The sequence below is a fragment of the Sphingobacterium sp. BS-2 genome, from assembly GCF_046161205.1.
GTDB lineage: Bacteria > Bacteroidota > Bacteroidia > Sphingobacteriales > Sphingobacteriaceae > Sphingobacterium > Sphingobacterium mizutaii.
This window is the reverse complement of the sequence record NZ_JBIXGO010000015.1, coordinates 57,672-147,856: the sequence shown is the minus strand read 5'-3', so window position 1 is coordinate 147,856 and position 90,185 is coordinate 57,672. Positions and strand designations below refer to the sequence as shown.

General features: G+C 39.3%; 74 protein-coding genes, 1 tRNA gene and 1 riboswitch. Of the genes, 34 read left to right on the top strand and 41 right to left on the bottom strand.

Going from position 1 to position 90,185, the window contains the following annotated elements:
* Nucleotides 1-948 precede the first annotated feature (948 nt).
* Complete coding sequence (locus ACK2WI_RS07005; protein ID WP_409150189.1) at nucleotides 949-1,713, bottom strand: C40 family peptidase; 765 nt, start codon at nucleotides 1,711-1,713, stop codon at nucleotides 949-951.
* 79 nt (nucleotides 1,714-1,792) lie between these two features.
* On the opposite strand from ACK2WI_RS07005, the gene ACK2WI_RS07000 reads away from it, so the two are divergent.
* Nucleotides 1,793-2,260, top strand: a complete 468-nt coding sequence (locus ACK2WI_RS07000; RefSeq protein ID WP_093097842.1) for a universal stress protein — start codon at nucleotides 1,793-1,795, stop codon at nucleotides 2,258-2,260.
* On the opposite strand, the gene ACK2WI_RS06995 is transcribed toward ACK2WI_RS07000, so the two are convergent.
* From ACK2WI_RS06995 to ACK2WI_RS06975, 5 genes are all read right to left on the bottom strand, one after another.
* Nucleotides 2,257-3,432, bottom strand: coding sequence for an RsmB/NOP family class I SAM-dependent RNA methyltransferase (locus ACK2WI_RS06995; RefSeq protein ID WP_409150188.1), 1,176 nt, complete (start codon nucleotides 3,430-3,432; stop codon nucleotides 2,257-2,259). The genes ACK2WI_RS07000 and ACK2WI_RS06995 overlap by 4 nt on opposite strands.
* A 6-nt stretch (nucleotides 3,433-3,438) precedes the next feature.
* The gene (locus ACK2WI_RS06990) at nucleotides 3,439-4,740 is read right to left on the bottom strand and encodes a hypothetical protein (RefSeq protein ID WP_312698055.1); all 1,302 of its coding nucleotides are present in this window, start codon (nucleotides 4,738-4,740) and stop codon (nucleotides 3,439-3,441) included.
* The gene (gene guaA / locus ACK2WI_RS06985; protein ID WP_312698054.1) at nucleotides 4,697-6,247 is read right to left on the bottom strand and encodes a glutamine-hydrolyzing GMP synthase; all 1,551 of its coding nucleotides are present in this window, start codon (nucleotides 6,245-6,247) and stop codon (nucleotides 4,697-4,699) included. The genes ACK2WI_RS06990 and guaA overlap by 44 nt, the downstream gene beginning before the upstream one ends.
* A 112-nt stretch (nucleotides 6,248-6,359) precedes the next feature.
* Nucleotides 6,360-7,031, bottom strand: coding sequence for a GIN domain-containing protein (locus ACK2WI_RS06980; protein ID WP_409150187.1), 672 nt, complete (start codon nucleotides 7,029-7,031; stop codon nucleotides 6,360-6,362).
* 23 nt (nucleotides 7,032-7,054) lie between these two features.
* Nucleotides 7,055-7,555: a hypothetical protein gene (locus ACK2WI_RS06975; RefSeq protein WP_409150186.1), complete on the bottom strand. Its 501-nt coding sequence runs from the start codon at nucleotides 7,553-7,555 to the stop codon at nucleotides 7,055-7,057.
* Nucleotides 7,556-7,742: 187 nt separating this feature from the next.
* Between ACK2WI_RS06975 and ACK2WI_RS06970 the strand changes: the two genes are divergently transcribed.
* The gene (locus tag ACK2WI_RS06970) at nucleotides 7,743-8,258 is read left to right on the top strand and encodes a DUF5362 family protein (RefSeq protein ID WP_312698052.1); all 516 of its coding nucleotides are present in this window, start codon (nucleotides 7,743-7,745) and stop codon (nucleotides 8,256-8,258) included.
* A gap of 523 nt (nucleotides 8,259-8,781) precedes the next feature.
* Here ACK2WI_RS06970 and ACK2WI_RS06965 read toward each other — a convergent pair.
* Nucleotides 8,782-9,921, bottom strand: coding sequence for an AbiH family protein (locus ACK2WI_RS06965; RefSeq protein ID WP_409150185.1), 1,140 nt, complete (start codon nucleotides 9,919-9,921; stop codon nucleotides 8,782-8,784).
* A 145-nt stretch (nucleotides 9,922-10,066) separates the two neighbouring features.
* Nucleotides 10,067-10,148, bottom strand: a tRNA-Leu gene (locus ACK2WI_RS06960).
* 320 nt (nucleotides 10,149-10,468) lie between these two features.
* Between ACK2WI_RS06960 and ACK2WI_RS06955 the strand changes: the two genes are divergently transcribed.
* Nucleotides 10,469-11,005, top strand: coding sequence for a hypothetical protein (locus ACK2WI_RS06955; protein ID WP_409150184.1), 537 nt, complete (start codon nucleotides 10,469-10,471; stop codon nucleotides 11,003-11,005).
* Nucleotides 11,006-11,112: 107 nt separating this feature from the next.
* On the opposite strand, the gene ACK2WI_RS06950 is transcribed toward ACK2WI_RS06955, so the two are convergent.
* The 4 genes from ACK2WI_RS06950 to ACK2WI_RS06935 all read right to left on the bottom strand — a co-directional run bounded on the left by ACK2WI_RS06950 (nucleotide 11,113) and on the right by ACK2WI_RS06935 (nucleotide 16,173).
* Complete coding sequence (locus tag ACK2WI_RS06950; protein ID WP_409150183.1) at nucleotides 11,113-14,154, bottom strand: SbcC/MukB-like Walker B domain-containing protein; 3,042 nt, start codon at nucleotides 14,152-14,154, stop codon at nucleotides 11,113-11,115.
* A 2-nt stretch (nucleotides 14,155-14,156) separates the two neighbouring features.
* A complete protein-coding gene (locus tag ACK2WI_RS06945; RefSeq protein WP_409150182.1) occupies nucleotides 14,157-15,383 on the bottom strand; it encodes an exonuclease SbcCD subunit D in 1,227 nt (408 codons plus the stop codon).
* A 104-nt stretch (nucleotides 15,384-15,487) separates the two neighbouring features.
* Nucleotides 15,488-15,763, bottom strand: coding sequence for a SelT/SelW/SelH family protein (locus ACK2WI_RS06940; protein ID WP_312698048.1), 276 nt, complete (start codon nucleotides 15,761-15,763; stop codon nucleotides 15,488-15,490).
* A gap of 14 nt (nucleotides 15,764-15,777) precedes the next feature.
* Nucleotides 15,778-16,173: a c-type cytochrome gene (locus tag ACK2WI_RS06935; RefSeq protein ID WP_313368430.1), complete on the bottom strand. Its 396-nt coding sequence runs from the start codon at nucleotides 16,171-16,173 to the stop codon at nucleotides 15,778-15,780.
* 214 nt (nucleotides 16,174-16,387) lie between these two features.
* Between ACK2WI_RS06935 and ACK2WI_RS06930 the strand changes: the two genes are divergently transcribed.
* Together ACK2WI_RS06930 and ACK2WI_RS06925 are read left to right on the top strand one after the other, a co-directional pair.
* Nucleotides 16,388-17,077: a prolyl oligopeptidase family serine peptidase gene (locus ACK2WI_RS06930; RefSeq protein ID WP_093097858.1), complete on the top strand. Its 690-nt coding sequence runs from the start codon at nucleotides 16,388-16,390 to the stop codon at nucleotides 17,075-17,077.
* Nucleotides 17,078-17,125: 48 nt separating this feature from the next.
* A complete protein-coding gene (locus tag ACK2WI_RS06925) occupies nucleotides 17,126-17,632 on the top strand; it encodes a hypothetical protein (protein ID WP_093097860.1) in 507 nt (168 codons plus the stop codon).
* Nucleotides 17,633-17,634: 2 nt separating this feature from the next.
* Here the strand turns inward: ACK2WI_RS06925 and ACK2WI_RS06920 are convergent, their stop codons facing one another.
* Nucleotides 17,635-18,423: a phosphatase PAP2 family protein gene (locus ACK2WI_RS06920; RefSeq protein WP_312698046.1), complete on the bottom strand. Its 789-nt coding sequence runs from the start codon at nucleotides 18,421-18,423 to the stop codon at nucleotides 17,635-17,637.
* Between the two features lie 335 nt (nucleotides 18,424-18,758).
* On the opposite strand from ACK2WI_RS06920, the gene ACK2WI_RS06915 reads away from it, so the two are divergent.
* The 6 genes from ACK2WI_RS06915 (at nucleotide 18,759) to ACK2WI_RS06890 (ending at nucleotide 23,793) form a co-directional block, all read left to right on the top strand.
* A complete protein-coding gene (locus tag ACK2WI_RS06915) occupies nucleotides 18,759-19,511 on the top strand; it encodes a hypothetical protein (RefSeq protein ID WP_409150181.1) in 753 nt (250 codons plus the stop codon).
* Between the two features lie 18 nt (nucleotides 19,512-19,529).
* Entirely contained in the window at nucleotides 19,530-20,720 is a 1,191-nt protein-coding gene (locus tag ACK2WI_RS06910; protein ID WP_409150180.1) for an ankyrin repeat domain-containing protein, read from the top strand.
* 12 nt (nucleotides 20,721-20,732) lie between these two features.
* The gene (locus ACK2WI_RS06905) at nucleotides 20,733-22,070 is read left to right on the top strand and encodes an ankyrin repeat domain-containing protein (protein ID WP_409150179.1); all 1,338 of its coding nucleotides are present in this window, start codon (nucleotides 20,733-20,735) and stop codon (nucleotides 22,068-22,070) included.
* A 53-nt stretch (nucleotides 22,071-22,123) separates the two neighbouring features.
* Complete coding sequence (locus tag ACK2WI_RS06900; protein WP_409150178.1) at nucleotides 22,124-22,507, top strand: DoxX family protein; 384 nt, start codon at nucleotides 22,124-22,126, stop codon at nucleotides 22,505-22,507.
* 18 nt (nucleotides 22,508-22,525) lie between these two features.
* Nucleotides 22,526-23,032: an STM3941 family protein gene (locus ACK2WI_RS06895; protein ID WP_409150177.1), complete on the top strand. Its 507-nt coding sequence runs from the start codon at nucleotides 22,526-22,528 to the stop codon at nucleotides 23,030-23,032.
* A 104-nt stretch (nucleotides 23,033-23,136) separates the two neighbouring features.
* Nucleotides 23,137-23,793, top strand: coding sequence for a hypothetical protein (locus ACK2WI_RS06890; RefSeq protein ID WP_093097870.1), 657 nt, complete (start codon nucleotides 23,137-23,139; stop codon nucleotides 23,791-23,793).
* A 70-nt stretch (nucleotides 23,794-23,863) separates the two neighbouring features.
* Here the strand turns inward: ACK2WI_RS06890 and ACK2WI_RS06885 are convergent, their stop codons facing one another.
* Entirely contained in the window at nucleotides 23,864-26,170 is a 2,307-nt protein-coding gene (locus ACK2WI_RS06885; protein ID WP_409150176.1) for a GH92 family glycosyl hydrolase, read from the bottom strand.
* 1 nt (nucleotide 26,171) lies between these two features.
* A complete protein-coding gene (locus ACK2WI_RS06880; protein WP_313368423.1) occupies nucleotides 26,172-26,888 on the bottom strand; it encodes a basic secretory protein-like protein in 717 nt (238 codons plus the stop codon).
* 225 nt (nucleotides 26,889-27,113) lie between these two features.
* On the opposite strand from ACK2WI_RS06880, the gene ACK2WI_RS06875 reads away from it, so the two are divergent.
* Nucleotides 27,114-27,506 carry a hypothetical protein gene (locus tag ACK2WI_RS06875; RefSeq protein WP_409150175.1) on the top strand — a complete coding sequence of 131 codons (393 nt, stop codon included), beginning with the start codon at nucleotides 27,114-27,116 and terminating at the stop codon, nucleotides 27,504-27,506.
* A 75-nt stretch (nucleotides 27,507-27,581) separates the two neighbouring features.
* On the opposite strand, the gene ACK2WI_RS06870 is transcribed toward ACK2WI_RS06875, so the two are convergent.
* Nucleotides 27,582-29,744: an alpha-galactosidase gene (locus ACK2WI_RS06870; protein ID WP_409150174.1), complete on the bottom strand. Its 2,163-nt coding sequence runs from the start codon at nucleotides 29,742-29,744 to the stop codon at nucleotides 27,582-27,584.
* A gap of 62 nt (nucleotides 29,745-29,806) precedes the next feature.
* Nucleotides 29,807-31,588, bottom strand: a complete 1,782-nt coding sequence (locus tag ACK2WI_RS06865; protein WP_409150173.1) for a glycoside hydrolase domain-containing protein — start codon at nucleotides 31,586-31,588, stop codon at nucleotides 29,807-29,809.
* A 716-nt stretch (nucleotides 31,589-32,304) separates the two neighbouring features.
* On the opposite strand from ACK2WI_RS06865, the gene ACK2WI_RS06860 reads away from it, so the two are divergent.
* The 4 genes from ACK2WI_RS06860 to ACK2WI_RS06845 all read left to right on the top strand — a co-directional run bounded on the left by ACK2WI_RS06860 (nucleotide 32,305) and on the right by ACK2WI_RS06845 (nucleotide 37,709).
* A complete protein-coding gene (locus ACK2WI_RS06860) occupies nucleotides 32,305-34,686 on the top strand; it encodes a TonB-dependent siderophore receptor (protein ID WP_409150172.1) in 2,382 nt (793 codons plus the stop codon).
* A gap of 4 nt (nucleotides 34,687-34,690) precedes the next feature.
* On the top strand, nucleotides 34,691-35,392 hold the full coding sequence (locus ACK2WI_RS06855; RefSeq protein WP_409150171.1) for a DUF4198 domain-containing protein: 702 nt from the start codon (nucleotides 34,691-34,693) through the stop codon (nucleotides 35,390-35,392).
* Nucleotides 35,393-35,453: 61 nt separating this feature from the next.
* Entirely contained in the window at nucleotides 35,454-35,798 is a 345-nt protein-coding gene (locus ACK2WI_RS06850) for a hypothetical protein (protein WP_093097879.1), read from the top strand.
* Between the two features lie 282 nt (nucleotides 35,799-36,080).
* The gene (locus tag ACK2WI_RS06845; RefSeq protein ID WP_409150170.1) at nucleotides 36,081-37,709 is read left to right on the top strand and encodes a PepSY-associated TM helix domain-containing protein; all 1,629 of its coding nucleotides are present in this window, start codon (nucleotides 36,081-36,083) and stop codon (nucleotides 37,707-37,709) included.
* 6 nt (nucleotides 37,710-37,715) lie between these two features.
* On the opposite strand, the gene ACK2WI_RS06840 is transcribed toward ACK2WI_RS06845, so the two are convergent.
* The 3 genes from ACK2WI_RS06840 to ACK2WI_RS06830 all read right to left on the bottom strand — a co-directional run bounded on the left by ACK2WI_RS06840 (nucleotide 37,716) and on the right by ACK2WI_RS06830 (nucleotide 40,565).
* Nucleotides 37,716-38,513, bottom strand: coding sequence for a sulfite exporter TauE/SafE family protein (locus ACK2WI_RS06840; protein ID WP_409150169.1), 798 nt, complete (start codon nucleotides 38,511-38,513; stop codon nucleotides 37,716-37,718).
* 387 nt (nucleotides 38,514-38,900) lie between these two features.
* Nucleotides 38,901-39,119: a hypothetical protein gene (locus ACK2WI_RS06835; RefSeq protein ID WP_139185468.1), complete on the bottom strand. Its 219-nt coding sequence runs from the start codon at nucleotides 39,117-39,119 to the stop codon at nucleotides 38,901-38,903.
* A 126-nt stretch (nucleotides 39,120-39,245) separates the two neighbouring features.
* Nucleotides 39,246-40,565 (bottom strand): ammonium transporter, encoded by a 1,320-nt coding sequence (locus tag ACK2WI_RS06830; protein ID WP_409150168.1) that lies wholly within the window; start codon nucleotides 40,563-40,565, stop codon nucleotides 39,246-39,248.
* Nucleotides 40,566-40,930: 365 nt separating this feature from the next.
* On the opposite strand from ACK2WI_RS06830, the gene ACK2WI_RS06825 reads away from it, so the two are divergent.
* The 5 genes from ACK2WI_RS06825 (at nucleotide 40,931) to ACK2WI_RS06805 (ending at nucleotide 45,516) form a co-directional block, all read left to right on the top strand.
* Nucleotides 40,931-41,761 carry a helix-turn-helix domain-containing protein gene (locus tag ACK2WI_RS06825; RefSeq protein ID WP_409150167.1) on the top strand — a complete coding sequence of 277 codons (831 nt, stop codon included), beginning with the start codon at nucleotides 40,931-40,933 and terminating at the stop codon, nucleotides 41,759-41,761.
* A 93-nt stretch (nucleotides 41,762-41,854) separates the two neighbouring features.
* Complete coding sequence (ygiD, locus tag ACK2WI_RS06820) at nucleotides 41,855-42,739, top strand: 4,5-DOPA dioxygenase extradiol (RefSeq protein WP_093098484.1); 885 nt, start codon at nucleotides 41,855-41,857, stop codon at nucleotides 42,737-42,739.
* 246 nt (nucleotides 42,740-42,985) lie between these two features.
* Nucleotides 42,986-43,423 (top strand): nuclear transport factor 2 family protein, encoded by a 438-nt coding sequence (locus tag ACK2WI_RS06815; RefSeq protein WP_093097889.1) that lies wholly within the window; start codon nucleotides 42,986-42,988, stop codon nucleotides 43,421-43,423.
* A 171-nt stretch (nucleotides 43,424-43,594) separates the two neighbouring features.
* Entirely contained in the window at nucleotides 43,595-44,554 is a 960-nt protein-coding gene (locus tag ACK2WI_RS06810) for a glycoside hydrolase family 43 protein (RefSeq protein WP_312697643.1), read from the top strand.
* 89 nt (nucleotides 44,555-44,643) lie between these two features.
* Nucleotides 44,644-45,516: a DUF72 domain-containing protein gene (locus tag ACK2WI_RS06805; protein ID WP_409150166.1), complete on the top strand. Its 873-nt coding sequence runs from the start codon at nucleotides 44,644-44,646 to the stop codon at nucleotides 45,514-45,516.
* A gap of 19 nt (nucleotides 45,517-45,535) precedes the next feature.
* Here the strand turns inward: ACK2WI_RS06805 and ACK2WI_RS06800 are convergent, their stop codons facing one another.
* The 6 genes from ACK2WI_RS06800 to ACK2WI_RS06775 form a co-directional block, all read right to left on the bottom strand.
* Nucleotides 45,536-47,200: a PNGase F N-terminal domain-containing protein gene (locus tag ACK2WI_RS06800; protein WP_409150165.1), complete on the bottom strand. Its 1,665-nt coding sequence runs from the start codon at nucleotides 47,198-47,200 to the stop codon at nucleotides 45,536-45,538.
* A gap of 9 nt (nucleotides 47,201-47,209) precedes the next feature.
* Entirely contained in the window at nucleotides 47,210-48,253 is a 1,044-nt protein-coding gene (locus ACK2WI_RS06795; RefSeq protein ID WP_409150164.1) for a 2Fe-2S iron-sulfur cluster-binding protein, read from the bottom strand.
* A 209-nt stretch (nucleotides 48,254-48,462) separates the two neighbouring features.
* Nucleotides 48,463-51,555, bottom strand: a complete 3,093-nt coding sequence (infB, locus tag ACK2WI_RS06790) for a translation initiation factor IF-2 (protein ID WP_313368281.1) — start codon at nucleotides 51,553-51,555, stop codon at nucleotides 48,463-48,465.
* 102 nt (nucleotides 51,556-51,657) lie between these two features.
* Nucleotides 51,658-52,896 (bottom strand): transcription termination factor NusA, encoded by a 1,239-nt coding sequence (gene nusA / locus ACK2WI_RS06785; RefSeq protein WP_313368282.1) that lies wholly within the window; start codon nucleotides 52,894-52,896, stop codon nucleotides 51,658-51,660.
* Between the two features lie 2 nt (nucleotides 52,897-52,898).
* Nucleotides 52,899-53,363, bottom strand: coding sequence for a ribosome assembly cofactor RimP (gene rimP / locus ACK2WI_RS06780; protein ID WP_313368283.1), 465 nt, complete (start codon nucleotides 53,361-53,363; stop codon nucleotides 52,899-52,901).
* 104 nt (nucleotides 53,364-53,467) lie between these two features.
* The gene (locus tag ACK2WI_RS06775; protein ID WP_093097901.1) at nucleotides 53,468-54,241 is read right to left on the bottom strand and encodes a LexA family transcriptional regulator; all 774 of its coding nucleotides are present in this window, start codon (nucleotides 54,239-54,241) and stop codon (nucleotides 53,468-53,470) included.
* 110 nt (nucleotides 54,242-54,351) lie between these two features.
* On the opposite strand from ACK2WI_RS06775, the gene ACK2WI_RS06770 reads away from it, so the two are divergent.
* Nucleotides 54,352-54,675, top strand: coding sequence for a hypothetical protein (locus tag ACK2WI_RS06770; RefSeq protein WP_093097903.1), 324 nt, complete (start codon nucleotides 54,352-54,354; stop codon nucleotides 54,673-54,675).
* 74 nt (nucleotides 54,676-54,749) lie between these two features.
* Here the strand turns inward: ACK2WI_RS06770 and ACK2WI_RS06765 are convergent, their stop codons facing one another.
* Both ACK2WI_RS06765 and ACK2WI_RS06760 read right to left on the bottom strand, forming a co-directional pair.
* Nucleotides 54,750-57,872 (bottom strand): DPP IV N-terminal domain-containing protein, encoded by a 3,123-nt coding sequence (locus ACK2WI_RS06765; RefSeq protein WP_236736486.1) that lies wholly within the window; start codon nucleotides 57,870-57,872, stop codon nucleotides 54,750-54,752.
* 49 nt (nucleotides 57,873-57,921) lie between these two features.
* Nucleotides 57,922-60,252: a transglycosylase domain-containing protein gene (locus ACK2WI_RS06760; protein ID WP_409150163.1), complete on the bottom strand. Its 2,331-nt coding sequence runs from the start codon at nucleotides 60,250-60,252 to the stop codon at nucleotides 57,922-57,924.
* Between the two features lie 227 nt (nucleotides 60,253-60,479).
* On the opposite strand from ACK2WI_RS06760, the gene rpoN reads away from it, so the two are divergent.
* Nucleotides 60,480-61,943, top strand: a complete 1,464-nt coding sequence (gene rpoN, locus ACK2WI_RS06755) for an RNA polymerase factor sigma-54 (protein ID WP_093097908.1) — start codon at nucleotides 60,480-60,482, stop codon at nucleotides 61,941-61,943.
* A 47-nt stretch (nucleotides 61,944-61,990) separates the two neighbouring features.
* Nucleotides 61,991-62,085: riboswitch (SAM-I-IV-variant riboswitch) on the top strand.
* Between the two features lie 61 nt (nucleotides 62,086-62,146).
* Nucleotides 62,147-62,410, top strand: a complete 264-nt coding sequence (locus ACK2WI_RS06750) for a 5-oxoprolinase (RefSeq protein WP_312697651.1) — start codon at nucleotides 62,147-62,149, stop codon at nucleotides 62,408-62,410.
* Between the two features lie 170 nt (nucleotides 62,411-62,580).
* Here the strand turns inward: ACK2WI_RS06750 and ACK2WI_RS06745 are convergent, their stop codons facing one another.
* Nucleotides 62,581-63,678, bottom strand: a complete 1,098-nt coding sequence (locus ACK2WI_RS06745) for a DUF2891 domain-containing protein (RefSeq protein WP_409150162.1) — start codon at nucleotides 63,676-63,678, stop codon at nucleotides 62,581-62,583.
* Nucleotides 63,679-63,744: 66 nt separating this feature from the next.
* Here ACK2WI_RS06745 and ACK2WI_RS06740 point away from each other — a divergent pair, with 66 nt between their 5' ends.
* The 3 genes from ACK2WI_RS06740 (at nucleotide 63,745) to idi (ending at nucleotide 66,123) form a co-directional block, all read left to right on the top strand.
* The gene (locus ACK2WI_RS06740) at nucleotides 63,745-64,416 is read left to right on the top strand and encodes a DUF937 domain-containing protein (RefSeq protein ID WP_093097912.1); all 672 of its coding nucleotides are present in this window, start codon (nucleotides 63,745-63,747) and stop codon (nucleotides 64,414-64,416) included.
* A gap of 93 nt (nucleotides 64,417-64,509) precedes the next feature.
* Nucleotides 64,510-65,544 carry a threonine aldolase family protein gene (locus ACK2WI_RS06735; protein WP_409150161.1) on the top strand — a complete coding sequence of 345 codons (1,035 nt, stop codon included), beginning with the start codon at nucleotides 64,510-64,512 and terminating at the stop codon, nucleotides 65,542-65,544.
* 51 nt (nucleotides 65,545-65,595) lie between these two features.
* Entirely contained in the window at nucleotides 65,596-66,123 is a 528-nt protein-coding gene (gene idi, locus ACK2WI_RS06730) for an isopentenyl-diphosphate Delta-isomerase (RefSeq protein ID WP_409150160.1), read from the top strand.
* A gap of 197 nt (nucleotides 66,124-66,320) precedes the next feature.
* On the opposite strand, the gene ACK2WI_RS06725 is transcribed toward idi, so the two are convergent.
* The 5 genes from ACK2WI_RS06725 to ACK2WI_RS06705 all read right to left on the bottom strand — a co-directional run bounded on the left by ACK2WI_RS06725 (nucleotide 66,321) and on the right by ACK2WI_RS06705 (nucleotide 73,063).
* Nucleotides 66,321-66,896, bottom strand: coding sequence for a hypothetical protein (locus ACK2WI_RS06725; RefSeq protein ID WP_312697656.1), 576 nt, complete (start codon nucleotides 66,894-66,896; stop codon nucleotides 66,321-66,323).
* A 3-nt stretch (nucleotides 66,897-66,899) separates the two neighbouring features.
* The gene (locus ACK2WI_RS06720) at nucleotides 66,900-67,580 is read right to left on the bottom strand and encodes a hypothetical protein (protein WP_409150159.1); all 681 of its coding nucleotides are present in this window, start codon (nucleotides 67,578-67,580) and stop codon (nucleotides 66,900-66,902) included.
* An 18-nt stretch (nucleotides 67,581-67,598) separates the two neighbouring features.
* Nucleotides 67,599-68,396 (bottom strand): DUF695 domain-containing protein, encoded by a 798-nt coding sequence (locus ACK2WI_RS06715; protein WP_409150158.1) that lies wholly within the window; start codon nucleotides 68,394-68,396, stop codon nucleotides 67,599-67,601.
* A gap of 123 nt (nucleotides 68,397-68,519) precedes the next feature.
* Nucleotides 68,520-70,262: a helix-turn-helix domain-containing protein gene (locus ACK2WI_RS06710; protein ID WP_409150157.1), complete on the bottom strand. Its 1,743-nt coding sequence runs from the start codon at nucleotides 70,260-70,262 to the stop codon at nucleotides 68,520-68,522.
* A gap of 200 nt (nucleotides 70,263-70,462) precedes the next feature.
* Nucleotides 70,463-73,063 carry a phosphatidylglycerol lysyltransferase domain-containing protein gene (locus ACK2WI_RS06705; protein ID WP_409150156.1) on the bottom strand — a complete coding sequence of 867 codons (2,601 nt, stop codon included), beginning with the start codon at nucleotides 73,061-73,063 and terminating at the stop codon, nucleotides 70,463-70,465.
* 165 nt (nucleotides 73,064-73,228) lie between these two features.
* On the opposite strand from ACK2WI_RS06705, the gene ACK2WI_RS06700 reads away from it, so the two are divergent.
* A complete protein-coding gene (locus ACK2WI_RS06700) occupies nucleotides 73,229-73,624 on the top strand; it encodes a (deoxy)nucleoside triphosphate pyrophosphohydrolase (protein WP_093097924.1) in 396 nt (131 codons plus the stop codon).
* Between the two features lie 494 nt (nucleotides 73,625-74,118).
* On the opposite strand, the gene ACK2WI_RS06695 is transcribed toward ACK2WI_RS06700, so the two are convergent.
* Genes ACK2WI_RS06695 through ACK2WI_RS06685 form a run of 3 tightly spaced genes read right to left on the bottom strand, consistent with a single transcriptional unit; the run spans nucleotide 74,119 to nucleotide 77,679 of the window.
* The gene (locus ACK2WI_RS06695) at nucleotides 74,119-75,348 is read right to left on the bottom strand and encodes a Glu/Leu/Phe/Val dehydrogenase dimerization domain-containing protein (protein ID WP_409150155.1); all 1,230 of its coding nucleotides are present in this window, start codon (nucleotides 75,346-75,348) and stop codon (nucleotides 74,119-74,121) included.
* 27 nt (nucleotides 75,349-75,375) lie between these two features.
* Nucleotides 75,376-76,503 (bottom strand): 4-hydroxyphenylpyruvate dioxygenase, encoded by a 1,128-nt coding sequence (gene hppD, locus ACK2WI_RS06690; RefSeq protein ID WP_409150154.1) that lies wholly within the window; start codon nucleotides 76,501-76,503, stop codon nucleotides 75,376-75,378.
* Between the two features lie 18 nt (nucleotides 76,504-76,521).
* Nucleotides 76,522-77,679 carry a homogentisate 1,2-dioxygenase gene (locus ACK2WI_RS06685; protein WP_093097931.1) on the bottom strand — a complete coding sequence of 386 codons (1,158 nt, stop codon included), beginning with the start codon at nucleotides 77,677-77,679 and terminating at the stop codon, nucleotides 76,522-76,524.
* 333 nt (nucleotides 77,680-78,012) lie between these two features.
* On the opposite strand from ACK2WI_RS06685, the gene ACK2WI_RS06680 reads away from it, so the two are divergent.
* Nucleotides 78,013-78,996, top strand: a complete 984-nt coding sequence (locus ACK2WI_RS06680) for a fumarylacetoacetate hydrolase family protein (RefSeq protein WP_409150153.1) — start codon at nucleotides 78,013-78,015, stop codon at nucleotides 78,994-78,996.
* A gap of 21 nt (nucleotides 78,997-79,017) precedes the next feature.
* Nucleotides 79,018-79,914 (top strand): flavin reductase family protein, encoded by an 897-nt coding sequence (locus tag ACK2WI_RS06675; RefSeq protein ID WP_409150152.1) that lies wholly within the window; start codon nucleotides 79,018-79,020, stop codon nucleotides 79,912-79,914.
* Here the strand turns inward: ACK2WI_RS06675 and ACK2WI_RS06670 are convergent.
* Nucleotides 79,900-81,675 carry an aromatic amino acid hydroxylase gene (locus ACK2WI_RS06670; protein WP_409150151.1) on the bottom strand — a complete coding sequence of 592 codons (1,776 nt, stop codon included), beginning with the start codon at nucleotides 81,673-81,675 and terminating at the stop codon, nucleotides 79,900-79,902. The genes ACK2WI_RS06675 and ACK2WI_RS06670 overlap by 15 nt on opposite strands.
* 313 nt (nucleotides 81,676-81,988) lie before the next feature.
* On the opposite strand from ACK2WI_RS06670, the gene ACK2WI_RS06665 reads away from it, so the two are divergent.
* Together ACK2WI_RS06665 and ACK2WI_RS06660 are read left to right on the top strand one after the other, a co-directional pair.
* Nucleotides 81,989-83,764 (top strand): AMP-dependent synthetase/ligase, encoded by a 1,776-nt coding sequence (locus tag ACK2WI_RS06665; RefSeq protein WP_409150150.1) that lies wholly within the window; start codon nucleotides 81,989-81,991, stop codon nucleotides 83,762-83,764.
* A 105-nt stretch (nucleotides 83,765-83,869) separates the two neighbouring features.
* Nucleotides 83,870-84,187, top strand: coding sequence for a GNAT family N-acetyltransferase (locus ACK2WI_RS06660; RefSeq protein WP_409150149.1), 318 nt, complete (start codon nucleotides 83,870-83,872; stop codon nucleotides 84,185-84,187).
* A 1,260-nt stretch (nucleotides 84,188-85,447) separates the two neighbouring features.
* Here the strand turns inward: ACK2WI_RS06660 and ACK2WI_RS06655 are convergent.
* Genes ACK2WI_RS06655 through pdxH form a run of 3 tightly spaced genes read right to left on the bottom strand, consistent with a single transcriptional unit; the run spans nucleotide 85,448 to nucleotide 87,791 of the window.
* On the bottom strand, nucleotides 85,448-86,641 hold the full coding sequence (locus ACK2WI_RS06655) for an NADH-quinone oxidoreductase subunit D (protein ID WP_312698343.1): 1,194 nt from the start codon (nucleotides 86,639-86,641) through the stop codon (nucleotides 85,448-85,450).
* Nucleotides 86,642-86,643: 2 nt separating this feature from the next.
* Nucleotides 86,644-87,135 (bottom strand): NADH-quinone oxidoreductase subunit C, encoded by a 492-nt coding sequence (locus ACK2WI_RS06650; protein WP_312698342.1) that lies wholly within the window; start codon nucleotides 87,133-87,135, stop codon nucleotides 86,644-86,646.
* A 2-nt stretch (nucleotides 87,136-87,137) separates the two neighbouring features.
* Nucleotides 87,138-87,791: a pyridoxamine 5'-phosphate oxidase gene (pdxH, locus tag ACK2WI_RS06645; RefSeq protein ID WP_312698341.1), complete on the bottom strand. Its 654-nt coding sequence runs from the start codon at nucleotides 87,789-87,791 to the stop codon at nucleotides 87,138-87,140.
* A 186-nt stretch (nucleotides 87,792-87,977) separates the two neighbouring features.
* Here pdxH and ACK2WI_RS06640 point away from each other — a divergent pair, with 186 nt between their 5' ends.
* Together ACK2WI_RS06640 and ACK2WI_RS06635 are read left to right on the top strand one after the other, a co-directional pair.
* Nucleotides 87,978-88,490 carry a YqgE/AlgH family protein gene (locus tag ACK2WI_RS06640; RefSeq protein ID WP_236736487.1) on the top strand — a complete coding sequence of 171 codons (513 nt, stop codon included), beginning with the start codon at nucleotides 87,978-87,980 and terminating at the stop codon, nucleotides 88,488-88,490.
* Nucleotides 88,491-88,520: 30 nt separating this feature from the next.
* A complete protein-coding gene (locus ACK2WI_RS06635) occupies nucleotides 88,521-89,780 on the top strand; it encodes a PQQ-dependent sugar dehydrogenase (RefSeq protein ID WP_409150148.1) in 1,260 nt (419 codons plus the stop codon).
* Nucleotides 89,781-90,185: the final 405 nt, after the last annotated feature.

Genomic DNA, 90,185 nt, shown 5'->3' with positions numbered 1-90,185 from the left:
ATGCTAGACAATATCTTGGCTAACATGCTATCCTTTTTAGGCATGAACCCCGAGCGGAGTCGAGGGGGAGTCGACCATCCCAAAGCTCATATCTCATATCTCATATCTAAAAAAAAGCGACCCTAAAGTCGCTTTTTTTTATTTTACTAAAAAATTAATAAGAAGTGCCAAAAGTACCCCGCGTAAAAGATAAAATTTTTTTATTATAAAGATAAAATACAAAAGAATTTTAAAGAAGGTGGTATATTATCCGTATAAGGAAAAAAATATATGGGTTAAGTCGGGGAATTTTTGCACTTCCGATAAAATTTTTAGTTAAAAAAAAAAAAGCGACTTTAGGGTCGCTTTTTTTTAGATATGAGATATGAGATATGAGATTTGGGATGGTCGACTCCCCCTCGACTCCGCTCGGGGTTCATGCCTAAAAAGGATAGCATGTTAGCCAAGATATTGTCTAGCATGCACCTATACTTTAGGGCGAATTGAATTCGCCCGCCAGCTCCATGAATTATTTTTGATTTCGTAATAATTTCCACCAACCTACAGGCTCGCAATTTTTAAAGGTCGCGGGCTTATGCAATAAGTCCCTACAAAACTGGCCGATATTCAATTAAACAATAACACCTGATTTGCCCCCCAGAACGTAGATCTGGGATGGAGTGACTCCCCCCTCGACTCCGCTCGGGGATCATGCTCAATATGGATTGCAAGTTGGCCATGATCTTGTCTAGCATGCACCTATACTGTAGGGGCGAATTGAATTCGCCCGCCACCTCCATTAATAATTTTTGATTTCGTTATTATTTCCAACAACCTACAGGTCCGCAATTTTTAAAGATAACGGGCTTATGCAATAAGCCCCTACAAAACTGGCCGATATTCAATAGAACAATAACACCTGATTTGCCCCCCAGAAAGGTCTATTGTCTTATGTCTATTGTCTTTTGTCTATAATACCCTCTTAACAATCCTCAACTTATGGGTTGTTTGTTGGAGGTCGTGGTTATAGATCCCTTCGTTGTCGATGGAGTCGATACGTACTTTTTCTACGACGTGTAGGATCTCTTCATCGGAAATTATGATTCCAAGATGGTCTACTTCGCCTTGTTCGTTAATGAAAAAGGCTAAATCGCCGCCTTTTATTTCTGAGATAAAATCGATGGATGTGCCTAATTGGAGGATGCCTGGGATGTCTTTCGGGATCTCAAGGCCGAAATGGCGATAAAATAAGCCGCATAGGCCAATATTGTCGATGCCATGCACTGTTCTTCCCTTATAGGAAAATGGGCTGTTCAGGTAGCTCGCTACGAAGTTTTCCAATTGTTCGCGATCTCTTTCTTCTTCATAACCTTCTTCGGTATCACGGAGATCGGAAAGGATCTTGTAATTGTCTACAGCAGTTATGATGCTCTTATTCTCGGGAATGGGACTTCCGTGATGGATCTGCATGGTTTTGTTCTCGCCGGCAACGGCATAGCCTCCCACCTCATCAATGATATAATCTGCTGGGATAATCTCTTCAACCAATTCGAATTGGCCTTCCATAATCCAACCTTGGATCACTGAATCTGGAAGCTGGATCAATGCCCAAGACTTTTGTCGCTCTATGATGCTGAAAGCCTCAGCAAATAAAAGTTCATAAACACGATTGGATGAAAACTTTGGAGACTCGAGTACCGAGATCGAACTTAAAACACAAATTCCTAATGCCATAAAATATGCTGTTTTATAAAACAATTAAGCTAATTTAATCGTTTTTTATATATTAGATATACATTATAATCTAAATATCATGACTACAAAAAAGTTCAATCGAATATTATTAGCTATCGATGAAACCCCTTGTTCCCGTCGTGCCATCGACTATGCAAGAGAGATTGTTGAAGAAATACATCCTGCCCTTGCTTTAGTAACTGTCGTACCTCCCACTTCGCCAACATCTTATGGTGTGGACCCGCTATTAGGTCAGCAACCGATTATTGTTCCTGAAGTATCCGAAATACAGCAACAAGCATCTCAGGAATTCCTAAATAGGTTAGCTACGGAATTTCAGGGCGCCTCTGAAACATTTACCTTTAATCGTGTTGGTGATGTTCGCGACGAAATCTTGCAGGTTGCAAAAGAATGGACAGCGGATTTAATAATCATGGGCAATAATGGCCGGACAGGCTTTGACCATTTCCTTTCAGGATCCGTTTCGGAAGCCTTGATCAGAAAAGCAAGTTGCCCTGTACTGGTAATCCCGTTAAACTGCGATTAAGCTTTTACAAATTTCGCTACAAACATAGAGTCTGCTTTTTTATCATAGCCGATAAGGGGATGCTGTACCACTAACTGCAATCCTAAGGTATCGGAGATGTATTTGCTGACTTCCTCGTTCTCGGCTTCAAAAACAGAACAAGTGATGTATAACAATGTTTTTCCAGGCTTAAGGAATGGAACAACATGCTTCACGATCTGTTTTTGCAAGTCTGAGTACCTTTGTAATTCATTGCTCGTAAACTTCTGAAGCATTTCAGGGGTCCTTCCCCATGTTCCTGATCCGGAACAAGGTGCATCCAATATTATTCCATCAAATGACTCCTCCCCAATGATATGGTCAACGGGTTTGCTCAGGTCTAATATTTTCTTGCGAAAATAGGTTCTGATATTGGCTTTCTCAAAGCGCTCATCCAGATTCCTAAGAATGCTCAACCGGATATCAGAAACCAATAATTTAACATTTGGTTCCTTATCCAGCAATAAAAGTGACTTACCTCCAGAAGCTGCACAGCAGTCCCACCAAGAGCTCCTAGGAACTACCTCTAGTTCATTGAGACTCTGTTGCGAAGATAGATCCTGCACCTCATAATCACCATCTACGGATTTGATCTGTTGAAGATTGGTTCCATTAGGTAAAGAAAGTGTTTGTGCGGCAAGCTCTTCAAAAGGGACTTCATTCTTTTCCAAGGTCTTTTTCACCTTGCTTTCCATACCCTTTTGGATACGGATATACAGATTAGGCTGAATAAAGTGGGAAAGGATAAACTCTTTTTTAGCAATGCTGGGAGAAAGATAAGCTGTAAATGGGAACACTTCTTCTAGAAAGTCACCATACTTGGATTGTATAAAGTTCACCTTCTCTTCAATATCCAAATTGATCTTTTCGGACCATTCGGGTTGGAAAACCTGCACTACGGCAGAGTTTTCTTCACAAAGAAATTCAGCGATGCTAAGTTTCTCGGAAAGATCCAGATCGGAAAAGGCTTTCCCTAGACGGAAGAAGTTATAGCAGAACCGTGAGTTCATCCTTCTATCGGATGAACCCATTTGTCTGTTATTCTTATAAAATTGAGATAAGAACCTAGAGAAAGGTTCCTTAAATTGATATTCGTTGATAGTACGTTCGAAGTTGCGAACTTGCTGCTGTACTCTTTTGCTATTGATTTCCAATGCTTCTTATTGAAAAGAACCGTTTCGGTAGGTCCTTATTTTTACTGCTTGGTTTACATATCCCCAAGTTGGATTGTAATTGAACTGGTAATCACTGAAGATTCCGGAGTATTTCTCATCAACTACCTTCTCAGCATATCCAGTTCCGTATTTGCTCAACAAGGTCGCAAAATATTTACCTGCATCATAACCTTTATAGGCAAAGTCAGATGGGTCAACTTTAAAGGAGTTTTTATAGTTTTTCTGGAAATTCTGAACGTCAGAACTCCACACTTTTAAGTGGCTTTCAGAGCTGATGGTAGGATCCATACGGTAGAAGTTATCGTATGGTCTAAAATCAACACGTGACCAAAGTGGGTGCCCGAATAAACGAATGGCATAGCCTTCGCCAACCTTATCATCCAATGCAGTCACAAGGGAACGCAATTGGGTTTTCTCAGTTGTTCCGCTGATCACAAATGCTGTCCCTAGGTCAGGAATGGTTTGTTTCAATTGGGCGACTGAAGTAACATGGACGATTTTCGCCATAGGCTTCAATTTCTTGATTTCCTCATCAAATCCGGCAATGAAGTTACGGTGATCGGTATCTCTTGCATCAAACACGATGATTACATCATTGTCCATATATTTTTTCGTCATCTCTTCGGCAATTGCACGCATATGGATGCGGATTGGAGGAGTTAATGAAACCAGATTGGAGATATTGAATTCGGTAGGCATGGTAGCGGCCAAAGGATTGACCTGAAGGACTTTATTGTTCTTATTGCCTTTGGCAAAAGAACGGATTTCCTTAGGGTAAACTGGGCCTACAATTAAGCTTGCGTTTTCCACCTCTTTAGAAGCAGCGATACTGATGTTTTTCATCTCATTATCCTGCGTGTCCATCACCTTGATGTTGAAATCACCAGGTTTTTTGGCAACCTCATTGACCCCCAACTGGAAACCTTGGTAAAAATCCAATGCTAATGCAGAACGCTTCACATCGGCTTCCACCACGTTTTCGTTGGCAATCATATTCAGTTGAAAAGGTAAAAGCAGAGCAATGCTATTGGCTTGCTCGGATGCTTTTACATTATCATCTTTTTTGGAATCCTCTTTCTTATCGTTTTCAGATGTGTTCTTTCCTGCATCCCTGTCTTTATTGCCATATACATTTGGGTTTTTCAAGACTCCACCTGTAGTTTTCGGCGAACAAGAACTGACTGCAAGGACAGCACCTAAGCACAACGCGGCAAGGGTACCTCTATAAAAGTTTTTCAAATTATTATTCCCACTCAATTGTTGCTGGTGGTTTTGAGCTGATATCATATACGACTCTGTTGATTCCTTTGACATGATTAATAATCTCGTTTGAAATTTTAGCTAATAAATCATAAGGCAAATGAATCCAATCAGCTGTCATTCCATCAAGGGAACCAACAGCTCTAAGCGCTACTACGTGTTCATAGGTACGTTCATCCCCCATCACTCCAACTGACTGAACCGGCAAGAAGATAGTTCCCGCTTGCCAAACCTTATCATACCAACCTGATTCTTTCAGGTTACGAATGTAAATGTCATCAGCTTCTTGCAAAATCCGTACCTTTTCTTCCGTAATATCACCTAAAATTCGAATTGCTAATCCTGGACCTGGGAAAGGATGTCTTCCAAGGATCGCTGGATCAACTTCTAATGACTTTCCAACACGACGGACCTCATCTTTAAATAAAGTCTTCAAAGGCTCGATCACCTTCAATTTCATGTAGTCTGGCAAGCCACCTACGTTATGGTGTGATTTAATGGTTGCTGAAGGGCCTTTCACTGAAATGGACTCAATAATATCTGGGTAAATAGTTCCTTGACCCAACCATTTTGCTTCAGTGCCTTCCGGCAATTCTTTTTGTATTTCTTTCGCAGCCTCATCAAAAACATCGATAAAAGATGCGCCGATGATCTTACGTTTTTGTTCTGGTTCTGATACACCCGCCAATCTAGAATAGAATAGGTCTTTGGCATTAACACCCTTGATGTTCAAGCCCATGTTTTTGTAAGAAGCCAATACTTGATCGTACTCATCCTTACGTAATAATCCATGGTCTACAAAGAAACAGTGCAATTTATCGCCAATAGCATGGTGCAATAATACCGCAGCAACGGTAGAGTCAACACCACCCGATAAAGCCATAATAACATGGTCATTACCTAGTTGCTGTTTAAGTTCTGATACTGTAGTTTCAACAAATGCGTCAGCAGTCCAGTCTTGGGTACATCCACATATATCGATAACAAAGTTTTTCAATAGCACTTGGCCATCAGTACTGTGCGTTACTTCGGGATGGAATTGAATACCGTAGGTTTTGCTTCCTTCGATTTGATAAGCCGCCACGCGTACTTTATCGGTACTTGCGACAATCTTGAAGTTTGCTGGAACCTCTTTAATGGTATCACCATGTGACATCCATACTTGAGATTGGGTTGGTATGCCTTTCAATAAATCATTCTCTTGATCAACAAACTGCAAATTAGCACGACCATATTCACGGATTTCAGAAGGAAGAACCTCACCATTGGAATGCTGTGCAATATATTGCGCACCATAACAAACTCCTAATAATGGGAATTTTTCCTGAATGGCCTTGAAGTCTATCTGAGGGGCGTCTTCTTGACGCACTGAATAAGGGCTACCTGAAAAGATCACGCCTTTTACAGATCCATCAAATTCTGGAAGGTTGTTGAATGGGTGAATTTCACAGTATACATTTAGTTCCCTAACGCGACGCGCAATTAACTGGGTATATTGCGATCCAAAATCGAGAATGATAATTTTTTCTGACATGGCGCAAAGTTACAAATCAATACACAATTTATCAGAGGAAATGTTAACTTATTGACGTAAAAAAGAAAGCAAGCATTGAATCAATGCTTGCTTTCATAAAAATTCTTAATTTTTACTGATGGAAAACGATCTTTCCACCGGCGATTTTCTTATCTCTTTTGTTCTTAGGATTGCCATAGACATCAATCGTACCACCCATTCTAGTCTCTACGTCAGCGGATTCTGAGGCATTGACCTCGGTTTTTCCACCGGCATTTACCCGTACATGTACTATCTCTGTTTTTAGGTCCTTACCATAAAAGTTTCCGCCTGCAGTGGTCGTGACATTCAGTTTGGTTGCTGAACCCAAAAGGTCTATGGACGAACCTGTATTGGAAGATACATCCACGCCTACCGACTTGATATAAGCTCTGATTTTGGAACCCTCGGAAGCCGTGAATATCATCGCCTCTTCTTCAATGGCGGTTTCCTCAATATTTACTTCAGAACCTTTCTTGGCAATGATACTAGAAACGGAAGGGGTATACACCACCACATTGGCTTGATTTCCCTGCATGATATGACTGCCTTTCATCTTTAGGCGAAGCTCTCCTTTTGAATATACGGCCTCCACCTTGTCTGCCAACTCGCCATTGATCACGATTTCATGCTTATCACTTGGAACTACGCTCACCCATAACCTATCGGTCACTTCTAGAACAGAAAATTCATTGATGCTCTGCTTGATCTGAGCCTGCACCGAATGAAAAATCATGGATACTGCAAATAATAAAATGTATTTCATCTTCATAACGCTAATATAGATATTTACCTACCTAATAACGCTAATTCGTCCTGAGTATACATATTTGCACCCTTTAAATATTTGTAAATTTTTTCTTTGGTGAATTTATCCGACATCTTATAAAGATTGTTCATCACAAAATCCTTGTCAGATTCTATTTCATTATGGTAGCCTAAGTATTTGGGAATATGGTATTGGATACTTAGACGGATAAACCGAAGCTCGACATTATTGGGATTGGTCTTGAGTTCTTTTTCCAACTTGTTTTTCCCGTCCTTGAAATAACTCATCTTTTTGAATGGATTAGAAGTATGTTTGGCCATGAACATATGAAACGCAGCGGCATATCCGCGTTCAACCGGTGAGTCCGCATTTTCTTCCAAAGCCTCTAAGTGCCTTTTACACAAATCCTCATCCTTGACACCTTTGTTAAAATCATTTCGAACGCTGTTCAAATCCAACTCTTGAGAACGTATCTCATTGGAAATCAACAGAACAATGGCTAAAATCATTATTCTCATCATAATTAAAAATGGTTTATCTTCCATTAATTTACAAAAAACAGGCCAAGTAGAATAAATTTTAACACTTTCAGCTAAATTTTAATGAACGGAAAACTGATTTTTTCCCTACAGAGAATAAAAATTTAACCCTGCGCCAAAAATTATTAGTAAATTGTAGTGTAAAAATTAATAACCTTAAAACTAACTTATGGAAAACAACGAAAACAGCTTTGAGCAAGCAGACAATATCAATCCGCAGAACAATCCCTACTCCAACTATGATTTGAAAATTGGACCTGTCGCCATTGAGTATCTGCGAGAAACTTCAAAATGGGCAAAATTCCTGTCGATACTCGGCATGATTGGAATGGCCTTTTATTTAGTGGTTGCCTTTTTCATGATGTTGTACTTTATTGGAAATAGTTCTACGAGTCGTGAACAAGTTAATGCCTTCGCAATGATCCCTTTCCTTCTCATGATGATCATTATGATTGGTTTATACTTCGCTCCGATTTTATGGTTATATAAGTTTGCGAAGAACCTCCAAGATGCGATCAATATGCGCAATTCAGATCAACTGACGACAGCTTTCAATTTTCTCAAAAAGCACTATAAATTCATAGGTATCTTGGCGATTGTTATGCTAGGACTCTATTTATTGAGCTTCTTTGGCCTACTGGCCACAGGCGTTCTGTCGAAAATGTCTGGAGGCGGTGGATTGTAATTTTTAATAAACAATAATTAGAAATAAGAAGAAGGAGGTTTAGCAATTGCTGAACCTCTTTTTTGTGTCTCATTAATATCTGTTCGGAATAGCTTTCTATTACTCAGAAAAGCTAAAACACAACTCGTGATAACGAAAAATATCTTTCAGGGCATCTTTAAAAAACATTGGTTAAAATTTACTGAATATTAATAAGATAAAATAGGTCAGGATGAAGAGTATTTATGCAGGAATTATTCTCAGGTACTAATCCAAAACTTCCAAAAGAAGAGATTGACTTTTTTTGGGGCTAAGCATTTGAAAGCTTCATTGGAAAACGCTAGAACTAAAATAGTGGTCAATAAAGCTAGAGCTTTAGTAACCACAAAGGATAAATTACCCGAGAAACACCTGTTCATAGATTGCCATTGGAACCAGCAAATCCTTCATATAGTTTCAAATATTTGATTATGCATAGAGAGTGGCAGAACTAGGTTAAGCAAAGAGGGGGTCTGAATATTTCAGATTCATCGGAGATATAGTGTTATCTCATTTTCAATGACTCGTCATATGGCATTAATACCTCCCTTAACTTAACCTTATCTGTAAAATTTCTAGCAATATTGTACGCTGTTTTAAAATATGATTCCTGCCCATTATAATGAAATACATAAATTCTTTTACATTCTCTTTTTTCAAAAAGCATTTTTAACAACGTCCGATCAGTAATGCTACAAGAATGTCCCATAACATATACTTCATAATCTTCATAAGAAATAAACTGCAAAAGTTTTTGATACCTTCTGTTGCGTAAATAATGGAATGATTTCATACAATTAAGCCAATTATCTCCATAATTAGTTTCAACTTCTTTATAAAATTCATTTTCTTCATCTCCAATACCAAGAACAACATCCTCCCGATTATCAATGCTTCCATGAATATTTAATACTTCAAGAGTCTGAAAATTCTTTCCATACCTAGTATTCAACAGATATTGAGTATCAAATAAATGCGTAGTATAATTAAAATTTAGAAATAAAACCTTGCCTTTTAATTCATCATTAATATGTTCAGCCTGAACATCTAATGGAATATTAAACCAATTGGATTTATCAACTTTAGGTTCGTTTTTAGTAATTAAATATTCAATAAGATTATCCCTTAAACAGATAATATTATTATTTAGTTTCCTTATTTCTTGATTTTCGGCAATAAAATCTTCAGATTCAAAAACATTGGGTCCATTATAATTAGAAACTATTTTATGATGAGATATTTTAATTTGATGAAATATTTCATATTCAATTCCATTCCAATCAACTTCAAAACATTTTGATAAAAGATTTTTCATGAATCTTGTCTTAGGTATTATTCCTATGAAAAAACTCTGATAACTTGGCGAGATTAAATTTTCAACAATTAAATCATCAACTAGATTATTCTTAATTTTTTCCTTAAAAATCTTTAAACACTCTTCGTGACGAGCTGAAGGAGAATAATAACTGGTAATTGATATTTGTAAACAATCATCCTCGTAAATATTTGTTCCGGATTTTAAGCTTCTATTTACAACTTCGCAAAGATACCAAGTAATAAAATCAGAATAACTAGTTTTCAATTCATGACCTAAATCATATCCATTTCCTATAATAAAAATCTTATTGATATTTTTTTCAGACATATTAGAGAATTATTTAATCAAGATAGATAATATTTCAATTCTTAATATACCCCTTTCTTGAAAACCTAAAAAACGGGGAATCAAAGATTCCCTAATAAGGTCTGAAAAAACGAAAAGCTCATCGAATGATGAGCTTTTCGTTTTGTACCCAGGGCCGGGATCGAACCGGCACGAATTGCTTCATTGGTGTTTGAGACCAACGCGTCTACCAATTCCGCCACCTGGGCTTATTCCCTTTGGAACGATGCAAATATAGGTACTCTCCTTTATTTTCCAAAAATAAAATTACTCCCATCGCTAAACTAACTGATTTTTAGCCAATTTATTTTTCAAAAGCCCTCCAAAAACCATCAATTGGTTGCATTAACAATATTTAACATCGTGCAAAATAAACCATCCCCCCTCTTTTTCATCTTACCAATAAGCAAAACGAAAAAAGGAAACTGCCAAAATCGTGAATCCGTTAACATACTTTAACTAAACTCGATTTAAACGTTTTCACTCAGAATTGCTCAAAGAATAAAAGGACAATAAAAATAGATAGACTATGAAAAAGATATTAACATTTGCTGCTTTATTTGCTGGTTTAAGCTTTGCAGCTTCTGCACAGACACAAGATAGCGTAAAGAAAGATAGATCAGAGGTTCGCCAAGAGATGAAACATAGAAAACATGTCCGTGGCGGAGACAGAATGGGTAAGATGATGAACAAAACCCCGGAGGAAATCGCAAAGATGAAAACTGATCGCTTGGACAAAGAATTGAAGTTTACGGATAAGCAAAAACAAGATGTTTATACCTACAATTTAGATCAAGCTAAGAAATGGAAGGAAAAACAAGAAACTAGAAAAGCTGATCGTGAGGCTCGCAAAAATGAAATGAAGGCTGAACGTGATGAATTCATGAAACTGTTGACTCCTGAGCAGCAAGAAATATTAAAGAATAAAATGGCTGAAAACCGCAAGGGCAGAATGGACCGTGGCGACAGACCACAGCATCGTCAGATGAAACGTAGGGACATGGACCGTAAGCCAGTGGAAAAACCAGCACAAGAAACTACAAGTGTAGAAAGTTCAAATGGCTAAATAGAGATTAAGGTTTTTTTATTAGTTAGTGGTTATATGTTTAATTGATGAAGGTCCCGTGCTTATTACGGGGCCTTCATATTTTTATGGCTTTTCAATGGAATTGGTTAATTCCACGAAGCTTTTAGTTTTGACCCCATTTCCTGGTCCTTCTCCACAGAGACAGACCTTGGAATCCTTTCCTTCAGCTCATCAACATGCGAAATAATACCCACCACCCTATTTTCATGATGTAAATATTGTAGGGTATCAAACACCGTATTGATACTTTCTGAATCTTGGGTACCGAAGCCTTCATCAATAAAGAAGAAGTTTCTATCAGACTTATTCAGCGATTGAATGTTTTCAGCTAAGGCTAATGCCAAGCATAGCGATGCTTGGAAGCTTTGCCCACCTGACAAGGTCTTCACCGAACGCCTGTAGCCATTATTGAGATAATCAATTACCTCAAATTCATTATTTTCATTAATAGTAAGGCTCAGCTGGTTTCTGGTCAATCGGTGGAAACGATCGTTCGCCATTTCACACATCTGCCTTAAATGGATGCTGGATACATAATTCACAAAGCCATTCCCTTTGAATAGGTTTTCTAGCACCTTTAAATTGGCACCTCGCGCATTCAGTTGATCAAACTCTTCCAACAACTTCTCTTTCTTACCTATCTCCAAGGTCAGATGCGCCAATTCTTTCTCCAATCCTCCTGTTAAGGACAATTGCAATTCGAGCTCTTCTTTCTTAAATTCAAACAACTTACTGCTGGTCTCTAACTCCTCTTCGGAAAAGTCCTTATCCTTCAAAAAGTCCCTTAAAGAATTGATCTGCGTCTCTAAGACCTCTAATCTCACATAAAATTGCTGAAATTCCTTACGCAATTGATCAACTGGCATTGGTCTTTGGATAATATGCTGCACTTGCGTAATATCTGCAAACTTATACTCACGCAATAATTTGGCAAGTTGTTCTTGCCTCACCTTGATCTGCTGATTGAAATTGCTCAATTGTTCTTTCGCAGCACTATATTGACCAGCAATCTCCGCCAATTTAGTTTTATAGGTATTCAGTTTCTGGTTCAAAGTCAGGTAATCACTCTCAATCTGTACAACGCGTTGATCAAGGTGCAACTTCAATCTTTTCACCTCATCAAGATCGATTTCTGAGAATTCCTCAAAGTTCACTTGTTGCAGGGAATTCTTGCTATGCAGGCTTACGCCTTTCACAACAGCTATTTCAGCCTTGATGGCATCAAGTTCTTTTTCAAATTTCTGGATGTTCTCCCTACTCTTCTGCAGATCCTGACGCATCTGTTTGATCTCAGCCTCTAATCCAGATGTGATCTGTTCGCTTTGCTTCACTCGCTCTTTCTGCGCCTCAAAAGCATCCGTATCCTCTGATGAATAACCAGACCATGAAAATGCCGACAGATGCTCATTCAAGTTACTGGAATGGCTATCATTATCTTTCTGCAATTGGTCTAAACTGGTCCTTTTGGTATGCAAGGAAATACTGGTCCTCGTAAGCTGTTCTTTCAGCTTTTGGAATTCGGTCCGCTTTCCATCCAAATTATATTTCTCTTGGGTAATCTTATTCAACTCTTCCTGCACATGCGTTGCAACCATGGGTTCAGGATGATCCAATGCTCCACAAAGCGGACAAGGCATTCCAGATTGTAGTTCGGTAGCAAATCGACTCAACTTCGCTTGAACCTGCAGATGGGTTTCTTGCTCCCGCAGCTTATTCAAATCGTTTTCAATCAATTTCAGCTCATTCCCGATCATCTGCTCCCAGTTATCCTCGGTATAACCTAACTTATTGAAAAGAGCCTGCTCCACATCAACCTCTTGCGCCAATTGCTCCAAGAGTTTGTTGGAGTTCTTTTGTTGTTGCTCGATGGTATCCTTCTTATGATACCATTTCTCCATTTCAATCAGCTGGGAAGTATCAATTTTCTCTGATTTCAATTCTTCCAGCCTGTTCTCAGTCTCCTCCAACTTCTTAGAAAGATTGACCTCAGCCTCTTTGGTCCTCTCCACAAAGGGAGTACCTTTGGTCAATCGAGTCTCCAATTCCTTTTCCTTCTTATCGTTCTCCTTGATCTGGATAAGCCTTTTATAATCTTCAGTTTTAGCCCTGAACACATTAAGGTTCAGATAATCATGCTGAACAGAAGCAATCTCCTTTTCAATCACATCAATTTCCTGCAATTGACGCTCTTTCACCACCTGAAAATTCTCAATCTTATGGATCAAGGATTCACGTTCTATATTTAGCGATTGCAGGTAATTCAATGGCTCTTTAAAAGCCTGAGAAGTCCTTTCATAGCGGTTGACTTCAGCTTCTTGCTGTTGAACTCGCTCCTTTTTGCTATTCAGTTCATTGAACTGGGCTTCCTTTTGCTGCAGCTCGATCCCTTTGTCCTTGTATTCTTGCAAAGACTGAACCTTCTGCTGCAACTCTTGAAAATCGGCTCGAGTAACCTCCAAGGTCTTTTTAGCCTCTTCCACCTCAATTTTCTTTTGATTGAGGACTTCTGTCGAAATGCTTTCAAAACCAGACAGGGCACCTTTTAGGTTTTCAAGCTTACGGTTGTTACCTGCTTGCAGAAAGCCCACTTTAGGTCCTAAATCAAATTTATTCAGGTAAAAGATCTCCTTCATCATTTCGGAACGATCCTTTCCCTTCAATTCTAAAAACTCCTTAAACTGACCTTGCGGAATGATAATGGTCCTTCTGAAGTTAGGATAGGATAAATTCGTTACTAATGCCCCATCAGCAGACTCCATCGGCACCCATTGCCCATCAATCCATTCATAGGCCGTACGCTCAATCGGAGTGGTATCATCAAAATTTTTCCTTCGCCTCCATTGGGCCACAAAGCGGAATTTTCGTTTTTCAAAGTTCAGGAACTCAAAGACTATCATCGCTTGATTAGACTTTAAGTTCATCATATTATAGGCTCGTTTATCAGTCTTATTCAAGCGTTCGGTATCACCGTACAGCGCAAAACTGATAGCCTCTAATATGGATGATTTCCCAGAACCCACCTTACCGAAGATTCCAAATAATCCCGCTTCCGTAAGTTCTGAAAAATCTATAGATTGTTTTTCTTGATAGGAATATAACCCCTCAATACTTAAAAATAATGGCAACATACTTAATCTTCTTTTTCTAAGGTATTTGCTGCGACCTCGTTAAATAGGGTCATTAATTCTTCATTAGGTTCCTGTCCGTATTTCGATTTGAAATAATCCTTGAACAGGTCTTTCATGTCTTGATCTAAGTTTACACTCGATCGCCCACTTTGCAGTTCCTGCTTTTTACTTACCACTGGAATAACATGGATAATCCCATTATGCGCTTCATGAACGCGTTTTAAATCGCTGGAACTTAAAAAATTATCAGATTCCAAAGTAAGCTCGACCAAAGCATTGGGATTATCATGCAACCATTTCACCGCTTCGTCAATATCATTGAAACGCATCCGAACCAATGGCCTCCCTTTTTCCAGATGCACAGTCCTGTATTGAGCAATCTTATTAGGCTCTAAATCAACAATGATCACCTGTTTCTTTTGCCCGCTTTCCGAAAAGGAATAAGCCAATGGACTTCCAGGATAGATCACAGGAGCTGTTCCCTGACCGATTTCATGGAACTTATGTAAATGCCCTAAGGCTGTATATTGTACTTGCGAGGGAATACTATCAGAATACACGAGATCCGCGAAACCTAATCGGAGCGGCTTTTCCCCTTCAGGTTCTTCCAGCACTTCAGCCCCTCTCTTCAGCATATAAAGATGAGTGGTCAATAGGTTCACCCCATAATTATCACAATATTGATTAGCAGTTTCCTGCCATCTCATTTTCAAAAGCTCCTGCAATTGGGTAGCCTTATCCGTATCGCCAAGGTATTGTTTCAGGCGAATTTCATTCGCAAAGGCTGTGCTCAATATCCGGAGGGGATAATAATACTTAGGAAGTTTGATCTCCAAGAAGCCCTCATCCACCCTTATTACATCAAAATTACCTTCTACGGTAATGGGATTTATCTTTAGGTTCGGTTGTCCAAAAAAGAATATCCCCAATTCCCTGGCCAATGAATCGGGCGAGTCAATACGATCCGGCGAATCATGGTTGCCTGCAATGGCGATAACCGGTCTTTTCCCATTCTTGGAAAGTCGCTTTAAGGTACGGTAAAGTAATTCTGTTGCTTCAACTGGGGGATTAAAAGTATCATAAAGATCTCCAGAAACGACAACGAGGTCAACTTCTTCGCGATCGGCAATCTGACATATTTCGTCCAAAACTTCCTTTTGCTCCTCAATCCGAGAAAAGAAATCAAGCTTTTTACCCAGATGCCAATCTGCTGTATGTAATATGCGCATTTACGATAAATCTGTGATGGTGAAAGTTAAAAATACAGATTTTTCTTTTTGTAAAGGGTTAAGAAATGTGAAAGATTTTGGGGACTTATCCCCTCTTGAATACCTTAACGGTCGGAGTGACCGAGGTCTTTTTCGGGATTAACCCTATTGCGAACCAATTGCTTAAGTTCTTTGATTTCCGGGAAACGACCTTCCTTTTTCCTATCAAAAATTATTTCATCATTCACGAAAACCGTGTAACGACCACTGATCTCACTAGGTTCCAGATTCACCGAGTGCAGGTCCTCAACAAAAGTGGTCAGAAGCTCTTGAGCCATGTAAGCAGCTCGTAGCATCCAACCACATTTGGGACAATAAGTTATGCGAACTATTGCTTTCAATACATTAACCTAAATTATTGTTTAACAACAGTAAATGCTTCCGTTTTTCCATTATGACAGGTATTACAGGATATATTGTAAACCACTCCATCATAAGCACGGTTGAAATGCTTTTTATTGATCTGTTTCGTCATTTTGATCATATGCCTTGCAATATTTTTCTTCGGGTTAGCATCTGAAGCAAAGTCTAAACCCTTCTCTCCATTCGGCTTAGGAGCATGACAATGATTACATTTCACGCCTAAGGCCATATTGAAGGATTTCATGGTGCTATCCAACTCTTCATGGCTGATGTTCTTTGGAAGAACCTTTAAATTCTGAGGTCTTTCCTCTTGTCCCCCTATATGAAATGCACTCAGGCCAATGACCAGGGCAAATAAACTTAACAGTGTGATAGCTTTTCTCTTCATATCTCTTTGATTTTTAATGGTTCAGCAATTTAATAAAAAATACATAGAATTGTAATATAAATGTCATGAAAAAATATACAATATTACTAGACAAACACTTACGCCACAGCATTTGGTTTAAAACTTCTTTGTTTCTATCTTGCGAGCCTTGATTTTTAACTGATTCAAGCCGGCTCGAAGCCTCTCTTCTTGCCAAAAACATGAAACGATAGCTATGTACAAACATTTTTTGCTCTTAACCTGCTTAATTCTTGGGATGACTTTTTCGTCTTCCGCTCAACTAAAAGCGATTAAATCTAAAACTGGTTATTCATATTGGGTTAGAACACCTGATAACATAGATAAGAACGAAAAACTTCCAGTCATTGTCTTTCTCCATGGTCGCAGTCTTTCTGGCCACGATCTGAACCGTGTCAAGCGATATGGCGTACTTAGGGCAATTGAAAGAGGAAAAGACTTAGAAGCCATTATCGTGGCCCCACAGACCTCCAATGGATGGGATCCAGACAAAGTTATCGATGTATTGGATGCTGTACTGAAGGATTACCCTGCCGATGAACATCGAGTTTATGTTTGCGGCATGAGCATGGGCGGTTATGGAACCATGGATGTCGCAGGAAAATACCCAGATCGGTTTGCTGCGGCAGTTGCTATCTGTGGCGGTGGAACCGTGAGTTATGCTTGCAACCTGACCCAAGTGCCCCTATGGATCCAACACGGAAGCGCAGACCGTGCAGTCCCTGCCTCTGAATCCAAGAAGATCTACAACGCCATCAAAAAATGCAATAAAAACGCCGATGCCACCCTCACCATCATTCCGGGAGGAACACATGGTAGTGTAGAACGTTTATTTCATGGTGAAAAGATTTACGACTTCATGTTCAAACATAGCAAAGGTTCATAATCAGATATTTGAATAGCTACTATTAAACATCTACTTCAAAATAACATTATGCTAATCCAGGTCCATGACAGTATGCAAAAAGACTATTCTTATGAGCTTACAGAACCTATGGGCAAAAACTTCCACCCTGAATTCCAACCTCAACTAAGTCCACAGGAAATGCTTGAACTTGGCGTATTCAACGGAAAGTACCTGAATGATTGCCAATCTGAATTCCCAAAGGAATGGTTTGAAAAAGCAAAGCTATATCATGGAGATAGCAAAGCCGGCGACCCGAATCTAAACTTCTTTAAAATAAAGGCTTCACAACCCCTAGCTGAATGGAAAAGAAAAGGCTGGATAAACCCTCAGGACCCCCGCGGATGGTTCCAATGGTATTGCCGATACTTTATGGGTAGAAGATCTGAAGATGATGAAAGACAGATCAAACGTTGGAAAGCATTTAAAAGACATATTGCCCAAGTCAAGGGAAATTGTACCTTCGGAGATTTCCAATGCCGCCCCAAACAAAGACAGGCACTCTTGCATTGGGCATATGATAGCATCAATCTTTAGACCTAAAGATTAGCAGCAAAGGACAGCATAAACTGTTTTCCATTATAGGAAGGCATCAATAGAAATGGATTTTTACGTTTTTGGAGCCGATCTTCCAGTCGCGGCAGCATCCAATAAGCCATCTTGGTACTTAACACCCCTATCCCTGCCCCCATGACCACATCAGACAACCAATGGCGATTATTGTACATCCTAAAAAAGCCAGTACCCACAGCGACGGTATAGGCCCCAACCCCATACCAAATAGACTGATGCCTATATTCCTGCCAGATCAATTCAGCACCAACAAATGCCGTAGCGGTATGGCCAGAAGGAAATGAATTGGATGCAGAAAAATCAGGTCTTAGGATAGGCACACTCTTTTTCATCAGGTTCACCGTACTTCCCATGATGATATGGGCAACTGACGCAACAAACAACCTGGACTTTAAATTATGCTTTGCCTTGACTCCCATGAGATCAAATGCAAAATAAGATCCCGTAGCAGCATATTGGGTAAAATCATCAATTCTTATCCTAATTGGATTATCGGCCTGTAGATTATCTCGGATTAAGTGATTCTGCTTCTGCAAATAAGGGCTCTTAACTGAAGCAATACCGTAGCTAATAAAACCAATCGGAGCCAGCAATTCCTCATTAAATATTACATCTGGCAAACCTCTTTTTTTTACCGGCATGTATTGGACAAAGGCACTGTCCTGTTGGCAGAAACAGCATTGCCCATTGAAATGCAAAACAAACATTAGTATTAAGCGTAATAAGATTGCTCCGTACTTCAGAAGTAGCTCCATCCATGAAATAAATTAGGTCATGAAATAATAATTGATTATTTTAATAATACTTTTTCCTATTACTAAACATAGTATTATTAGAACTAATTTATTATTAAACCACAACAATAGAAATACCTATAACAAGGTATTTTTTCTTAAGTCACTTATTATCTACACGTCAAAAGCAAAAAACAAATCACTGCTAGTTAAGCAAAACAATCCCCAATCTTTTAAAAACTGGTGCAATTATATAAATCAACCATACATTGGCACATTTTTTCTACCATTTAAGCCGTTCTTCATTTAGCTTTAAGATAATTCAGCTAAACAGAAATGATTCTAATTGATTTTACATGAGCGATATCCAAAAACCAGAAAATGGCGATGCAACAAAGTTTTTAGAGACTATGGGCGTTTCAGAACAATTCTTTGAGGCAATTGATGCCTATAGACTGGAAAACTTACCTGAATACACAAGAAATACAGAAACCTTCGCAGGCTATCAATTGAAATATGCAGATACAGCTATTGGAGAGCGACTAATAGAACTGCTAAAGAAAATCTATCAGGAAGCAGAACTCCAGAAATTCAAGGGCATGGATGCCGATTCTATCTATGAATACGATAAATCAAAATTTAAATCATTTGAGAAATTAATCGAAGACTTTTATGATGAAATCTACCTAGAGGCCAATAGATTACTTTCCGGGGTCCAAATTACAGGTACACCTAATCAGACCCGTCCTTTTGAATTCTTCACAGTAAATCGTCCAAATGGCCTCTACATCGTCAAAGCTTTCGATAGTTACATGCCGCAGAACATACAAATCAAGCAGGAGGCATTGATTAAACCCGCTCAATTCCTCTCTATCGAGGCCATTGACCAAGAAATCAGGATCACACTTTCAGCGCCGGATCAGGAACTTATTTCCAGGCATTTCCTAACAAATCCAGATGAACCCCTTGCCCTCCTGTTAAAACAGAGAATAATTAATATCGTCAGAGATACAGCAAATCTCCAAAACAACGTTTTATTAATTTGGAGTCCTTGGCCGGCTTCAGAGCTATATGACATGACTAAATCAGTTAAAAACGAAATACTTTAACATATAAAACTACACCCTATGTTTGAAAAGACACCTCTCATTCAAGCCATCGACAGCGGAGATATCAGCAAAGCTGTTGAATTGTACAATCAAGGCGAAAGAATCCCTCATAGCCAGCATGCTTACGATTATTCCCAACTTTACGATACCCTTATCCGAAAAAAAGGCTATGAACTTATTAGCTTAATGCTACAGAACAATGAAATCGAGAAAGACATCTATATGCTCGACAAAATTGAGGACAGTATCTTTTCAAAACTGGTCAAGGTGAAAAACCCTGATGAAGAATTTATTTCATTTTTCAGCAACCTATTGGGTCAAGCGGAAAACATTAATGATGAGGTTTCAGGCCAAACGCTGATCAGTTTTGCGGTAGAAAGCGCAGCGGATCCCGCAATTATCCAAGCCTTGATCGATGCCGGTTGTAGGGTGGATTTCAAGAACCAATCGGAAGACAATCTATTAAATATTAGCATCAGGAAACATGGCATAACTCCTGAACAAATAAACCGTTATATCGAAATATTCTTAAGCGAAGGCGTAGATATTAACGAAACAAATAAGGTGGGTAAAACCTCCTTGCATATCGCCATGGAAAACAATAAATACCATGTCCTTGAAAACCTATTGCAGAATGGAGCCAGCCCTAATCAGCAGGACAATGAAGGCAATTCGGCTTTCTTTATTGCGGTTGCCCATAAACATGATGCGGAGCAGTACAAGAAACTTTCAGAATATGAAAGCATGGATTTTGAGCAAACTAACAAAAATGGAGAAAAAGCTCTGCACAACCACCTCAGGATGATCGATGGAGCTGAAAACACCGAATTGATCTTGCAGATGATTGAAGATGGAGCTGATTTAAATAATACAGCCCCGCACTACGGAAAACCAGTTTCTGCTTGGGACTGGATTGCACAGAAAAAATCTCCTTTCTTCGAACAAGTATTCAAACAGGCGCAGCCTGAAATAAATGAACAGGATGACCTGGGCAACACCCTTTTACATAAAGTCGTGATGAAAGACAGCAACTATGATCAGAATACGGCCAAAGAAACTTACAAAAAAGTAAAATTCCTACTGGATAATGGCGCTACTGCCAGCATCTTGAACAACAAGGAACAATCTGCCATGGCGATTGCCTCCGAAGACAACTTAAAAGGAAAAACAGTCGAATTGCTATTAATCGCTCAACAAAAAGAAAACTAAGAAATTATGTCCATGTCATTTATCATCGCCTGCGAAGGCGGAAAAAGAAAAATAGCCGAATTACTATTGGAAAACAATGAAGTAGATGTCAAATATACCGATGAAAAAGGCCGTACTGCGATGCATTACGCCGCACATCGAGGCTACCTTGACTTGGTAAAGCTTTTGGCAGAAAAGGGTGCCGATCTTGATTATGAAGATCAACAAGGCGAAACACCCCTGTTTTTTTCATGCCTACAGAAACAAAAACAAACGGCTCTTTATCTCATTGATGAAGGTGCAAGAGTGGACATTAATGACCTGAAAGGAAATAGTTTAGTCCATTTAACCTCATCTACCGGTCAAGCAGATGTTCTAAAAACGCTGATCGAAAAAGGTCTTGATGTCAATACCCTAAACAACAATACCGAGAGCCCATTAATGTTAGCAGTATTAAACAGAAGCCTGGAAGCTGCAAAAATTCTACTTGAAAATGGAGCAAACCCTGACATCAGCAACAAATCTGGGAACACCCCGCTATTGATGGCGGTAAAAAACAGACACCTACCAATGGTTGAATTACTATTGGAAAATGGAGCTGATGTCAACCAGATCAATCAATTTGGTGAATCAGCAATCTTGGTCGCTTGTTATGAAGGCAACAAAGCCATGGTAAAAAACCTTTTGGACAATGGCGCAGACGTCTCAATCAGCAGTGCTGAAGGCGTTTCCCCTATTTGGCATGCATGTTCCCACAACCAAAAAGAAATCGTATCCCTGCTTCTTGATAATGGCCTAGATGTAAACCACAGCAGGCCTGTTTCTGGAAATAGCCAGGCAATGTATGGTTATCTGGATTATGTAGAGACCAACAATAATCTTTCCATTGATGCCCAGTTCAATTTTAATGTGAATGAATCCCAAGGTGGCGAGAGCTTACTTCAACATGCCGTCAAAAATGGACACCTGAGCATGGTCAAATTATTGATTGAACGCGGCGCAAACATCGATATGCAAGATGAATCAGGGAATACAGCACTTCATTACGCAGCAGCAAATGGCAAAAAAGATGTGCTAAAATATCTTTTAGAAAACCATGCAGATCCACAATTGGTCAATGTAAAGGAACAAAAAGCTATAGATTACTCGAACATCAAGGGATTCAATGAAATTACTGCCCTGCTCATCCAATTTGGATCTACCCAAGGAAAAGAAGCTCCAAATACCGCAGCTCCAAGCCCAGCTGCTGGCAATAGCAGCGCCCCTGTCGATAAGAAAAAGGCTTTGATGGATCTTAAAGACCTGTTGGATGCAGGAATCTTAACTCAGGAAGAATTTGATGTAGAAAAGAAAAAAATATTGGCTGGTTAACATTAGGCAAAACATTTTGACAAAATTAATGTTGCTTAGGGAAATTGAACAATATGACCAACATATCAATTGGACTACTCTTAATCCGGGTCTTTATAGGCTTAAGGCTTATGTACGGGGTATTTGACAACCTCATCAGTTGGGACCATATGCAGGAATTTGCTGGCTTTTTGGGAAAAAATAAATTCCCTTTCCCAACAGTTTCTGCAATAGTATCGGTAGCAATTCAGATGATCGCCGGTTTCTTGTTATTGATCGGTTGGCAAACCAAACTCTCTGCTGTGTTAATCTTCATCAATTTCTTGATCGCCATTTTCATGGTTCATCTACCTAATGGGGATTCTATAGAATTGATGACAGCAGCCCTAGCCATGCTTTTCATTTCAGCTTGCCTATTCTTTACGGGTGCTGGAAAATATTCAGTGGACAAAGTTTAACATAAAAAATACAGAACAATGGAATTGACAAATTTTAAATACAGTCAGAAAAAATTAAACAATATGGCCATGATTTTCCTCCTTTTAGGAATCGCTGGCTTAGGCTTTGCCTATTACAAATGGTTCGTAGACACCAATAGTTATGCGGTTTCCATGGGGAAATATGGCAGCATCTTTATCGCTCTGTTGGGCTTTGGAGCATTCACCTACATGAAACTGTTTGGAAAAAAGTCCGATGAAATCGCACTCAGCATTGGTACTAATGGAATTACCTCCAACACCACGCCTGTTGCCAAGGCAGCAGAATTGATTGAATGGGACGATTTAGCGGACATCAATTTCAACGGAAACTTTTTGGACATCTATGTCAAAGATCCTCAGAAATATGCTGACAGGATGAAGAGCTTCTTTGTCCGAGATACCTATCTAAAAGCGATGAAAGGGGTCATCCGAATTTCCATAGCTGAGGTCGATGGTTCTCCGGAAGAAATGTCCAAGGCAATTAGCAAATATTTAAATCTATAAGGTAATTACTCTTTATCGATACCTGAATTCAGGTAATTTCCATTAATTACTAGCCCTAACTACCTAATTGTTTTAGATTTGCAGGACACAAAAACTATCCTAATATGAAAAAACAGTTTTTATTTGCATCACTTGTTCTGGGATGCAGTCTATTTGTCGCTTGCGGCGGATCTAGCAAATCAGAGGAAGAAGGGGATTCAGAAGATACAGGAATCATCGAAAACATAAGCAATGCCGGAGAAGCTATCAAAGGTCTTAATGGCCTGGAGAAAGCAATGAAGGACATTGAAGCGCAGATGAACGCCTTAAAAGAAAAGACTCCTGTAAGTAATGATGAATTAAAAAAGGTGCTACCTGAAACCTTGGAAGGTCTGAAAAGAACCTCCATCAATCTTGGTGAATCCGCTTCCATTGGTGTTTCCAGTGCAAATGCGACCTACCAAAACGAAGATGCTTCAAAAACGATTGAAATCTCCATCTTAGATGGGGCGGGTGAAGCAGCAAGCTCCATTACTGGCCTTGCATTCTATGGATTCAACCAGGATTCGGAAAGAATCACTGATGATATGACCGAAAAAACAATGGAATACAAAGGTCAAAGAGCAAAACTGACAGAATCTAAATTCAATGATAGGCAAACCTCAACCATTGAATGGCTGCATAAAAAAAGGTACCTAATGAAAGTCGAAGGAGAAGGATACAGCATCGACGAGGTAGGTAAGATCATGGATAACTTAGCATTAGGGAATTTACCTGAATAAACATTACACTACATATCTAAACAAGGGGCAATGAATTTCATTGCCCCTTGTTATTTTTATAAGTGTTTAATTATTTCCTAGGTTTTGAAGCCATCACAAATTGCAGCTCTCCCCCATTTGAAATATCAGTATGTGAAATCTTAAAGTCTTTCACTTCTTGCCCATTCCACAACACCTTGCTCACATATACATTTTTCTCCGATTGGTTTTTAGCCAATACCTTCAAGGTTTTGCCATTTTCCAATTGTACCTCAGCCGACTTTACTAAAGGGCTTCCTAACCAATAATGAGTGTCTCCAGGTGCAACCGGATAAAAACCCAATGAACTGAACAGGTACCAAGCCGACATTTGTCCACAATCATCATTCCCACCTAAACCTGCAGGTCCATTGTGGTATTGGTTACGGATAATCTGCCTGATTCTTTCTTGGGCCTTCCAAGGGCTTTTTGTGATGTTGTATAGATAGGCAACATGGTGTGAAGGTTCATTTCCATGAACATAATTCCCTATGATCCCCTCACGCGTGATATCTTCAGTATTCTCAAAATACTTATCAGGAAGGTGCATGGTAAACAAGGAATCTAAATAAGTTTCAAATCGCTTCTGTCCACCCATAGTTTCCATCAATTGAACCGGTTGATGTGGAACATACAAGGAATAATTCCAAGTATTCCCCTCAATAAATCCCTGTCCATGCGTATCTAATACATCAAATTTTTCTCTAAATACACCTTTGCTATCTTTAGGACGCATAAAACCAATGCGTTCATCATATAGGTTCTTCCAATTCTCAGCGCGTTTATTGAATTCTGCTGCGATCTCTGCCTTACCCAATTTCTCGGCTAATTGTGCAATACACCAATCATCATAAGCATATTCCAAGGTATTGGAAACCGAAGTGCCATTTTTATCATCCGGAACATAGCCCAAATCGATATAATCGCCTATGCCCTCATATCTTCTTGCATTGGCAGTCTGCACACAGGCATTCAAGGCCGCCTCCGCATCTCCCTTGTACACGCCTTTCATGATCGCATCCACAACCACCGATACGGAATGATAGCCACTCATACACCAGTTTTCATTGGCATAATGCGACCAGATCGGCAACATATTCAATACCGATTGCTCATGATGGGCCATCATGGATGAAACCATATCTGCATTTCTCTTCGGATCGACCAAATTCAACCAAGGATGAAAAGCCCTAAAGGTATCCCATAGAGAAAAAGAGGTGTAATTTGTAAAACCATCTGCCTTATGTACCTCTTGATCCAAGCCTTTGTACTCACCATTAAGGTCCATATAAACAGTTGGCATTAGGTTAGCATGATAAACAGAGGTATAAAAGTTAACCAGATCCTCTTTGTTCAGCATATCTACCTTAAATTTCTCCAGCTCTTTATTCCAATCTGATTTACCTTTATTGACGATCTCCTCAAAATTCCAGTTTGGCGTTTCTGCCTGCATATTTTCCAAGGCATTCTTCATGCTTACTGGACTCAACGCGACTTTCATCATGACCTGCTCCCCTTCTTTGGTATCAAAATCCAAATGCATTTTGATATTATGCGCCGCTAGATCCGGGAAATTATCCTCTTGGTTGAATTTCCTCCAGAAACCCTTGTATTGCACATTCTTATCCAAATATTTGGCACCATAATTCTTAAAGGCTTTAGAAGTCTTGATAGCAAAATATACAGTTCTGGTCCTTGCCCAACCATTGGTCTGCCTATATCCTGTAATAGTGGAATCATTCAGCACACGAACGACTGTCCACACATTTTTGCCATCATAATTATAGATGCCAGAAGTCAAGTCCAATATCAAATGAGATTGATCAGAAGCTGGAAAAGTATAACGATGCACACCCACACGGGTGCTTGTAGTCAATTCTGCTTGGATATTATGCTTATCCAACTTCACCTTATAGTAATTCGCCTCAGCAAGCTCATTATCATGACTATATGGAGATCTATATCCATCTTGCGGACGGTCCGATGTTCCTGGATTCAATTGCACCTTTCCTTGGGTTGGCATAACCAAAATATCCCCAAGGTCGGAATGTCCTGTTCCTGAAAAATGGGTATGGCTAAAGCCGACGATCGTAGGGTCATCATATTGATATCCTGCACAATATTTATACACATCTCCAGTATATTGTCCGTTGACCGCATAAGGGATGGTATCGGTTTCGGGGCTCAACTGTACCGATCCAAAAGGAACAGTTGCCCCAGGAAAGGTATGCCCCATTTTTGCAGTTCCGATCAATGGTTTGACGTATTGGCTCAAGTTTGGCTGTTGGGCATTCGACATTAGCGGAATGACCACAAAAGCCAATACTTTGGCAAAATTCATATAGTTCTTTTTCATCATATTAAATTACAGGATTTGAGGCATATTCCGACCAAAGTTCATCAATCGTTTTTCCGGTTTCTCTTGCCCAAAACTCATCAGTATAGACTTTATCACGCATCGCCTGATCTAACTTCTTGACAAAGTTCTTTTTCTTATGTTCTTCTATCCAATGGAAGAATCGCGCAGTAATCCTATAAGAATCGGTATATTTCTGTTTTTCATTAAATTCCGGAAGTCTCCAATTACCTGCTTCATTGGCTACCCCATATTTAAAACGAATATAATCCGCAATGCCTTCAGTAATCCACCAAGGCCCAGATCCGTTGGGATATGCCTGAACGATATGCATGACTTCATGCGTCACGACATCAATATCATGTGGGTTTTTCTTCAACCAATTAGGACTGTATCGAACGATCCCTCCCGCTGTAGCAGCGACACCATCATACTCCGGATCGATGACAAAGGTCACTTCCTTCCTTGTTTTCTTATTATACTTTTTGGCCAACTTAGGGTAGTTGGTGAAATAAGTGTCAATAAGTTCTTGTTTAGTGACCGCACTAAACTCTTTGTCCTTATTGATCCATATCAAGGTATACCCCTTCTTCTTCAAAGTATCCAGCTCGACGGCAACCTTTCGGTCATCCTCGGTATGTTCCCAGCTTTGCGCATGGCTTGAAGAAATAGAAATACCCAAAAATATGCTTAATGCGAATGTTAATGTGTTTTTTCTCATTGGGCTAATTGATTTATTAAATATTTAGTGAACTCTTGCCAATAATTGCTGTTTTGAGCCAACTAAAACGATAATCTAGTAATCAAATATATTTAAAAAGATTAGTAATACTATAAAAATCTAGGATTGTTACAACAGTATTTATTAACCTAAGTTCATTTTTTGAGCCCAAAGTTCACCAACCTTTATTAAAAATAACAAGGCATTAGCCAAGAGGCTAAAATAATGAGTGCAATAATCTTATTTATTTTTCCTTCGATAGAATTTGGAGGGCACTTTCTTCTGCGGTTCCTGCAAGGCAAATACAAATCCTTGCATTTGACCCTATTTCAGTTTAGAATGTTTAAATCTGGACATTCCAATGCTGCTGTGTTTTCTATCATTGCATTGATATCTCAATTGCTGATTGATCATACTGGATATGATGAAACCCTTACTTGGTTCCTTAGAGCTGGCTTTGTTGCTTTAGCGGTATTGATCTCTGCTGGATTTTTCTTTGGGGCTATGGGCGAAGGTAGGACAACCAGCAACAACTGGATATCTCTAGTTTTTGTGGCGACCGTTTTAGTTAGCACCTGCATGTTCGCCCTTGGAATAGGGTTATTGGAAACATGCTAATTAATCTTGTATTATTTTCTATAATATTTCTATAATCAAAAAAGGCTGATCCGGCTCCGGATCAGCCTTTCCTTTTTAATTAACGGTAAACCAAGTATAGCTTTTCGCAGGAATCTTAACAGGTAAACTCAATTTATAATCTCTTGCCAATTGATGCTTTTGGGGGTTCTTACCCTCGAAGGCAATCTGCACATCCTGTTCCAATCCAGTGTAGTAAAGCGGCAGATCAACATGAATATGCATCTCTTTATCAGTTGGATTATACAACATACCCAAACCCTTTTCTTTTCCATTTGGATCGACATGTAAAATACCGTCCCAATTCCTTCCATCTGCTCGACGTAGGTGGATGATATCTGCATTCAAGATATCGCGATATTTCTTATACCAATCAATCACCTCAATGACGGTGGCTTTAGTCTTATCTGTATCATACAATCGAGGACCTCTATAACAAGCTTGAACGCCGGCGCCATAATATTGCATCATCAATTGTTTATAATCTTCCAAATGATCATTTAATGGTTCCAAAACTGCATCTGCACCGCCTCCATGGTAGGCTGTCAAAGGAACAAATCCCCAACCCATTGACGGCGTCTTTTCCCAGGTACCATCATAGATATTTTGGCGGTTCAAAATCTTTTGCTGATCTCTCGACAAGGAGAAATTAACTTCCCGATACCCCAAGGCAATTTTATTTGTACCATCTAGAAAATACCAATCTGGCGCATTGATATATACGCCCATCTGATTCAATTCATGGAAAATAGACTTCTGGATTTCCATCTGCGCAAATTGGGAGTCTTCCAAGCCATGATGCCCCGGATGGTCGTGCGACGCACAGACATCTCCCGGATATGGCCCATCCATTTCCAAAATACTAAAACCGGTATTCTTGAAAAAATCCTTAATTGCTTGTGCATAATCCAAACCCCATTGGCTACCAAAACATGGCGCATTCCCAAAAAATGCACCTCCGGGTTTTCCGGTTTTCGGATTGATGACATCAGTTTCTGGGTTAATACTTCTTGAACTAAATAAAGTATAGCCCCCTAATTTAATTCCCTTGGACTTTGCATAATCCGCCAATTCCTTCCATTCTTTATGGTTCTCGGCCGTGTTTAGCTCCATCTTCAAATGGCTACCAAAACTCAGGATTACCGCCTCATAGCCCGTTGCAGCACATTGATCAATAGCTGTAATCACTTCCTCCCTATTTTTACTTACCAAATGCATAAATATAGGATTAGCATTGGTCCATGGCGTTAAATACCGGTACATCCTCCTGATAGCTAAGCCTCTGCGTTCCTGGTCATGGCTATCATGTAGTAATTCAAAAGTCTTAACGGAAGTAAATTTCTGTTTGGGCAGCATTTCGATCTTAGATACATCTTTCGGATAGACCAAGGCCTTTGCCGGCGTAGTTAAATCATAATTGACCTGCGAAGTATAAGTTGTATCTTTTTCCCAATGCAAGGTTTGATCGGATAGACGGTATTTCATTGCGTTATTAAAAGCATAATTGGTCTCAAAATAGATTCCCGATTGCTTTTTCATATCCTCCGTACTGCCTACGACAGCTGATTCCTCCTCTACCAAGGAAAGTATCTCATTGACCAAGCGATTTACTTCGATCTTCTTTTGGCTTTCATTCCTGACTTCCACCCATTTTCGAAGGACCGGAAGTCCATCATAGATTTCATAATGTACATCGACGCTAATCCCGGGTAATTCAGGATGCTGAAATTCCAAGACTAAGCCAATGCCCTTGGCTTGTTCCGAATGGGAGGACCAAAATGGACTTTTGCTATTTAAAGCTTGCTCTAATGGCACTTCCCGAGATGTTTTAAATACAAATGCATCAGGATTAGCTTTTAATGTCGGAAACCATGATGTCAGGAAATAGGCTTTCTCCTTCTGCCCTTTTAACCCACCAATCTCATATTCTTTACCATTGATATTCACTATAGCCTCGGGCTCAATCGCTCGGATCAATTGTTGACCATTACTGAGATTACTGAAATCATAGCAGGCTAAGTTAGCTGCTTTCTTAAAGGTTCTTCTTATCAGTCCATTTTCAAGGATAATGTCTTCCTTATTGTTTACAATCTTTGATGAATAGCCCGTTGACTGGATCAGCCAATCTTTATTGGCGGTTTTTTGTACCTGTCCAGCTGAAAACTGAACCGATGAAACCGATAGTAAGGCAATTAGGATTAGTTTAGTGTTGATTTTCATAATTTAAAAAAGAGGCAGTTGATAGAAATCAAACTGCCTGCTGCGAAGTGAATATTTTTGGACTAAAGACTTCTTGACAATTCGTTCAATAGCGTCTTGGCATTGTTCAATTCCTCATTCCAACCATCAAAACGCTGATTGGCTTCCATCTTGTTGATGGCTGTTTGAAAGCTGTCTATAGATTTTTGATCATTTTTAGCTTTCAAGGCCTTCATCACAATCCTTGCTTTTTCATAATCTTGGATTCCTTCCAACATTCTTTCATATCGGATTGATGATCGACCTTTCGGATAAACAATATAAGTATCTCCTGCTGGCCAGGTCCTGAACCTAGAATCCGTCAATGGATTTTCTACCCATGAGTTATAGGCCCATCTCAGCATTCCATCAAAACCGGTTGCCAAAGCATACCAACCCAAATAAGTCGACTCGGCCGGTTCGGAGAAGGTAAACTGATTTGGGAAACCATCCGAGCAACAGATATAGAAGGTACTGTTCAAGCCTCTTTTATGCCGATCCATAATATCAGCCTTTGAAAAAGGATGACCTACCGAGATACTGATATCCTCTGAATTTGGAAAACGCTGATAGGTTTTTTGGTTATCGGCATAAGAAATACCAATTTCTGGTGCTACCTTTTCCAATAAGGCAAAAGCCGCGTCCATCTGTTCTCTTTCCCTTTCATCCATGGCAATATTGGTTTTCTTCAACCATCCTTTTGCATCCAGATGTTTTACGAAATCCTTCAAAAATGGAGTCCAAAGCTCTTCAAAAATAGCAGTCCCTGGTTTGGTAACCACATTGACCAACTCCCCTTTTGCGGCATCTTGATAATGGATCTCATTGTTCCATGGAATGATAGAATAACAGTTTATCATGTCATCAACCCCTAGGTCCATCATAAATTGAACCCAACGGTCAAATACGGCATAATCATAGGTCCAAGTTCCATCGCTATTCTTGGTCCAGGTAATCATGTCAGCATAAGGATCATAGGTCTGTACATTCCAAGGATCTTTGTTCAAGGTGGTCGTAATTACCTTCTGTCCGGCGTCTGCAAGCATTTGCATCACAGGTTTCATGGCTTCAAAATGGGCATCACTCCACATTTCCAGGCCTTCAACTCTTGCTACTGCAGATGGGTGTTGCCATTGGTCTAGGTGATAGCTCCATTCTGTTGCTTTAGGCAAGGTTTGATTGATTACATCCAGCTCTAAACCCAATTTTTGGCTAGGTTGTCCCTTGGCAGAAATGGTTACAATCCCTTGGTAAAGACCCGCTTGCGTATTTTCGGGTATCTTTACACTGATCCACACTGGTCGAGCTGTCTTTTTTTGGATATCAAACGACTTAAGATTATCCAGCATATCGGGAGCTAGCGATGAGGCGAAATCCTCAGGTTTCCTATATCCACAACCGCCTGCAAATTCATCGGTCATGACATAACGCACAAATCGCGCATCGGAAGCAGCCTTGGAAATCACTGCTTTATTTTTTGAAACCAGATCAGAAACATCCACATGAACATCAGCAATATCAGCATTGGTCCAAAGAAGGATCTGAGCAGATAACTTCTCCCCTTTCCAGCCCTCAATTTTCACTCTATTTTGTTTGGCTATTTCAGGCGCCAAGGACTTGGCAAATCGCTTATCGATTGTTACAAAAGAACTATGTAGGCCTGGTCCTACCTTAGACCAGTCAGCATTGACATCGGCAGTAGGATCAGCTAATTCGACAAAGGTTTCTGAAAGTGCAGCTTTACCTTGGGCACTTGCTTCTTCAACAGTCAAGAAAGTAAGGCCTAAACTCAGTAAAACCACCCATTTAGGAGTATTGATTTTCATTGATGATAGTTTAGTTGATTATGCTGCAGCAATTTTTGCCACAAGAATACAATATACAAGATACAGGAATTAATTTAAAAGCGACAGGCCGAAAGTTATTGTAAGTAAAATATTATACAAGACTGCAACCGATTAGTTATTCAAACAAATAGCATCCAATTAACTGAATTTCAACTATTTTATTATTTGTATAAAATATGTTGCAATCAAATATTTTCATTCTATATTTGTACTTGTTTTTAATGAGTCTAAATAAACTAACCTCCCTTTGTTAGTTTCGTTTAATTAAACCCTATCATTCTTTTTGTTGAGGAGGAAAGTTTTTTTCAGGTTCTTGGAAACAAAATAGCGCCATGCTAAAGACGGCAATCTCTGCATGACGCCAAAAATCTAATATCAGCTGTAACTGGTATTAGTTGATTGATTCTAGGAATCAATCACCTTTTACACACTGTATGTATGAAAGGACCTGCAAGATAAACAAAATTGGGCGCTCTCCCTATTAATTTATCCCACGGTTCTTTCATAAACAGTTAATGGAATTTTTAACATTATACATTAACATTTTATGAAGTACCATCTATTATCCAATCACTCACCTACGAGTTACACACACTTAGTATCTAATCTATTCTTTTCAGGGACTTGTAATGTGCTTTTTCAGACCCTTTTATTTATTCTTTTTCCCTCTATATTAAAATCGACTCAGTCCCACTATGAAAACTAATCTCATAACAACACTGTTCTTATTATTCTTTATTACAACTTCTTACGCCCAAAACGGCACAATCAAAGGAACTATCCTGACCCAAAGAGGTAACCCTGCAAAAAATGTAGTGGTCAAATTGAACGGCAACCAAGAAATGGAAGTCGATTCCCTTGGAAAATACCAATTCAGCAATCTTACACCCAAATCTTACGAAGTCAGAGCCAAACATATAGGTTTCACCTCCCAAGTGAGCAGCATTGTGCTAAAGGAAAATGAAACGCGCATCCTAGACTTTGTCCTTGAAGAAGGAACCAATACGCTCCAAGAAGTTATCGTAAGCGCCAAGAAACCCATCGTTGAACATGAGCTATCAAGCTCTCTTCGAGTTCAAACCCCAATTTTGGAACTATCCCAAAATGTCCAGACCATAAATGCTGAAGTGCTAGCAAAACAACAAGCATTTAACTTAGCAGATGGTCCATTCAGAAATATCTCTGGTGTTAGCCGACAAACCCATTGGAATGATATGTATGTCAATATCAACATGCGCGGTTCCCAAATCCAGGCTTTCCGCAATGGGATGAATATTGTCAGTTCCTACTGGAGTCCTTTATCAGAAGACATGGCAACTGTAGAAAAAATTGAATTCGTAAAAGGACCTGCGGGATTTATGATGTCCAGTGGCGACCCAGCAGGGATCTACAATGTGGTTACCAAAAAACCTACAGGACAGCAAAGTGCTGAAGTAACCTTTAGCTTAGGAAGTTTTGAAAACTACAGAAGCACTTTGGACTTAGACGGTAAACTTTCTAAAGACGGCAAACTACTTTATCGATTGAATATCGCTGGGTCTTCAAAAGCTTCTTTCCGTCCGAATGAAGACAATAAAAGACTTGTAATCGCTCCTGTTCTATCTTACAAAATTAATGATAAGACAACTGCCACATTGGAATATACTTATCAGAAAGCTGTCATGACTGATGTTGGATCAGGTTATTTGATGTCTCCATTTGGCTATAAAACTCTTTCTCGTGAAACCACATTTTCTCAAAAAGGAACCGAACCTCTGGACATCGATGAACATTCTGCATTTATCAATATCGAGCATAAATTAAATGCTAATTGGAAATTAACCGCACAGGGTGCTTATTTTAATTACAATCAAATCGGCGCTAGCAGTTGGCCTAAAGATATTCTTCCTGATGGCAAAATTATCCGGAAATCGGATACTTGGGATGCCCAAAGCAAGATGCTCCTTGGCCAAGCTTTCTTAAATGGCTCATTTAATACTGGAGAAGTGAAGCACCAAATATTGGCGGGTATTGATCTAGGAAGTAAATCCTATTTAGCAGACTGGAACCAAAGCATTATTCTAGATAGTTTAAATGGAGGTGAGTTTGATCCTAAGAATCCTGTCTATGGATTTGACTTTGGGCTTCAGAGTTTTGACCGCAGCCATTCCTTGGTTCAACGCGCAGCTATAGGCGGTGGCATTATGTCCTCAGATTATAATTCAGCCTATGTGCAAGATCAAATGAGCTTTTTTGATAATGCTTTACGTTTGACTTTGGCTGCTCGCTATACCTCCATGTCTATCAGTACCTGGGGCGGTGCGCCAGTTAAAAGCGAAAAAGTCACACCGAGAATAGGTCTATCCTACTCCATTGATAAAAATACAGCAGTCTATGCATTACTTGACCAATCTTTTCTTCCACAGCAAGGAATTTTATTTGACGGATCTAAAATAAAACCAATCACAGGTAACAATTATGAACTTGGTATCAAAAGAGATTGGTTCAAAGGAAAATGGAATAGTACCATCGCGATCTATCAAATCACCAAAAACCATGAAATAACATCCTATGGACCAAGACCTGAGATGTCAGTCGAAGTTGGGCAAAAAAGAATCCGCGGGCTTGAAGTCGATATCCGTGGTGAGATATTAAGGGGTTTGAACCTGATTGCGAACTATGCATACACCGACGGACAAGTGACCAAAACCAATGAAGGTGTTGAAGCCTTTTTTGTTGGACAAAGACTTGATGGTGCCGATGTTCATATCGCCAACCTATGGCTGGACTATGAATTGACGCGAGGAAAGGCAAAAGGTTTGGCCTTCCAATTTGGAGGGATGTCAAATATCCAACGTGGCTTGGAATTCTACTCCAAGGATGAACCCGAAAAAAATATTGAAGATTATTTCCGCTTTGATGCCGGGATGGGCTACCGCATCGACAAATTCAGTGTCAATCTAAATGTACAGAACCTTTTGGATAAATACTTGATTGAGGGCGGTAGTTATTACACTACCTATTTCAGTACCCCTGTTTACTCTTGGCAAGCCGGTGCACCAAGAAACTATAGATTAACATTTGCATATAAATTCTAAAACCATGAACACAAAAACATTATTGACAATTTTAATAAGCCTTGTAAGCCTTCAATTTGCGAGTGCACATGCATTATGGATTGAAACCCAATCAAATGGAAAATTGAACCAAAAACATACGGTCAAAGTTTATTACGGTGAATATGCCGAAGGTTTGGTAGACCCAATCGATAAATGGTACTCAGATGTCAAAGATTTCGACTTGATCTTGATCGCTCCGGATGGAAGTAAAAAAGTCCTAGAAAAAACAGCGGCTATAGACCATTTCGAAGCTTCTTTTCAACCAACAGCTAACGGAAACTATATCCTTTCTGTAGTAAAGCCTGCAAAAGAAGCCTATGAAACCATGAAATTCGAATTTTCTTCCATCGCTTTCGTCCAAGTTGGAAAGTCTTCCAAAACTACGAATTCACTTCCTTTCCATCTTGAATCCACAGTCCTGAGCCCAAAACTGGGCAAATCCATAGAGATCCAGGTATTGGATAATGGGCAAGCTGAAAAAGAAAGGGAAGTAGTCATCATGGGCCCCGAGGGATGGACCAAAACCGTCCATACCGATCAAGAAGGAAAAGTTTCCTTTAAACCCTTGATCGCTGGGAAATATATTATTGAAGCCTCTCGTATAGATGAAAAATCGGAAGACTGGTATGGTCAAAAGATTGAAAAAATCTGGAAAGGCAGCACCTATTCCGTAACTGTAAACTAACCATATTAAGCTAGTAAAGTGCTTTATGCACTTAACTAGCTTAATCTTTATTCTTAATATCATGTTCAGCCTAATCATTCTATTCGTTTTCACAGGCACTTATTTCTTTTATTGCAGCAGCAAGAAAATGAAAAGTACCCATCAAATAGAATACAGCATTTTTAAATCATTTACACCCATACAATTGAAAGTATCTGGGTTCATCTTATTAGCGATTGCTGCCTGCTTAACCATTGTCAAACAAGGTCTAGAAGCCGGAAGCTTTGCTTTTATAGTCTATTTAATGACTTTTTTAAGTCTTGTGAATCTGCTGTTCCCTTATAAAACCTTGAAATGGAAACATATTCTCTTTCTTTTTTCCATCTCGCTGATCCTTGAATTAATAATAATGTTTATCTCCCATTAGCCATGCCAGCAAATAAAAAATACCTTAGTTCTCCTTTCCAAAGGTTTTTAAAAATAACCGCAGGTTTTATAGCGGGATATTTACTTATGCTCGCTTTCCATAATTTCTTGACCTTATTTTGCGATCGCAAAAACATCGTCATGTTATCTGGTTTTTCTGGGTATATCATATGGGCGATTCTGCTTCTCTTAGCCTTTTTATCAAAAAATGGATGGTATATCTGGGGCATATACCTAAGCCTCACTTTACTTTTATCTATCCCTTTCATCTTTTAAATTCATAATGAATACCAGAAATTATAACATCTATTTTAATACACATACTATCAGTGGGATTATCATCTGTGCCCTTCTCTATGTCATTTTCTTTGCGGGTTCATTCTCATTTTTCAGAAATGAAATTGCCGCTTGGCAACAGGGCGATTCCTTCTCCAAAATGACAAAAGCGGATGTGGATTGTGACTATTTATTAGATTCCCTCGGACAGGCAATGGAACTCAAAGGAAGGGATATTACCTTTTCCTTTTATCACAAGAATGCTCGTTCTTATATGAGCTATACAGATTCCAAAGACAGCTTGCAACATGCAGAAAACTTAGCAAAAATCAATGAAAAGGTAGCCAACAAAGCAGACTGGACCAATACTGATTCAAAATATTTCGGCTATAATTTTATCAACAAGAAATCTGGCAGCTATACTGAAAACTATGACCTTGCAGAATTTTTATATAGGCTCCACTTCCTAGCCCAATTGAACGAAGTACCCATTAATATAGGCATTGGCCCCTTTGGTTATGTGGTTGCTGGTTTAACCTCCTTCATATTTCTATTTGCCTTGATTACAGGTCTTTTGCTCCATTGGGACAAAATCGTCTCCAATTTTTTTATCTTTCGCCCCTTTTCCAAATGGAAGACCGTGTGGACGGATATGCATACTGCATTAGGAGTCGTAGGCTTTCCTTTTCAATTTATCTATGCCGTAACAGGGATATTTTTAATCTTAAATTCGGTTTTGGCCATTCCTTTTGAAAAGATAATCTACAAAGGCGATTCAGAAACCATGTACACCGACCTTGCCTTTAACCATAAAGTTAATCTGCCCTACAGTTATTCAGCATTATCCCAAACGCCATCAATCAATCCATTCTTAGATACGGTCAGAAAAAAATGGCCAGATAGCCGGATCTTTCGACTCAGCATCAAAAATTACGGTGACAAAAATATGCAGGTCATTGCGGAGATCAGCCCCACCTATTCGAAACATCTTGCAGGTTATGGTATCTATAACATCCGTGCAATTGATGGCAAGATATTGGAAGAAAAGACACCGATGGCTAATTCAACCTTTGTAGACCATGTAAAGAGCCTCTTGTACAGATTACATTTTGGAGATTACGCGGGATATCCGCTCAAATATTTATCCTTTATCTTGGGTATCATGGGCTGCTTGGTCATCTCCTCTGGAATCATGATCTGGTTGGTCGCTAGGGATAAGAACAATGTCCCTAAGCATAAAAGAAAGTTCAACTTCTGGTTGGCAAATGTATACCTAGCCATCTGTCTGACCATGTTCCCTACTACCGGAATAGCCTTTATTGCTGTCAAATTGGGCGCTCAAGTAAACCAGGATTTTCTATACCAAGTTTATTTTTGGACTTGGCTCCTATTTAGCACCTATTATATTATTCGCAGAAATATCAATAAGACCAATAGAGAAACCTTACTATTGGGTAGCATCATCGCATTTATCATCCCTATTGTCAATGGGGTGATCAGCAAAAAATGGATATGGAATAATTTAATGGAAGGCAATATAGATCTGTTCAGTATTGACTTTCTTTGGATCTGTATTGGAGTCGTAGGGATTAGCATCTTTAGAAAAATCAGCAAACTGAAAACAGCGGCAGTCTAAAATCAATTACCTCAATAAGGTTTCTTTAATCAGGATATATACCCCTACCAAAAGAATCATATATCCGAATCCTTTTTTGAGGTTTTTGTTACTGATTTTCTCGGAAAGATAGAATCCAATAAATATTCCGAACACAGTACCACCGGTATAGCCAAGTAGTAATTCCCAGTCAAAGAGTTCGAACTTCTCTAAATCGCCCATTACCCCAAAGAAGGAATTAATACTGATAATGATCAAGGAGGTCGCCACAGCCTTCCGCATTGGCAGATGATAAAAGTTGACCAATGCCGGAATAATCAGGAACCCACCACCAGCACCTACCAGTCCTGTTACCAAACCTACCAATGCACCTTGAAAAACAATGACCTCTATAGGCGTCTTGACGTATCCTCCAGGCACTTCCGGACCATTCTTTGCCGAACGGATCATACTTAAGGAAGAAGCTACCATTACAAAAGAGAACAAGATCATCAATAGCACGTTCTGATGAAAACTATATCCTGCGATAGGGATGACTTCTGGAACTAAAGGAAGGATAAAGGACCGAGTAATAAAGACCACGATCAAAGAAGGTACACCAAAGGTTAGGACTTTCGGTAAGTCAGCTTCCTTTTTTATGATCCCCCGCACGGCACCGATCAATGAGGTGATCCCAATGGCGAAAAGCGAATAGGTCGTGGAAAGGGTTGGCTCAACAGCCATAATATAAACCAAAATTGGAACGGTCAAAATGGTCCCTCCACTGCCAATTAATCCCAAGGTTATTCCAACCAAAATTGCTAATACGCAGCCAAGGATTATCATATCATTTAATATTTGGTTTAAATGTGTTTATACTTCCCATCCATAAAAGTAAAGGAAATTAATTAAAATAATCCAATTCCAAGTCTTTTTCCCGGAAGCTGATAATTTTTATTCTTTTCCTTTAAACTGCATTTAACCTGTACTGGCCTGACCTAAATTTTCCAGTAGCATTACGACTTATCCGAGATGGACTCGATTCCAAATGGGTCTTGTTTTGGACACATTGCTAACCACAGCAATATCTCTCGAATATGCCTCGAATAAGACTAGGCTAAGTCCCGAAAAAAACATCCATAAGTATGCTGTTTAACCAGACAGTTTGGTCAGAAAAAAAGCCTGAATTGGAAAAAACAGGCTTTTGACTAACAAAAATATAAAAGAATGTGATTATTGGGCAGTATCTTGAACTGTAGTATCGACTTGGGTTGAATCCAAGTTAATCACTTCGGCATCCGGAGCGTTGATATTATAGCGTTCTGCATCTCCACCTTGTTCAGGATTTGGAAGTGCTTCAGTTTCTGTTTCTGTATTTTCGCTATTATTACAGCTGCTAATAGTAAAGAATCCCATGGCAAATATCCCTATTACTAATTTTAACTTATTCATATGCTTGTCATGTTGATTTGTTAATAAAACCATCGAAAAGAAGAAATGTTTTAATGACGATAAAAAAAAACCTGACCTTCAGGTAGAAAGCCAGGTATCATTCAGGTTATTTTTAGTTAATAAGGATCAAAGTTTTTCTCCATGCTGGGAGATGTCAAGACCAACTTCCTCATCAGCATCCGAAACACGGAGTGGAGTAATCAGGTCGGTAAGTTTTAATAAGATAAAGGCCATGATGATGATAAATATCGCGGAAAGGATCAGTCCTATGATATGCGCTGAAAAAAGTTTCCATTCCCCATAGAATAGTCCATTGTCAGGAATAGCTGGATTAATGGCATTAGTAGCGAATACACCGGTCAGGATCATACCCACCATACCACCTACCCCATGGCTCGGGAAAACATCCAAAGTATCATCGATTCTTGATCTTGTTCTCCAAGCAATTACTACCCTACTGATCACTGCGGCTACAGCGCCGATGACCAAGGAATGCCCGAAGGTGACAAACCCTGCTGCCGGAGTAATGGCCACCAAACCAACTACTGCGCCAATACAGACCCCCATGGCTGAAGGTTTGATGCCTTTAGCGGCATCAAAAAATATATAGGTCAATGCTGCCGCACCGGAAGCCGTTGAAGTGGTAATCAATGCTGTCGCTGCTAATTCTGATGCTGAAAATGCCGAACCAGCATTGAAACCTATCCAACCAAACCATAATAAACCAGTACCCAATAGCACATAAGTAATACGTGCAGGGCTGTGACTATGCATATCTTTTCCTTTTCTCAAATATATTGCAGAAGCCAAAGCGGTTAATCCAGCCGACATGTGGACCACCGTACCCCCAGCAAAGTCCAAAACACCTAGCTTGAATAGCAAGCCCTCGGGATGCCAAGTGGCATGTGCCAATGGTGCATATATAAACACAAAGAATAAACAAATAAAGAGTACATAAGAAGTAAATCGAATTCGTTCTGCAAAAGCACCTGTAATCAATGCGGGTGTAATAATCGCAAACTTGAGCTGATAGATTGCAAAAAGTGCAAAGGGAATGGTCGGTGCTGCCTCCCAAGGTCCTCGTTCCAATACATTATTGAACATAAAAAATGTGAAAGGATTGCCAATGACCCCTCCTATGGACTCCCCGAAAACCAAACTGAATCCAAAGATTACCCAAATCACGGCAACCACCGCCATGCAAATAAAACTTTGCAACATGGTGGAAATAACGTTCTTTTTCTTGACCATCCCACCATAAAAGTAGGCCAAACCTGGTGTCATGATCAAAACCAAGGCCGTAGAAGTCAACATCCATGCGATATCGGCATAATTATACTCGGAATTGGAATGGATTTGAGGTGATTTTGAAAAAACAAGCGAAATTAATACTAAAATCCCCATAAAAACGAGAGGTACATAAGACTTTCTACCAGATAAAACCATAATGTTTAAATTTTATTCAACAAAAATACATTTTTATTGAATTTATCAAAACATTTTTTGATTTTTTATAGAAATAAATCAATTATTTTATTGATTTATTTAATAAAGCATAAACAAAACACATAAAAATATACGATATTCAATAAAAAATAGATTTTTCATATCAAAAAACCATTCTTTAAGATCATTTTCATTAAACCACATATTAATTAGCAAGATTTATTGATAAAAGAGCAGTCATATCATTGGTTTATGATAAAAACCGAATACTTTTTGTTTTTATCGGGGTCAAAACTCATTATTTTGATTTTGGAACAAACAATTCAACAAAATTTGAGATATTTAATAGAAATAAATGCTGCGACATGGATGATCTGTTCAAAATATATAAAGTAGATAATAAAGAGGCACTATACATACAAGGACAGAGCAATGAGCCCCATAATCATCAATTTGAGGAACTCATCATTGGGATTCGGGGTAAAATCGAGCATTTCATTGATTTCCGAAGTGAAACCTATACCGCCCCTTTTGTTTGTTTTGTAAGTCGCGGTAAAATCCATCGGGTGGCACCTATGCTGGAAAATGGAGAATGTGACTTTTGGGTTTTGCGTTTTAAAAGTGAATTCATTCCAGAAACTACCTTTAATCTATATAGTTATTATCATGATAATGCAAACTTGGCTTTTCAATCAGGACGATGCTTTGATCGCTTGGAGCAGATCTGTAAAATGATATATGATGAGATGCAACAAGAAAAACCTGAACTGGCAATAGTGAGGGAATTGCTGAACAGCCTCTTTACGATGATCGAAGCCGAAAGAAAAAAGCAGCAACCCGACCACTTGAATCTTTATAAAAACCAAGATATCACCTTTAAGAATTTCTTAAATATCCTTGAGGAGAATTTTCGTAGGCCTGAAGGTGTAAATTATTATGCTGAAAAATTATTCATGAGTCCGCGGAACTTAAATAGCATCACTCAGAATATCCTGCAGCAAAGTGTTTCTGAAATCATCGAAACCCGGAAACTGATTGAAGCCAAAAACCTATTGATCAGCAGCAACAAGACCATCTCGGAAATAGGATTTGAATTGGGTTATTCTGATAAGGCCTATTTCACCAGCGTTTTTAAGAAGAAATCGGGTCAGACCCCTTCAGAGTTTAGGGAGGAAATGAACCGCTTGATTTCCTAATTCTTATACTTTTCTTCCAAATTCTCATACCTCTCGATACCATATCCTTGCGATATTTGTAAATACATTGGAAAGGAATTTATAATGGAAGATATGACAAGAAAACAATTTCTAGCTGCAGCTGCAACCTTGCCACTGGCTGGCGCCGCAGTCAAATTGAAAAGTCTCAATAAATTTATAGATGGGCTAAACAGCAGCAGCAATATGCCGGTGTTGTTTCTAGGCCATGGCAGTCCAATGAACGCCATTGAAGACAATGAGTTTGTTCAAGGATTTAAAAATATAGGTAAGGAAATAGAAAAACCAACCGCTATCCTAGTGATATCGGCGCATTGGGAAACACGGGGCACTTATGTAACTGCGATGGAGATGCCAAGTACCATCCATGATTTCGGTGGATTTCCACAAGCGCTGTTCGATGTACAGTATCCTGCCCCCGGTTCGCCGGAACTGGCGGAAGCGGTAAAAGAAATCGTTGTGAGCAAGGACGTGCATTTGGATGATAAATGGGGCTTAGATCATGGATCTTGGTCGGTGGTAAAACATCTGTACCCCAATGCGGATGTTCCTATTATACAAATGAGCATTGACTATAGTATGCCTGCCTCCCATCACTATGCATTAGCTAAGGAACTAGCAGCCCTAAGAAAGAAAGGTGTACTGATCATTGGTTCAGGAAACAATGTGCATAATCTGAGGATGGTTTCTTGGAAGCACTTAAACACGGTAGGATATGCTTTTGACTGGGCACAGGAAGCCAATGAAAAGATGAAGGAGTACATATTGGACGGCAATCACCAACCGCTGATAGACTTTGACAAACAAGGTCCAGCCTTTCAGATGGCGATCCCTACGCCTGAGCATTATCTGCCGATGATTTATGCGCTGGCCTTACAGGAAAAGAATGAAGACTTACAGATATTCAATGATGCCGCAGTGGCTGGCGCATTGACCATGACATCCTTTAAAATAGGTTAAGGCCTGATAATTAGAAGGTTAATTGTTAAGAAGCTATCGAAAATTCGATAGCTTCTTTTTTTATCCCCTATCCCAGCCATTCACCGAAATTGTTTTTTTATGAGTTTTTTTCACCGAATAATCTTCACGTTTTACCGAGTTTTCTTAAGAGCTTGCCTATTCTCCCTGTTAGTGTCTTGGTATTCCATATACCTTTGAATCAAACAATTACAAACACAAAAACTAATAAATTAAAAATTCAAAATCATGAAAACGCTAATCTCACTAATCGCAGCAACAGTATTTACACTTGTCAGTTCATTTGTATTTGCTAACAGTAAACCAGAACCCGTAAAGTTCTTAAAGGTAGAATCTATTATCGATCACTACATCGATGCAACCAATAATGGCGAAGTCGCTTTGGTAGACCATTTGTTCACTGAAAACTTCAAATATGCAACTCCAAATAATGGTAAGAGTGAACTTGTTGGAAGAAGCACTTTGGTCAATCACTTGAAAAAGCAAAAAGGAGTAAAATTGGCAGCGGAATCATCTTACACATTCGTTGAGAAAAACGATGATTGCAGCATTGTAAGAGTCGCTACAAGCTTTGAGCATTTCACAAGATATGATTATGTAACCCTATGCAACAGCAAAGACGGATGGAAAATAAGCAATGTAACCGTAACATACCCAGTAAAATAAGTCCCTCTTCGTTTATAAGTAGATTCTTTCCCAAAAGGTGTAACTGAACGTTATACCTTTTTTTTTGTTTATTTTCAGGAGATTGAGGGATTATGCATAGCTCTATCTATACCATAAATTTGTAATCAAACAATATTTCCGTATTTTCAGAAACTTAAACCCTATTTTGAAATGAAAAACACTATACTTTCTCTGGCTGCAGTAAGCCTATTATTTTGCAGCACGAGCCAGGCACAGCAAAACCCCGTTTTCAAAGGTTGGTATGCTGATCCCGAAGGGATAATCTACAATAACGAATATTGGATATTCCCAACTTATTCTGCCCCATATGAAGAACAGATCAAGTTTGATGCCTTCTCTTCAAAAGACTTTGTGAATTGGAAAAAGCATCCTAATATATTGGATAATACCGAGGTAAAATGGGCCAATAAAGCAATGTGGGCACCTTCTGTCATTCAAAAAGATGGCAAGTACTACTTTTTCTTTGGTGCCAATGATGTGCATGAAGGTGAGATCGGCGGGATCGGTGTGGCAGTAGCAGACAAGCCCGAAGGTCCCTACAAGGATTTGATTGGTAAACCATTGATCAATGATATTGTCCATGGTGCACAACCCATAGATCAATTTGTATTTAGGGATAAAGATGGGCAACACTATATGTTTTATGGTGGTTGGGGACATTGTAATGTCGTGAAATTGAGCGATGATTTCAAGAGCTTGGTTCCATTTGAGGATGGAACCATCTATAAGGAGGTGACTCCAGAAAACTATACTGAAGGTCCTTTTATGTTTATTAAGGACAACAAATATTATTTCATGTGGTCTGAAGGTGGATGGACAGGTCCTGATTATAAAGTAGCTTATGCTATATCGGATACTCCGTTTGGTCCTTTTGAAAGAATTGGAACGGTGTTGCAACCAGATCCTAAGATTGCTTACGGTGCTGGTCACCATTCGGTGATCAAAATCCCTAACGAGGACAAATATTACATGGTATACCACCGTCGTCCATTGGATAAAAAGGGCGCAAATGAACGTGAAACCTGTATCGATGAGATGAAATTTGATAAAGATGGTAAGATCCTACCTGTACAGATGACTTTTGAAGGCGTGAAACATGTCTTGAAATAAGATATTCCAGCAAAAAGAAAAGCCATTCCCACTCAAAGGAATGGCTTTTCTTTTATTAACCCTATCTTAGTAGCCTCAAAGCATTTAACATGAAATTCGGAAAAGTAGACGATCCAAGTCAAATTGATTTTTCTTTGCCAGCGACTCCCATTGAGACTATCGAATTGTTGAACAGGTATCAAAATAATGATGATTTTGATATGTATGTTGGCTACCCGAAATGGTCAAAGGCGGACCTGAAAGGTTTTTATCCGCGCGGAACGAAGGATGAATTGAAAATATATTCCCAAAATTTCAATGCCTTAGAGTTTAATGGAACTTTTTATAGATCGCCAAGCAAAGAGCAGGTATTGATCTGGAAAAACAGAACTGCTGAAGATTTCAAATTCTGCCCAAAATTCACCAATAGCATCAGCCATTATTCCCGATTGAACAATACGGATGAAAAAGTTGCCGCTTTTGTAGATTCCACGGTGCTGTTTGAAGAAAAGTTGGGTACGGCATTTTTGCAAATGCCGGAAAACTTCAAGCCAAAGGCATTCGATAGATTAGAGGGTTTTCTGAAGCGATTCCCAAAAGGTTATCCCCTAGCCTTTGAAGTTCGACATGAGGAATGGTTCAATGATGAAGAGGTTTTAGAGAAATACTTGAAATTGTTGACCGAGACCAAGACCAGCAACATTATTGTGGATACACCGGGCCGAAGGGATATGCTGAACTTTAGGTTGACTACGCCAGTGGCCTTTATCCGTTTTGTTTCCTCCAATGAAATCCTAGACAAGGAAAGGCTTTCCAATTGGGTATTGAAATTAAAGGAATGGAAAGATGCCGGTCTAAAACAGGCCTACTTCTTTATCCATCAGAAAATAGATCCGGAAACCTCTTTCCTATCGACCGACTTCGCAGAAGAACTGAACAAAAAATTAAATTGCAAGATACCAGTAGCAAAAAAGACGCTCTAAAAGCGTCTTTATGTTTTTTCTATTGTTGATAGACTAAAGCCCCGGATACATTCCAAAAGCTAAAGCTATCACCTTCACGAGGTCCTTGTGGAATCTGAACGCGAACGGTATGTTTTCCTGCTTTCAAATCTCCTAAATCTATGAACACAGGGTTTGTAACTGTCCCGGGACACCAATTTGATCGGCTCAAGTCGGAAGAAGAAAGTCCATCTTCGAAATTCCCACTAACGGGATTGTAGAGTCGGTAGCTTCCACAATCCAACCTCCATGGCGTAAATTGCGCCTTTAAATCTCCGTCCATAAAAATCTTATTCGGTTTAGGAACGAACTCATCGCCATTCCCCCAACCACCATGTCCGGTAGTAATATATCTGAGTTTGGCGTCTTTGATATCTTCTGCTAATTCAAATGTCAATTCTAATCCCTTTTCATCGGCGAACATAGTTGGATAGATTTGTCCCCCCATTTCCATGATGTTGGTCGTATTGAATAAAGGCATAATCTTCATGCCATTGGCGTAATTCGAGCCTCCCGGATGGATGGTTAGTTCTAAACTTACCTTGTGGCCGCCTTTATCATAATTTCCGATATAGGTTCCAATATATACCTCTTTGCCAGCAAGGACAGAAAGAAATTCGGATACATCTTGGCGATATATCACGCTGTCTTGCCAAGTTTTGCCTTTTAAAGTCAGACGATCATTAAAATGTGAAACTCCAAAAGGGGTAAAAAATCGCATTAGTTCAAATACCGGTGAGAATTCGGAGGTCCTGACCATTCCGGGATAAATAACTCCAGCCGAATCAATGATCTTTGGAAGTGTTTCCATTCCGTTTTTCATGCCATCCAGAAAGCTGGTTTTTTGATCCTCAGCAATCAAGAAAACAGAACCCGTTCTGTCATAAGCATCACCATTCGACTTTTCAATCAATTGGATAAAAGCTTGGCTATGCTCATCAACCTGAGGAACCCGCACTTTTTTAAGGATTACCGTTCCTTCGGCAAACCTCATAATAGAATCGGATTTGATTCCGGGTTGAAAACAAATCTGTTCATCTTGGAAGATCGGAATATGGACAAAGCGGCTTTTCCAAAGCTCATCCTTATAGGTTAATTCATCTAGCAATTCGGATTTTTCAATCACTGGCAGCTCTTTCGGCCAAGATTTCAGCTTTTCAATAGATGCAGCTACAAGCCCTGAATTGTCATTTCTCCTATACTTTAGAACCAATCCTAAACCTTGCCCCAAGTCATTTGGAGCCGCATTTATAGCAAGGTCAGAACTATATAATAGTTCAATCTTATTGGAATTGACAGAAGTGATTGCCTTTTTTGTCTTATGTTTTAAGATTTCGTTTCCTGCACCTTGTTCTTCATAAGTATATTTGCTCAATGTGCTGCTATCTACCGTACTGATCTTCTTTGAAGCAGATAAATAAGCGATTCGATATACCTTCTTATTGCTGTAATCAAAGCTGGAAACTTCGGCAGGGTATCGGGCTGATCCCGAGACGAGACTTTCCTTTGTAACGAATGATTTGCCTTTAGTAGCAAAAACCACCACGGGATCTTGCTTCATCATCGCTCCATCTCGGAAATAATGGTAGGTAATTTTATAGGTTTCTTGACCAAAGACCAAATGGGCCATGATCATAAGCATAGTTAGTACGAATCCTCTTTTCATTTCTTTTATTTAAAAAACCTCAATGGTTGTTCCGTTTTCCATAGGGTGTGAGGTACAGATCAGGCATCTACCATTATCTACCTCCCTATCGGTCAAAACCTCATTGTAATCCATCCTGACTGCGCCCTTGGTTACTTGGGAAATACAGGTGCTGCACATACCCGATTTGCAGGAATATGGCAATTTGATTTTATGCTCTAATCCGATATCCAGGATCGTTTTATCGTAAGGGATGGTCATGGGATAATCTTTGCCCTGGAATTTCAGGACAATATCGTAACTGGTCATATCCACCGGTTCTTCTTCCTTCTCGTCTTCGTCTTCCTCTTCTTCAGGGAAATGGAAAGTTTCTCGTTTGATATCGGCCTCTGGGACTCCCATTCCTAAGAGGGTAAATCGAACCAAGTCCATATAGAACAAAGGACCACAGGTATAAAAAATAGCATCCTGCTCATCATTTAAATGCTCACGGACAAGATTCAGGATATAATCCCTATTCAATCTTGCGGTTAATAGGTTCTTGCTGTTGGACCAAATAAATTCTATATGCAATCTTTCTGGATAGGCTGCCTGCCATTCCAAAAGCTCATCATAAAAGATCGTTTGCTCCTTGGAGCTATTGCTGTAGACCAAGACTACCTTTGTATCGGTTTCAGCAACCAATGCAGTCTTCAAAATAGAAAACAAAGGTGTAACGCCCACGCCGGCACCAAATAGAAAGATGGTATTGTTGTTAGTCTCGGAAGGGATATACGTGAATAGGCCTTGAGGGTCCATCACCTGGATTTCATCCCCTACCTGCGTCTTATGATGAAGTAATCTCGAAATCTCGCCATTGTCCACGCGCTTAACGGTAATCTCATAAGGTTCATCAACCGCTGGACTGCTGGAAAAAGAATACGAGCGTCTGACTTCCCGATCGCCAAATGCAAAAGCCAAGGTTAAAAATTGTCCCGCCTTGTATGGGGGATAATCCCCGGAAATATCTTCAAATCGTATGGATATATTGTGATTGGGTTGTTGAATGATCTCTGAAATCCTGAATGTAAACATGATGCTAAAGATAATAGCTTACATTAGAATTTTCAAATAGAAATACTCAATAGGACATCAATAAAACATAAGTAGGCAATTCTGGATAAAATTTTGAAAGGAGGAACTGTTGTTTAAGATTGCTAGGTTCATTCAGGATTTGATGGCATAAAAAAAGAGGTTTAACCAAATGGTTAAACCTCTTGAATTATTTTGGTTGAAGCTTTAGATTAAAGCTTACGTTTTACTTCTACTTGTTCGAATGCTTCTACAATATCTTTTTCTTGGATATCGTTGAATCTTTCGATGCTCAAACCACATTCATAACCTTGTGCAACTTCTTTCACGTCGTCTTTGAAACGTTTCAATGAAGCTAATTTACCAGTATGGATAACTACACCATCCCTGATTATGCGCACATCGTTATTTCTGTTGATCTTACCATCAAGAACCATACATCCTGCGATTGAACCCACTTTGGAGATTTTGAACACCTCACGGATTTCAACCTCAGCAACGATTTTCTCTTCAAGTTTCGGTGCCAACATACCTTCCATCGCTGATTTGATCTCTTCGATCGCATCATAGATGATCGAGTAAAGGCGGATATCAATCTGTTCGTTCTCAGCAAGCTTACGCGCATTTTGAGTAGGACGAACTTGGAAACCGATGATGATCGCATCTGATGCAGAAGCTAATAATACGTCTGATTCAGAGATAGCACCAACTGATTTGTGGATGATATTAACTTGGATCTCATCCGTAGACAGTTTCAATAATGAATCGGATAATGCTTCGATTGAACCATCCACATCACCTTTAACAATGATGTTAAGTTCTTTAAAGTTACCGATTGCAAGCCGTCTACCGATTTCGTCAAGGGTAATGTGCTTAGTAGCACGCATACCTTGCTCACGTTGTAATTGAAGACGTTTGTTAGCTACCTGACGAGCTTCAGATTCACTTTCCATTACGTAAAGTTTATCACCCGCTGTAGGAGCTCCCGACATACCTAGAATCTGTACTGGCATAGATGGTCCTGCTTCCTTCACGCGTTCTCCGCGTTCATTTGTCAAGGCCTTAACTTTACCAGAATAAGATCCCGCTAAGATTGGATCACCGATTTTCAATGTTCCTCCCTGTACAAGTACAGTCGTTACAATACCTCTACCTTTATCTAAAGCAGCTTCGATAACTGAACCTACAGCACGTTTTTTAGGGTCTGCAGTCAGTTCAAGTAATTCTGCTTCTAATAATACTTTCTCTAATAATAATTCAACATTCTCACCTGTCTTAGCTGAAATCTCTTGCGCTTGGTATTTACCGCCCCAATCTTCAACTAAAATGTTCATGATCGATAATTGCTCACGGATCTTATCGGCATTTGCTCCAGGTTTATCCACCTTAGTGAAGGCGAATACGATTGGAACGTTTGCAGCCATCGCGTGGTTGATTGCTTCTTTAGTTTGAGGCATCACCGCGTCATCCGCTGCAATCACGATAATAACGATATCCGTTACTTGCGCACCACGAGCACGCATCGCCGTAAAGGCTTCGTGACCTGGTGTATCTAAGAATGTGATTTTCTTGCCACCTTCCAATTGTACAGCATAAGCACCAATGTGCTGGGTAATACCACCGGCTTCACCTTTGGTTACATTCGCTTTACGGATGTAGTCAAGTAAGGATGTCTTACCGTGGTCAACGTGTCCCATGACAGTTACAATAGGTGCTCTTGGAACCAAACGAGTTTCATCGTTTACTTCTTCAAGTTCTGTTGTTTCTTCATCCTCAGGTTTGATAAATTCAATTTGGAATCCGAACTCATCAGCTACGATAGCCAATGTTTCAGCGTCCAACCTTTGGTTGATCGACACGAACATACCTAAGCTCATACAAGTACCAATAACTTGAGTAACTGGAACATCCATTAGGTTTGCCAACTCATTTGCTGTAACGAATTCCGTTACGCGCAATACTTTTGACATTGCTGCTTCTTCCATTGCTGCTTCTTCAGCGGAAAGAGCTATATCATCACGTTTTTGACGACGTAATTTCGCGCGTTGTGCAAATTTACCGGATTTACCAGCACCGCTCAAACGAGCCAGTGTTGCTTTGATTTGATCTTGGATTTCCTTTTCAGTAGGTTCTTCCTTCGGTGTATCAGGTTTTCTGTTTCTATCATTACGACCTCTGTTGTTACCATGACGGTCGTTGTTAGGATGATTTCCACGGTTAGGTCTGTTACCACCTTGGAATGGAGGGCGATTTCCGCCATCTTGTCTGTTACCATGCTGTTGTCCATGTCCCTGACCCTGTCCTTGACCAGCTTGACCTTGGTTTTGTCCATGCTGACCTTGGCCTTGATGTCCTTGACCATGTCCAGGAGCACCGTGTCCAGTGTTAGGTTTGTTCGTACGCTTGCGCTTACGCTTGTTGTCATGTTGGTTTCCACCAGCATTGTTTGACGATGAAGCAACAGGTTTGTGTGGTTTAGATACAGGCAACTGGATCTTGCCAACTACTTTAGGACCGCTTAAAGTTTCTGAACGAGCGCGGATTACATCATCGGCAGGTTCAGCTTTAGCAGCAGGTTTTTCTACTTCTTTATTTTTTTTCACCTCTTCAGGTTGTTTTTCTATCTTCTCAGATTTCTGTGGCTGTGCAACCTTCTCAGGCTGTGCTGGCTTTTCTGTTTGAACTGGTGCCTCTGTCTTCACAGGTTGAGCAGGTTTTACGGGTTCTTCAACCACTGGTTTCTTTTCCTCAACTTTAGCAACCTCTTCTTTCTTAGGCTCTACTTCCTGTTTCGCAACTGGAGCTTCTTCTTTCTTCACCTCTACTTTCTTCTCAGGTTCTGCAGGTTTTTCTTCTTTAGGCTCAGGTTTCGCAGCGGGCTTACCACGCTTCAAACTATCTAAGTCTATCTTACCTACAACCTTAAGCGCGGAACCTGAATCTTCTTTCTTTGGATCCTCAGCAGGCTGAGCATTCTCTGTAGAAGCATTTTTAATCAGGATTTCCTTCACATCAGCAGGGCTTTCCTTTTCTTCAGTAGATTCAGGGCTGGAGCTAGCAGTGCCTGTGGCTGGACCTTCTTCACGGCGAATCTTGCCGATAACTATTTGTTTAGCCTCGTCTTTAACAATCTTATCACCCTGAAATTCTTTCAAAAGAACCCCATACATTTCAGGGCTCAACTTCGAACTTGGTTTAGAGTCTACATCAAACCCTTTCTTAACCAAATATTCAACAGCTGTGCCTATCCCAATGTTGAGTTCTTTTGCCGCCTTAAGCAAGTTTATACTTTTACCTTCTGTCATCTACTATTTCCTAAATATAATTTCGTACTACAAAAATATGTTTTTTTACAAGGATTTAACAATTTATTATAAATTGTTAAACCCTCAGATTCGAACTTTTTATTATTCGAATTCCGCTTGTAAAATACGTACGATCTCGCGAATGGTATCTTCTTCTAAATCTGTACGTCTTACAAGTTCTTCTTCGGACAGTGCCAATACAGATCTAGCTGTATCTAAACCAACGCGTTTAAACTCGTCGATAATCCATCCGTCAATTTCATCTGCAAATTCTTCGATGTCCACATCCTCCTCTTCTTCGCCGCTCTCACGGTATACATCGATTTCATAACCAGTTAATTTACCAGCTAATTTAATATTGTGTCCTCCACGGCCAATTGCCAATGAAACCTGATCTGGTTTCAAGTAAACCGCCGCAGTTTTGTTTTCTTCATCAATCTTGATTGAAGTAATACGTGCAGGACTTAATGCACGCGTAATATACAGGGAGTGGTTGGTTGTAAAGTTGATCACGTCGATGTTCTCATTGCGCAACTCACGAACGATACCATGGATACGTGATCCTTTCATACCCACACAAGCACCAACTGGATCGATACGGTCATCATAAGACTCAACAGCTACCTTAGCACGTTCTCCTGGTTCACGAACGATCTTTTTAATTGTGATCAAACCATCAAAGATCTCAGGAACCTCAAGTTCGAATAACCTTTGCAAGAACTCAGGAGCGGTACGAGAGATAATAATCTTAGGATTATTGTTCATCATGTCCACTTTGTCAACAACCGCACGGATGCTATCACCTTTTTTGAAGTAATCCGCTGGGATTTGCTCACTCTTAGGTAGGATCAATTCATTTCCATCTTCATCTAATACCAAGATCTCTTTCTTCCAGATCTGATAAACCTCGCCAATAACCAACTCGCCTTCACGGTCTTTGTATTTCTTGAAGACTTCATCTTTCTCAAGCTCAAGGATTTTAGAAACCAATGTTTGGCGAGCCGCTAAAATTGCACGTCTACCAAAGCTTTCTAAAGTAATTTGCTCAATGTAATCATCCCCAACTTCTAAATCTGGATCATATTTGTGCGCTTCTTCCAATTCGATCTCCAAATCATCATCTTCAGAGAAACCATCTTCCATAACTACACGCGTACGCCAGATCTCCAAGTCACCGTTATCTGGGTTGACAATAACGTCTACATTCTCGTCAGTTCCAAAACGCTTACGGATCATACTGCGGAACACCTCCTCCAAAACGGTAATTACGGTTGGACGGTCGATGTTCTTAAAGTCTTTAAACTCTTGAAACGAGTCAATCAAGTTTATATTAGTACTCATTCTTATTTAAATGAAATTAACACCTTTGTTTCCTTTATTTGTTCTAAGGGAATTTCAGCTTGTTGTAACACGGCTTTCTTTCCTTTTTCTTTTACTTTCTCTTCTATGCTGATCGATCCTTCGTTGATTGCCAGTAGCTGTCCTTCTCGTTTTGTTCCATCCTGCATCTTCACCTGAACATCTCTACCGATATTCTTCTCGTACTGTCTATTCAATAACAAAGGGGAATCAATACCTGGAGAGGAAACCTCCAAACGATAGGCCTTATCAATCACGTTCTCTTCTTCTAAATGGAAACCAACATGGCGACTCACTTGAACACAATCTTCAATTGCAATCCCATTATCACCATCTAAAAGAATCTCTAAAACGCCATTCTTTAAAAACCGAACACTGACAATAAATAGATCCGGTCTGTCGGCAATTTTTTCTTCTACTAACTCGATTACTCGATTTTCAACCTGCATATTTTAAAAAATGAATTAAAAAAGGGGGCATACCATGCCCCCTTCCTTTCAGATAGTACAAAGGTACAAAATGATTTTCTTATTTACAAACCATGAATTTGATGTTAATTTTTATCGACTACAGAATTGATGGTTTTCTGCATTTGCGCCATCATAGAGGACAATGCTTCCAGTGTTGGTTCTGGATTTGGCTCTGGAAGCTCTGTACTCACAAAAGCCTTTGCCTTCCACACTTCTAAGATTTCGTTAGCTGAAACCCAATAAGGTTCATAGGTTTTATTGTCTGACACCAACTTCAGCCCTTTATCTTCTTTAAATTTTTGACCGATCCTTTTATAGACAATCCCTTCATCTGAAGACACGACCACATAGGTCTGTCCAGGTTTGATATCATGCCAATTCTCTACATACTCCGCTATAATCAAAGATCCAGACGCTAAAGGCAACATCGAGTCCCCCTTGATTTCAAAGGCTCTGTAGGTCCCTTGGTTGAACATAGGCAAGGAAAATTTTGGCAACTCACTTACATATTCTGGATCCGCATAGCCATTCAAATAACCCGCACTTGCCTTTACTGGGACCAATTCGATATTCTCCCTATCATTGGAGTCAACAGTTACACTCAGTACCCTTAAATTAGAGGCATTGCTTTTTGGAGTAGGCTTCCATTTATCATCAATTACATCATTGGCCAATTCATCCATACTCAACTCATAGAACTCTGCTATCTTATTTAGCAATTCATACTTAGGCTCCGCCCTATCTTCTTCATAAGCGCCCACTGAAGCACGCTTAATTTCCATTAAATCAGCAAACTGCTGCTGTGTTAATCCTTTTTTCTTGCGAAGATATTTAAGATTTGATGAAATATTAGCCATATATTTTTTATTTATTTTTTTGAAATACTAAATTTATTAGTATTATTGTACCAATAAAATTAGCAAAACGATTGCAAATTACCAAATAATTTAGCTAAAGCAAGAATAAAATGAATAAATACTATACTTATATCGCTACAGATTCTAATCGCAAGTTCTTACAGGCAGGATTTTGCCAAGATTTAAATTCAGTATACCAAGATATGCAGAGCAGCCAAGAGCCTACGCTATTTTCATTTGCCATGTTAAACCGAATCGTCTTAGTTGAAACACACAATAGCTTGTATGAAGCCGACAGAAGGTTAAAGGAATTGAACGCAATGGGTAGAATCGTAAAGGAAAGATTGATCCGCAAGACCAATCCAAATTGGCTTAGCCTATGTCCTAACCTATCAAAATTCAGGACAAACAAAAAAGCCGTTGTTTATGCATAAGCTATAAACAACGGCCTTAACAACCTTTCCCTACACTAATCTCAATATCTCTCGCTCTTTTCTAGATAGTTAGACTACCATCCCGGAGCAAAGTTTAATCCAAAGGTTCCAAATTTCTCCCTAGTTGGATTATTGAGCTGTATAGCATAATATGGCTCTAATATCATCGCCCCAAACAGATTGACACGTAGCGAAACACCCGCACTGAACACAGGCATAGTCACCCTTGGATCATAACTGCTATAGTTCTGTCCATTGACCGATTCATTTACGATATCACTATCGGTTTTCTTCCACTTCACGATACTGTTGTTACTCCAAGCCAAACCTCCATCAATAAAGAAGTTCAGATCCGAAAACAATAATCCCGAAGGAATAACCGCCAGTTTCTCTGGTCCTGTAAATGGCAACCTTACTTCAAAGTTTCCAACAACCATTTTAGATCCTGACAAATCATTGTAACCAATCATACTATTAGGACCAAATGAATTGGACTCAAATCCACGCACCATATACGGGTATCCTATATAAATATTGTAAAGCCTATCAGCATCAGTTCCCATACGCATGTACGAATAGACCCTGGCTGCGATAGTAACTGGTTTAATTCTTTGATACTTTCTCAAATCCACGTTCAAAGCAGTGAAGCTATAGGTACCGAAATATTGTTCTGCTCCTAACCTATATCTGAAACCTTGTAGAGGTGCTGCAATACCAAAGACAGCATTATCACCTACAAAACCTGCATTCACTTGCATCAAATTAAATGGATCCAAATTGGATACCCCTAACGCTTTTGCAGCCTCATCATTAGGAACCCGCTCCCGGTTTCCATAATAGTTATAATAACTTTGGGTAAAGCGGTCAACACGGTAGGAGTTATAAGAAACGGCACCACCTGTCTCAAAGCGATGGTGTCTATTGAACGGATAAGCCACAAATGCATCAGCCTGGCTTTGGAAAGACCTCACCAAATACTGGTCGATTACCGGCTCAACACCATTACCTAAATCCCTTTGATCAAAATTGTAGAACCCAAAACGGTATGGGATATGCGATAATGACCCACCCCAGTTCCAACGGCTTCTTTGGTTGATATAAGCCACCTGACCACCGAAATCATAGATTTCACCATTGATATTCAAGGCAGCAAAGATCTGGTTATAACCCAGAATGTCGGAAAACATCCCTTGGATACCAGAGTTTATTCCGGCTCCATATCTCGAACCCACCGACATCCCTACTCCACTGTTTGCCAAATAATCCAATTTGAATTTTGGTTTATAAGGAATATTTTGGATCTGCGAATCAGAAATCCTTCCGTAGGCATTGAAGTTATAGAGGTTGGTATTCACCACATCTACCCCACGGCTTTGAACTGGCGGCAACATAGCTGCCTCTAAATTCACTACACCTGGATCCACTGATTTCGTTTCAAACTCAGAACTCTTAGCCTTATAGATCGAAAAGGAATTATTCTTGAAATAAGAATAGATAATATCATCATTAGCTGAGACGCTCATCGCTGGAGAATATTCCGTAATACCACTGATCCCAGTAAAGAAATCAGTCATTCTCTCTACATGGCCACCATCGATGACTATACGGTACATATTTCTAAATCCATCACTATTGGACAGGAAATAGATTTCTTTCCCTGATGAAGAGAAGTGAGGATTCAGGTTATTCGCTCCTGGGAACACAGGAATATTTTTTATTTCTTTGGTATTGACATCAACAACCGCTAATCCCATAGGGATATCAACTGATCTGCTGGCTGACTCCAAAGACATCCTATCTGTACTGAACACGATATACTTACCATCCCTTGAAAAACTAGGTTGGAAATCAGAATATTTATCATCAGTTAACTGCTGTAAGTCCTTTGACTCCAAGTCATAGGTATAAATATCACTTCTTCCGTTCTTTAGACCGGAGAATGCCACCAAGCTTCCGTTTGGCGCCCAAGTGATATTAGTAAACTCCGTGATATCACCCATTGCTTGGACCGTCAAGGTCTTACCTGTTCCGATATCTACAATCATGAGCTTATTCTTCCCTTCACTGAAAACTGAAAAAGCGAACTTCTTGCTGTCAGGAGAAAAAGTACCGGCAGACTCTATGAAACTAAATTCATCAATATCTTTATTGGTGAGTCGACTGCCGAGTTTTCTAACAATATTTCCGGTTTCGGCATCCGCCAGAAACAGGTCAATACTGAACATATCCATCTCGGACAAGAAAACCACATATTTACCATCAGGAGAAATAGCCGGCGACACATTCATCCGACCTGCATTTTTAGTAGAAAGCAATAATTTACCAATTGGATTCGAGGTCGTATCCTTACCTATATTTCTATAGGAGTTCTCCATACTGTTCTTCCACAAGGTTGACATGGTCTGTGCATCATATCCAAAGACACGTTTTATCGCATTCTCATATCCATACTTCGCGGTTTCTATAAACAAAGGCATGATTACGGTATCCCCATAAGTTGAACCTAAATACGACCAAAATGCCTGTCCATAGCGATACGGGAAATACTTGCTCGACTGCTCGGTCATCTGCCTCAAACTCGGAAGGTCATTCCTAGCATAAGAATCCCGCATCCACATGGAGGTAAAGGCATCTTTTTTTCCGATGGAAAAATATTCCGCCATACCCTCAACCATCCACAACGGAAGGTTTGCAATGTTTTCCAACCTGGTAGAATCCCCTCCTTCTATCAGCACCCTATATTGAAAGGCATGGACCAGCTCGTGACCCAAAACATGTCTAGTTTGCTGATTGATCTGCATGATCGGCATCACGACACGCTGTTTAAAAGCTTCTGTAACACCGCCCGTCCCAACACTGATCTCACCGGAAATAGCAGTGGTCTGCTGGAATTCAGGATGGTTGTTATAAAGGATAATTGGGTTTTTTCTCGAAAAGGTATCTTGGAATACCTGTTGATGCAATTCATACCACACTTCAGATTCCTTTGCAAGCCAATTCATCATGGAATCATTTTGCAAATAATAATAAATATTGAAATGTGGGGTATCATAAACCTTGAAATCAAGCTTCTTATACCTCATCTTATTCTGCCCAAAATATTGAGCGTTGGCTTCCCCTGGCATCAATGCCATAAATACAGCCAAAACAAGATTAATGCATAATATTCTCGCAAATAGCATGTGGTTAATTTTCATAACTGATTATTAGTCAATAAAAATAATAAAATCAATTCACTTCAATAGATTAATTCGTCTCCTCTTGTTGCTCTTCATTATTATTTTGATTCAATAAATCAGGAAGAACAATGTTAGGAATTTCAGCATCAGGGTTCAGACCCTCTGTACTGCTACTATCTTGACGGACACGCACTCTTGGTCCCGGACAGTTATATTTCTTGGTAATTTCAACAGTTGGTTCCGGAAATTTCCCGAAGGTCACCCCCAATTCGGGATGCTTGTAAAGCTCTTCCATAAATAACGCATAGATCGGCAAAGCTGTTTTAGATCCTTCCCCAGTCGCGGAACTCTTAAAGTGGATACTTTGTTCATCACAACCTACCCAAACGCCAGCTACCAAATCTTTTGTCACTCCCATATACCAACCATCAACATAATCCGAAGAGGTTCCAGTCTTCCCACCGATTTGATTCTCATCCTGAAAAAGATCCCATTCCCACAATGCCTGCGAAGTACCTCCGGATTCTTCGATGGTCCCTCTAAGCATATAACCCATCAACCAAGCATTTTCAGCAGTAATCGCTTCTTTAGTACTGGTTTTGAATTCAGCCAATACCTTTCCGTCTTTATCTTCAATTCTTGAAACAAGTACTGGCTCGGTGCGCTTTCCTTCATTCATGAAAGTGCTATAGCCCCTTACCATTTCAAAAACAGAAACATCATTTGAACCTAAACCAACTGACGGCACAGACTCTAATTTGCTATCAATACCACATTTGTGGGCCATCTCAACGACTTTGTCCCATCCAACCTTTTCCGTGATCTGAGCCGTAACTGTATTTAAAGAACGAGCCATTGCGTGTCTTAGCGACAAGTCACTATGAGAAAATGACCAATCGGCATTTTTTGGCTCCCATATTTCATGCTCACCCTTATTATTTATGAATTCGATTTTCACGGGCTTATCCGTGAATTTATCGCAAGGGGCTAGCCCAGATTCCAAAGCTGCTGCATAAGCAAATGGTTTGAAGGTCGAACCTGCCTGTCTTTTCGCTTGGTTTACATGGTCAAATTTGTAGTAATTATGATTTATACCACCGACCCAGACTTTAATATTCCCGTTATAGGGATCCATGACCATCATACCGGTATTCAACATGGTCAAGTAATGCTTTAAGGAGTCCATGGTCGAATAATCCACCTTTTCCATCCCATCCCAGGTAAAGACTTCCATTGATTTTTTCTTGTTCAATTCCTCAAAGACCTTGGCCTCATCATTGTACTTTTTCATCAATGAAGCATAGATAGGAAGCTTTTTCGCATGATCTTCCAAGAAATTAGGAATAACATTTCCTTCCTTATCTCTCCATGGCAACTCATTCCCCCACACATTATCCAAACGCTGTTGCAATTCTTTCATCTTCGTTGCCACAACTGTTTCAGCTATCTTCTGCATCCTGGAATCAATGGTGGTATAAATCTTCAGACCACTGGTATAGATATCGATCTCATTCTCTTCGCCCCAATCCTCTAACCATTTTTCAACGGCTGTTCTTAGGTATGAATCGTTAGAATTTCGTACTTCTTGATTGTTCAGGTTCAAGCCTAATGAATCTTTACTTAAATTAGCCACCTCATCCTTCTTCAAATAGCCTTCTTTTTCCATTTGGTTCAGAACGACATTTCGGCGTTGCAAAGCATTTTTAGGATTTCGGATTGGATTATAATAGGTAGTCCCTTTCAACATTCCCACCAAAACGGCAGCTTCATTTACAGTGACTTCACTTGGCAGCTTATCAAAATACCGAACCGATGCTGATTTAATTCCGTAGGCATTATTGCTAAATGAAACGGTATTCAGATACATCGTCAAGATTTCTTCCTTACTGTATTTGCTCTCCAATTTGAAGGCGGTCATCCATTCCTTGTACTTTGTTACCAACAAACCAATTCCTGGGATTTTACCAAGCAAACCTTGAGCATCTTTATAACGAGTTCTATATAAATTCTTGGCAAGCTGTTGGGTAATAGTACTTGCACCACGGTCAGAACCACTTAAGGTTGAAAAAACTCCTCCAAACAAACCAATAAAATCCACCCCATGATGTTTTCTAAAACGAACATCTTCAGTAGCGATTAAGGCATTAACGATATTGGGAGAAATACTATCATAAGGAACTGGATCACGGTCTTGCTTATAATAACGACCAATTAAAACAGAGTCCGCTGTAAATAACTCTGAAGAAACATTTAGTTCAGGCAACAATATTTCTTTTTTGGTAGGCGATGATCCGAACAAGCCTAGGAAGTTAATTTGTACCGCGCAAGTAAATAAGATAATAAAGTAAATAACAATCAGTGCGATACGCAAAAATTTGTTCCGGACTCGTTTAAACATACGGTAAATATGAACAAAACTTTGGAAAAAATCATATCAATTTGCCCAAAAATGAAGCTTGAAATGAAAATTAACGAATTTTAACAAATGAGTTTTTTGGTTTTTAACTAGGCTGTTTTTCCGATACTTATAATAGCAAAAACTGTACCTAAACTATCTTTTGTTTACAACATCTTTACCTTATTAAATATAATTCCCTATTTTTACGTGATTTATTATTCGGGGACATGTTAAAGCAAACACTACAACAAAAATTATTACAGAAACTTTCACCGCAACAAATTCAATTCATAAAATTGCTTCAGGTACCTACTGTATCATTAGATGCCCGCATCAAAGAAGAACTTGAAGAGAATCCTGCCTTGGAAGATGGTAGTTTGACCAACATGAACGACCCTGTCGAAGAATACCCAGACAAAGACCCTGATGACGACTTCAACATGGAAGACAATAGCTACGATGATGAATTCAGCGTAGACGAGTACATCCAAGAAGACGATTATAAGGATTATGGTGGTGGTTATGACCATGATGATGAAGATGGTAAAAAAGAAATCCCCATCGCTGTTCAAGACTCCTTCTTCGAAAACCTCCAAAATCAACTGGATTTATTAGCACTTTCTGACAAAGACTATGTTCTAGGCCAACAAATCATCGGCTCTTTAGATGATGATGGCTATTTAAGAAGACCTATCCTCTCCTTGATTGATGATTTAGCCTTTTCGCAAAATGTCATTGTCGAAGAAGATGAGGTTGAAGAGATGCTAAAGATTGTCCAAAGCTTTGATCCTCCGGGGATTGGTGCTAGAAATCTTCAGGAATGCTTGACCATCCAACTACGTAAAAAAGACCAGAGCAATCCTATTATCCAACAGGCTTTGTTAGTCGTTGAAAATTATTTGGACGAGTTCACAAAGAAACATTACGATAAAATCGAAAAGCAATTAGGAGTTAATTCCGAAGAGCTTAGGGAAATTGTAAATGAAATATTAAAGCTGAATCCAAAACCAGGTGATTCAGGTGCTGTCGCAGGTAAACAACTGCAGATTATCCCAGATTTCCATATTTCAAACAACGATGGCGTGCTGCACCTGACCTTAAACGGCAGAAACGCTCCTGAGCTTCGTGTATCCCGCTCCTATCAAGAAATGTTTGAACACTATGAAAAGGCCGAAAAGAACGACAAGAAGATGCGTGAAGCGGTTCAATTTGTTAAACAGAAGCTGGATTCCGCCAAATGGTTTATCGATGCCATCAAACAAAGACAGCAAACCCTATTGAAAACCATGAATGCCATCATGGAATATCAATACGACTATTTCCTAACTGGTGATGACAGGATGTTGAAACCGATGATCTTAAAGGATATTGCCGATAAGATCGAAATGGACATTTCAACAGTCTCCCGTGTTGCCAACTCCAAATATGTTCAGACCGAATTCGGTACATTTTTACTAAAATCTTTCTTCTCTGAAGCTATCCAAACAGAATCAGGCGAAGAAGTCTCTAACAAAGAGGTCAAGAAAATTTTGGAAGAATGTATTGCTAACGAGGATAAGAGAAAACCGCTAGCCGATGAAAAACTAACCGAGATCCTCAAAGAAAAAGGTTATTCCATCGCGCGTAGAACAGTAGCTAAATATCGTGAGGCCATGAACATCCCTGTTGCTCGATTGAGAAAAGAGTTATAATTTTTTTTATTAGATACTTGCATATTAAAATATAATCTACTAAGTTTGTAGAGTATTCAGAATTGCAGATGCAATACCAACCGAGTGACAGACACCGCGGTGGTAAATCGATACGGGCGACAAGCCAAAATAAACGAATATTGCAAGGTCTTTTAAGACTCCTCTGAATGCAATTATGGTTAAACCCTTTAAACATTAATTGTATGTCGAACACAACAAAACCCTTACATCAGCATTTAGTGGAGAAATTCCACCACTATTCCACCAACGAATTAGTCGTATTAAACAATGATTTGGTAAAATCCAATTGGGGAGCCAACAAAACTGCTTTCAGGACGGCTTTGATATCCGCATTATCCAATCGTGGTATCGACCTTTCAGCCATCATCAGCACCGAAGACGGCTTCACCCAAATCCAAAGCGTCCCAGTAAAATTGGCTGAAAATAAATTAATTCCGATTTGCTGAAAATAGATTTGAGATATGAGATGTGAGATGTGAGATGTGAGATAGTAAGGTTATTAACCTAGCACTCATAACTCACATCTCAATACTAATAAATGATATAGCAAAGTTAATATCTCAATACTCATATCTCACATCTCAATACTAATTCATATCTCAAATCTCAATACTCTCTAATACCTACTAATTGCATACAATGCAAAGGTTCCTAGCCAATGGCTTCCCATGTAATCATCTTCAGCGCTTAGATTAGGGATAGAAAAATTAAAATGCGCTATACTATTGCTTTTTAAGTGGCCTAGACTTGGATCTATTTTGCTGATACCTACTAAGCATGCAGCACGGCTATAATTGAGGCCATCCAAATGAACCAATTTGCCATCGCTCCTATCTTTCACAATAGCAGGTTTTAGTTCAAAGGATTGATCAAACAAACCTGGCATAAATCCTTTCAACCACGTTACATATTCATCCTTAGGTATCAATTTACTCATCAAATAGGCCTCCTCTAAGCAAGGAGAAAGAAAATCATAACCACTTGGCTCATACGCAAGATCACAGTTCTTATCATTCTTGAACAAACGCATTGCGTTTTCTTGGATTGACTTTTTAAAAGCTTCATCCCCTACTGCATTGGCGTAATCCAAAGAAAGTGATAAACTAAAAGCAGAATTATCATGTTGTCCAGCACGAATGGGATAAACCAATTTTGGAAGATATTCTATATAGCGTTGTACCAATAGATCCACAAAAGGCTGTAAAGCTACTTTCCATTTTTTGCCATCTTCATCATTCCACCCTGCCAATTCCTCCTGCAACTTAAACAGCCAAGCCCAACCGTAAGTCCTTTCGAAACTTAAATTGTTTTTATCATTGAAAAAGGCTATTTCCGTTTGCACATTTTCAGGCGTGATATGGGCATTTAGGACTTGCCTCATTTTTCCATCTTTATCCAGTTCAGGAAAAGTCTTCAGCAATTTAATTACGGACCAATACCCATGTACAGAAGAATGCCAATCAAAACAGCCATAAAAAACTGGTCTAAGGGCTTTTGGCGACTTAAGATCAGAGTCAGAACCCAATACTTGCCCTAATTTATTAGGATATTCCACTTCAATACAATGGGTTGGCATAGCATAAATTTGCTGCGCTAATTCGAAAGACAATTTCACATCTTCCAATGGCACTTCATCTTGCTTTTTGGGTACATTATTACATGCTTGGAACAAAAGAACTACAAGCAAAAAGATGTTTGAACATATTATTTTCATACTAGTAAAATTGGCAATATATTTGAGTTATAAAAATAACATTTATAAACAATAACAATCTACAATATGAACATTAGTGACTTAATTTCAGGAAGCATTGGTTCACAGGCTACTGAAGGAATATCAGAAAAATTAGGACTTGATAAAAACCAAACCCAATGGGTGGTTTCAGCAGCTATCCCATTGATGATGTCTGCCTTGAATTATAATGCCCAAAAAAGCCCAGAACAGGCTCAAGGCATTCAAAATGCATTGGATAAACACTCTGGTGGAATCTTCGATAACTTAGCTGGCTTATTTAATCAAGGACCTTCAGAGGATGAAGACAAAATTGTAAACCACATCTTTGGTAGAAATACCGAAACGGTAAAACAGTCCCTTTCTGAAAAATCTGGTATTAGTATGGGAAAAATTGGGGGTATTTTAGCCCTATTGGCACCATTGGTAATGGGTTATTTAGGCAAAAAGAAACAAGCTGACGCTGGAACAGGCGGCGGAGGAATTGGCGACCTATTAGGAAGTATCCTAGGAGGAGGCTCTTCTAATGCTTCTGGAGGTGGAATCGGTGACTTGATCGGAAGCGTATTAGGTGGAGGCGGCTCTAGCCCTGCTAGCTCTTCTCAACCTAATATAGCTGGTGGATTAGGCGATCTAGTCGGACAGTTCTTTGATCAAAAGAACGACAACAATGCAAAAGGCAATATCTTAGATAGCCTTGCTGGTATGTTTGGAAAATAATCGAATAAAATACAACCATAAAGGGATTGGTCAGATTGATCAATCCTTTTTCTATTTTATTCCTTCCGATGTTGAAAACGATTATATTTACACATGCAATCTAAAATAAGTTTCAAAAACGATTATAGTGAGGGTGCTCACCCCAATATCTTAAATCTCCTTATCCAAACCAACCTCGATCAAGAAACAGGCTATGGAGAGGATAACCTAAGCATAAAAGCAAAATCTTTCATCAAAAGAAGCATCAATAATCCCGATGCTGAAATCTATTTTGTTTCTGGAGGAACCCAGGCGAATATGCTGGTCATCAGCCATCTCCTTAAACCTTATGAATCAGTTATTGCTGCTGATACCGGACATATCGAGGTGCATGAAACTGGAGCTATTGAAAACACAGGACATAAAATCAATTGTATTCCCAATCAGGATGGTAAAATAGCTGTTAAAGGAATCCAAGCTGCGCTAGATTACCATACCGATAACCACATGGTCAAACCGGCTATGGTTTATATCTCCCAATGCACTGAAATTGGAAGTATCTATAGTAAAGCTGAATTAGAGGAAATTTCCCAATTTTGCAAATCCAATAACTTGTTATTGTTTGTAGACGGAGCTAGGCTGGCTACAGCGTTGACCTCATCCCATGCCGACCTAAACATCGAAGAATTGGCTAATCTTGCCGATGTATTCTACATCGGTGCCACAAAAAATGCCGGCTTATTAGGTGAAGCCATTGTTTTCAAAAACAAGGAACTTGCTCAGGGTTTCGACTATTATATCAAACAAAAAGGGGCATTAATGGCAAAAGGTAGAATCTTAGGGGCTCAATTCTATGCCTTGTTTGAGGACAATCTATTTTTTGACCTAGGAAAACATGCCAATCAAATGGCGGCAAAATTAGCAAATGCTTTCCAATCCAAAGGCTATGAATTCTCTAGTAACCCGGTCAGCAACCAGATCTTCCCGATTCTCCCTTACCCTATTATCAAAGAACTCCATAAAAAATATGAATTCTATGTATGGCAGAAGTTAGATCAAGATAAGGCAATAGTACGCCTTGTGACTTCTTGGGCTACTCCAGAGACAACAATTGATCAGTTTATCGCAGATCTTCCGCAAGCATTTTAGGTTAAATAACCTGAATTCCTTATTTTAGGAAAACACCCCTAAATCTAGACTATGACTGTAGAAGAATTTGTGATATTGGTAGATCAACAGGATAATGAAATTGGCCAGATGGAAAAACAAGAGGCCCATCTTCAAAACAAAAAACATCGTGCTTTCTCCGTATTTCTATTAGACGAACAAGGAAATCTGATATTACAACAACGTGCCGATTCAAAATACCATAGCCCCGGTCTCTGGACCAATGCCTGCTGTGGACACCCTAGGCCTCATGAATCAACCATTGATGCCGCCAAAAGAAGGACCTTCGAGGAATTAGGAATCCATATCGATATCCAAGAGGTATTCCAATTGAGCTATGAAGAACATCTAGAAAATGGACTTTGGGAAAATGAATTCGACCATATTTTCATTGGAAAGTTCAGCGAAAACATCCCAAACCCAAACCCAGACGAAGTTCAAAACCTAAAATACATCAGTGTAGAAAAAGTTGAAAATGACCTTAAAGAAAACCCTCAAGATTATACCTTTTGGTTTAAATTGATATTTCCTCGGATAAAACAGATGTTAGTAAGACAGTAGACATAAGACACTGCATAACTCCTACTATGCTCAATCCAAATCAGAATGAGATATAAAAAATCTATATCCTCAATAAAAAGAACGGTTCTACAATCAGAGATTTTAGAACCGTTCTTTTTATTGTCAAACTTTAAATCTAGTTCCCAAGTTTTCTCAACATATAGCCATCAGAAAGTTCTGTTGTCTATTGTCTCTTTCTACCACCATTCGGCATTGGGCAAATAATAATGCGTTGTATCCTTTACAGTTTGCCAAGGTGCCAATTCAAACAAATACCCCCTTTGACTGACTTTCCAAGGATAGTTATAATCGTATGTTCCCCATAGAAATTCAACCTTATAGGTTTTGCCATCGGCACTGGTCAACGTCCCGAATAATCTAGGATTAGAAGATCCAGAAACCCCATTGGTATACATGACGGCTTTATCAAAAACCACTTTCGCATTGGCTTCAACCGAATCACTCAATTTTATCACAGGTTCATCCGCCTGCAACATGGCTGTATATGATTTCCAAAAGGTCTGATTCGTATCCGACATGGCATACGGGTATTCCTTTTTCGTAGGAGTTTGTTCCATAAAAAGACGGATTGGTCTTTTGGTTACCAGCTCTTTTCCCAAAACCTCCTTATACGGCGCCTTCTTACTGATATTGGTAGACTTCGTCTTAACGGTCTGAATGATTGCAAATACAAACAGAATAAAGCCAACTATTAGGCAAATAATAAAAATCTTGATCACCTTCTTTGCTGTTATTCCTTCTTTTATTCCCATAGATTATTTTTTCTCGGTCAATGTAACTTCCAAACTGCCATCCTCTGAAACCAGATCAATTTGATAGCTCTCCTGACCTTTTATTTTCATCGGAATGGTTTCTTGTTCAAAATCTGAACTGTTCATTTCCATGGAAGTTTTGGCGGTTGTACTATGTTCTCTAGCTTTAGAAATCAATAAACTTTCTTGACCAGCATCCATGATCTTAAACCAGCGAAATCCAGAACCTTTAGGAGCCCCTGTGCTCGGGTCTTTTTCCGTAAATCGACCAAAGTACAAATCGCCTCCATTCATGGTTTCCGAAAGTTTTGACACACGTTCTTGCTGGTATGGATTCGGCTTGACCGTATCATATACTAAATATGCAAAAAATCCAATAAATGCCAGTATGAAGATATAACCAAAAATAGTAGGTTTCAATCGAAAAGGAGCTTTAGGCACTTGGTTCTCACATTCCTGCACATAACGCTTCATTTCTTCGGACCATTTCCGCTTTGGTATAAACTTATCTGTTACACGATCATAATAACTAGGAGCAGCATTCTTATAATATCCGGTATAGATTGCCGTAGAAAAATAAGACCTATAAAACACCAAAATCATTTGATTTCCCGAATTAACAGGGTTTTGCAAATGATCCGCAGCAAAACTCGCCTCTTCAATTTTCTTTATATAAATAAACATATATCTTGACTCAAAATTTTATCGATTCTTTGTTCTGATTACTTCTGATTCCCAACCACTATAAATCCCGTTGAAAACCTTAGCTTTTTCCCATATCGGAAGACATAAATCATCAATCTGCTCATAGTTTACATAATCCTGTCTAGATATGCCCAACTTCCATAATTCATCACGCCTTTCTTTCAAGAACAGGACAAAGCGTTCGCTTTCGGCAAATTGCAGAAACTGTTCTACATCCTTTTCTTCCTTGAAGTCTAGAAAATGATGTACATTACGGGATTCTTTCAGATCATCCCCTGCATCCGTCAATTGCCGTAGCAAAATGCGATTCTTGATCATCTCCATCTGAAAGGGCAATGGATAGGCCAGATTGAAATAATCACTCCAATTGGGGTCATGCCTATGATCGATTTGATAAGTTAATTTCTGTCCAAAAACCTTTTCAATTTGGGCAAGGAAAACTTTTGTGTTCTCTACCTTATAACAATAATACATCTGCAATCGTTCTGAATTCATGATCAAGGTGGAGACATGCAACAGGTTCTCCCCAAATCGTACGATCAACTCCGAAATCTTATCCTCAACTTCATTGATGAGCTTATAACTTTCAATGCTTGGTAAACCTTCCTCATTGGCATAATCAAAAGGGATGATCAAATAAAAGACCTCGGACAAAGATTTTATCGGCGCAATCTCAGCAATATTGATATCAACAATAACCGAGGTAACCTGGTTATTGATCCTAGAAAAATAAACCTGCCAGTTTTCATCATGACGAGGTATTCTGATCTTTTTCTTGAATAGTGATTTGAACATGCTTTCCAATTAGATAAAACATTCTTGGTTGAATTACCCAAATGTAAGTTCCATCTTTTACTTGTCCGAACGAAGGGTTGTCGAATTTATATAAATGAAACAGATAGAAATCGCTTGAAAAGGCTATTTACTGTTTTCTTCCTTCAAATAATCCAAAAATTGAGATGGGGTAACTCCAGTACTCTTTTTGAAGGCTTTACTAAATATACTATGCGATGAAAAGCCACTCACCTCAGCGAGATAAGATATTTTATACTGTTCAAACTTAGGCTCGTTCTTTATCCTTTCAATGATATATCGAACCCGAAGACCGTTGATATAATCATTGAAATTCATCTCCTTATAGGTATTGATGATTTTAGAAAGTGTAATGGTATTGGTTTCCAAATAACTCGCTAATAATGCTAAGCTCATTTTACTATCAACAAACAGATCACCATCTTCAAAATCCTCTAACTTATCCAAGATTCTGCTGGTCTTCTCATCAATCTCCTTGGTTTGCGGAATGGCACTAGACTCCTCTACTACTGCTTCCTTGTTAAGGTCGGCAGCAACAACTTTACTCTTTTTATCCTTATTCAGTTGCTCCAGGTAATCGGAAATCTTTTGCTTATTCTTTTTGTTTTCCTTCATTTGATAGACCAAGACAATGGCTAACCCAGCGATTAGAATAGCAAAACCAAATAGGATATACCTCAACATGAAATTAGTGTTATCCTTTGCAGATATATCCTTCTGCAACTTACCAACCTCCAGATTATTGATAAAGGTATTGATGAAATTAGACCTTTTATTATCATTCAATGCTAGGTCCTCCTCCATAAACAGGCCTGAATACCTCATCGACTTCTCGGTATCCCCTAGTTGCTTACTTGCCAAATAGGCATATCGATAAGATTCCATTTCATACTTGATGTAGTCGGCAACCAGCATTTGGTTTTGGATGGCATCTTCTAAATAATCAAGGGATAATTGATAATCTTCCAATTGATAATAGATCATGCCTAAAAAGACCTTCGACATATAGGCATATTCCATAAAGTCCTTTCTTGCATTGATATCAATAACCTCTTTAAAAAAAGGAATTGCCTGATCAAATTCCTTTTTAAAGAAATGAAACTTGCCTTTCACCAAAATCTCATGCACAAAAGTGGTGGTGGTATCTCCCTTAAAGTTTTCGGTATAGATATCCTCTACCATCTTCAGGTTCTTTTCAGCATTGTGGAAGTCCTCTTGGAGGATATATCCACAAGCAAGATTCACGGCAAGGGTTGCGATCGCATTTAGATGAAAACTCCTTTCCTCAACGGGTAGACGATCGTTTTTTAGGCCTTGCAATTCCCCGATCAGCTTCTCCAATTCATGGTTGTAAACATCAAAGTTTCCGCTTAAGTAGTAAAAATAATTGTATTCAGCATTGGCTAGGACGCGATCGATCCCAGGAGGATAGTCCTCGATAAACTTTTGAGCCCCAAGAAAGGCCTCTTTGCTCTTGGCGTAATCAGATTTTTTATAATAAACTTCTGCAGCCCCCATTTTGGCAACAAATTGGTTGATGGGATCTTTAGTCTCAATAGAAATGGAATCAAGCTTATTCAAATATTTTAGGGTCCCATCCAAATCACCTTTTCCTGCCAATAAATAATAGAACCAAGTAAAGACCTCCTTTTGTTGTTCAGGGCTTAATTTCTTTTTCTCTAAATATTCTAGATAAACAGTCGAGCGGGTTATATAGGCCTTATCCAGTAATTCATCATGAGAAAACTTACTTAAACTATCTGTTTTGTCTTGGGCATTTGTAACAAAACCCTGAAACATTAAGTTTACCAAAACTATCCAATAAAATATTGAAAATTTCTTTCTCATGCACTGAACCTCAGTTAAATAATCATAGATATAGATGCCTTGAATTAATTTATTTACGAAGAACAATGGTAACTATTCGGGCATTTACGTAAATATAATTTTTTTTACCAATTATGCTGTGTCTTCTATACAAATAGATGGTATTTTTAAAATTTTAATTAGATGTTTGGACATTTAATTAAAATTCCATTTTCAAGAGATCAGGAACATTGTTTTATGCTCATCACCTTCTTCATCACGGCTGGCAATTGCAATAAATCAAAGTCATGATCAAAGAGCAAGTATCTTTTTTCCCATTTATTGGAATACTTGTCCTTAAAATCTTTTTGGTTCTTATACTTCTTGTACTTCGGAAAGTTATTGGAAACAAAATTCATGATTTGTTCTGCAGCATTATCAGGCTGTTCAATCCCAACCAAAGGAACCATTCCTAAATTAATGTACCGATAGTCATGCGACTTGGCATATTCGACCAGCTTGACGATTAGTCCGTCCATACAGGCACTAGGAGCCTCCATTTTTTTCCTGAAAAGATCATAAGTGCATTCGTCCATGGCATAATCAGGAACAATATTTAAAAAGGAAACCACATTTCCATCTTTATCATGGATGCAAATGATATCCAAGGCACGGAGACTTTCCGTATCAAATAACCCTTGAGAAAATATTACTTCAGACCGATTATTGCCGATTAACCATTCATCAGAAACGGCTTTTAACTCCTTTAAGAACTTCTCTCCATGTGGTGCATTGTGAATCAAGGCATGGTAGCCGTTCTTCTCCAAAAAATTCATCCCATTCCGAAGGGATTTTCTAGCCTTTCCGTTCAAGGAAAATTGAGATATCTCCATAATCCCTTCAATCCCGATTAGCAATTTCTTCTTTCGTAGATTCTGGAAATTAAATAAATTATCTTCTGAAACACGGAAGTAAATGCTCTTTAAGCCTTGCTTGTGACAAAATTGGTCAAATTCCTGAATGATATCTTCTTTATCTGTCCAATGGCAGACTGGTTCATCCAAAACCACTGCATATTTATTGGCTACCCGATAGGAAACAAATCCTAAGGCAGAATCTGAAAAATACAGTTCCTTCTCTTTGGAGATCTTAAAATAATCCAAGGATGAATTCCCAAATTTATCTAAGAGCATTTTCGCCATGGCCTTCTCATCATGCCCATGGTCTATTGCAATATATTTCTTCGATTGAAGGATCGTATAAAAAAACAAGATCCAACATGCAAAACCCAAGACATGGGTAATATGGAGAAACTCCCTCCCAAAATTTGTTTTAGGTTCCAATCCCGCATCCGAAAACAATAAAAATCCACGCAAAGCATATAGAAAAGATTCTTTCCAAGTGAAATCTATTCCAAAATGCCTCTTGTCAATAATGTAGAAGCTGATGGTCTCAAAAACCAAAATGGCGAAAAAAGAAACCAAAAAAGATAATATCCCTATCCGGACCCAATAGATATTCGCCTGTATCCTGTATTCTTTCCTATTATAGATCAAAAACAGCAGAGTCATGGCAGCGACTATGGATTCCTCATAGTCTATCCCTTTCATCAAATGGCCAAAAAGCGACAAAACACAAAATATAGTAGCAAACCAATAGGCAGTCCTATAACCTCTCAATAAGTAAGTTGAACTGACCAATAAACCAATGCCAATAATCAGGACCAGGAGCTTAGAAATCGATAAGGTCTCGGCTGGGAAATAAAACTTCTCAAGATGCAGCCTATCTGCAATGGGAGGTAGTATTACCGAAATAATATTGATAATGCCTAATAGGAAAATCATCACCGAAGGTCCTATTCGAGTAATCAATTGTGCCCCTTTCATGGAAAAAGAAATAAATCCAAATACCAAAGGCAACCAAAATTCAAAAACCCTGTACAATAAGGTTATTCCAATGCCCGCCTCATGGCTATAACCAAAGTTCTTGAAAATCAGAAACATGGAAAGCTCTACAGCACCCAAGCCACGCAGAAATGGAGACACGATCATCAATAAGGTAGAAATTATATAACCCAAAATCGCAGCCTCAAGCGATAGAGGCAATCCTAAGGCTTTCATGGCAATCAAAATATGGAAGATGCCACAAAACTCTACCAGTACCGAAAAAAACAAGGATAACAACAGATATCCTTTATCCACCTCACTTGTAAACAGATTTGATATTTGGATAACGGTTATAGGGAACTTTTTTTCTAAGAGTTGATAAATCTTGGTTTTATACCTGAAACAATAAACAATATAGAATGAAACCGCTAAAATCAAAGCCAAGATAAGGAAGGGGATCAATAGGTTACCAACCTGCCCACTCTTCCACAAGCTGTAGAGCATAATTGGAATAGCCAGCAGAAATACTGAAAACAGCGCTAGGTAACCATAAAGAATGCTGGTTTGATGGATCTGCGTTTTATTGAGGTTCATTCGCCTCAACTGCGTCGTATTATAAGCCAAAGAAGAGATCCCTCCCGCTGGCAAAAAAACACTTAAAAAGTTCCGTTTCAGGAACAGCTCCAAGGCTACTTTTAAACTGATCCTCAGACTCATCGCTCTAAAGCTGGCTACATACATATAGGCTTCCATGAGGATAAAAAACAAAGTCAAAAGTACTCCAGCAATGAGCCAATAAACATTAGCGCTTTGTAAAAGCGGCATGATCTGTTCTATTTCCTTCTTCTGGTCGCGGAAGAAAACAAAAGCCAATAAAATAATTAGTATACCTAAAAGTTCCTTCCAGTAGCGCAAAGGACTTATTTTCTTAAGATGTACAGCTATTCTTTTTGGCATATTATAAAAAATAAAACAATAATTTCCATAAAGCTAATTAGCTGATATTTACAATTAGTTAATATTTTATAATCTAATTATAAACAAATCTTTTCTTTAAAATTCCTTAATGGACTTTCCCTAAAATTTGTAAGCTTTCCGTCTCAATTTAGTATATTTACTCTGATGATACATGTTGCTTGTGCCTTAATAGAAAAAGATCAACAAATATTGATCTGTCAGCGATCCGCTAAAATGAAATTGCCTTTAAAATGGGAGTTTCCAGGAGGAAAATTGGAAGACGGTGAAACCCTGGAAGAATGTTTAATGAGAGAAGTTTTGGAAGAAATTAATCTCAACATTCAAATCAATGAACCCCTCAGTAAAGTTGAATACCATTACCCTGATTTCTCATTGACCTTATATCCTTTTATTTGTTCCATTAAAAGTGGCAAGTTGAAAGCCAACGAACATGAGCAAGTTATCTGGGTAGATAGAACCGAATTGTTCCGTTTTGATTGGGCAAATGCTGACCTCCCCATTATTGAAGAATATATCAGAACCCGCCGGGAAGAGGTATAAATTCCAAAGACAAAAAATCCAACTAGTTAATATCGCATTTTGTCGGGGCCTATTGCATAGGCCCGCTATATCATTTTTCATCAGTAAGAGTTAATATCCCATTTTGTAGGGGCTTATTGCATAAGCCCGCTATATCATTTTTGACCAGCATGATGATTTGTATTGCTGTACAGTTCCTCGATCGAAGATCGAGGATGACAGCTCGTTTTATGACATTTACGAACAGATTCTTCACTAATCGTTCAGAATTTGAAATTCCCAGGGAGGGATTCAGAGCGCAGCGAAGAATCTATTTTTTTGTTTTTTTTTTGCAGAATTTGCGAATCGTAAGATGAGCAAACTATTTTTTTATTAAATTCTTCAGGAATAAATGGAAATAATTCAGCTTGTGAGCTGATATTATTTTTAGAAAATATGCGGAGGACGAATACCAATCAAAAAACAAAAAAAAAGCCAGCAAAAATATTTTGCTGGCCTCAACTATTAATCATCAACTATAATAATTGTCTCAATGCTAATTCATAAGCTCTTGAAGAGATATTTGTTTTGGTTTCGGGGTTATAGCTATGGATCTGTTCCAAAGCTTTGCGGATAACATCCGATACATCCTGAAACAAAGAATCATCAGAGATTTCAATGTTAGGCTGCATCAAATAGGCAAAAACCCTCGCCATGCCACAATTGGCAACAAAATCTGGAATCACCGCAACATGTTGATCTGCATATTCCATTACAGGACCATAAAAAATCTCACGGTCTGCAAATGGAACATTTGCTCCAGAAGCAATCACTTCTAACCCATTATCGATCATCTGTTGGATCTGTTCTTTAGAAACTAGCCTCGAAGCAGCTGCAGGAATAAAGATTTCTGCAGGAATACCCCAAATCTTGGTATTGATTTCCTCAAATGGAACCATTTCATCAGAATAGAGCGAGTTTCCATTTCGGGTTAGCAACAAGGATTGGATTTCCTCTTCAGAAAAGCCCTCTTCTTTTATCAATCCTCCTACCCGATCGATGATCCCAACGACCTTCACTCCTTTTTTGCTCAGATAAAATGCTGCCGAAGCTGCTACATTCCCCCAGCCTTGAATAATAGCTCTTTTCCCGGATACTTGGCCATCAAATAGATCATAATAATGGCCAACGGATTCTGCTACTCCAAAACCAGTGATCATATCAGCAACCTTGAATTTCCTTTTCAGATCTGGACTATAATGTGAATCTTCCAAAACTTTGGAAACACCATATCTCAACTGCCCAATCTGGTGGATACGCCCATTTTCGCGGATATCAAAATGACCATTCAAAACACCCTCTTGTGGATGCCACAAGCCAAATTGCTCGGTTAATGGAATGACATCATGGATTTCATCCACGTTCAAATCACCTCCCGTTCCATAATAATTCTTTAATAAAGGAGTTACCACTTTAAACCAGCGTTCCAATACGCCGTGTTTTCTGGGGTCAGCTGGATCAAAGTTAATCCCTGATTTCGCCCCTCCAATTGCAGGACCTGACACCGTAAACTTCACTTCCATGGTCTTTGCCAAGGACTCGACTTCATTCCTGTCCAATCCCGAACGCATCCTTGTACCTCCTCCGGCAGCTCCCCCACGCAAGGAATTGATCACAACCCAACCTTCAGCTTCAGTTTCCGTATCTTTCCACTCAAAAACAATCTCCGGTTGTTTCTGCTCAAACTCCTGCAATAACTCTTTCATAATCAATAGGTTCATTTATATGATATCTTATAGGTTCCCTCTTTTCTCTTGTTCTCTTTCTATAGCTTCAAACAAGGCCTTAAAGTTTCCAGCTCCGAAACTTTGAGCACCTTTACGTTGGATGATTTCAAAGAATAAAGTCGGACGGTCCTCAATTGGCTTGGTGAAAATCTGCAATAAATAACCCTCTTCGTCACGATCTACCAAGATTCCTAAATCTTGGATGGCCTTGATCTCTTCATCAATTTCGCCAACCCTTTCGGAAAGCATATCATAATAGGCCTCCGGAGGAGCTCCTAAAAACTCTGCTCCTCTTTCTTTCAATGCCTTTACTGTCTTTAAGATATCATGGGTTGCCAAGGCAGCATGTTGAACTCCCTCACCCTCATAAAACTCTAAGTATTCTTCGATCTGCGATTTCTTTTTGCCTTCAGCAGGTTCATTGATCGGGAATTTCACGTAGCCATTCCCATTGCTCATCACCTTACTCATCAAGGCAGAATATTCTGTATTGATCTGTTTGTCATCAAAGGAAAGGATATTGACAAATCCCATAACATCTTGGTACCATTCCACCGTTTCGTTCATGCGATCCCAACCCACATTGCCAACGCAATGGTCTACATATAACAATCCGGTTTCCTCAGGATTATAGTCACTCTCCCATTTAACATAACCAGGCATAAATGGTCCGGTATAATTCTTACGTTCCACAAACATGTGCACGGTTTCCCCATAGGTATAAATTCCTGCGGTGCGTACTTCCCCGAATTCATCTTCCTTTACCTCCAATTCCTGATAAACCTTTGCCCCACGTTTTACCGTTTCTTGTAGGGATTTTTCAGCATCGTCAACCCATAATGCCAATATCTTAACACCGTCTCCATGTTTCTTGACATGCTCAGATATAGGGCTATCCGATTTCAAGGCGGTAGTCAGAATAATCCTGATTTTGTTCTGTTTAAGGACATAAGATGCTCTATCCCTGATTCCGGTTTCAGGTCCTGCATAAGCTTCCGATTGAAAACCGAAGGCTGTTTTATAGAAATGGGCGGCCTGCTTAGCATTCCCCACATAAAATTCAATATAATCCGTTCCATTGATAGGCAAAAAATCTTGAGCCTTTGCTATCTTCTCTGCGAATGTTTGTGTCATAATATTTTTATTGATAGGTTAGTTTAACCATGATTTATAATAGTCCTGATCTTCAATCTGCAATGCCTCTTCGGTAAGCATCAATGGCCTAAACGGATCGATCATGACTGCCAGTTCTTCCGTTTTGGTCTGTCCTATGCTTTTCTCCACGGTGCCTGGATGTGGTCCATGTGGAATACCGCCTGGATGTAAGGTAATCTGTCCTCTTTCCACAGACTTTCTGCTCATAAAATCCCCATCCACATAATAGAGAACCTCATCGGAGTCTACATTGCTATGGTTGTAAGGAGCAGGAATGGAATCAGGATGATAATCATACATCCTAGGACAGAAACTGCATAAAACAAAGGAGTTTGTTTCAAAGGTTTGATGTACTGGAGGTGGCTGGTGCAACTTACCGGTTATCGGCATGAAATCATGAATGGAGAATGCCCAAGGATAATGGTATCCATCCCAACCAACAAAATCAAATGGATGGGTTCCATAGACATAAGGATAAATTAATCCCTGTTTCTTGATCTTGATTTCAAAATCTCCTTTTTCATCAAAGGTTTTCAAATTCTGAGGCCTACGGATATCTCGCTCACAAAACGGAGAATGTTCCATCAATTGCCCGAATTCATTCCTATATCTTTTAGGAGTTCGGATCGGTTCAAAGGACTCCACAATGAACAATCGGTTTTTATCCGTGTCAAAATCAATCTGATAGATAACTCCTCTAGGAATTACCAGATAATCGCCATAAGCAAATGGGAGTTCTCCATAGCCTGTCCTTAAGGTTCCGGAACCCTCATGGACAAATATCACCTCATCCGCTTGGCTATTCTTATAGAAATAGCTGTCCATGGATTTTTGTGGTGCCGCTAAGGATATATGTAGATCGGAGTTGACCAAGACTGGGGTCCTACTCTCTAAAAAATCTGCTTTAGGTTTCACCTGGAAACCTCGTAAACTGGTATGCTTCAAATGTTTTTCCCTAGCGATTTTAGGGTTCACATCATAAGGTTCTCGGATTTCCTTTACGATGGTTGGTGGATAGCAATGATACACCAAGGAATAAACACTCGAAAACCCATGGGTCGATACCAATTCCTCAGAAAACAATTCTCCATTGTCCTTTCTGAAAACTGTATGTCTTTTTGGGGGAATTTTACCCAACTGATGATAAAGTGGCATAATACTAAGTTTAAAAAATGATTATAATATGATTGAATTACATAGCCTATGGCTAGATATCACTTTGAAAAAGAATTAATTTTGGTATTAGTATTGAGCGAAAACAACATCAGCTATCAATGCCTTGATATAAGGCATTAAACCTTTTGGAAGGTTCTTTGGCTTTATGTTGGTAATGTTCATAATGGTATGTATTATTTCAAATATACCCTTTATAATTTTATATTTACATAAATATTGGGAAAATAAATATGGTATTATGAAATTTAATTTCCCGGCATAGAAAAATTATAACCTTGACAATTAAATAAGCGGAGAATTCAAAATTTCATTATGAAAATCGTAACATACTTGGAAAATGGCAACGAACAACTAGGTTTTGTCATTGATAACTTGGTCTTTCCCAGCCATATAATATCCAATCAGCTCCCCAATTCCAGCCTAGCATTACTTCAGCTTGGCCAAGAAGGACTTGATATGGCGAAAAAAGAGCTACAAGAATTTAAAAAAATCGAAGATTTTCAAAATCAAGGCAATAGCTTTTCTGAAATTACCCTGCTTGCTCCAGTACCCAATCCTACTTCATTCCGTGACGCTTACGCATTTAGACAACATGTAGAAACCTCACGCTTGAATCGCGGATTGGAAATGATTCCTGAATTTGACCAATTCCCTGTTTTCTACTTCTCCAACCATCAGGCCATACAAGGTCCCGGGCCAGTGTATTGCATGCCCAAGCACTTTGAAAAAATGGACTTCGAATTGGAAGTGGCGATCGTCATCCATAAAAAAGGAAGAAATATCAAAGCTGCTGAAGCTGATCAATATATTGCCGGCTTTATGATCCTTAATGATTTAAGTGCCAGAAATCTGCAAATGCAAGAAATGAAGCTTAATCTAGGTCCGGCCAAAGGAAAAGATTTCGCAAGCAGCTTTGGACCCTTTCTAGTCACCCTAGACGAATTGGAGAATTATAGAACAGAACCATTGCCTGGACATACCGGAAATGCCTATGACCTGAAAATGAAATGTTGGATCAATGATAATCTGGTTTCTGAAGGAAGCCTGGCCAGCATGAACTGGACCTTTGCCGAGATTATTGAAAGGGCGTCTTATGGCGTTACCCTCTACCCAGGAGATATTATCGGCTCTGGAACAGTTGGAACTGGATGTCTATTAGAAATTAATGGAACCGGAAAACGAAGGGACCCCGCTTATCAAGAAATCTGGATCCAACCCAATGATAGGATCAGCATGGAGGTAACGGCTCTTGGGAAACTTGAAAACACCATCTACCAAGAAGATCTATCTGAATAATCAATCAATAAAAAGATTTATATGCAGTTCAACGAAACAAAGACATTCAACCAAGATACACATGGTTCAGTATTCGACACTTTAATAAAGTACGCAGTGGCTCCAAGGCCGATTTGCTTTGCCTCAACCATAGATAAAGCAGGAAATGTGAATCTTAGCCCTTTCAGCTATTTCAATTTCATGTCCCAGAACCCTCCGATCTGTGTCTTTTCACCACTTACTCGGGTTCGCGATGGAAAGGATAAACATACTTTGGATAATATCCGTGAAGTACCCGAAGTAGTCATCAATATTGTAAATTACGATATGGTACAGCAGCAGTCCTTAGCGAGTACCGAATATGCGAAGGAGATTAACGAATTTGACAAATCCGGATTTACGCCTATTCCCTCGGAGCTGATCAGCCCCCCTCGGGTAGCTGAATCTCCAGTTCAGTTGGAATGTAAGGTAAGGGAAATTATCACGATCCAAGAAGGCGGAGGAACCGGAAATTTGGTCATCGCCGAAGTGGTCAACATGCATATCAAAAGTTACTTACTGGATGAAAATGATAACATGGATCAAGCAGCCCTTGATCTGGTCGCAAGATTGGGTGGCGATTGGTATTGCCGAGTTACAAAAGACAATCTTTTTGAAGTTCCAAAACCCCTTCGAAAACTGGGTATTGGAGTGGATCAATTACCTGAACATATCCGCAATTCATCTATATTGACGGGAAACCAATTAGGCCTCTTGGCAAATATTGAAGCCATCCCTACATTTGAAGAAAGCATAATGGAAGACGAACAGATCCATAACTTAAAAAGTATGTGGGAAAATGATCAAATCCAATTGAATAATGAGTTACAGCGCTATGCCGCTAAATTATTGGATGAAGAACAAATAGAAAAAGCTTGGCAAGTCTTATTGGTACATTAATTCCAAATTGATTGGTTGAGTTTGTGCAAGCCTTATTCCATCTGATATTAATTTTTCAAGGTCAGGATTTTTCTTGGCCTTTTCTTTTAATATGACTTCCAATCTTTCCTCCAATTCGTTTTCGCCCTCATGGATAGCTAATTCATAAAGTTCCACAATCGCTAACCAATCATTGGGAAATTGCTCCAATAATTCATCAATGAACGTAGATAGCTTATGAATGCCTCCATTTCCTTCCCTTAAAATCCTAATTTCACCATAGATCCCATGAAGTTCTTTTTGATTTTCAGTGCAATGCTGTTTAACCGTTTTAATTTCTGAAATATTGATCTCAGGATCAAAGGCAAATTTATCAGCAGCCCCCGCATAGACGGATTTTATTTCTGTCCCAACCGCCATATCGTAGGTACCCCATTCAGGCTGGAACAGCACCTGACCTGTTGGTTCATGCACAACGGTACAATCCTCAAAACTGACCATCAGCAATAAACCATCCGTATTGAATACAAAGGACTTTACCTGACCTGAAACAAGTATTCCCGATTTGAAATATAGTGAACCTGGCATCCCTACAATTAAACCCAAACCTTCCAGATCAGATTCCTTACATTCTTCCAAAGGCAATCGCTTACCCAATAGCAATCCGATTGGAGAGCTAAATCCATCCTTATGATAATGTTTATCATGCCCTTTCAATTCCTTATTCTGATAAGCCAAGGCAGTAGGACCTTTGGTTTTGATTGCAATTAAATCTTCTCCCAAAAACATAGAGGTAAATACACCGGACACCTGCAAACCAGAACTTAATTCAACGGTACAAATATTATTGCTGTCAATGGCTTTCTCCATCGCTTCCTTACCCCCAACCCGAAAAGCCATCGTTTTTGAAAACTCCTCCAACACATTGTAGGCATGTTTAAAATCAGGCGTGACGAACAATTGCGGTTGCGGCTTAGTGATATCGTATGAAAACTGAAGGGTATCCATATTGTAAGGTAATTTTTTGACCTCAGGTTGCATACAAGTGGCACTTTCACCGATAGATGATAATAATCCCGCACCATAAATCTTATGGTCTTCAACGCTTCCGATCAATCCATATTCCACCGTCCACCAATGCAACCTGCTCAATAAGGCCATTTCTGATGGTTCACCCATATTACTTGATATAGCATTAAAGTGATCTGTTGCTGCTTGGATTTCTTCTACAGTGGCATCTTCCCTTTCTTTAACAATGGATAAAGCCCGAATAGCCTCATACAACTCAAAATCCTTACCTGAACTCATCGCTTTAGAACCTACTTCCCCAAAATGCTGCAAATAGGCTGCGTATTCAGGTTCCCCAATGATGGGTGCATGGCCGGATGATTCATGGATGATATCTGGAGCCGGTGTATAGGTAATATGTTCAATCTGTCGAATATCTGCTGCAATTACCAACACACAATGTGCCTGGAATTCCATAAAGGCTGCAGGAGGAATAAAGCCATCCACTGTCACGGCACCCCAACCTATCTTTTTGAGACTATCGTTCATCGATTGTAAATTCGGGATCCGCTCAATGGTTAGTCCGGCCTTGGTCAATCCAGGAATATAGGGATAATAGGCAATGTCCTTCAGATAAGCATAATTCTGGCGCATTACGTAACGCCAAATGGCCTGATCTAAGGCAGAATAACGCTCATAATTTTGCTCGACGACGTATCTTTGAAGATGTTTGGGCAATTGCTCTAAGACGGGATTATCGTAGCTATTCATCATAATTAAGTTTAAACGAAATTAAAAAATTTAACTATACAAACAAAAGACTTTAAGGTCAATTCCTTGAAAAGCCTTCAAATCTGACGTTTATTTTACTGTTTACATTGGTTCCTTTGGATAGGCAATTTACAATAATTCCTATAAATTATTTCGCAATGCAGGGGGATAAATAAGTCATGGTCACTACCGAAAAACAAATTTATTAAGGCTAAACGCAACAATTTCATACTTTTGCAAAACTTCTTATCCCAGATTACTGTTATCTTGGTTAAGCCACCTGTCGATAAACTTGAAAGACAGGCTTTTGTATGTTATGATTGAAAATCTTAGACTTTTTGATCTTGCCTTGAGGCAAGTAAACCTGTTTCCAGACCTCAATATGTTTGCGCATAAAAAAGAAGGGGAATGGAAAACCTTGACTTCTGTAGAATTCTTGGAACAAGTAAACGCTATCTCCAAAGGATTGATTGAACTTGGTGTTAAACCAAACGACAAAGTTGGATTAATTGCAGATAGTAGCATTGAATGGCATATCGTCGATTTCGCTATACAGCAGATTGGCGCTGTAGTGGTCGCCATCTATCCTAATATCAGTGATACAGATTACCAATTTATTTTTAATGATGCTGAAATAAAACTTTGCATCGTTAGTAACAAGAGCTTATACCATAGATTGACCCAATTAAATGATTCAATCTATACCCTAAAGTATATTTTCTGTATCGAGAAGAACGAAAATGTGCGCAACTGGGATGAATTGAGAACCGTTGGAGCCCATATTCCAGATTCAAAAATCGAAGAACTGAGAGCCAACATCCAACATACCGATTTAGCCACCCTCATCTATACTTCTGGAACGACCGGAAAACCAAAGGGTGTGATGTTGACCCATCATAATATTATTTCCAATGTGGAAGCTGCACGAGAGATCACTCCTTGTAAAGCCTACGATCGTGCATTGACATTCTTACCGCCTTGCCATGCCTACGAACGAATGGTAATCTATACCTATATGTACATTGGTATTACCATCCATATCGCAGAATCCTTGGACAAAATTGGACAGAATATCAATGAGGTAAAACCTCATATCATGACGGCCGTACCTAGGATCTTGGAGAAGGTCTACGAGAAAATCATGAAAACCGGCATGGAATTGACCGGTATGAAACGTAAGATTTTCGACTGGGCTGTTGAAGTAGCAGAACAATTCGATCCTAATCCGGAAAAAAGAAGTTTTGGCTATAACATCAAGCTGAAATTGGCCAAGAAGCTGGTCCTAGACAAGTGGTACCAAGCTTTAGGTGGACATCTGCAAACTGTAGCCTCAGGGAGTGCCTCCTTACAGGCCAAACTTGCCCGAGTATTTCTAGCAGCAGGCATTCCTCTTTATGAAGGGTATGGAATGACCGAAGCCTCACCATTGATTTCGGTAAACCATTACCTGAAAGGGATCCGTATCGGAACTGTGGGATTAGCCGTGAAATATGTGGAGATTAAATTGGCTGATGATGGCGAGATCTTGGTCAAAGGCCCCAATGTTATGCAAGGCTATTACAAGAACAAGGAAGAGACTGACAAAACCATTATTGATGGTTGGTTACATACTGGCGACATCGGCGTGTGGGAGGATGAAGTATTCTTGAAGATCATAGACCGTAAAAAAGAAATGTTCAAGATTTCCGGCGGTAAGTATGTAGTGCCACAACCTATCGAAAAGAAATTATTGGAATCTAATTATATAGAGCAAGCCATGGTAATTGGCGATGGGCAGAAGTTTGCCTCAGCCTTTATTGTCCCGAACTATGCCCATCTACAAGATTGGTCTAAAAATGAAGCTCCAGAACTTAAAGGAATGCCAAAGGACCAGTTCTTGACCGAATCGAAAGTACTACGCAAAATCAACAAGGAAGTTCAGTTGGCAAACCAACATTTTGGAAACTGGGAACAGATCAAAAAACCGATCATTCTTTCTGATGAGTTCACGATTGAAAACGGTGAGCTGACCCCTACCCTTAAAATGAAGCGAAAGGTAATCCTTGAGAAATACAAAAAAGAATTCGAAGAGCTGTACCACCTGGCTGATTAATGAAATGATTACTATTTCTTAACATATATCAATCAAGATTTAAATGTATAGGTTTAATTTTGCCAAAGAATAAAAACTATACATTTAAATTTTTGTTGATTCGGTATGAAAGATAAATTTATCAACCTCCCCCTAAAGAAAAACGAAGAAAAAAGCAGATTTGAATTAGATGTCGATGGCCATATAGCTTTCATTGATTACAAGGAAACAAGCAGTACTGTTGCCTTGATCCATACCGAAGCACCTTCTGAATTAGCAGGAAGCGGTGCCTCAGCTGCCATAGTAGAAAAAACATTACACTACATCAAGGATTCAGGAAAGACCGTATCTCCATATTGTCCCTATGTGTTCGCCTATATCAAGAAAAACCCAGAATGGAAAGAATTGGTTTCCCCAAGGTTCCCAAAATTCAATGAATTGTAAATTATTTTTATTCTGAAAGGTTTGAACAAGGAGGTTCGGGATTCGAGGAAGGACCAAGATCATTGAACAACCGTTTTGAACCAGGATGTTCGGGATTGGAGGAAGGACCAAGATCATTGGACAACCGTTTTGAACCAGGATGTTCGGGATTGGAGGATGGACCAAGATCATTGGCGGAATGCATATCTCATATATTTTTTTTCCATTTTCCAGCGTCATCCTGAGAAGGAAAAATTTGAGCTAAATTTATCGGAAGGTGATGACAGCATATTGTCTATGAAAATCTATTAGCTCTTTTGTTTTTTTTAAATATAGAACCCCTTTTGGGGTTCCATTATTTTAGCAGACATGGCACGTTAGCCTGGAAGTCGCGCAAAAACGATGTTCGATTAATCGAACATCGTTTTTGCATTACCCCTTTATTGTTTACCGTCCATGCTAAAATAATTCATCCCCGCTGGGGATGTATGGTGGATAAAAAATATTCTTCTGAAGAGGAAATATAGTTCAAAAAACCTAGAAACACAGATTTAACAAACGTGTCATCGGTACGCAGGAAGGATCTCGGAACAATACAAAACAAATAATTGACTACCAATTATTTGAGCAAGTTAACAGGTCATCCATCTTCGATGGATGATGACAGGAACGTCAGGGACATTTACGTACAGATTCTTCACTATTCGTTCAGAATTGGAGATTCCTGAGAGGGATTCAGAATAAAGTGAAGAATCTATTTTTGTTTTTTTTAGGAAAATAGGTTCATTCCGAAATCATAAGATGAGGGACCTATTTTAATTAAAGAGTGGATATTTCCGAGACCCTTCGGGTGCCCCTGCTGGATGACACAAAAAGTGTATTGAAAAACATTTCACCCCCGCTGGGGTTTCACCTCCCCCCTTTTTCCATTTTATGCATGTTTGCGTTTTTCTAGATCCATGAGCTTTTAACAATTTTAATGCTACCTCATTCGAGGCATATTTTGAAATCTCGCAAAGCTTCCCGAATATGTCTCGAATAAGACCAAAAGAATCCCCAATCCGGGACAAAATTTGCCAAGGCCTTTTTTGTTCCACATTATATATCAAAAAATAAATAAGAAAACAGTGTTTAATTAGCGTTAGACCAAAAAGAAAGGGAAGCAATCTGGCAATTGCTCCCCTAACTATTAACCAATTATAAACTTAAATTATGAGATAGCAAATATAGTTATTAAAAAGATTATTCCTAATACAATTTGCGTTTTTATGCGGTTTTATTTTAGCGGTCGACTTCACCAAGCACAATATCGATTGAACCTAAAATGGCGATCAAATCGGCGATAAGGACTCCCTTTCCAAGCTCGGGCAATACCGAGAGATTATTGAAACTTGGCCCTCTCGCTTTCACTCGCTTCGGGATATCCGTTTTTTCCTGAGTGACGAAATAGAAGCCTAATTCTCCTTTTGGATTCTCAGCTCGCACATAATATTCTTGAGCTTTTAGATTGACTTTCTTTGGAACCATTCCTCGAGGGTCAAAATCAGGTGTTCTCTTGAAATCACTCATCAATCTTGGCAAACATTGTTCAATAATCTTGACAGATTCTTTGACCTCATCTACCCTGACCTTATATCGATCCCAGCAGTCTCCAACAGCGCCCATCTCACCCTTTCCTACAGGTATCTCAAAATCTAATTCAGGATAAACCGAGTAACCATCCACCCGTCTAAGGTCCCATTTGATACCTGAACCTCTTAACATAGGGCCAGAACAGCCATAATTGATGGCCACATCAGCTGGTAAAACACCGATATTGGCAGTACGCTGGATAAAAATCTGGTTATTGGACAACAGATCATCCAATTCAACCAATTTTGGTTTAAAGTAATTGATAAACTCCAGGCAACGTTCTTCAAAGTTGACGGGAATATCATAGAACAATCCACCTACCCAGATATAATTATAGAGCATCCTAGAACCTGAAGCCCATTCCAACATATTCATGATATGCTCCCGATCTCGGAAACACCACATAAATGGAGTAAACGCCCCAATATCGATACCATAGGTCCCTATGGCAATCAAATGGGAAGCAATACGGTTCAGTTCAGTCACTAGTACACGGATGTATTCAATCCGTTTTGGGATTCTATCTTGAATACCTAACATGCGCTCTACGCCCATTACAAAGGCATGGGCATTGTTCATTGAGGCGAGGTAATCCAAACGATCCGTAAAGGGAATGGTCTTTCCGTAATTCATGGACTCTGCGTGTTTATCAAAGCAACGGTGCAGGTAGCCCATGTGAGGGATGATTTCCTTGACGATCTCGCCATCGGTGATCAGCTCCAGTCTCAAAACACCATGCGTAGATGGATGTTGAGGACCGAGGTTGATAACCATTTCTTGAGAGGAAACTGTATTAATCTTATCCTGATAGTTTTTATTAGCTTGTAGGTATCTTTCGTTCATAACTATTTGATCGGGATATTATGATAAGTTTCAGGATCTTGATAATCTTTTCGAAGTGGATAACCCACCCAATCTTCAGGCATCAGGATTCGACGCAAATCGGGATGGTCTGCAAAGAAAATGCCCATCAGGTCATAAGCTTCGCGCTCATGCCAATCCGCCGTTCTCCATACCTCAGAAACAGAGGGAACTTCAGGTAATTCATTCAAATCCCGCACAGCATTAAGTTTTACCTTCAAGGTGAGCTGCTTTTGGAATGGAATGGATGTGAGATTATAGACTATCTCAAAATATTCTTGGGGGAAATAATCTACTGCAGTAATATTGGCCAGGAAGTCAAAATAATAGTTTTCATTATCACGTAGAAAAAAACAGACGGCCTTCAGATGTTCTGGAGCAATATATAGAGCGGGTTGAAGACCATGCTCTTGCAGATCCTGAACCGCATCTATATGTACGTATTCTTCTAGATGTTTCTTTATTTCTTGAATCATTGTTAAGGGGCTAAACGGTTGATGGTCCAGTCAGCATGATCTTTAATATAAACAATACGATCATGGAGCCTACTGCCTCTACCCTGCCAAAACTCAACACGAACAGGCTTTAAAAGGAATCCTCCCCAGAATTCAGGTCTTGGGACATCAGTAACATTTTCCATTTCCTTTTCCACTTCAGCCACCCTTTTTTCTAGGGTTTCCCGGTCAGGGATAATGGCACTTTGTGGCGAGGCAATGGCGCCGATTTGGCTGCCTCTAGGGCGAATGGAAAAATACTCGTCAGAATCTGCTTTAGGTAATTTTTCCACTTCAGCTTCAAAACGGACCTGTCTTTGCAGTTCAGGCCAGAAAAATAGCGCTGAAACACGCGGGTTCTGGATGATCTCCTGCCCTTTCCTACTGTTGTAATTGGTAAAGAAGCTGAGTCCTTCGGCTTTAATATCCTTCAAAAGGACGACCCTAGAAGAAGGGCAACCATTTTCAGCAACGGTAGAAAGGACCATGGCCGTAGGTTCAGTAACCTGCGAGGACATGGCTTCATCAAACCATTTTTGAAACTGTTCGATTGGATTTTTCTGCACGTCCGATTCGCTCAAACTGCTTTTCACATAGTCTTCCCGAATGGCGGCAATTTCTTTATGTTCAATGGACATGGCAAAGGATATTTCCTACAAACTTAACATAATATCCATTTTTTATAGAAAATGAAATGAAAAATTATTGCTATTTTACAGTGGATTAATAATGATATTCTATAAATTTGGTATAAACACATCTATTCTGTTATGTTCAACGAATATATCCCAAAACGCGGCAGTCTAATTTTATCTGAGCCCTTCATGCTGGATCAGAATTTTGAACGCTCAGTGATCTTGTTGTGCGAGCATGATGAAAACGATGGCACCGTCGGATTGATCCTTAACCATCGCTCCATGCTTATGCTATCGGATGTCCTGGAAGACGTTGATAATTCTGAAATCCCTTTATATTTTGGCGGACCAGTGGAAGGAAATGCGCTTTTCTTTGTCCACAAAGCCAATGAGAAAATCGAGGGAGGCACCCATATCGTAGATGATCTCTATTGGGGTGGGGATTTTGACCGTTTGAAATACCTGATCAACGAAAATTTGATCAGCAGTGAAGAAGTCAAGATTTTCTTAGGATACTCAGGATGGAGCCCAGGTCAACTGGATGGAGAGATCAAACAGAACTCTTGGGCTGTACACAATTCATTTAATATTGATTTAGCTTTTATTACTGATGGGGAAAACCTGTGGAAAGAAGCTTTGATCAGCATGGGTCCGAAATATGCACATGTGGCAAATTTCCCAAAAAGACCAGAATTCAATTGATAAACAACAAATAAACATAAATCAACCAACATGAAGAAACACTTCTCAAACGCATTGTTTTTGGCAGCAACTACAGCGTTCGTGGCTTGTTCGGGAGCAAATTCAAATGGTACAGAACCACAGGATTCAACCGCAGTCGTACAAGACACAACGAAATACCCACCTGTTGAAACAAAACCAGGAAATACAGATTACAAGCCGGCATTTGAGGGACAAACCCGGATCGCAGGCGTAAAAACCACTTCTCCTTTTGAAGCTGCAGTGGTTGTTGAAGGATTAAAAAGTCCATGGGGAATTGCAGAACTTCCTGATGGCCGACTTTTGATCACCGAAAAAGAAGGTACCATGCGTATCGTAGACCCAAATGCAAAAACCATTGGCGAAGCAATTTCCGGTATCCCTAAAGTGGATGCACAAGGTCAAGGTGGATTACTGGGCATCACCCTAGATCCAGACTTTGCAAACAATAGAATGGTTTATTGGACATTTGCTGAACCGGTATCTGGTGGTAACCATACGGCAGTGGCAAAAGGTAAACTATCACAGGACGAAAAAAGCATTGAAGGTGCAAAAGTAATCTACCAAGCGTTACCTACCTATAATGGTAAGCTGCACTATGGTGGCCGTATCTTATTTGATAAAGAAGGTAACCTATTTGTGTCTACTGGAGAGCGCTCAGATCTTGAAACTCGTCCGCAAGCACAGCAATTAAATTCAGCATTAGGTAAGATCTTAAGAATCACGACCGATGGTAAACCGGCAGCAGGCAATCCATTTGCTGGTAAAGGGGATGCTAAACCAGAGATCTATAGCTATGGACATAGAAATGTTCAAGGTTTGGCTTTCAATCCTGTAACCGGAGATCTTTGGGACTCTGAATTCGGTCCTCGAGGTGGTGATGAGATCAACTTAGTCAAAGCAGGAAACAACTATGGTTGGCCTACGATTACCTATGGTATCGAATACAAGGGAGATCAAATCGGCAACCCACCTATCCAACAAAAAGATGGCCTAGAGCAACCTGTTTACTATTGGGATCCAGTATTGTCACCAAGTGGTATGACCTTCTACACAGGCACAAATGTACCAGAGTGGCAAAACAACCTATTCATAGGTGGATTGAGCAGTACGCATATCGCACGTTTGGTCATCAAAGACAACAAAGTTGTTGGCGAGGAAAGATTATTATCTGATAAAGGTGAACGCTTTAGGGATGTTATCCAAGGTAAAAATGGAGCATTGTACAGTGTTACTGATGGCGGTAAATTATATAAGGTCGACAAAAAGTAAGATAATTTGAGAATGCCTTGATAAAGGTATTTTTAAGGATAATGAAAATGGGCGCTTTAGGGCGCCCATTTTTTTGAACCAGGATTAAAGGGATCCGAGGATGGACCAAGATCTGGAGGTGAACCAGGATTAAAAGGATCCGAGGATAGACCAAGATCATTCCGATGGTCGAGCGGCATCTCGGCGCCGCTCGATAACCGTCGAGATGACACCAAAAACCTTAATTTAATGACATTTCACCCCTTTCAAGATTTAGTAAATGATACATTAATTTTTTGAACGTTTGCATTTCTCCGAGATGTTTCGTTCCTCAACATGACACAAAAAAACTAAACTTAAAGATACAGCCCTTCTAGGGCAGCTTAACGCAATAAAATCTTCCTTTCCAGTGTCAAACTGAGGTAC

Excerpts from the sequence above, each read along its gene's own strand:
- ACK2WI_RS07005 (WP_409150189.1), bottom strand. The coding sequence starts at position 1,713 with ATGGCATTAGGAATTTGTGTTTTAAGTTCGATCTCGGTACTCGAGTCT.
- ACK2WI_RS07000 (WP_093097842.1), top strand. The coding sequence starts at position 1,793 with ATGACTACAAAAAAGTTCAATCGAATATTATTAGCTATCGATGAAACC.
- ACK2WI_RS06990 (WP_312698055.1), bottom strand. The coding sequence starts at position 4,740 with ATGATATCAGCTCAAAACCACCAGCAACAATTGAGTGGGAATAATAAT.
- guaA (WP_312698054.1), bottom strand. The coding sequence starts at position 6,247 with ATGTCAGAAAAAATTATCATTCTCGATTTTGGATCGCAATATACCCAG.
- ACK2WI_RS06980 (WP_409150187.1), bottom strand. The coding sequence starts at position 7,031 with ATGAAATACATTTTATTATTTGCAGTATCCATGATTTTTCATTCGGTG.
- ACK2WI_RS06975 (WP_409150186.1), bottom strand. The coding sequence starts at position 7,555 with ATGATGAGAATAATGATTTTAGCCATTGTTCTGTTGATTTCCAATGAG.
- ACK2WI_RS06970 (WP_312698052.1), top strand. The coding sequence starts at position 7,743 with ATGGAAAACAACGAAAACAGCTTTGAGCAAGCAGACAATATCAATCCG.
- ACK2WI_RS06965 (WP_409150185.1), bottom strand. The coding sequence starts at position 9,921 with ATGTCTGAAAAAAATATCAATAAGATTTTTATTATAGGAAATGGATAT.
- ACK2WI_RS06955 (WP_409150184.1), top strand. The coding sequence starts at position 10,469 with ATGAAAAAGATATTAACATTTGCTGCTTTATTTGCTGGTTTAAGCTTT.
- ACK2WI_RS06950 (WP_409150183.1), bottom strand. The coding sequence starts at position 14,154 with ATGTTGCCATTATTTTTAAGTATTGAGGGGTTATATTCCTATCAAGAA.
- ACK2WI_RS06945 (WP_409150182.1), bottom strand. The coding sequence starts at position 15,383 with ATGCGCATATTACATACAGCAGATTGGCATCTGGGTAAAAAGCTTGAT.
- ACK2WI_RS06935 (WP_313368430.1), bottom strand. The coding sequence starts at position 16,173 with ATGAAGAGAAAAGCTATCACACTGTTAAGTTTATTTGCCCTGGTCATT.
- ACK2WI_RS06930 (WP_093097858.1), top strand. The coding sequence starts at position 16,388 with ATGTACAAACATTTTTTGCTCTTAACCTGCTTAATTCTTGGGATGACT.
- ACK2WI_RS06925 (WP_093097860.1), top strand. The coding sequence starts at position 17,126 with ATGCTAATCCAGGTCCATGACAGTATGCAAAAAGACTATTCTTATGAG.
- ACK2WI_RS06920 (WP_312698046.1), bottom strand. The coding sequence starts at position 18,423 with ATGGAGCTACTTCTGAAGTACGGAGCAATCTTATTACGCTTAATACTA.
- ACK2WI_RS06915 (WP_409150181.1), top strand. The coding sequence starts at position 18,759 with ATGAGCGATATCCAAAAACCAGAAAATGGCGATGCAACAAAGTTTTTA.
- ACK2WI_RS06910 (WP_409150180.1), top strand. The coding sequence starts at position 19,530 with ATGTTTGAAAAGACACCTCTCATTCAAGCCATCGACAGCGGAGATATC.
- ACK2WI_RS06905 (WP_409150179.1), top strand. The coding sequence starts at position 20,733 with ATGTCATTTATCATCGCCTGCGAAGGCGGAAAAAGAAAAATAGCCGAA.
- ACK2WI_RS06900 (WP_409150178.1), top strand. The coding sequence starts at position 22,124 with ATGACCAACATATCAATTGGACTACTCTTAATCCGGGTCTTTATAGGC.
- ACK2WI_RS06895 (WP_409150177.1), top strand. The coding sequence starts at position 22,526 with ATGGAATTGACAAATTTTAAATACAGTCAGAAAAAATTAAACAATATG.
- ACK2WI_RS06890 (WP_093097870.1), top strand. The coding sequence starts at position 23,137 with ATGAAAAAACAGTTTTTATTTGCATCACTTGTTCTGGGATGCAGTCTA.
- ACK2WI_RS06885 (WP_409150176.1), bottom strand. The coding sequence starts at position 26,170 with ATGATGAAAAAGAACTATATGAATTTTGCCAAAGTATTGGCTTTTGTG.
- ACK2WI_RS06880 (WP_313368423.1), bottom strand. The coding sequence starts at position 26,888 with ATGAGAAAAAACACATTAACATTCGCATTAAGCATATTTTTGGGTATT.
- ACK2WI_RS06875 (WP_409150175.1), top strand. The coding sequence starts at position 27,114 with ATGAGTGCAATAATCTTATTTATTTTTCCTTCGATAGAATTTGGAGGG.
- ACK2WI_RS06870 (WP_409150174.1), bottom strand. The coding sequence starts at position 29,744 with ATGAAAATCAACACTAAACTAATCCTAATTGCCTTACTATCGGTTTCA.
- ACK2WI_RS06865 (WP_409150173.1), bottom strand. The coding sequence starts at position 31,588 with ATGAAAATCAATACTCCTAAATGGGTGGTTTTACTGAGTTTAGGCCTT.
- ACK2WI_RS06860 (WP_409150172.1), top strand. The coding sequence starts at position 32,305 with ATGAAAACTAATCTCATAACAACACTGTTCTTATTATTCTTTATTACA.
- ACK2WI_RS06855 (WP_409150171.1), top strand. The coding sequence starts at position 34,691 with ATGAACACAAAAACATTATTGACAATTTTAATAAGCCTTGTAAGCCTT.
- ACK2WI_RS06850 (WP_093097879.1), top strand. The coding sequence starts at position 35,454 with ATGTTCAGCCTAATCATTCTATTCGTTTTCACAGGCACTTATTTCTTT.
- ACK2WI_RS06845 (WP_409150170.1), top strand. The coding sequence starts at position 36,081 with ATGAATACCAGAAATTATAACATCTATTTTAATACACATACTATCAGT.
- ACK2WI_RS06840 (WP_409150169.1), bottom strand. The coding sequence starts at position 38,513 with ATGATAATCCTTGGCTGCGTATTAGCAATTTTGGTTGGAATAACCTTG.
- ACK2WI_RS06835 (WP_139185468.1), bottom strand. The coding sequence starts at position 39,119 with ATGAATAAGTTAAAATTAGTAATAGGGATATTTGCCATGGGATTCTTT.
- ACK2WI_RS06830 (WP_409150168.1), bottom strand. The coding sequence starts at position 40,565 with ATGGTTTTATCTGGTAGAAAGTCTTATGTACCTCTCGTTTTTATGGGG.
- ACK2WI_RS06825 (WP_409150167.1), top strand. The coding sequence starts at position 40,931 with ATGGATGATCTGTTCAAAATATATAAAGTAGATAATAAAGAGGCACTA.
- ygiD (WP_093098484.1), top strand. The coding sequence starts at position 41,855 with ATGACAAGAAAACAATTTCTAGCTGCAGCTGCAACCTTGCCACTGGCT.
- ACK2WI_RS06815 (WP_093097889.1), top strand. The coding sequence starts at position 42,986 with ATGAAAACGCTAATCTCACTAATCGCAGCAACAGTATTTACACTTGTC.
- ACK2WI_RS06810 (WP_312697643.1), top strand. The coding sequence starts at position 43,595 with ATGAAAAACACTATACTTTCTCTGGCTGCAGTAAGCCTATTATTTTGC.
- ACK2WI_RS06805 (WP_409150166.1), top strand. The coding sequence starts at position 44,644 with ATGAAATTCGGAAAAGTAGACGATCCAAGTCAAATTGATTTTTCTTTG.
- ACK2WI_RS06800 (WP_409150165.1), bottom strand. The coding sequence starts at position 47,200 with ATGAAAAGAGGATTCGTACTAACTATGCTTATGATCATGGCCCATTTG.
- ACK2WI_RS06795 (WP_409150164.1), bottom strand. The coding sequence starts at position 48,253 with ATGTTTACATTCAGGATTTCAGAGATCATTCAACAACCCAATCACAAT.
- infB (WP_313368281.1), bottom strand. The coding sequence starts at position 51,555 with ATGACAGAAGGTAAAAGTATAAACTTGCTTAAGGCGGCAAAAGAACTC.
- nusA (WP_313368282.1), bottom strand. The coding sequence starts at position 52,896 with ATGAGTACTAATATAAACTTGATTGACTCGTTTCAAGAGTTTAAAGAC.
- rimP (WP_313368283.1), bottom strand. The coding sequence starts at position 53,363 with ATGCAGGTTGAAAATCGAGTAATCGAGTTAGTAGAAGAAAAAATTGCC.
- ACK2WI_RS06775 (WP_093097901.1), bottom strand. The coding sequence starts at position 54,241 with ATGGCTAATATTTCATCAAATCTTAAATATCTTCGCAAGAAAAAAGGA.
- ACK2WI_RS06770 (WP_093097903.1), top strand. The coding sequence starts at position 54,352 with ATGAATAAATACTATACTTATATCGCTACAGATTCTAATCGCAAGTTC.
- ACK2WI_RS06765 (WP_236736486.1), bottom strand. The coding sequence starts at position 57,872 with ATGAAAATTAACCACATGCTATTTGCGAGAATATTATGCATTAATCTT.
- ACK2WI_RS06760 (WP_409150163.1), bottom strand. The coding sequence starts at position 60,252 with ATGTTTAAACGAGTCCGGAACAAATTTTTGCGTATCGCACTGATTGTT.
- rpoN (WP_093097908.1), top strand. The coding sequence starts at position 60,480 with ATGTTAAAGCAAACACTACAACAAAAATTATTACAGAAACTTTCACCG.
- ACK2WI_RS06750 (WP_312697651.1), top strand. The coding sequence starts at position 62,147 with ATGTCGAACACAACAAAACCCTTACATCAGCATTTAGTGGAGAAATTC.
- ACK2WI_RS06745 (WP_409150162.1), bottom strand. The coding sequence starts at position 63,678 with ATGAAAATAATATGTTCAAACATCTTTTTGCTTGTAGTTCTTTTGTTC.
- ACK2WI_RS06740 (WP_093097912.1), top strand. The coding sequence starts at position 63,745 with ATGAACATTAGTGACTTAATTTCAGGAAGCATTGGTTCACAGGCTACT.
- ACK2WI_RS06735 (WP_409150161.1), top strand. The coding sequence starts at position 64,510 with ATGCAATCTAAAATAAGTTTCAAAAACGATTATAGTGAGGGTGCTCAC.
- idi (WP_409150160.1), top strand. The coding sequence starts at position 65,596 with ATGACTGTAGAAGAATTTGTGATATTGGTAGATCAACAGGATAATGAA.
- ACK2WI_RS06725 (WP_312697656.1), bottom strand. The coding sequence starts at position 66,896 with ATGGGAATAAAAGAAGGAATAACAGCAAAGAAGGTGATCAAGATTTTT.
- ACK2WI_RS06720 (WP_409150159.1), bottom strand. The coding sequence starts at position 67,580 with ATGTTTATTTATATAAAGAAAATTGAAGAGGCGAGTTTTGCTGCGGAT.
- ACK2WI_RS06715 (WP_409150158.1), bottom strand. The coding sequence starts at position 68,396 with ATGTTCAAATCACTATTCAAGAAAAAGATCAGAATACCTCGTCATGAT.
- ACK2WI_RS06710 (WP_409150157.1), bottom strand. The coding sequence starts at position 70,262 with ATGAGAAAGAAATTTTCAATATTTTATTGGATAGTTTTGGTAAACTTA.
- ACK2WI_RS06705 (WP_409150156.1), bottom strand. The coding sequence starts at position 73,063 with ATGCCAAAAAGAATAGCTGTACATCTTAAGAAAATAAGTCCTTTGCGC.
- ACK2WI_RS06700 (WP_093097924.1), top strand. The coding sequence starts at position 73,229 with ATGATACATGTTGCTTGTGCCTTAATAGAAAAAGATCAACAAATATTG.
- ACK2WI_RS06695 (WP_409150155.1), bottom strand. The coding sequence starts at position 75,348 with ATGAAAGAGTTATTGCAGGAGTTTGAGCAGAAACAACCGGAGATTGTT.
- hppD (WP_409150154.1), bottom strand. The coding sequence starts at position 76,503 with ATGACACAAACATTCGCAGAGAAGATAGCAAAGGCTCAAGATTTTTTG.
- ACK2WI_RS06685 (WP_093097931.1), bottom strand. The coding sequence starts at position 77,679 with ATGCCACTTTATCATCAGTTGGGTAAAATTCCCCCAAAAAGACATACA.
- ACK2WI_RS06680 (WP_409150153.1), top strand. The coding sequence starts at position 78,013 with ATGAAAATCGTAACATACTTGGAAAATGGCAACGAACAACTAGGTTTT.
- ACK2WI_RS06675 (WP_409150152.1), top strand. The coding sequence starts at position 79,018 with ATGCAGTTCAACGAAACAAAGACATTCAACCAAGATACACATGGTTCA.
- ACK2WI_RS06670 (WP_409150151.1), bottom strand. The coding sequence starts at position 81,675 with ATGATGAATAGCTACGATAATCCCGTCTTAGAGCAATTGCCCAAACAT.
- ACK2WI_RS06665 (WP_409150150.1), top strand. The coding sequence starts at position 81,989 with ATGATTGAAAATCTTAGACTTTTTGATCTTGCCTTGAGGCAAGTAAAC.
- ACK2WI_RS06660 (WP_409150149.1), top strand. The coding sequence starts at position 83,870 with ATGAAAGATAAATTTATCAACCTCCCCCTAAAGAAAAACGAAGAAAAA.
- ACK2WI_RS06655 (WP_312698343.1), bottom strand. The coding sequence starts at position 86,641 with ATGAACGAAAGATACCTACAAGCTAATAAAAACTATCAGGATAAGATT.
- ACK2WI_RS06650 (WP_312698342.1), bottom strand. The coding sequence starts at position 87,135 with ATGATTCAAGAAATAAAGAAACATCTAGAAGAATACGTACATATAGAT.
- pdxH (WP_312698341.1), bottom strand. The coding sequence starts at position 87,791 with ATGTCCATTGAACATAAAGAAATTGCCGCCATTCGGGAAGACTATGTG.
- ACK2WI_RS06640 (WP_236736487.1), top strand. The coding sequence starts at position 87,978 with ATGCTGGATCAGAATTTTGAACGCTCAGTGATCTTGTTGTGCGAGCAT.
- ACK2WI_RS06635 (WP_409150148.1), top strand. The coding sequence starts at position 88,521 with ATGAAGAAACACTTCTCAAACGCATTGTTTTTGGCAGCAACTACAGCG.